General features: G+C 69.4%; 107 protein-coding genes and 4 pseudogenes (1 of these 111 cut by a window edge). 73 read left to right on the top strand and 38 right to left on the bottom strand.

From position 1 onward, the window contains the following. The 5 genes from queE to AC07DS_RS03600 all read left to right on the top strand — a co-directional run. A protein-coding gene (gene queE / locus AC07DS_RS03620; protein ID WP_479142324.1) for a 7-carboxy-7-deazaguanine synthase crosses the window boundary here: on the top strand, nt 1-360 show its 3' portion. Its footprint begins 276 nt before the window's first position; the window shows 360 of its 636 coding nt (coding positions 277-636); the start codon falls outside the window, past its left edge; the stop codon is at nt 358-360. Beyond that, entirely contained in the window at nt 360-716 is a 357-nt protein-coding gene (gene queD, locus AC07DS_RS03615; RefSeq protein WP_030951629.1) for a 6-carboxytetrahydropterin synthase QueD, read from the top strand. Before queE ends, queD begins: the two co-directional genes overlap by 1 nt. Before the next feature lie 3 nt (nt 717-719). Further along, complete coding sequence (locus AC07DS_RS03610) at nt 720-1,487, top strand: GTP cyclohydrolase, FolE2/MptA family (RefSeq protein ID WP_479142321.1); 768 nt, start codon at nt 720-722, stop codon at nt 1,485-1,487. Between the two features lie 83 nt (nt 1,488-1,570). Next, the gene (locus AC07DS_RS03605; RefSeq protein WP_479142319.1) at nt 1,571-2,392 is read left to right on the top strand and encodes a protein kinase family protein; all 822 of its coding nucleotides are present in this window, start codon (nt 1,571-1,573) and stop codon (nt 2,390-2,392) included. A gap of 54 nt (nt 2,393-2,446) precedes the next feature. Then, complete coding sequence (locus AC07DS_RS03600) at nt 2,447-3,322, top strand: hypothetical protein (RefSeq protein ID WP_479142317.1); 876 nt, start codon at nt 2,447-2,449, stop codon at nt 3,320-3,322. A gap of 49 nt (nt 3,323-3,371) precedes the next feature. Here AC07DS_RS03600 and AC07DS_RS03595 read toward each other — a convergent pair whose 3' ends face one another. From AC07DS_RS03595 to AC07DS_RS03575, 5 genes are all read right to left on the bottom strand, one after another. Beyond that, a complete protein-coding gene (locus tag AC07DS_RS03595) occupies nt 3,372-3,785 on the bottom strand; it encodes a hypothetical protein (protein ID WP_479142315.1) in 414 nt (137 codons plus the stop codon). Nucleotides 3,786-3,856: 71 nt separating this feature from the next. Then, complete coding sequence (locus AC07DS_RS03590) at nt 3,857-4,696, bottom strand: transposase family protein (protein WP_479142313.1); 840 nt, start codon at nt 4,694-4,696, stop codon at nt 3,857-3,859. Nucleotides 4,697-4,757: 61 nt separating this feature from the next. After that, entirely contained in the window at nt 4,758-5,213 is a 456-nt protein-coding gene (locus tag AC07DS_RS03585) for a hypothetical protein (protein WP_479142311.1), read from the bottom strand. 161 nt (nt 5,214-5,374) lie between these two features. Continuing rightward, nucleotides 5,375-5,815: a hypothetical protein gene (locus tag AC07DS_RS03580; RefSeq protein WP_479142309.1), complete on the bottom strand. Its 441-nt coding sequence runs from the start codon at nt 5,813-5,815 to the stop codon at nt 5,375-5,377. 239 nt (nt 5,816-6,054) lie between these two features. After that, nucleotides 6,055-6,933: a GNAT family N-acetyltransferase gene (locus AC07DS_RS03575; protein WP_479142307.1), complete on the bottom strand. Its 879-nt coding sequence runs from the start codon at nt 6,931-6,933 to the stop codon at nt 6,055-6,057. A 397-nt stretch (nt 6,934-7,330) separates the two neighbouring features. On the opposite strand from AC07DS_RS03575, the gene serS reads away from it, so the two are divergent. Beyond that, the gene (serS, locus tag AC07DS_RS03570) at nt 7,331-8,620 is read left to right on the top strand and encodes a serine--tRNA ligase (protein ID WP_479142305.1); all 1,290 of its coding nucleotides are present in this window, start codon (nt 7,331-7,333) and stop codon (nt 8,618-8,620) included. 76 nt (nt 8,621-8,696) lie between these two features. Here the strand turns inward: serS and metG are convergent, their stop codons facing one another. The 3 genes from metG to AC07DS_RS03555 all read right to left on the bottom strand — a co-directional run bounded on the left by metG (nt 8,697) and on the right by AC07DS_RS03555 (nt 13,016). Further along, on the bottom strand, nt 8,697-10,226 hold the full coding sequence (gene metG / locus AC07DS_RS03565; RefSeq protein WP_479142303.1) for a methionine--tRNA ligase: 1,530 nt from the start codon (nt 10,224-10,226) through the stop codon (nt 8,697-8,699). Between the two features lie 330 nt (nt 10,227-10,556). After that, nucleotides 10,557-12,284, bottom strand: coding sequence for an arginine--tRNA ligase (gene argS / locus AC07DS_RS03560; protein ID WP_479142301.1), 1,728 nt, complete (start codon nt 12,282-12,284; stop codon nt 10,557-10,559). Between the two features lie 177 nt (nt 12,285-12,461). After that, nucleotides 12,462-13,016 (bottom strand): histidine phosphatase family protein, encoded by a 555-nt coding sequence (locus tag AC07DS_RS03555; protein WP_479142299.1) that lies wholly within the window; start codon nt 13,014-13,016, stop codon nt 12,462-12,464. Nucleotides 13,017-13,198: 182 nt separating this feature from the next. Here AC07DS_RS03555 and AC07DS_RS03550 point away from each other — a divergent pair. After that, nucleotides 13,199-13,297: pseudogene (locus tag AC07DS_RS03550) on the top strand (VOC family protein); the annotation flags it as partial. A 435-nt stretch (nt 13,298-13,732) separates the two neighbouring features. Continuing rightward, complete coding sequence (gltX, locus tag AC07DS_RS03545; RefSeq protein WP_479142889.1) at nt 13,733-15,100, top strand: glutamate--tRNA ligase; 1,368 nt, start codon at nt 13,733-13,735, stop codon at nt 15,098-15,100. 11 nt (nt 15,101-15,111) lie between these two features. Here the strand turns inward: gltX and AC07DS_RS03540 are convergent, their stop codons facing one another. From AC07DS_RS03540 to AC07DS_RS03530, 3 genes are all read right to left on the bottom strand, one after another. Then, nucleotides 15,112-15,330 (bottom strand): hypothetical protein, encoded by a 219-nt coding sequence (locus tag AC07DS_RS03540; protein ID WP_479142297.1) that lies wholly within the window; start codon nt 15,328-15,330, stop codon nt 15,112-15,114. Between the two features lie 102 nt (nt 15,331-15,432). Next, nucleotides 15,433-15,879 carry a hypothetical protein gene (locus AC07DS_RS03535; RefSeq protein ID WP_479142295.1) on the bottom strand — a complete coding sequence of 149 codons (447 nt, stop codon included), beginning with the start codon at nt 15,877-15,879 and terminating at the stop codon, nt 15,433-15,435. 153 nt (nt 15,880-16,032) lie between these two features. Beyond that, a complete protein-coding gene (locus tag AC07DS_RS03530; RefSeq protein WP_479142293.1) occupies nt 16,033-16,176 on the bottom strand; it encodes a hypothetical protein in 144 nt (47 codons plus the stop codon). Nucleotides 16,177-16,660: 484 nt separating this feature from the next. Between AC07DS_RS03530 and aspS the strand changes: the two genes are divergently transcribed. Both aspS and cutA read left to right on the top strand, forming a co-directional pair. Next, nucleotides 16,661-17,971, top strand: coding sequence for an aspartate--tRNA(Asn) ligase (aspS, locus tag AC07DS_RS03525; protein WP_479142291.1), 1,311 nt, complete (start codon nt 16,661-16,663; stop codon nt 17,969-17,971). 331 nt (nt 17,972-18,302) lie between these two features. Continuing rightward, nucleotides 18,303-18,629 (top strand): divalent-cation tolerance protein CutA, encoded by a 327-nt coding sequence (gene cutA / locus AC07DS_RS03520; protein ID WP_479142289.1) that lies wholly within the window; start codon nt 18,303-18,305, stop codon nt 18,627-18,629. 67 nt (nt 18,630-18,696) lie between these two features. Here cutA and AC07DS_RS03515 read toward each other — a convergent pair whose 3' ends face one another. Further along, the gene (locus tag AC07DS_RS03515) at nt 18,697-19,938 is read right to left on the bottom strand and encodes a helix-turn-helix transcriptional regulator (RefSeq protein WP_479142288.1); all 1,242 of its coding nucleotides are present in this window, start codon (nt 19,936-19,938) and stop codon (nt 18,697-18,699) included. Between the two features lie 257 nt (nt 19,939-20,195). Here AC07DS_RS03515 and AC07DS_RS03510 point away from each other — a divergent pair, with 257 nt between their 5' ends. The 4 genes from AC07DS_RS03510 to AC07DS_RS03495 all read left to right on the top strand — a co-directional run bounded on the left by AC07DS_RS03510 (nt 20,196) and on the right by AC07DS_RS03495 (nt 22,025). After that, the gene (locus AC07DS_RS03510; RefSeq protein WP_479142287.1) at nt 20,196-20,630 is read left to right on the top strand and encodes an ATP-binding protein; all 435 of its coding nucleotides are present in this window, start codon (nt 20,196-20,198) and stop codon (nt 20,628-20,630) included. Continuing rightward, a complete protein-coding gene (locus AC07DS_RS03505) occupies nt 20,630-21,028 on the top strand; it encodes a DUF6415 family natural product biosynthesis protein (protein WP_479142285.1) in 399 nt (132 codons plus the stop codon). Before AC07DS_RS03510 ends, AC07DS_RS03505 begins: the two co-directional genes overlap by 1 nt. Before the next feature lie 25 nt (nt 21,029-21,053). Continuing rightward, complete coding sequence (locus AC07DS_RS03500; RefSeq protein ID WP_479142283.1) at nt 21,054-21,647, top strand: DUF6624 domain-containing protein; 594 nt, start codon at nt 21,054-21,056, stop codon at nt 21,645-21,647. Nucleotides 21,648-21,824: 177 nt separating this feature from the next. Further along, entirely contained in the window at nt 21,825-22,025 is a 201-nt protein-coding gene (locus AC07DS_RS03495; RefSeq protein ID WP_479142281.1) for a DUF5999 family protein, read from the top strand. Between the two features lie 38 nt (nt 22,026-22,063). Here AC07DS_RS03495 and AC07DS_RS03490 read toward each other — a convergent pair whose 3' ends face one another. Together AC07DS_RS03490 and AC07DS_RS03485 are read right to left on the bottom strand one after the other, a co-directional pair. Beyond that, nucleotides 22,064-22,477: an NUDIX hydrolase gene (locus AC07DS_RS03490; RefSeq protein ID WP_479142280.1), complete on the bottom strand. Its 414-nt coding sequence runs from the start codon at nt 22,475-22,477 to the stop codon at nt 22,064-22,066. Continuing rightward, on the bottom strand, nt 22,474-23,136 hold the full coding sequence (locus tag AC07DS_RS03485; RefSeq protein WP_479142278.1) for an NUDIX hydrolase: 663 nt from the start codon (nt 23,134-23,136) through the stop codon (nt 22,474-22,476). The genes AC07DS_RS03490 and AC07DS_RS03485 overlap by 4 nt, the downstream gene beginning before the upstream one ends. Before the next feature lie 989 nt (nt 23,137-24,125). On the opposite strand from AC07DS_RS03485, the gene AC07DS_RS03480 reads away from it, so the two are divergent. From AC07DS_RS03480 to AC07DS_RS03260, 45 genes and pseudogenes are all read left to right on the top strand, one after another. Continuing rightward, on the top strand, nt 24,126-24,635 hold the full coding sequence (locus tag AC07DS_RS03480; RefSeq protein WP_479142276.1) for a nucleoside-diphosphate kinase: 510 nt from the start codon (nt 24,126-24,128) through the stop codon (nt 24,633-24,635). 73 nt (nt 24,636-24,708) lie between these two features. Further along, entirely contained in the window at nt 24,709-25,008 is a 300-nt protein-coding gene (locus tag AC07DS_RS03475; RefSeq protein ID WP_479142275.1) for a hypothetical protein, read from the top strand. 152 nt (nt 25,009-25,160) lie between these two features. Continuing rightward, a complete protein-coding gene (locus tag AC07DS_RS03470; protein ID WP_479142273.1) occupies nt 25,161-25,745 on the top strand; it encodes a CYTH domain-containing protein in 585 nt (194 codons plus the stop codon). A 40-nt stretch (nt 25,746-25,785) separates the two neighbouring features. Beyond that, entirely contained in the window at nt 25,786-26,559 is a 774-nt protein-coding gene (locus tag AC07DS_RS03465; protein ID WP_479142272.1) for a hypothetical protein, read from the top strand. Next, nucleotides 26,559-27,950, top strand: coding sequence for a hypothetical protein (locus AC07DS_RS03460; protein ID WP_479142270.1), 1,392 nt, complete (start codon nt 26,559-26,561; stop codon nt 27,948-27,950). The genes AC07DS_RS03465 and AC07DS_RS03460 overlap by 1 nt, the downstream gene beginning before the upstream one ends. 18 nt (nt 27,951-27,968) lie before the next feature. Further along, nucleotides 27,969-28,709 (top strand): class I SAM-dependent methyltransferase, encoded by a 741-nt coding sequence (locus tag AC07DS_RS03455; protein ID WP_479142268.1) that lies wholly within the window; start codon nt 27,969-27,971, stop codon nt 28,707-28,709. 323 nt (nt 28,710-29,032) lie between these two features. Next, complete coding sequence (locus AC07DS_RS03450) at nt 29,033-30,922, top strand: ATP-binding cassette domain-containing protein (RefSeq protein ID WP_479142266.1); 1,890 nt, start codon at nt 29,033-29,035, stop codon at nt 30,920-30,922. 206 nt (nt 30,923-31,128) lie between these two features. Continuing rightward, nucleotides 31,129-31,500, top strand: a complete 372-nt coding sequence (locus AC07DS_RS03445; RefSeq protein ID WP_479142264.1) for a hypothetical protein — start codon at nt 31,129-31,131, stop codon at nt 31,498-31,500. Beyond that, complete coding sequence (locus AC07DS_RS03440) at nt 31,490-31,921, top strand: DUF6093 family protein (RefSeq protein WP_479142262.1); 432 nt, start codon at nt 31,490-31,492, stop codon at nt 31,919-31,921. Before AC07DS_RS03445 ends, AC07DS_RS03440 begins: the two co-directional genes overlap by 11 nt. Continuing rightward, nucleotides 31,921-32,349 (top strand): HK97 gp10 family phage protein, encoded by a 429-nt coding sequence (locus AC07DS_RS03435; RefSeq protein ID WP_479142261.1) that lies wholly within the window; start codon nt 31,921-31,923, stop codon nt 32,347-32,349. The genes AC07DS_RS03440 and AC07DS_RS03435 overlap by 1 nt, the downstream gene beginning before the upstream one ends. After that, nucleotides 32,346-32,789 carry a hypothetical protein gene (locus AC07DS_RS03430; RefSeq protein ID WP_479142260.1) on the top strand — a complete coding sequence of 148 codons (444 nt, stop codon included), beginning with the start codon at nt 32,346-32,348 and terminating at the stop codon, nt 32,787-32,789. Before AC07DS_RS03435 ends, AC07DS_RS03430 begins: the two co-directional genes overlap by 4 nt. Nucleotides 32,790-32,920: 131 nt before the next feature. Continuing rightward, nucleotides 32,921-33,562, top strand: coding sequence for a phage tail tube protein (locus AC07DS_RS03425; protein ID WP_479142259.1), 642 nt, complete (start codon nt 32,921-32,923; stop codon nt 33,560-33,562). Nucleotides 33,563-33,564: 2 nt separating this feature from the next. Next, entirely contained in the window at nt 33,565-34,119 is a 555-nt protein-coding gene (locus tag AC07DS_RS03420; protein ID WP_479142257.1) for a hypothetical protein, read from the top strand. Beyond that, entirely contained in the window at nt 34,062-34,460 is a 399-nt protein-coding gene (locus tag AC07DS_RS03415; RefSeq protein WP_479142256.1) for a hypothetical protein, read from the top strand. Before AC07DS_RS03420 ends, AC07DS_RS03415 begins: the two co-directional genes overlap by 58 nt. A 33-nt stretch (nt 34,461-34,493) precedes the next feature. Beyond that, nucleotides 34,494-38,762: a phage tail tape measure protein gene (locus AC07DS_RS03410; RefSeq protein WP_479142255.1), complete on the top strand. Its 4,269-nt coding sequence runs from the start codon at nt 34,494-34,496 to the stop codon at nt 38,760-38,762. Nucleotide 38,763: 1 nt separating this feature from the next. Next, a complete protein-coding gene (locus tag AC07DS_RS03405) occupies nt 38,764-39,714 on the top strand; it encodes a phage distal tail protein (RefSeq protein ID WP_479142253.1) in 951 nt (316 codons plus the stop codon). An 11-nt stretch (nt 39,715-39,725) separates the two neighbouring features. After that, nucleotides 39,726-40,652: a hypothetical protein gene (locus tag AC07DS_RS03400; RefSeq protein ID WP_479142252.1), complete on the top strand. Its 927-nt coding sequence runs from the start codon at nt 39,726-39,728 to the stop codon at nt 40,650-40,652. After that, the gene (locus AC07DS_RS03395) at nt 40,649-41,758 is read left to right on the top strand and encodes a hypothetical protein (protein WP_479142250.1); all 1,110 of its coding nucleotides are present in this window, start codon (nt 40,649-40,651) and stop codon (nt 41,756-41,758) included. The genes AC07DS_RS03400 and AC07DS_RS03395 overlap by 4 nt, the downstream gene beginning before the upstream one ends. Next, nucleotides 41,759-42,196 carry a hypothetical protein gene (locus tag AC07DS_RS03390; protein WP_479142249.1) on the top strand — a complete coding sequence of 146 codons (438 nt, stop codon included), beginning with the start codon at nt 41,759-41,761 and terminating at the stop codon, nt 42,194-42,196. A 145-nt stretch (nt 42,197-42,341) separates the two neighbouring features. Further along, nucleotides 42,342-43,250 (top strand): annotated as a pseudogene (locus AC07DS_RS03385) (peptidoglycan-binding protein); the annotation flags it as partial. Nucleotides 43,251-43,572: 322 nt separating this feature from the next. Further along, the gene (locus tag AC07DS_RS03380; RefSeq protein ID WP_360822716.1) at nt 43,573-43,818 is read left to right on the top strand and encodes a hypothetical protein; all 246 of its coding nucleotides are present in this window, start codon (nt 43,573-43,575) and stop codon (nt 43,816-43,818) included. Nucleotides 43,819-43,902: 84 nt separating this feature from the next. Beyond that, nucleotides 43,903-44,349 (top strand): hypothetical protein, encoded by a 447-nt coding sequence (locus AC07DS_RS03375; RefSeq protein WP_479142248.1) that lies wholly within the window; start codon nt 43,903-43,905, stop codon nt 44,347-44,349. Nucleotides 44,350-44,495: 146 nt separating this feature from the next. After that, a complete protein-coding gene (locus AC07DS_RS03370) occupies nt 44,496-45,071 on the top strand; it encodes a hypothetical protein (RefSeq protein WP_479142247.1) in 576 nt (191 codons plus the stop codon). 87 nt (nt 45,072-45,158) lie between these two features. Further along, nucleotides 45,159-45,362, top strand: a complete 204-nt coding sequence (locus AC07DS_RS03365; protein ID WP_472023259.1) for a hypothetical protein — start codon at nt 45,159-45,161, stop codon at nt 45,360-45,362. A gap of 107 nt (nt 45,363-45,469) precedes the next feature. Then, nucleotides 45,470-45,814: a hypothetical protein gene (locus AC07DS_RS03360; protein ID WP_360822728.1), complete on the top strand. Its 345-nt coding sequence runs from the start codon at nt 45,470-45,472 to the stop codon at nt 45,812-45,814. A gap of 14 nt (nt 45,815-45,828) precedes the next feature. Beyond that, complete coding sequence (locus tag AC07DS_RS03355) at nt 45,829-46,824, top strand: recombinase RecT (RefSeq protein WP_479142245.1); 996 nt, start codon at nt 45,829-45,831, stop codon at nt 46,822-46,824. A gap of 72 nt (nt 46,825-46,896) precedes the next feature. Continuing rightward, the gene (locus AC07DS_RS03350; RefSeq protein ID WP_479142887.1) at nt 46,897-48,030 is read left to right on the top strand and encodes a PD-(D/E)XK nuclease family protein; all 1,134 of its coding nucleotides are present in this window, start codon (nt 46,897-46,899) and stop codon (nt 48,028-48,030) included. Nucleotides 48,031-48,114: 84 nt separating this feature from the next. After that, on the top strand, nt 48,115-49,056 hold the full coding sequence (locus AC07DS_RS03345) for a helix-turn-helix domain-containing protein (RefSeq protein WP_479142244.1): 942 nt from the start codon (nt 48,115-48,117) through the stop codon (nt 49,054-49,056). A 30-nt stretch (nt 49,057-49,086) separates the two neighbouring features. Beyond that, nucleotides 49,087-49,416, top strand: coding sequence for a hypothetical protein (locus AC07DS_RS03340; protein WP_479142242.1), 330 nt, complete (start codon nt 49,087-49,089; stop codon nt 49,414-49,416). A gap of 89 nt (nt 49,417-49,505) precedes the next feature. Then, the gene (locus AC07DS_RS03335) at nt 49,506-50,126 is read left to right on the top strand and encodes a hypothetical protein (protein ID WP_360822742.1); all 621 of its coding nucleotides are present in this window, start codon (nt 49,506-49,508) and stop codon (nt 50,124-50,126) included. 209 nt (nt 50,127-50,335) lie between these two features. Then, entirely contained in the window at nt 50,336-51,826 is a 1,491-nt protein-coding gene (locus AC07DS_RS03330; RefSeq protein ID WP_479142241.1) for a DNA cytosine methyltransferase, read from the top strand. 34 nt (nt 51,827-51,860) lie between these two features. After that, on the top strand, nt 51,861-52,586 hold the full coding sequence (locus tag AC07DS_RS03325) for a hypothetical protein (protein ID WP_479142240.1): 726 nt from the start codon (nt 51,861-51,863) through the stop codon (nt 52,584-52,586). Nucleotides 52,587-52,605: 19 nt separating this feature from the next. Beyond that, nucleotides 52,606-53,046: a hypothetical protein gene (locus AC07DS_RS03320; RefSeq protein ID WP_479142238.1), complete on the top strand. Its 441-nt coding sequence runs from the start codon at nt 52,606-52,608 to the stop codon at nt 53,044-53,046. A 2-nt stretch (nt 53,047-53,048) separates the two neighbouring features. After that, nucleotides 53,049-53,858, top strand: a complete 810-nt coding sequence (locus tag AC07DS_RS03315) for a hypothetical protein (RefSeq protein ID WP_479142237.1) — start codon at nt 53,049-53,051, stop codon at nt 53,856-53,858. A 157-nt stretch (nt 53,859-54,015) separates the two neighbouring features. After that, on the top strand, nt 54,016-54,357 hold the full coding sequence (locus tag AC07DS_RS03310; RefSeq protein ID WP_479142235.1) for an HU family DNA-binding protein: 342 nt from the start codon (nt 54,016-54,018) through the stop codon (nt 54,355-54,357). 60 nt (nt 54,358-54,417) lie between these two features. Beyond that, complete coding sequence (locus tag AC07DS_RS03305) at nt 54,418-54,921, top strand: hypothetical protein (protein ID WP_479142233.1); 504 nt, start codon at nt 54,418-54,420, stop codon at nt 54,919-54,921. Next, nucleotides 54,918-55,745, top strand: coding sequence for a phosphoadenosine phosphosulfate reductase domain-containing protein (locus AC07DS_RS03300; RefSeq protein WP_479142232.1), 828 nt, complete (start codon nt 54,918-54,920; stop codon nt 55,743-55,745). The genes AC07DS_RS03305 and AC07DS_RS03300 overlap by 4 nt, the downstream gene beginning before the upstream one ends. Then, a complete protein-coding gene (locus AC07DS_RS03295) occupies nt 55,742-56,371 on the top strand; it encodes a hypothetical protein (RefSeq protein ID WP_479142230.1) in 630 nt (209 codons plus the stop codon). The genes AC07DS_RS03300 and AC07DS_RS03295 overlap by 4 nt, the downstream gene beginning before the upstream one ends. 294 nt (nt 56,372-56,665) lie before the next feature. Further along, entirely contained in the window at nt 56,666-57,304 is a 639-nt protein-coding gene (locus AC07DS_RS03290) for a hypothetical protein (protein ID WP_479142228.1), read from the top strand. A 61-nt stretch (nt 57,305-57,365) separates the two neighbouring features. Continuing rightward, the gene (locus tag AC07DS_RS03285) at nt 57,366-57,668 is read left to right on the top strand and encodes a hypothetical protein (protein ID WP_479142227.1); all 303 of its coding nucleotides are present in this window, start codon (nt 57,366-57,368) and stop codon (nt 57,666-57,668) included. Between the two features lie 91 nt (nt 57,669-57,759). Next, the gene (locus tag AC07DS_RS03280) at nt 57,760-58,770 is read left to right on the top strand and encodes an N-6 DNA methylase (protein ID WP_479142225.1); all 1,011 of its coding nucleotides are present in this window, start codon (nt 57,760-57,762) and stop codon (nt 58,768-58,770) included. After that, nucleotides 58,767-59,294: a hypothetical protein gene (locus AC07DS_RS03275; protein WP_479142224.1), complete on the top strand. Its 528-nt coding sequence runs from the start codon at nt 58,767-58,769 to the stop codon at nt 59,292-59,294. Before AC07DS_RS03280 ends, AC07DS_RS03275 begins: the two co-directional genes overlap by 4 nt. Beyond that, on the top strand, nt 59,291-60,937 hold the full coding sequence (locus AC07DS_RS03270; RefSeq protein WP_479142222.1) for a DUF4192 family protein: 1,647 nt from the start codon (nt 59,291-59,293) through the stop codon (nt 60,935-60,937). Before AC07DS_RS03275 ends, AC07DS_RS03270 begins: the two co-directional genes overlap by 4 nt. A gap of 53 nt (nt 60,938-60,990) precedes the next feature. After that, nucleotides 60,991-61,572: a DUF6349 family protein gene (locus tag AC07DS_RS03265; protein ID WP_479142220.1), complete on the top strand. Its 582-nt coding sequence runs from the start codon at nt 60,991-60,993 to the stop codon at nt 61,570-61,572. Then, entirely contained in the window at nt 61,569-62,096 is a 528-nt protein-coding gene (locus tag AC07DS_RS03260; RefSeq protein ID WP_479142218.1) for a hypothetical protein, read from the top strand. Before AC07DS_RS03265 ends, AC07DS_RS03260 begins: the two co-directional genes overlap by 4 nt. 127 nt (nt 62,097-62,223) lie before the next feature. Here the strand turns inward: AC07DS_RS03260 and AC07DS_RS03255 are convergent, their stop codons facing one another. Continuing rightward, nucleotides 62,224-63,711: a hypothetical protein gene (locus AC07DS_RS03255; RefSeq protein ID WP_479142217.1), complete on the bottom strand. Its 1,488-nt coding sequence runs from the start codon at nt 63,709-63,711 to the stop codon at nt 62,224-62,226. 1,051 nt (nt 63,712-64,762) lie between these two features. On the opposite strand from AC07DS_RS03255, the gene AC07DS_RS03250 reads away from it, so the two are divergent. Then, complete coding sequence (locus tag AC07DS_RS03250) at nt 64,763-66,031, top strand: serine/threonine-protein kinase (protein WP_479142215.1); 1,269 nt, start codon at nt 64,763-64,765, stop codon at nt 66,029-66,031. A 280-nt stretch (nt 66,032-66,311) separates the two neighbouring features. On the opposite strand, the gene AC07DS_RS03245 is transcribed toward AC07DS_RS03250, so the two are convergent. The 5 genes from AC07DS_RS03245 to AC07DS_RS03225 form a co-directional block, all read right to left on the bottom strand. Next, nucleotides 66,312-67,349, bottom strand: coding sequence for a rod shape-determining protein (locus AC07DS_RS03245; protein ID WP_479142213.1), 1,038 nt, complete (start codon nt 67,347-67,349; stop codon nt 66,312-66,314). A 122-nt stretch (nt 67,350-67,471) separates the two neighbouring features. Continuing rightward, on the bottom strand, nt 67,472-72,022 hold the full coding sequence (locus AC07DS_RS03240; RefSeq protein ID WP_479142211.1) for an SAV_2336 N-terminal domain-related protein: 4,551 nt from the start codon (nt 72,020-72,022) through the stop codon (nt 67,472-67,474). After that, nucleotides 72,012-73,049, bottom strand: coding sequence for an AAA family ATPase (locus AC07DS_RS03235; RefSeq protein WP_479142210.1), 1,038 nt, complete (start codon nt 73,047-73,049; stop codon nt 72,012-72,014). Before AC07DS_RS03235 ends, AC07DS_RS03240 begins: the two co-directional genes overlap by 11 nt. 24 nt (nt 73,050-73,073) lie before the next feature. Further along, nucleotides 73,074-74,738, bottom strand: coding sequence for a VMAP-C domain-containing protein (locus AC07DS_RS03230; RefSeq protein ID WP_479142208.1), 1,665 nt, complete (start codon nt 74,736-74,738; stop codon nt 73,074-73,076). Further along, entirely contained in the window at nt 74,735-75,106 is a 372-nt protein-coding gene (locus AC07DS_RS03225; RefSeq protein WP_479142206.1) for a CU044_2847 family protein, read from the bottom strand. The genes AC07DS_RS03230 and AC07DS_RS03225 overlap by 4 nt, the downstream gene beginning before the upstream one ends. Before the next feature lie 210 nt (nt 75,107-75,316). On the opposite strand from AC07DS_RS03225, the gene AC07DS_RS03220 reads away from it, so the two are divergent. Continuing rightward, entirely contained in the window at nt 75,317-78,934 is a 3,618-nt protein-coding gene (locus AC07DS_RS03220) for a S8 family serine peptidase (protein WP_479142205.1), read from the top strand. Nucleotide 78,935: 1 nt separating this feature from the next. Here the strand turns inward: AC07DS_RS03220 and AC07DS_RS03215 are convergent, their stop codons facing one another. The 4 genes from AC07DS_RS03215 to AC07DS_RS03200 all read right to left on the bottom strand — a co-directional run bounded on the left by AC07DS_RS03215 (nt 78,936) and on the right by AC07DS_RS03200 (nt 83,534). Beyond that, complete coding sequence (locus AC07DS_RS03215) at nt 78,936-80,297, bottom strand: carboxyl transferase domain-containing protein (protein WP_479142203.1); 1,362 nt, start codon at nt 80,295-80,297, stop codon at nt 78,936-78,938. Next, nucleotides 80,290-81,777 carry an acyl-CoA synthetase gene (locus AC07DS_RS03210; protein ID WP_479142201.1) on the bottom strand — a complete coding sequence of 496 codons (1,488 nt, stop codon included), beginning with the start codon at nt 81,775-81,777 and terminating at the stop codon, nt 80,290-80,292. Before AC07DS_RS03210 ends, AC07DS_RS03215 begins: the two co-directional genes overlap by 8 nt. Before the next feature lie 67 nt (nt 81,778-81,844). Further along, the gene (locus AC07DS_RS03205) at nt 81,845-82,450 is read right to left on the bottom strand and encodes an O-methyltransferase (RefSeq protein ID WP_479142199.1); all 606 of its coding nucleotides are present in this window, start codon (nt 82,448-82,450) and stop codon (nt 81,845-81,847) included. Between the two features lie 10 nt (nt 82,451-82,460). Then, nucleotides 82,461-83,534 carry a MerR family transcriptional regulator gene (locus AC07DS_RS03200; protein ID WP_479142197.1) on the bottom strand — a complete coding sequence of 358 codons (1,074 nt, stop codon included), beginning with the start codon at nt 83,532-83,534 and terminating at the stop codon, nt 82,461-82,463. 138 nt (nt 83,535-83,672) lie between these two features. Here AC07DS_RS03200 and AC07DS_RS03195 point away from each other — a divergent pair, with 138 nt between their 5' ends. Next, nucleotides 83,673-84,548: an ATP-grasp domain-containing protein gene (locus AC07DS_RS03195; protein WP_479142195.1), complete on the top strand. Its 876-nt coding sequence runs from the start codon at nt 83,673-83,675 to the stop codon at nt 84,546-84,548. Nucleotides 84,549-84,579: 31 nt separating this feature from the next. Here the strand turns inward: AC07DS_RS03195 and AC07DS_RS03190 are convergent. After that, nucleotides 84,580-84,729: pseudogene (locus AC07DS_RS03190) on the bottom strand (LysR family transcriptional regulator); the annotation flags it as partial. On the opposite strand from AC07DS_RS03190, the pseudogene AC07DS_RS03185 reads away from it, so the two are divergent. Continuing rightward, nucleotides 84,728-84,937 (top strand): annotated as a pseudogene (locus tag AC07DS_RS03185) (SDR family NAD(P)-dependent oxidoreductase); the annotation flags it as partial. The pseudogenes AC07DS_RS03190 and AC07DS_RS03185 sit on opposite strands and share 2 nt — an antisense overlap. 16 nt (nt 84,938-84,953) lie before the next feature. On the opposite strand, the gene AC07DS_RS03180 reads toward AC07DS_RS03185, so the two are convergent. Further along, nucleotides 84,954-85,511, bottom strand: coding sequence for a hypothetical protein (locus AC07DS_RS03180; RefSeq protein ID WP_479142193.1), 558 nt, complete (start codon nt 85,509-85,511; stop codon nt 84,954-84,956). 130 nt (nt 85,512-85,641) lie between these two features. Here AC07DS_RS03180 and AC07DS_RS03175 point away from each other — a divergent pair, with 130 nt between their 5' ends. Both AC07DS_RS03175 and AC07DS_RS03170 read left to right on the top strand, forming a co-directional pair. Further along, a complete protein-coding gene (locus tag AC07DS_RS03175) occupies nt 85,642-86,415 on the top strand; it encodes an IclR family transcriptional regulator (protein ID WP_479142191.1) in 774 nt (257 codons plus the stop codon). Next, nucleotides 86,412-87,257: an SMP-30/gluconolactonase/LRE family protein gene (locus tag AC07DS_RS03170; protein WP_479142190.1), complete on the top strand. Its 846-nt coding sequence runs from the start codon at nt 86,412-86,414 to the stop codon at nt 87,255-87,257. The genes AC07DS_RS03175 and AC07DS_RS03170 overlap by 4 nt, the downstream gene beginning before the upstream one ends. Nucleotides 87,258-87,320: 63 nt before the next feature. Here the strand turns inward: AC07DS_RS03170 and AC07DS_RS03165 are convergent, their stop codons facing one another. Both AC07DS_RS03165 and AC07DS_RS03160 read right to left on the bottom strand, forming a co-directional pair. Further along, complete coding sequence (locus AC07DS_RS03165; protein WP_479142189.1) at nt 87,321-88,550, bottom strand: MAB_1171c family putative transporter; 1,230 nt, start codon at nt 88,548-88,550, stop codon at nt 87,321-87,323. Then, the gene (locus AC07DS_RS03160; RefSeq protein ID WP_479142188.1) at nt 88,547-89,161 is read right to left on the bottom strand and encodes a toxin-antitoxin system, toxin component family protein; all 615 of its coding nucleotides are present in this window, start codon (nt 89,159-89,161) and stop codon (nt 88,547-88,549) included. Before AC07DS_RS03160 ends, AC07DS_RS03165 begins: the two co-directional genes overlap by 4 nt. 246 nt (nt 89,162-89,407) lie before the next feature. Here AC07DS_RS03160 and arfA point away from each other — a divergent pair, with 246 nt between their 5' ends. Further along, the gene (arfA, locus tag AC07DS_RS03155) at nt 89,408-90,922 is read left to right on the top strand and encodes an arabinosylfuranosidase ArfA (RefSeq protein WP_479142186.1); all 1,515 of its coding nucleotides are present in this window, start codon (nt 89,408-89,410) and stop codon (nt 90,920-90,922) included. A 6-nt stretch (nt 90,923-90,928) separates the two neighbouring features. On the opposite strand, the gene AC07DS_RS03150 is transcribed toward arfA, so the two are convergent. Continuing rightward, nucleotides 90,929-93,898 carry a glycoside hydrolase family 35 protein gene (locus AC07DS_RS03150; RefSeq protein ID WP_479142184.1) on the bottom strand — a complete coding sequence of 990 codons (2,970 nt, stop codon included), beginning with the start codon at nt 93,896-93,898 and terminating at the stop codon, nt 90,929-90,931. A gap of 75 nt (nt 93,899-93,973) precedes the next feature. Between AC07DS_RS03150 and AC07DS_RS03145 the strand changes: the two genes are divergently transcribed. Beyond that, nucleotides 93,974-94,432 (top strand): RrF2 family transcriptional regulator, encoded by a 459-nt coding sequence (locus AC07DS_RS03145; protein ID WP_479142183.1) that lies wholly within the window; start codon nt 93,974-93,976, stop codon nt 94,430-94,432. Nucleotides 94,433-94,436: 4 nt separating this feature from the next. Here AC07DS_RS03145 and AC07DS_RS03140 read toward each other — a convergent pair whose 3' ends face one another. After that, nucleotides 94,437-97,910 carry a DNRLRE domain-containing protein gene (locus tag AC07DS_RS03140; protein WP_479142182.1) on the bottom strand — a complete coding sequence of 1,158 codons (3,474 nt, stop codon included), beginning with the start codon at nt 97,908-97,910 and terminating at the stop codon, nt 94,437-94,439. 525 nt (nt 97,911-98,435) lie between these two features. Here AC07DS_RS03140 and AC07DS_RS03135 point away from each other — a divergent pair. Next, nucleotides 98,436-105,674 carry a polymorphic toxin-type HINT domain-containing protein gene (locus AC07DS_RS03135; RefSeq protein WP_479142180.1) on the top strand — a complete coding sequence of 2,413 codons (7,239 nt, stop codon included), beginning with the start codon at nt 98,436-98,438 and terminating at the stop codon, nt 105,672-105,674. Nucleotides 105,675-105,732: 58 nt separating this feature from the next. On the opposite strand, the gene AC07DS_RS03130 is transcribed toward AC07DS_RS03135, so the two are convergent. The 3 genes from AC07DS_RS03130 to AC07DS_RS03120 are packed head-to-tail and all read right to left on the bottom strand — an operon-like array spanning nt 105,733 to nt 106,792. Beyond that, nucleotides 105,733-106,389, bottom strand: a complete 657-nt coding sequence (locus AC07DS_RS03130; protein ID WP_479142178.1) for a hypothetical protein — start codon at nt 106,387-106,389, stop codon at nt 105,733-105,735. Beyond that, nucleotides 106,386-106,541 carry a hypothetical protein gene (locus AC07DS_RS03125; protein ID WP_479142177.1) on the bottom strand — a complete coding sequence of 52 codons (156 nt, stop codon included), beginning with the start codon at nt 106,539-106,541 and terminating at the stop codon, nt 106,386-106,388. Before AC07DS_RS03125 ends, AC07DS_RS03130 begins: the two co-directional genes overlap by 4 nt. Further along, entirely contained in the window at nt 106,538-106,792 is a 255-nt protein-coding gene (locus AC07DS_RS03120) for a DUF2750 domain-containing protein (RefSeq protein ID WP_479142175.1), read from the bottom strand. The genes AC07DS_RS03125 and AC07DS_RS03120 overlap by 4 nt, the downstream gene beginning before the upstream one ends. Before the next feature lie 448 nt (nt 106,793-107,240). On the opposite strand from AC07DS_RS03120, the gene AC07DS_RS03115 reads away from it, so the two are divergent. After that, nucleotides 107,241-107,888, top strand: a complete 648-nt coding sequence (locus AC07DS_RS03115) for a DUF4360 domain-containing protein (protein ID WP_479142173.1) — start codon at nt 107,241-107,243, stop codon at nt 107,886-107,888. Nucleotides 107,889-107,925: 37 nt separating this feature from the next. Here AC07DS_RS03115 and AC07DS_RS03110 read toward each other — a convergent pair whose 3' ends face one another. Then, nucleotides 107,926-108,087, bottom strand: coding sequence for a CGNR zinc finger domain-containing protein (locus tag AC07DS_RS03110; RefSeq protein WP_479142171.1), 162 nt, complete (start codon nt 108,085-108,087; stop codon nt 107,926-107,928). Next, complete coding sequence (pyrF, locus tag AC07DS_RS03105; RefSeq protein WP_479142169.1) at nt 108,059-108,757, bottom strand: orotidine-5'-phosphate decarboxylase; 699 nt, start codon at nt 108,755-108,757, stop codon at nt 108,059-108,061. The genes AC07DS_RS03110 and pyrF overlap by 29 nt, the downstream gene beginning before the upstream one ends. Before the next feature lie 152 nt (nt 108,758-108,909). Here pyrF and AC07DS_RS03100 point away from each other — a divergent pair, with 152 nt between their 5' ends. Together AC07DS_RS03100 and AC07DS_RS03095 are read left to right on the top strand one after the other, a co-directional pair. Continuing rightward, nucleotides 108,910-109,038, top strand: a complete 129-nt coding sequence (locus tag AC07DS_RS03100) for a hypothetical protein (RefSeq protein ID WP_479142167.1) — start codon at nt 108,910-108,912, stop codon at nt 109,036-109,038. An 81-nt stretch (nt 109,039-109,119) separates the two neighbouring features. Further along, nucleotides 109,120-109,809 carry an HAD family hydrolase gene (locus tag AC07DS_RS03095; protein WP_479142165.1) on the top strand — a complete coding sequence of 230 codons (690 nt, stop codon included), beginning with the start codon at nt 109,120-109,122 and terminating at the stop codon, nt 109,807-109,809. Nucleotides 109,810-109,861: 52 nt separating this feature from the next. Here the strand turns inward: AC07DS_RS03095 and AC07DS_RS03090 are convergent, their stop codons facing one another. Genes AC07DS_RS03090 through AC07DS_RS03080 form a run of 3 tightly spaced genes read right to left on the bottom strand, consistent with a single transcriptional unit; the run spans nt 109,862 to nt 111,635 of the window. Next, nucleotides 109,862-110,623 (bottom strand): hypothetical protein, encoded by a 762-nt coding sequence (locus AC07DS_RS03090; protein ID WP_479142163.1) that lies wholly within the window; start codon nt 110,621-110,623, stop codon nt 109,862-109,864. After that, complete coding sequence (locus tag AC07DS_RS03085; protein WP_336114857.1) at nt 110,620-110,811, bottom strand: DUF397 domain-containing protein; 192 nt, start codon at nt 110,809-110,811, stop codon at nt 110,620-110,622. Before AC07DS_RS03085 ends, AC07DS_RS03090 begins: the two co-directional genes overlap by 4 nt. Beyond that, nucleotides 110,808-111,635: a helix-turn-helix domain-containing protein gene (locus tag AC07DS_RS03080; protein ID WP_479142885.1), complete on the bottom strand. Its 828-nt coding sequence runs from the start codon at nt 111,633-111,635 to the stop codon at nt 110,808-110,810. Before AC07DS_RS03080 ends, AC07DS_RS03085 begins: the two co-directional genes overlap by 4 nt. Nucleotides 111,636-111,764: 129 nt before the next feature. Here AC07DS_RS03080 and AC07DS_RS03075 point away from each other — a divergent pair, with 129 nt between their 5' ends. Beyond that, a complete protein-coding gene (locus AC07DS_RS03075; RefSeq protein WP_479142161.1) occupies nt 111,765-112,199 on the top strand; it encodes an ATP-binding protein in 435 nt (144 codons plus the stop codon). Between the two features lie 223 nt (nt 112,200-112,422). Then, on the top strand, nt 112,423-113,853 hold the full coding sequence (locus AC07DS_RS03070; protein ID WP_479142159.1) for a family 2B encapsulin nanocompartment shell protein: 1,431 nt from the start codon (nt 112,423-112,425) through the stop codon (nt 113,851-113,853). Nucleotides 113,854-113,980 lie beyond the last annotated feature (127 nt).

Genomic DNA, 113,980 nt, shown 5'->3' with positions numbered 1-113,980 from the left:
GGTGAGCCGCTCCTACAACTCGACGAAGCGGCGGTCGACGCGCTGCACGCCCGCGGCTTCGAGGTTGCCGTCGAGACGAATGGGACCCGCGTACCGCCGAAGGGCATCGACTGGCTCTGCGTCAGCCCCAAGATCGGCTCCGAACTGGTTGTGACCAGCGGAGAAGAACTGAAGCTGGTCTACCCCCAGTTGGGCGGCGACCCCCGTCAGTTCGAGCATCTGGATTTCCGGTACTTCCGGCTCCAGCCCATGGACGGCCCGGACGTTGAAGCCAACACCAGGGCGACGGTCGACTACTGCATGAAGAACCCGCGCTGGATCCTCTCTCTCCAGACGCACAAGTATCTGGGAATTCAGTAATGGAAATCTTCCGCGAGTTCACCTTCGAAGCTGCACATCGCCTGCCCAACGTGCCCGAGGGCCACAAGTGCGCGCGCCTGCACGGTCACTCCTACAAGGTCATCGTCCACGTCGAAGCTCCCGTCGACCCCGAGTCGGGCTGGGTCATGGACTTCGGCGACCTCAAGAAGGCATTCAAGCCCCTCGAAGCACAGCTCGACCACTACTACCTCAACGACATCGAAGGCCTGGAGAACCCGACGAGCGAAGTTCTTGCCCGCTGGATCTGGGAGCGACTGAAGCCGACCCTGCCCGACCTCTCCGCGCTCACCGTCCGCGAGACGTGCACGTCTGGCTGCACCTATCGGGGCGAGTGAGCGATGCACGACATCCAAAACGAGACTGACACCCGCGGCATCGAGATCGACGACGTTGGCATCAGCGGCCTGCGCTACCCGCTGTACTTCGAGGACGGCCACCTCCGCCAGGAGGGGATCGCCGAGATCGAAGTGACCGTGCGGCTCCAGCATGACCGCCGTGGCACCCACATGAGCCGCATGGTGGCTCTCGCCCACGAGCACCTTCGCCGCTTCGACCCGCGCAGGCTGCCGCACGTGCTGAAAGTCGGTGCGGACCTCCTGGATGCACCGGAGCTCGCGGTGTCGGTAGCCGTCCCGCTGAGCACGACGGTGATCGCTCCTGCGACTGGCGCCGAGTCGTTCCAGGTTCACGATGTCCGGTTCGACGGCCGCTGGGACGACGGAGACACGACGGTGATCACGTCAGTTACCACCGAGGTCACCAGTCTGTGCCCGTGCTCGAAAGCGATCTCTGACTACGGCGCCCACAACCAGCGCAGCCGCGTCACGCTGTCCGTGACCGGGCACGGGGACACTCCTTATCCCTTTGGGGTGCAGCAGGCCGTACGACTCTTGGAACGCTGTGCGTCCGCTCCCGTCGTGCCCTTGGTCAAGCGTCCGGATGAACGTGTGCTGACGATGCAGGCGTACGACCACCCTGTGTTCGTCGAAGACATTGCCCGCGAAGTCAGCCACGTCTGCCGCGAGCGGGGTCTCCGTCACGCGGTGAGGGTCCACAACCTAGAGAGCATCCATAGCCACGACGCCGTCGCATACGTCACCGGGTGAGTGAGCATCGGGTAGAAGCCACGGCCGCATCGTTGTGCTCAGATCGGGTGGCTGCCTCGACAAGGCAGTGAATGATGTGGCCCATGCCCTCCCACCCATTGCTGGACGTTGAAGCCGTTGATCTGTTGGAGCCGTACCTGGAAGACGTGGGCAGCATCTTCCGAGCATTCCGCGACCAGGACTCCGGCTGCCAGTCCTACGGGGTTGCTGTCGGCGATGAACGGTGGTTCGTAAAGGGCGCAACCACTCCGCCGGCAGCATCCTCTTTGCGCCGAGCCGTGGACGTACACGGCGCAGTGCAGTACTCGGCGATCGTGCCCCTGCGCCACCACTTCCGCCTCCGAGATGGCCTGGCGCTGGTCTATCCCTGGGCCGAGGGTGAGGTCCTATATCACCCCACGACCCATGCACACGGGGGCCGCGCAGCGCCAGACAGCCCGATGGCCCGGTTTCGCAGGCTGCCTGTCGCCGACATTCTGCGGGCGTTGGACGAGGTCCTGGACGCGCACCTGGCTGTCGAGCAGGCCGGGTTGGTCGCGGTCGATCTGTATGACGGGTGCTTCCTGTACGACTTCGAGGCGCACCGCATGGTGTTGTGTGATCTGGATGAGTACCGGCCTGGTCCCTTCATCCTGGAAGACGAGAGACTGCCGGGATCACGGCGCTACATGGCGCCCGAAGAGTTCATCAGGGGCTCGACGGTCGACATTCGCACAACCGTCTTCGTGCTTGGGCGTGCGCTGCGTCTGCTCCTGGACGCAGGTGATGAGGAGCGGGAGTGGCGCGGTTCTCCTGCTCAGCTCGCCGTGATTCAGCGTGCGACGGCCGACGATCCCGCTCATCGGTACGACTCTGTCGAGGCGTTGACGCAGGCCTGGCGTGGCGTCGGTGGTCTGGACAGCTGATTTCTAAGGTTCGCGATGTACTGGGCTGAGCGAGTGGCCAGTCCGGGAGGGTGCATGTCATCTTCGTTGTCTGCTGACACTGCGGTCGACCTGCGGGTTCACCCTGTCGACGAGGTCCTCGCTCGCGTGGAACGGTCGTTGCAGGTGCGCTTGGACCGAGAAACGCTGGTGCGCAAGCGTCGGACCGTCGGGGCACGAACTGACCGCGACACCTGGGTACGGGTCGAGCGGCGCAGAATCGACAAGATCAGCAGCCAAGGCTGGAACGGCTCCGAATGCGCGGCGACTTTGAGCGGGATTGTGAAGCCTGCTTGGTACGCGTGTGTGGCCTGGGGTGAACGGTTCGGGGCGGTGATGTGGCGGGCTGACGAGACCGAACTGCTGCCTGCCGAGCCCGTGAAGCCGGGTGGGGTGCTCACCGACGATCCGAAGCTGCCCGATACCTGGTGGGAAACCTTGAACTCCTCGCTGGATGCGCTCGCCGCCCAGTACACGAGTCGTGTCGCGACTCCCGACACCGAGACCATCACCCAGACTCTGGTCACCGACGCCATCCGCAGTGTCTTCCCCGGTCCCCTCGACACGACCATCGGGTGCTGGGCACCGGCCCATGCAGACATGAACTGGGCGAACGTGACCGGCCCGGAGTTCTGTCTGTTCGACTGGGAGGACTGGGGAACGGCTCCACGAGGATTGGACTCCGCGTCGCTGTGGGGTAACTCTCTCGCCGTTCCGGCCCTGGCCGACCGTGTGTGGCATGAGCGACGCCGTGAACTTGAGAGCCGGGACGGCATGCTGATGATGCTGTTCTTCTGCACGAAGATCGTCGGCCCCTATGCCCATCCCGATGACCCTCGGCTGGGGCCGGCTCGGCGCGCTGCGGCACGGATTGTGGAGAATCTTCGGGAAGCTCCGTCGGGCCTGGCCTGAGACCGTCCTGGGGCTCTGGCCAGAGATCCCGCTGAGGCGACCATGGTTGTCAGAGCCGCCAGCCCCGGCGATCCGCCAGCCATCGCAGAGTGACCTCGCCACACCAGGTCTGGTGCTGGCGTAGGTACGGGGACCAGTCCGGCACAGGCTGGGCTCCGGAGACCAGGAAGAAGCCAGCGAGGGCAGCAAGGGCAGCTTCTAGCCGTTCGCCGTCAACTCCGAGGGCCGTGGGGTGCTCCGAGAACAGCGTGGTGGCATCGTGCCCGTCGGCGTGTGCTGCCGCCAGGAGAAGTACGAGGTCGAACCAACTTGCCCCGAGGCAAGGCCGGTTCCAATCGCAGATCCATGCGTGGCTGTTCGTGTCGATCAGCAGGTTGTCCTGGCGCAGGTCGTGGTGGAGGACTGAGTCGCCGGCGACGGCTTTTTGCCATTGAGTGGTGTGCATCGTGAAGTTGCAGGTCACGGGTGTGGCGTGAGGGGCGGTAGGGGTACTCGGGCAGGTCCGGGGCGGTTGTCCATCGACAAGATCATCGGTCAGCGGGCGACTTCGCGGTTCGTGAGCACGAGCAGGGCCCTGACCAGGGTGGTCGCCCATGCCGGGTCGGTGCGGACCTTGCCCAGCACGCGCCAGTTCTTCAAGTGGGCGAAGCTGTGCTCCACCGGGGCGCGGACCGAGGCCAGCGCCGTGTTCGACAGTTTCTGCCCTCGGGTCAGGGGCCGGTTCCGGGCGGCCTTGTAGCCCGTGATCACTGCCGGGTCGGCATCCGGATCGCTGTCGTCGAGGCCGACGAAGCCCAGGTCGGCGATGGCTCCGAGGCCGACTGCCCGCAGGTGGGCGGTGAGCTTGTCGTGTCGGCAGGCGGTGATCTCCGAGGTGCGGCCGGGCCGTGCGGCGGAGACCCAGATCAGGCGGCCCTTGTCGTCGGTGAGTGCGATGACGAGCAGGCCATGGCACTTGGTCTTGCCGGAGTAGTTCTTCCGGTTGTCCTTCCCGGTGCGGCGCCGGGTGCGGATTACCGATCCGTCCAGCAGTACGACACCACCACCCTTGCGGGCGATCTTCTTCAACGCGCGGTCCAGGCGCGGGGCGCGCGCTGCCAACAGGCCGACGACTTCCCGCACCCAGCGGGTGACGGTGGTGCGGTGGACGCCGTTGCCGCCGGCCAGGTCGCCCGGCCGCTGGTCACAGCGCAGCACCGCCAGCACGATGCCGGCGATCTTCCCGGCGGACAGGGCCCGCCACCGCGAGCCGAGCTTCTTCAGATGGCCGCGTATCAGGTCGGCGAGCCAGTTCAGGGTGGCGCTCGACAGCGGCAGGCGGGCGGTGTAGACAAGTCCGTCAGGGCCCTCGACGTGAGAGTTGTTTTTGGTCACACGAACTCAACTGCCGTCGGGGGCCCGCCAGTTACGCTCGGCCGCGCGCTCCTCCTGGGCGCTACGGGCGCGACGTGAACTTGCCGTCGGGCAGCTTGCGCAGCCAGCCCCGGTCGGCCAGCTTCGTCAGTTTCCCGCGCAACGGCTCCAGCCGGCCCGCCACCGTGGTGTCGATGCCCAGCTCGGCCCCGACGTCCTTGACCATCACCGGCCCACCGGCGGCCGCAACGATCGACAGCATCCGCTGATAGTCCACCGGCAGCGCGGACTCCTCCACCCCCGGCGCACGGTCCGGGACCAGCCGCACCGCCCGTCCCGCGACCTGCACCACCGGCGACCCAGACACCGCCCGCTCGTCCGCGAGTTGCTCGCTCATTCGCTGCCACACCCGCACGGCCACGGCAAGCTCGTCCCGCTCAGCCCGCACCTCATCCAGCTGCTTGACCAGCTGTTCTTCGAGTTCGTCCAGCTCCGCGCGTCGCGCGGTGATCCGCTCCTGCACCTCGGGATCCATCATGCGCCGGAGCGTACGAACGTAACCCGAGACGGCGGGTGAGAAACCGTAAACCCGCACCTGCCAGACGATCTACACCCCAGACTGCTGCCCGTCACCAGCGCGAGTACGCCGAAGACGATTCACGCCACACCCGGGACCTGCAACTTCACGATGCACACCACTCATTGGGCTTCCAGCCCCGCCAATGCGTCCAGAAGGTGAGTAGGTACCCATTCGGGCAGGACGTCTGCGCTGGTGGCACCGCCGGTGAGGTTCCGCCAATCGGCAAAGTCACTGCCGTCACCAATCGGTTTGAGCCCCACCATCTGGAGAGCGGAGGGTGGCGTGGACAGCGCCTCAGCCGTGGTCGTGTAGGCGTCGAGCGTGGTGGTCAACTCGTCGGGCTTCCACGGCGCACTGGGCATGCGCCCGCCGGCGACAGCATCGAACCCGAGCACCACCCAGCCGTCCTGCTCTTCGCTCCACTGCAGCCGCGGGGCTGGCACCGGCTCAGGCAATGCCTGGTTGATCAGAGCCTCTCGCCGGTAGCAGTCAGCGATGTGGGGCGAGTCGGCACTGTTGACGGCTTTGACGAACTGGGCGCCGAATCCCCCGTTGATCACCGCGGCGAAGCCTTGGGTGAAGCCGCTTCCGGCACTTGGCCGTGCAGAGGTTGCCCCGCCAAGTTGTCGCGAGATGAGCCGGCGGATGTGGCTGGGAAGGACTTCCCAGTTGGGGCGACCGCAGTGGAGGTGTATGGCGGGCGGGGCGTGATGAGATTCGGCATTCCGTCAGGGTGAAGTCGTCGGGGTGTCCTCTGCCACCGAAATTCACTCGTTGAATTCGGGCACGAGCAAGTTCTTCAACGGATTTCCGGTGCGGCACACGAGAAGTCGTACACCGCGAAATCACTGACCGGGCGGTACCCGATCCGCTGGTAGAGGCCGTTGCTGGTGGGGTTGGCCAGGTCCGCGAACAGCAGGACCTCCGCCGCGCCTGCGGCCATCGCGGCCCGACTCACCTCGACCGTCGCGGCGCCCGCGTAACCGCGGGCGCGCAGGTGGGCCGGGGTGTAGACGGGGGCCACCCGGACCTGGCCCGCGACCATGGGGGTCCTGCCCGCCATGGAGACGGGGGTGCCGTCTGGGGTTTCCCAGAGCATGACGCGTCCATGGGCGATGCGCGTGTCCGCCCATGAGCTGTTGTCCGCGGCGGGGGTTCCTCCGATGGTGGTCACGAACTCGCGGTGCCAGAGCATGAGTTGCTCGCGGTCCTGCTCGCCCGCGACTCGACTTCGGCCCTCCGGGAGCGGCTCCGGTGGTGTGAGCTTGCCGAGGCGGTACAGGCGCTCCCGCTCGTGCAGCGTCGGCGTCGCGCCCGTGTGCCGCTGCCAGGACTCGGCGAAGGCGGTGGCGGTGTCGTGGTCCGCGTTGACGCCGGGGAGGGGGTGGCCGAGGCCGGCCAAGTGGGCGGCGAGGGTATCGGCCTCCTCGAGGGGCAGGGGGGTGAGGTACAGGCGGCGGGGCGGGGTGCGGAAGAAGGCCGCGCGGACCTCGCCCGCCTGCTCCAGCCAGCCGAAGAGGGGGGCTTCGGCGCCGTGCGCGTCCGCCACGCGTGTACGCAGTGACTCGGTGACCGTCAGTGGGACGGTGTGGAGGGCAGGCCGTGAGTGCAGGAAGTCTCCGGCTCGGGCGAGGAAGTCGTCGAGGTCTTCGGTGAGGTGCCAGTCATCCGGGCGCATGCCTCATGATCCCTCGTGCTGTCGGCATGAGCCCGCGGTTTTCCGCTGGGGCGGGGCGACAGGCTGGGGTAATCCAGTGGCTGCGCGACGGCGGTGCGCCTAACCTCAGACGCAACACGATGACGGAGACAAGTAGCCCGGGATCACGCGAGCCGAGAGAGCCGCCAGCTGCTGTGACGGCGGCCTCGCGCCCCGGAGTGAATCCCCTCCTGAGTGCGAGGAGGAACGGCCGGCGAATAGTGGCCCAATGCCTCGCCGGCCGACCCCCGTGACCGGGTCTGAACGAGGCCGCCACTGCCGTGGTGGTGAAGGCGCGGTGGCACCGTGAGTTTCCCCTTCTCGCCCGCGCTCCCAAGGGATCACGCCCGCGATGGCTGATCGAACGGAGCACCGGCCGATGCTGGATGTCGCCCTCATCCGCGAGAACCCCGAGTACGTGCAGGACGCGCTGGCGAAGCGCGGGGTCCATGTCGATATCGACGACTTCTTGCGCCTGGACCGTGACCTACGACAGGCGCGAGGGGCGGTGGAGCAACTACGCGGTGCCCGAAAGTCGATCTCGAGGAAGATCGCGCAAGGGCAGCGGGCAGGCGAAACCGTCGAGGACCTGCATGTCGAAGCCAGGAACGTCGCCGAGGGTCTGGCTGCCGCCGAGACCCACCTCGACGAGCTGGAGCGGGCCTGCCGCAGCTTCCTTGATCCGCTACCGAACCTGCCGGACGACGACGTTCCCGCTGGCGGCAAGGAGAACAACGAGGTCGTCCGTACGGTCGGCCGATTCCCGGAGTTCGGGTTCGTGCCGAAGGATCATGTGCGGCTCGCCCAGACCCTTGGGCTTGTCGACTACCAGCGGGGGGCCAAGCTCGGCGGCAGCGGGTTCTGGATTTATCGCGGCAACGGTGCACTGCTGGAGTGGGCGCTGTTGAACTACTTCGTCGAGGCCCATCTGCGGGACGGCTACGAGTTCCTCCTCCCGCCGCACATCCTCACCTATGCGGCCGGATACACCGCGGGCCAGTTCCCCAAGTTCGCGGAGGAAGTGTTCGCGCTGGAGCAGGGCGAGCACGGACCGGAGCGGTTCTTGCTGCCGACCGCGGAGACCGCGCTCGTGAACCTGCACCGGGACGAGACGCTCCCGGCAGCCGAGCTGCCCAAGCGGTACTTCGCCTACACGCCGTGCTACCGCAAGGAGGCCGGCGGCTACCGTACGGCCGAGCGTGGAACGCTGCGCGGGCACCAGTTCAACAAGGTCGAGTTGTTCCAGTTCACGCGTCCTGAGGATTCTGAGACCGCGCATGAGGAACTCCTCGGTAAGGCGGAGCAGTTGGTGGCGGATCTTGGTCTGCACTACCGGATTACGCGGCTGGCGGCCGGGGACGCGAGCGCCGCTATGGCCAAGACCTTCGACGTCGAAGTGTGGCTGCCCAGCACTCGGGCGTACGTCGAGGTCAGCTCCGTGTCGAACGCCTGCGACTACCAAGCGCGACGTGGCAACATCCGCTACCGGCCGCGCCAAGGCAAGTCGGCTTTCGTCCACACCCTGAACGCGTCCGGGCTGGCCACCAGCCGTCTCCTCCCCGCACTTCTCGAACAGCATCAGCAGGAAGACGGCACGGTGGTCGTGCCCAAGGTCCTGCAGAAGTGGGTCATGCGTCAGGTCCTGTCGCAGTCCGTGGAAGCCCAGTAGTGCCAGAGAGCTAAAGACTTCATGCGTCTGCATGAAGATCTAAAGAGGGGGTCAACGGGTCCTGGGAGCACTGGCGTCAAGCGGTTTGCGTGTGCTCCTGGAGACGAGGGAAGAGCGGGTGCGAGGCCGGCAGACTCCCGTCGACGGGTGTCACCTGCTTCGCGATCCGCGCGGCGGCATCGGGGATGAAGGGCCGTAGTTCTTCGGCCAGCACGCGGCACGCAGTGACGAGTGCGGCGAGGACCGTGTCGAGAGACCTCGCTGCTTCACCGTCACCCTGCCGCTCTGCTCGGGCCAGCTCCCAGGGCCGGACGGCGTCGATGCAGCGGTTGGCCTCCTCCACGATGCTCCAGGCAGCGCGGGTGGCGCGGCGGAAGTCGAAGTCGGCCAGGGCGGTATCGATCAGGCCGGGAGCATCCTGGTACACGTTCACCAGTGTCGCCACAGCAGTTGGGGCGGCATTAGGCGAGGGAACCGTGCCGCCGCGGTAGCGGTGGATCATCGTCACGATGCGGTGCACAAGGTTGCCCAGCCCTCCGGCGAAGTCCGCGTCAGCACGGGAGGTCAGCCGATCGGGGGTGAAGTCGGCGTCCCCGGTCCGGGGGACGTCGCGCAGGAGCCACCAGCGCACCGCGTCGGTGCCATAGGTCGCGGCCAGCGCGGCCGGGTCGACGGTGGTTCCGCCGGACTTGCTGATCTTGCGGCCGGCGACGGTGAGGTAGTCGTGGACCAGGATGTCGGTGGGCAGCGGCAGCCCGGCCGACAGCAGCATGGCTGGCCAGTACACGGCGTGGAAGCGCACCACTCCCTTGCCGACCAGGTGGACGCGGCGCTCGCTGGTTGCCCACCACTGGTCGTAGGCGGCGTCGCCGGTGCCGTAGCCGAGGCTGGTGACGTAGTTACCGAGTGCGTCCCACCACACGTAGACGACCTGGCTCGGGTCGTCGGGCACGGGGATGCCCCAGCCGCGGGCGCGGCTGTGGGAGCGGGAGACGGAGAAGTCGTGCAGGCCGCCTTCAATCAGGGATAGCACCTCGTTGCGGCGGGCGGCGGGCTCGATGCGCAGATCGCCGCTCGAGATCAGCTCATGGAGGCGGTCGGCGTAGCGGGAGAGCTGGAAGAACCAGTTCTCTTCCGCGACGTGCTGAGGTTCGGTGCCGTGCTCGGTGCAGCGTCCGTCGATCAGTTCGTCCGGGGTGTAGAACTGTTCGCAGCCGACGCAGTACAGGCCTTCGTACTCTTTGCGGTACAGGTCGCCGGCCGCGGCGCACTGGCGCCACAGCCGTTCCACTCCGGCGCGGTGGCGGGGGTCGCTGCTGGTGCGGATGAAGTCGTCGAGTGAGAGCGCCAGTGGGCCGCGCAGGGCGGCGAAAGCGTCGGCGTTGCGGTCGACGAGCGACTGCACGTCGACGCCCTCGGCTTCGGCGGCCAGGACGTTCTTCAGGGAGTTGTCGTCGGTTCCGCTGAGCAGCCGGACGTGATCGCCTCGGTGGCGGCGGTGGCGGGCCAGCGTGTCTGCCTGCACGAGCTCCAGGGCGAAGCCCAGGTGCGGGTGCGCGTTGACGTACGGGATGGTCGTGGTGATGTAGTGGCGTGGTGCGGTCATCGGTCCTCCTACCGGGTAGCGAGGCCTGGTCCGCACAACGGTCGAGGCCCCGTCCCGGGGCCTCGGATTCGGTACGCGTCCGTGCTCAGCAGCCCCGTTGGCGGGGCATCATCCGGTGCTGAGGCGAAAGCGTGATCATGGCCTTGATGGTAGCAACAGGGCCTCGCGCCGAGCATGCGCTTTTCCTGCCTCCCCCTCCGCAGCAACTGGCAGTTCTGCTCCAGATGTGGCCTTCGTCGTACGCGGATGCTCCATGCAGCTCGGGGGCCCTGTTGGGCCCCCGAGCGCGGTGGGTTCGGCCGGTGTCGGCCGATGGCAAGGCTCAGCCGGTCACATCTGATCCGGGGAGTCGATGCCGAGCAGCGTCAGGCCCAGTTCGAGTGTGCGGGCCGTAAGGTCGCACAGGACGAGTCGGCTCTCCTTGATGGACTCCTCAGCGCGCAGCACCGGGCACTCTTCGTAGAAGCGGGTGAAAGCGGCGGCCAGGCCGTACAGGTAGTTGGCGAGTCTGTGGAACTCCAGAGTTTCGGAGACCTCGGCGATGAGGCTGTTGAACTCGAGGAGCTCCAGCGCGAGCGCGCGCTCGGCCGGCTCGGCGATGACCAGCTTCTCGGACCCGTGTAGCGGCGTCTCCACACCAGCGCGCCGGAAAATAGAACAGATTCGGGCCCGCGCGTACTGCAGGTAGGGCGCGGTGTTTCCTTCGAACGACAGCATCCGGTCGTAGTCGAAGACGTAGTCCTTGAGGCGGTCCGTCGAGAGGTCTGCGTACTTGACCGCTCCGATACCGACGGCCCGAGCGACAGCAGCGCGGGTGTCGTCGTCGAGCTGAGGGTTCTTCGCGGCGATGACCGCGGTCGCCCTTACCACTGCCTCCTCGAGGAGGTCCACCAGCTTCACCGAAGTGCCGGCACGGGTACGCAGCATCTTGCCGTCGTCGCCAAGGATTGATCCGTGACCGATGTGCTCGGCTCGTGTGGGCGGAACGAGCCAGCGCGCGTCCCGAGCCACGTCATAGATCATCTCCAGGTGCTGGCGTTGAGGCAGGCCGACGACGTACAGCAGCCGGGTCGCGTGCAGATCCCGCACGCGGTGCCGGATGGTGGCCAGGTCAGTGGCGCCGTAGCCGAATCCGCCGTCGCCCTTGCGGACGATGATCGGCAGCGGGTCGCCGCTGCGGTTCGTGTAGCCCTGGGGGAAGACGCACTGAGCGCCTTCGCTCTCCTGGAGCAAGCCGAGGTCCTTGAGTTCGTCCACGACCGACTGGAGTTGGTCGTTGTAGTAGCTCTCCCCGAAGAAGTCGTCCTCGGTGAGCCGTACCTCCAGCAGACCGTAGACGGTCATGAAGTACTTCTTTGACCCGTCGACCAGCGTGCGCCACAGGCGCAGGGTCTGCCCGTCGCCGCTCTGGAGCAGGACGACCCGCTTGCGGGACCGGTCCTTGAACGTCTCGTCGGCATCGAACTTGCGGCGGGCGGCCTGGTAGAAGCCATTGAGATCGCCAACCGACAGTTCGTGGGCGGCTTCGGACTCGCCGATATCCAGGAGGTGCTCAACGAGCATGCCGAAGGGCGTGCCCCACTCGCCGATGTGGTTCTGCCGGATGACGGTGTGGCCTTGCCACTCCAGCAGACGTACTGCCGCGTCGCCGATGATCGTCGACCGGAGGTGCCCGACGTGCATCTCCTTGGCAGCGTTCGGCGCGGAGTAGTCGATCGTGATGGTCTCCGGGGCCACGGTCTGGGGAACACCGAGCCGCTCGTCACTGACACTGTCGGCCAGGAGCCGCCCGAGAACCTCGTCCGCGAGCGTCAGATTGATGAAGCCCGGGCCTGAGACCTCGACCAGTGAACAGAGATCATCAAGCTGTGCAGCATCTACAACCCGACTCGCGATGTCGCGCGGGTTACCACTGGCCTCACGCGCCAAGGCGAGCGCCGCGTCCGACTGGAAGTGCGCGTGCTGCGATCGTCGAACCACCGGATCGACGGCGGTTCCCGCCACGGACTCGAACGCCGGAGCCAACCTCTGATGCAGCAGTGCTTCCAGATGCGCCATTCAAAGAAGCTATCCAGGCCAAAGCATGGGTGTCCAAGCCTTATTCGCCGCACGAGGAGGCAGAGCGGGCCAGTCCCAAGAGAACGAAGCTCATAGCGACTCCATACAAACCGCCCTGCCCTACCGTGGCATCGCCTGTGTATCCGCTGCGGGTTGCCTCACTGCTGAGTGCGGTGCTCACTTCAGGTGTTCGAGTGACGCTATGTCTACGACAGTCATGCCGTTCAGCGTAGTGATCGCGCAGGAGGGAACGCCCTCGTATAGCAGGCTGGTCGTCAATGCGTCATCGCCAACCAAAGTACGCAGCAAGTCCACTGTGGCTCCGCCGTGGCTGACTACCGCGATGGGGCCCGGCAGGCCGGACAAGTCCGCCAAGCAGTCCTGGAATCGCTCGCCGACCTGACGCGAGGAATCTCCCGATCGCGGAACGAAGTTTCGGTCCTGCACCGATGCGGACCAGTCTGCAAGGAAATCCTCTATGGACTGGTCATCGTCCCAGTTCATTCGCTCACGCAGGCGCCCGTCCTCCTGCACCCGAATGCCGCTCGCGGATGCAATGAACTGCGCAGTCTCGCGGGCTCGCCGAAGCGGGCTGCTGAACACTGCGCGCAGCCCGACGTGCCGCAGCCACTCTGCTGTGCGGGAAGCTTGCTCCCGGCCGAGCGTCGTCAAGCCCGGGTCACCGAGTTGACGCTCCTTCTCCGCGTGCTGCACCAAGTAGAACGTCGTCACAGGCGCAGCCTGGCGCATCGGCCACGGATATAGCCAGTGGAATATGGCGAGCAGTAGGCAGTTGGCCTCCGACGCCCGGCCCGGGGTGAAGCGTATGAACCCGAACGGTTTGGTGGCGGCCGCGTCGGCCGCCCAGACGCTGCGATAGGGAAGGTTCGGGCGACTGGTGTCCTGGGAGGCCCTTGGACTGCGCCGATCCCCACGGCCTCGCCCGGTTCTGGTGCTCGGTCCTTGACTACGAGGTGCAGGACGAAGGCGACGGAATTGTCACGGGTGCTCCCACAAGATGAAGAGGGCAGCTGTAGCACCCGCCGCAGCCAGACCTGCTTTCTGGCCAATCTCACGTCGGCACTGCGTTTTGTGCGGCGCCTCTCCTTGGTCGGCATCAAGCATCCCCTCGTTTGTCGTTCTGCTTGGGATCGTCGGAGTACAGGCCGGCGCTGCCGACATGTCCCTTCACGCCACGGCTGGAATCCGGCGCCAGCCCGGTGGGGGCACAGCCCGACACGAGGCTTCCGCTTGCGAGGGCCGGCCGACACAGTCCGGATGTACTCAGCAAGCCCGTCAGCCCTGGGCCCTCCCCGCTGCAGATTGCAGCCCGTAGCGCCACGGCGGCAGGTCGAAACGGTGCGCCCAAGCACGCGGCGGCTATCGGTAGCCTTGCGCGCATGTCTACAGCCTCCACACGCGTGCGCTTCGCCCCGTCCCCGACTGGAATGTTCCATGTTGGCGGGGCCCGGTCGGCTCTCTACAACTGGGCCGTCGCACGACAGTCGGGGGGCAAGTTCGTCCTGCGTATCGAGGACACCGACACAGCCCGCAACAAGCCCGAGTGGATCGACGGGATCATCAGCGCGCTCGCGTCCATCGGGATCTCCAAGGACGATCCCTCGTTCGAGGGCCCCTACTTCCAGTCGCAGAACGCCGACCGGCACCGCGATGCCGCCCAGCAGCTTTATGCGCAGGGCCGTGCGTACTACTGCGACTGCACCCGCGAGCAAGTGCAGGAGCGGACCGGCTCGCAGCACCTGGGCTACGACGGTTTCTGCCGGGACCGGGGCCTCGAGTACGTGGAGGGCCGGGCACTGCGGTTCCGTACGCCCACTGAGGGCGAGACGGTCGTCGTGGATTTGGTCCGCGGTGAGCCGTCCTTCCCGAACTCTTCGATCGAGGACTTCGTCATCTCACGTGGCGACGGCTCGCCGGTCTTCTTGATCGCCAACGTCGTCGATGACCTCGACGAGGGGATCACCCTGGTCATCCGCGGTGACGAGCACCTGTCGAACACGCCGAAGCAGCAACTGTTGTGGGAGGCGCTCGGTGCAAAGCCTCCGGTGTGGGCGCACCTGCCGGTGATCGTGAACGAGAAGCGGCAGAAGCTGTCGAAGCGTCGCGACAAGGTCGCCCTTGAGGACTACCTCGCCGAGGGCTTCCTGCCCGAGGCGATGACGAACTATCTGATGCTGCTCGGCTGGGGCCCGGGCGACGACGTCGAGCTTCGCCCGTACGAGGAGTTGGAGCAGAAGTTCCGCGTCGAGGACGTGAACACCTCCCCGGCCTTCTTCGACATCAAGAAGCTGACCGCGTTCAACGGCGAGTACATCCGCGCGCTGCCGGTGGATAAGTTCATCGAGGCCTGTGAGCCGTGGCTGCGCGCTCCGTACGCCAACTGGGCGCCTGAGGACTTCGGCCAGGCGGCCTGGGAGGCGATCGCCCCGCATGCCCAGACCCGCTTGGCTGTGCTGTCGGACGTTACGGCCAATGTCGACTTCCTGTTCCTGAAGGAGCCGGTGGAGGACGAGGCGTCTTGGACCAAGGCGATGAAGGGCGCCCCGGCGGCCCTCCTGGCCACGGCCCGCGCCAAGCTGGAGACGGCCGACTGGACGAGCCCTGAGTCCCTCAAGGAGGCGGTGCTGACCGCCGGCGAGGAGCACAGCCTGAAGCTGGGCAAGGCCCAGGCACCGGTGCGTGTCGCCGTCACGGGCCGCACGGTGGGTCTGCCCCTCTTCGAGTCCCTGGAGGTTCTCGGCAAGGACCGCACGTTGGCCCGGATCGACGCGGCTCTGGCGAAGCTCGCTGGCTGACCCCTTCGTGATCAAGGTCCCGTCGCCTGTGTGAGGAGGCGGGACCAGGCATCACGGAAGTACGTCGTGTCAAAGCGGGCCAGTGTCTCGTACACGGTCTTCGACTTGTCCGGCGCTGTGTCCGCCCGCTCCCGTATTTGCTGGGCCAGCCGACGCAGGTCCGGGTACGGCTGTGTGGTGAGGTTTGCGAGGTCACCGAGTACGGCGATCGTCTGAATGAAGCAGGGCACGCTGAGGAGCAGCGCCTCCGCGGCGCACCGGCCTTCACCCTTCCTGCATGCGCGGTGTGAAGCCCCCGACATCGCAGGCCCGCAGTAGTTCGTGGTCGAGGCCTAGCAGACGCCCCTGGCCCGCAACGGTCCGGAAGCGTCGTAGAAGACGGCAAGTATGCGGGGGTAGTCCGGGTGCTCGGGCAGGTCCGGCGGGCCAGCCTGGATGCGGTCGGCGAGGCCGGTGGCGGTCCTCTGTCTCGGACCGGGCGCCGGTGCAGTATCAGGGTCCCGTAGGTCTGCTCGACCCTCCATCGCTTCGTCTGCGGAACAAACCCCGCCTCCTGTGGCGATCTCGACGTCGATGCCCAGGTCGGCTCCAACCGTGACGACCTGGCTATTGAAGCCCACGTCCCCCATCGCCTTCTCGACGGTGTCGCCGGTGTGGTCGGCCGCCTGGTCCAGCATGGCGACGCCCGAGGTGTTGTCGTGCGCACTCGCGGCCGGCACGATGACGGCGAAGACCAGGCCGAGCACGTCCACGGCCAGGCCCCGCTTGCGGCCCGGCACCCGTGGATAGATTCAGCCAGTGGTCTGCGTTCGCAACAGGGCTCGGTGCCTCAGCACATTCACTGATGAGGGGTGGCACGGTGGTGAGCCGAGGGTGGCATGACTTCGAACGCTTGCCGCACCTGTGAACCGCAGCCCGCTCACATTCGGAGATCATTTACGGGTCAGTCGTTCGTGACCAGCCGGCTGAGCGTCGCGGATCGCCCGGATCGGCATCTGCTCGGCCCGGTCCAGCCTGCGGATCTCCGCCCAGTCCTCCACACAGATCACCTCTTCCCTCCTGACCTTGATCACCAAGGCCAGAATCAGACGAAGATCACCGAGTGGGTCAGTTTTGATCCGCCGTCAGAGGGTCACGGTCGGCCGTCGTCGAGAGGGCGTCCATGAGATCTGCGCCGGTGGCACCCCGGTGGTTGATTCCGGGGCCCCCGAGTAGGGGTGAATGGCGTAGGTGAAGCCGGCGGTGTACTTGATTGCGGTGGTGCCCGTGGGGTCCGTATCCTGCTGGGCAACGCGTTGATGGAGACGAGTAGCCAGGGATCACGCGAGCCGAGAGAGCCGCCGGAAGCTGGAAAGGCGGCCTCGCGCCCCGGGGCGAAGACCCTCCTGAGCGCAGGGAGGAACGACCCCGCCTGGTGGTCCAATGCCCCGCCGGTTGGCCCCCGTTACTGGGCCCGAATGAGGCCGCCACGCTGTGGCGGCGAAAGTGCGGTGGCACCGCGAGTTGCCCTTCTCGCCCGCACTCCCAAGGGATCATGACGATGTCCTTCGGAGGACCGAAATGATCCACAGCCGCGTACACGTCTCCGACCTGCGAGAACACGTCGGCCGTACCGTTTCCGTCTGCGGGTGGGTAAACACCCTGCGCCTGCAGAGCAAGATTCAGTTCGTCATCTTGCGGGACAGCACCGGCATGGTGCAGGCGACCCACAAGCGCGACGACGGGCCGCTTGAGGCTCAGCTCGAAGCTCTCACCACCGAGTCCGCTGTCAAGATCACCGGCCGCGTCGTGGACGCCGCCCAGGTGAAACTCGGCGGCTTGGAGATCCTCCCTGACACGGTCGAGGTCCTCAACCCGGCCGCCACGCCGCTGCCGATCGACGAGCACACCGGCCTGGAGCAACGCCTGGACTGGCGTTTCCTGGACGTACGCCGCCGTCCCGCCACCCAGTTGATGTTCGCCGTGCAGACCACCCTGGAACAGGGGATGCGCGAGTACGCGTATGCGCAGGGCGCCACCGAGATGCACACCCCCAAGCTCATGGGCACCGCCTCGGAGTCCGGCGCAGAGGTCTTCGAGCTCAGCTACTTCGACCGCAGCGCCTATCTGGCGCAGTCGCCGCAGTTCTACAAGCAGATGGCGATCGCTGCCGGCATCGACAAGGTCTTCGAGATCGGCCCGGTCTTCCGTGCCGAGCCGTCATTCACCAGCCGGCACGCCACAGAGTTCACGGGTGTCGACCTGGAGATGGCTTGGATCGACGGCATCGAGGATGTGATGGCGTTCGAGGAGCAGATGCTCGTGCACGCCATCGGCCAGGTCGCCGACACCCACGGCGAAGCGATTCCCGAGCACTTCGGCGCCGAGGTCACCGTCCCCACCACGCCCTTCCCCCGCATCACCATGGCCGAGGCGCACGAAATCCTGCGCAGGGGCGGCTGGGACCCGGCAGGGATCAAGGAGGACCTGGACCCCGAGGGTGAGCGGAGCATCTCGGCCCACATCAAGGAGGCCACCGGGCACGAGTTCGTGTTCATCACGCACTACCCGGTCGGCATCCGGCCCTTTTACCACATGCGGCCTGCCGACGACCCGAGCGTGACCTTGAGCTTCGACCTGCTGTGGAAGGGCCTGGAGGTCACCACCGGCGCCCAGCGTGAACACCGGTACGACGTGCTGCTGAAGCAGGCAGCTGAGAAGGGCATGAGCTCAGAGGCGCTGCAGTACTACCTGAACGCGTTCCGGTACGGATGCCCGCCGCACGGCGGGCTCGGCCTGGGCCTCGGGCGGGTGCTGATGGTGATGCTCGGCCTGGACTCGATCCGCGAGGCGACGTTCCTCTTCCGCGGACCGAACCGGCTCACCCCGTAAGCCAGGCGTGAGGGTCCTGCGGCACGAGCGAATGCCTCGCGCCGCGGGACGCTGTCTCGGTGGTGGATATGGCGCAGGTTACGTCCGAGCTTCGTTGGGTTCTTGGCCCCGTAGGCCCGCAGTGCCTATCTCCCGATCGGAGCAGCGGGCAGGGTTGCATATCCCGCCGTGGGGGGAGGGTGACGCTCCCTCGAGCGCCGACACGGCGGTGACCCAGTGGGGTCTCAGCGCGTGGCTGCACAGCCGTTCGGCTGGGCACCTGGTGATGGCCTGCGCGGACCCACAGGCGGCTGGGTAGGGTCGTGGTACACCGAGCAGGGGAGTCAGTTGCATGGCCAGCGAGATCGTGATCGCGCAGACGACTATCGACGACGAGGACCAAGCAAGGGCCCTGGCGCGGGGCGCGGTCGAGAGCAAGTTGGCAGCGGGCGTTCACATCGACGCGCCGATCACCGCCGTCTACTGGTGGAAGAACGAGGTCGAGACGGCGCGGGAGTGGCGCATCTCCTACATGACGACGACAGACCGTCTCCAGCAGTTGGAGGCGTGGCTGTCCGAGAGGCACCCGTACGACGTCCCCCAGTGGATCACGCTGCCTGTGACCGGCGGGTCGGAGGCGTACTTGTCTTGGGTCGTTGAGGAGACAACGCGGGGCTGACGAGCGATGTGTCGCGCGACGGTGTTCGTGTCCTGAGCTCGCCTATGTACCGAACGAAGGGATCGGCTCAGGACGCGAACTGCCGCAAGTGATGGGCGAGTTCCCGCTCGCTGTCGGGGAGCCATGTGGCGATTTTCGCGGCTCGTTCCTTGCCCATCGTGTTGGGCTTGGCCTGTGATGCGGCCGTGAACTGGCGCGTTACGTAGACGCCTTGTTCGACGTCGCCTCCGCGTAGCAGGGCCGAGGCAAGGTCACCGAGCACAACGACGCCGCCATCCGGTAGTTCGTCCCCGAGGCGGTCGACCGCGGTGTCGGCCGTGGCGGAGAGTTCGGACCGCCCCAATTGCCCGTACACGGACAGGGCCAACGAATCCATCCGGTACGGCGTCACGAAGCGGACCCAGGCCTGCTCGCTGGTGTGATCCGCGAAGTCGTAGGCGAAGCATGCTCGATCAAGCGCACGCAGAGCCCCTGTCTCGTCGCCGACTGCGGCGGCTTCCTCCGCGCGCCTTCCGAGGACCCAGGCTGCGGCTGTGGCGTTGCCGTGGCCGCGCACGTCTTGGGAGGCTTGGGACAGGAGTTCCAGCTTCCTCTTCGGTGCCGGAGCTCCGTAGCTGGCGTAGGTGAGGGCTAAGGCTCTGAGGGGAGGATGCCCGGATTTCGCCGCGCACTCAGTCGTGACGTCGTAGTAGGCGCCAGCCTTGTCGTACTCGCCCAGGTCCCAGGCCACCCATCCGGCAAGGGCGGCGGTCTCTCCGGCGGCGATCGTGAGAGCCCGTTCGTGCTCGCCGGCGTGAGGCAGGGCTGCGGTGATCGCGTCAAGGTGCGACTCAACGGTGCTTTGCAGGCGGCGGGCACTGAGATTGAGTTCCTGGACATGCAGGTCAGCAGCTCGGGTGATGAGCGCGACCGCAGCGGGCTTGTCGATACGGGAGCCCTTGCTGAGCGCGAAGGCGAGCCGCCCCCAGGGCTCGGCAGCCGCGCTTACGCCAATGGCGGCGCTGCCCAGCAGCTTGCGGCGCTTCACGTCGTCCTGGTCCTCTTCTTCACGGACGGGCCCCTTCCTACGCCGGGCGCGAGCGGCCTTGGCCTCCCGTAGAAGCTCTTCGACGGGGACACCGCAGGCAGTCGCGATGTGGGCAAGCGTGTGGTTCGTGGGGACGTTCTCAGACTTCTCGTAGCGGCTGACCTCCCGTCGGGTCACGGTTGCCCGGCCGGAGGCAGCGTTGATCGCGTCTGCCTGCTGCTCTTGCGTCCTGCCTGCTTCCTTCCGGAGCCGGAGGAGCAGTTCGGCGAACGGATCTGTCATGAGTGTGACCTCTGTCGTGGGCGGAATCCAATCATGGCCTCAATTCCCCCCAGGGTTTCCCCCCTTGACAGATTTTTCCCCCTCTGGATTCCCCTGGTAGACGGCCTCGCAGCGCGGTGCGATGGGTGCATGACCAGGCTCCAAGAGGCGACCCCGCCGGGCGGGGGCACGGACAGGACTGCGGCCGTAGCGCGCCGAGGGACGCCGCCCATTTCCGGCGCGGATCTCCGCGATCGCAACGGGGATGGGGAGCGTCGATGACCCCCACCACGGCCCTCGCCCCGGTAACTTCAGCCCCAGCTCATACTGCCGCGACCGGCTTCGAAGTTGACTTCCTTCCGGCCGAGTTCCGAGTCGGGCAGATGAGGCGGGTCACGACAGCCCACCTGCGTCACTGGCGCCTCGCCGCGCTGACCCACGACGCCGCGCTTGTCGTCTCCGAGCTGGTTACCAACGCCGTCCAGCACGCCGAGGGAACTTCGGTTGGACTGAGGATGTGGCGCGCCGCGCACGAACTTCGCATCGAAGTTACCGACGGATCACCGACTCCGGCCCGTCTGCGTTGCGCGAGCGAGGCAGACGAGAGCGGCCGTGGGCTGTTACTCGTCGCTGCCATCGCGAAGGAGTGGGGCACGAGTCACGACGGGACGATGACGTGGTGCTCTCTCGCGATCCCCGAAGGGGGATCGTGATGGTTGCAGTGACGGCAGGAGTGGCCGCGCGGTTGCTGGCCCGGCGAACCTCCAACGATCACGACACGCTGGGCACACTCCTCTGCTCCCTGCGCCGTTCCCTTGCCGGCGAGGCGGTCGACGAACAGCTGTACGACGATCTGGACGCTGTGCTCGACGAGTACGCGCGGCCCACCCCGCACGAGATCACGGCCATCGCGGAGAGGTTCCGGAAGACGACCACCAAGATCGTAGAGGTCGTTTCGCCTCTCGTGCGGCCGTATCCGGTCGAGGCCATGCGGCGCCTGCTCTACCTGAGCGCCGAGCACCCCCACCCCGATGACGCGCTGGGGCACCTCCGACGGTTCGCCCTCACCATCCTCACGATCCTCGATCTGATGGGAGAGAGCGCCGCATGAACGCCCTCCACCTCGGAGTCTCACCATGACCACGAAACCGCAGCGGCCCGATATCGCCCGCGACCTGATCGACCGTGCTGTGACATCACGGGAGTACCACTCCAGGCTCGCCCGCGGCCTCTTGAGCCGGGCCGAGATCGACATGGGACGCCACAATGACTACGCCAACGCCCAGGTGCTCCGGAGGATCGTCGGCGAACACGGATGGCCGGGCAGGAGCCTGGTCGGCGAAGAGGGGGCCAAGTCGGCGTGGCAGATCGCTCTCCGCGCTGACTACCTCGCTGACTTCCAGCGTCTGTCCCTGCGCCTGATGGCCACCGCCGTGGAACGGGGCGAGGCGACCATCCAGCAGTGGGCACACCTGCACGACCGGTGCAGCATCAACGCCGGCACGGCGCAGACCTACGGCACGCAATACCGCGGCGGACCCGACGGTGTGGAACTCTTGCGCGTGCGAGAGCCCCAGCACCTCGACGCCCGCCGTGCGAGCGTCCGCCTGCCGCCCTTCGCCACCGCTCACGAAGCCTTACGGCGACGCCACACCCGCGAACCGGAATCCGGGCCGCCCGACGTCACCGAGCACCCCGGCGTGGTACCTACTGTGAAGGCGGCGGCATGACGACCGCCATCAGTAGCCCTTCAGCGCAAGCCCCTGCCGTGGGGCGCATTACCGCCGGTTGGATGTTGGCCGAGAGCCCAGCCGGAGCGTGGGGTGGCTGCGAGGAGATTCCCTCGACTTCCGATGCCACGCCTGCCCCACCCGTCCTTCTGTCTTCCGATATGAGGTCACCGACCCATGTGCGAGCATCAGCCCCCCTGCCCATCGGCCGAGTCTTCCGATCGAGAGGCCGCCCGTGTGGTGGCCGCTTGTCCGGAGCAGGGGTGGTGGCGGCTATGCAACGGGGTTCTTCTCTTCGAGGACACGGGGGAGTTGCTGCCGGACGGGCGGATCGTTGCTCCGTACCGAATGGCGTCGGTTGCCGTGGGGTCGATGTAGTCGGGATGCTGCGAATGATCGACCGCCACGGCCAGGCATCACCGGCTCAGTGTGGCGTCGAGATACGCCTGCACCGGATCGAAGAGGCCATAGGGCACGTACTCGGGAATCTGGGCATGCTGCACCCACGCAACTTCAGCCAGCTCTTCGTCGTCCGCGACGTAGGCGGTCCCGGACTCTACGGTGCAGGCCACGTACGACATCCTGCGACCAGTCTTGGGGTGGACGCGTTCCCCGAGGAGCTTGAGAACGGTCACGGTCATGCCGACCTCTTCGAGAGTCTCGCGTACGGCTGCTTGCTCAGGGCCCTCGCCTGGCTCGATCTCGCCCGCCGGGAACTGCCACGACAGCTGACCCTCCGCGACCCGGCGACGGACCATGAGAACGCCACCGTCCTGGACCACGATCGCCGCTGCGATGCCCGGTCGCTCTTCTGTCGTCTGCTCGGTCATGCGTCTTCCTCCAGTGCTGCCAGGATCGGTGGGTAAATCGTGTCGGCGGAAATGAAGCGGCCCACCGCATTCTTCGGTACCCAGGCCACATCTACGTTCTCAACCACGTCGCTGTTCGTCGCGTCCCCTGCCAGGTACTCGCAGAGGAAGTACACGCAGTGCACGCTCGTGACCGGATGGACCCGTGCACCGAGGCTTCGACGTACGGCACAGTGCACGCCCGTCTCGTCCAGGGTCTCGCGGACGGTCGCGGTCTCCGGTCTGACTCCCGGCTTGATGACGCCGGCGGGGAACTGCCACGTGATCCCGGACGCGTCGTCACCACGACGGCAGACCAGAAGGACCTCCTCGTCGCGAACGACCACTGCGATCGCGACGCGCAGGGCCTGCGGCTGCGGCCCCGAGGCTTCCGTGCTTTTGCCGCTGGAACCGGCGACCAGCAGAGCGAACCGCTGCCGGACTGTGGCCGGTGCGTTCTCGAAGACGGCGTCAAGGAGTTGCTGCATCTCCGAGCGCGGTATCACGTCTGGGTCCGAGTGCCAGGTGGCCACCGTTCGGGTGGAGATGCCCAGGCGGTCAGCGAAGGCCTCGCGGGTCAGGCGGAGAGCAGATTGGAGCATGCACGCACGGTGGCCGGTCCAAACGTCGATCACTTCCATCGGGGAGCCTCACGGATCGGGTCGGCAAGGTGCATGGTCAATGTGCCGAAGTTGCATGCTCGTTGCACTGGCAGTTCATGGCGAAGCGATGCGATCACCGGTTGACTCTCAGGTATGCCCACCGAGACCCCGCGATCAGCCTCATGAATGCTGGATTGGCGAGCCTGCAGCCGCCAGAGCATCGTAGGTGTAAGTCCCCTTGTAGATCAGCAAGTTGGCTGGCACCTGCGATGTCTTGGCCTGATGACGTGCCTTGAGAGCCACATGAACCGCCGCCCGGGGTGGGACGTCACGACGAAGCCCTGGGCGGCAGCCGGCCTGTGCCTGCTGCCCCCGTCGGGCACGGGCCGGCACCCAGTAACGGAAGCCGTAGAAGGGAGAGGACGTGTCGGAAGGGGCGTCGAGGCGCAGATACCCGGACCGCGTTTGGCTCCGTCTGGGGACCAGGCTGTGCGAGCGGGCGCCGGGAGTTGTCGCCCCCTGCTCTCGTCCCTACGGCGGCGGAGTCGGAACATGAAGCCGAGTGCGTTGTGGGGTCGGTTCGAGTGGGTCCAGGGCTGCTGCTTTCGATGCGACCGGCAGGATGCAGATGTCGCCGTAATCGGCTCGATCAGTTCCCGGGGCCTGGAGGTGACGATCACTGCGTGTCGCCGCTGCGTGTTCCACCTGGAGCAGATGCACTGGACGCTCGCGGAGCGCCAGCACCGACTCTCGACTCGGATACCTGTCACTGCTGCGCCCGCTGAGGTTGCCTTGGCACCGCGCCAGCCGCAGCAAGGCCGAGGTCGCTCGTCCCGTAGGAGTCACCGACCGACAGCCCGACTGGGCATCTTCTTTCGACTATCGAATCGCCATACAAGAGGAGTAGGTCAGCACCGGCGTACCTAGCCCAACTGCCAGGAAACGATCAGCCCTTCGGGCGCAGGTAACCTCAGTCCCTGACGCGCTGAACGCCCGTCACATCACCCGCGGAAGAGATGAGAAAGACCATGGCGCAGGAGCCCGAACAGAAGGTGGAGCGCACGCTTGTGCTCCTCAAGCCCGACGCGCTCGTGCGGGGCTTCGCCGGGAAGATCATCGCTCGGTTCGAGGACGCGGCGCTCAAGATCGTCGGCGTCAAGATGAAGCAGATGGACGCAGATTTCACCCGGCGTCACTACTTCGATCTCGAAGAGCGACTGGGTTCCGAGGTGTACGAGTTCACCGCCCGATTCATGCAGCAGGGGCCGGTCATCGCGCTGGTGCTCGAAGGCTTCGACGCCATCGCCACCGTGCGCAAGATCGTGGGCAGCACGTACCCGAACGAGGCTCCGGCCGGCACGATCCGGGGCGACTTCTCGCACTACAGCAAGGCCGCCAGCGTCGCGTCCGGCAAGGCGGTTGCCAACCTCGTGCATGCCTCCGGCAATGCGGAGGAGGCCCAGCAGGAGGTGGAGCTGTGGTTCGACAAGGACGAGCTGCAGGACTACCGCACGCTTGCGGAGATCTACACCTACTGAGCATGGCGACGTCACCCCGCGCGCTTCGCCGCGTTGAGCACTACCTGGCACCACGATTAGTAGAGAGGGCACCATGACCAACCAGACCCGCGCTGCCTCCGTCCAAGAGCTGGAGTCGATCTTCCAGCAGGAACTGGCGACTGACCGATGGGCGGCGACGGAGAGCGCCTACGCGCTGGCTTCCCGCTACCGGGACGAGGGCGACTGGGAGAAGTCCCGCGAGTGGGTGAAGCAGTGCCTCCAGCTCTTGGAAGGCTTCCCCGCGGACACGATGGAGCAGGTCGCCACCACGCGCACGTCCATCGGCGGCGTCGCCCTGCCGAACTACCTCCACGAGGGCGTCGTGCGTGAACGCTTCGGCGACCTCGCCTGAGCTCACCACGGACCGCTGAGGGCGGCGGTGCGCACAGATTGCTGGCCGCACCGCCGCCGCACAACCTCACATAGCACTCCCCACCGAGCCAGCCAGGTGCCACCTGCGCAGGTTCGGGCGGATCAGTCATGCCTGAAGAAGGGACAAGACCGTTGCCCGTAGAGATCGAGTTGCGTGCCCGATTCGACGAGGAGGCCCACGACCGGCTTGTCAACCGACTGGAGCAGGAGGGCACCGACCTGGGCTGCGACGACAAGCACATCTACTTCTACGTCCTGCCGGACAAGCTCCTGAAGGTCACCGACAACACCGCCGCCGGGTCGGCGAAGATCACGCTCAAGCACAGCAAGATCGGCCAGGGCGTCGCGTTCCCTGAGACGGAGATCGCCATCGCCCGCGAGGACGTGTCCGCGGCCGTGCGGGTCTTCAACGCGCTGGGCTTCGAGTCTCTGATGCACCAGGCGTTCAACCGCCGCCACAACTACCGCTTCCGAGGCGTGGAGATCGCCGTCAAGTGGAGCGAGGCGTGGGGGCATCACGCCGAGTTCGAAGTACTGCTGGACGACAACGCGAGTGACGCCGCCCGGCAGGAGGCGACGGACCGCATCTTCGCCGTGGCCAAGGAGCTGAACGTCAGGTTGATGACCGAGCAGGAGCTCGCCGACTTCACCGCTGCGTTCGAGGCTGCCGAACAGGCCCGTAAGGCCGCCCCTGCGGAGATCGAACCCCAGACCTGACCGTAATCCGTCCTTCCGAGGCACCGAGGGGGTAGGCCCGATGAGTACCACCCCGCCGGCCGACAGCCTGGTCGAGCTGGCTGCACGTAAGCAGCTTCCGCACCACCAGTTCATGGATTCCGCCACCGTGCGGTGGATCGAGGCCAACCGGCCGAACTTCCCGGACGCTCCGACGTACGAGCTGCGGGCCGCCTCTCAACGGCTCCTCTACCGATCGGCCATCCCCGTCACGTGGATGGCCGAACCGAGGCTCGCTGACTCGCTGCACGGTATCCGCCACGCCATGCGGACCGCCGCGCTGGCTGCGCTCCTCGCGGAAGCCGCCAGTCTGTCCGAGGAGGACACGGCCACACTGATCGTGGCGGCAGCGGTTCACGACTGCCGCCGTCTGCACGACAAGGACGACCGCGGCCACGGGGGCCGGGCTGCGGTGTGGCTTACGGACAACGCCGACACCGTGTGGGCGCACTTCCACCTGACCGCCACTCCACGACACATCGTGGCTGCGTCGACGGCCGTGCGTCTTCACGATGTGCCGTACTCCGCCTTCACAGCGGACGACAAGATCGATCACGCCCAGGCCGAAGGAATCACCGACCTGCTTAAGGCCGCCGATGCCCTCGACCGCTACCGGCAACCGAAACTGTCCTGGTGGCCGGACAGCTCGCTGATACGCACCACAGCCGCAGCCTTCGACGCGCTGCGGGCTTCGGCCTTCGAACTCGTCGTGGCTTCCGAGGCAGCGCACCTTGCCGGCCTCGACAGCGGGGACTCCGTGTTCAAGGCACTGGAGCAGCGGGGGTTAGTCAGCTGATGGACATCCGCGACGGCTACCACCTGTGGGCCGATGCCCACGCCTTCTTCGACTCCCCGCTGATCTCCAGCACTCCCGATCACGCTGACCCCCTCGGACAGCAGTCCGCCGCGTGGGAAACCCGGCTGGCAGAAGACACGCCCAACGGTGCCCTTTTGCGTGACAACGCCCTGTTCGACGCCCTCACCGGCACGGGGCCGCTGTACCTGCTGCACGTCACCCACGCGCTTGAGGAGATCAGCCAGCATGGCTTCCTCTACCCCTCCGGAGGTTGCCTGGTCGGCAGCATCTACTGCGCGCCGCTGATTGCGAACGGCAGCGGCTTTCGCATGCACAACCTGGCCGAGTACGTCCTGACCAAGGAAGCGCCAGCGTTCGTGGCGAAAGTTGGGACGCCTGGCCGGACACCGACCCCGCTGATCTTCGAGGTCACGCGTCCACGTCGTGCCTACCGCGGACTCGCAGGGGTGGACTACCTGCGCCTCGGCTCGATCCATCTGAGCATCTACAGCCATCTCGAATACCTGTTGTCCACGGCCGAGAGGTACGAGCTCCGCGAGACCGTCGTGAGCCGCGTCAAGAACTCCACCACCTTCCTCGCGCTCGCGGCGGCGATTGTCTACGAGGGTGCCGACGTCGCTCCCACCGTGTTCCTGGAGCTGCTGGACGAGACGATCCCCCGCCTGCCGATCCTCGGCTACTTGTACTTCGAGGCGCTGGCCGAGTACCTGATGCTCCACTCCACCAGCGAGCACAGCCAGAGGTTGGCGGACCTGGGACAACTCAACAACTGGCTCTACAAGGACATGCTGTTCGCCACCCTCGGCATGGCCGGCAAGTTCGATCTGGCGAAGTTCCGGCCGCCTCCGGCTGGGTTCGAGGAACTCCTGAAGCAGGTCGACGGCACCGTGAACGCCGCGGACGCCCGGGCCTATCTCCGCGACCGGATCAGCTACCTCGTTGCCGCCAGACTGTTTACGCCTGGCCAAGTGCCAGACGCCTGGCACCACACCCGCTGGGAGTTCGACAGCCTCGCCGCGCCCCTGGGCCCTCTCCTTGGGCACCTGATTCATCGAGAGCTGCGGACCTTCGGGCGCTACCCGGACTTTTACTTCTACTTCGACCAGCACAAGGCACTCCAGGCGTGGAACTACTGGAACCACATGGACATCTTCGCGCCCTTCAACGGCACGATGCCCAAGGGTGAGGTCGGCATCAACCCGGCCTACCCCGACCTGGAGTACAGCGTCTGGCGGGCCGAGCAGGACAACGTCGGCCGCGTTCACCCCGTCGAGCAACTGGACCTGACCATTGCGCCGCGTCTCGTGGACATCAAGTACACGCTGATGCGCAACAACAAGTGGTCGGTTCCCGAGTCCTCAGCCAGCTGACCTCCACAGGGAGCCCATATGACCGCGCATCTCTCCGCGCCCTCGCTCGACCTCCTCGGCGAGCAGATCGCCGCCCTTCTCAAGGAACCTTCGACCGGGCACGGTCTCGGCCGCACGTTGCGCGCCGCCGCCAAGGAAATCGAGATCAGCCGGTACCACCGCACCAGCAGCCGGGCGTGGCCGGACGGACGCATCGACATAGCCCCTGAGAAGGTCCAGATCGGAGGTGGCGCCCACCGGATCGACGGCTTCTACAACATCGACGCCGTGCCGCCTGCAGATCTGCTCTGGGACGTCCGCGAGGGCATTCCGCTGCAGGACGGCAGCGTCCAGTTCATGTTCTCCGAGCACTTCCTGGAGCACATCGACTACCCGCATTCGGCCAAGCACTACGCCCGAGAGGCGCACCGTGTGCTCGCCCCGGGCGGCCGGCTCGTCACCGGGGTTCCCAACGCTGAGTTCGTACTCCGTCACTACCCGGACAATCCAGGACTCTTCGAGGAGATCATCGAGCGGTGGTACGCCAAGCGTGACTGCCTCGGCGACATCAATACCTTCCTCGACCTGATCAACTACGTCTTCCGAGATCAGGATGACGACCCCACCTACACGCCGCACCTCTGGTCGTACGACCGCGTGAAGCTGACGCACATGTTCACGGAGGCTGGCTTCCGGGCTGTGGAGCCGTGGGCTTTCGACTCCACGATCGCCAACCCGAAGCGGCAGTGGGGAAGCGTCTACGTCATCGCTACGAAATAGCCGCCTGAACCCTGAGTCCTGAGCGCCAGATGTACAGACCGATCACGCTGCCAGGACCTGGCCGTCACGCCGCAGCGTGGATGGAACGGGGGCGTCCCTCAGTCGGGAAACCTCATGAGCCACAACCGCCACACTCGTCGGCGTTTCGGCCAACTTCGGCCGCGCTGAAAGCCATAGAGCACCGCGACCACGCGTTCGACGCCCCGGGATTCCGGGCCTGTGCGTAGTCCGGAATCGAGCGCGTTCGATTCGCTCGCAGCCTCGTTGAGCCTGGCACTGCGACACCGCCCAGGTGCCGCAACAACCGCACGGGAGGGATGCAGTTGACCGCCACAGACACCCGGATCGAAGCCCCGCAGACGCCCCCGCCACCGCCCCCTGCGACCATCTCGTTCGAGAGCAACTACGGGAAGAATCCGCTGGGAGAGGCCAGTTTCACGGCCATGTGCGCCCGGCTGCCCGGCGTGTTGCGGCAGACCGCGCAGATGGCGTGGGCCATCGACCGGTCGGCCGTCGTCCTGCTGCTTGTGTGCCAGCTACTGACCGGCGTCACCGCCGCCGTGGCACTGGCGTTCACGGCACAGGCCATGCGGCACCTCGTCGGCGACGGGTCCGTGTCCGAACGGCTGCACGCCGCTCTCCCCGCGCTTGTTGTCATCACCGTGGCGGTCGCCGTCGGCCGGATCTCCAGCGCATTGTCGTCCTACGGCGACGGGCGGATCAGCCCCGGCCTGATCACTGCGGCCGACACCGCCCTGGTCGAGGCGGTCTGCCGGGTGGAAGCCTCCGCGTACAGCGAGGACGGGTTCGCCAACCGGCAGGAAGCCGCCGAGGTCGGTGTCTCGCGCACCACGATGATGGTCAAGGACGCGCAGCGGTTCACCGCCGCCCTGGTCCGTATGGTCGCCGCCGGCGGAGTCCTCACCACGTTGCACCCCTTGATGCTGCCGCTGCTCCTCCTCGCCGTCGTGCCTGCCGGTCTCGGTGCCGTGCTCTCCGCCCGGGTCGACTACGAGACGCACTACTCCAACGTCGGTGACCGCAACGTCCGCGGCATGATGCGCTGGTGGGCGACCACCTCCCGGCACGGTGACGAAGTCCGCGCCAACGGCATGACCGACTACATCGTGTACTGGTACCGCACGCTGTCCGAGCGCATCGACCGGCGCACCCTCACCGCTGCTCCTCGCATGCTGCGCATCGTGCTGGCGACCTCGGCCCTCGGCGGCGTCTTCCTCCTGGCCACCTGGGCCGCCCTCGCCTGGCTGGCCGCCACCGGACGCCTGGACCTGGCCGTCGCCGCCACCGCTGTCTTCGCCGTCCAGACCTCGTTGGCCGCCTTGTCCCAGCTCGTCATCAACGGCGCCGCGCTGTTCCACACCTCCCTGTATCTCGCCGACATGCGCTCATTCCTCGACCTCGCCGCCGAGCGCGCGCCCAAGCGCGGCGAGGTGAAGATCTCAGCACCGGTCGAAGAGATCCGTCTGGAGGATGCGGTCTACAGCTACCCCGGCAAGGAGCGGCCGGCCGTCGACCACGTCTCCCTCACTCTGCGCCGGGGTGAGATCCTGGCGATCGTTGGCGAGAACGGCTCCGGCAAGTCCACCCTCAGTCGGCTGATCACCGGAATCCTCCTACCCGACAAAGGCCACGTGGCCTGGGACGGAGTCGATCTGGCCTCCGCCGACCCAAGCAGTGTGTGGGCGCACACCGGCCTGGTCCCACAGATCTTCGCCCAGTGGCCCCTGCGCGCACGGGAGAACGTGACGCTCGGGCAGCCCCGCACCTTCCACGACGATCACGTGTGGGAGGCCATCGACGCCGTCGGCATGCGCACCGCGATCGAGGAGCTGCCCAAAGAACTGGACACACTCCTCGCCCGAGAGTTCTTCGGTGGCTCCGAGCTGTCCGGTGGGCAGTGGCAGAGGTTGGCCTGCTCTCGTGCGCTATACCGGCGCTCAGCACTGTTGATCCTGGACGAGCCCACCTCGCAGATGGACCCGCGGGGTGAGCACGACATCTTCGAGGAGATCAAGAGCATCGCCGCAGACCGCATCACGGTGGTGGTCACCCACCAGCTGGAGAACACTAAGATCGCCGACCGGATCATCGTCATGCAGAACGGCCAGATCACCGAACAGGGCCGCTACGAGGAACTCGCCAACGGCGGCGGGCTCTTCGCGGAACTCCTTGCCCTGGCCAAAGACCGCTGATCACCCAGCCCAGTCCACGATAGGCGAACGGCATGCCTATCGTGGACGCTCGTTGTAGCGGGCTGCGCCGCGCGCTGAACATGCTGTGTGAGGAGGCCGGCGCAGCCGCCCGCGAATGTGGCCACGGGCGCCTCTCTGTCCAGGTGTCGGATCGCGCAAGCACCGTACGGGCAGAGCTGTCCGACAGCTCTCCTAGCGTCGGTCGAATGGATGACAACGAAGAGGACCTGCACCGCGTGCAGATCACCGCCCGCGGCCCGAAGGTCGGGATAGAGCTCGACGGGAAGCGGGTTGACCCAGGAGCTTTCAAGGGCTATGCGATCAGCCAACAGGAGGGAGAGTCCCCGCAAGTCGTGCTGTACGCCGGGGACTGGACCGAGACGGTCTTCGAGGGACTGGCCCGTATCGCAGTGGCCGATGCCCTTGACCCTGGCCCGGCGGCTGCGGTCTTCCTGGCGGCGATCGATCCTGGGGAGTTGGAGCGCGCCGCGTTGGCCCGGCCCGACCTCGGCACCGGGCCGCGTTCGCTGACGGAGGCGATGCTCACCCAGCTCCAGGAGTGGGCTCGTGGCATTTGATGTAGAGGGAGCGCGGCGAGTCGTTGACCGCGTTCTCGACGACAAGCTGGAGGCGTGGCGGGATAGCGCGGGCCGTACGGACGACGTGCTGGACGAGAACACGGGCAGGCTGGTGCCACCGGCGCCGGATGAGGAACTGGTCTGGGACGGGCTCGGTGCGGTGATGTCGCTCGGCCGCCCGGCGATCACCCAACCCGTCGGAGGGGCCGTCGCCGTCGAGCCGCCGACCACCGATTACCAAGCGGTGCTACCCGTGGACGCACCTGCGTTGAGGCGTGACGATGTGATCCGCGTTGCCGGTTCGGTGCGTCGCGGAGGCCCCCGCGACCCGCTGTTGATCGGGCGCCGGTTCCGCGTCTCCGACGAGGCGGTCGGCACCTACAGCGTGGTGCGCATCGTGCGGGTCCAGGTGATCGACTGATGGCCGCAGCGAACCCGCACCCCAACGCCCACCCGGACGCGACCGCGTTCCGGGACCCGATCGCGCTGGCCGCCGCGCTGGCCCGGATGGGGCCGGCGGCCCGCGCCCGTACGCGGACGATCACCCGTCATCACGCCATGCTGCTTCGGGTCCGTATCCGGCAGAACGCGAGCGGCAGGCCAGGCCCTAACGTGATCACGGGGCAGTACCGCGCCTCGTGGGACGTGCGGATGCGGACTGGCGGCGGCGAGGTCACCGCCGAGGTTTTCTCCGATGCGCCACAGGCCAGGCGGCTGGAGTACGGCTTCGTCGGCGTGGACTCGATCGGTAGGCACTACCGGCAGCCGCCGTTCCCACACGTTGAGCCCGCGTTCCGGCAGACCGAACCGGCGTTCATCCAGGCTCTGGCGGACGGCGTGCTGCCGTGACCGCACGTCTGCCGGTCACCCGCGCGCTCGCCGCCCTGGTCGAGCACACCACCGGCCGCCCGTGCGGTATCGGTGAACTCCCGCGCGTGCAGGGGAAATCTGGCTGGGAACCCGCAGTCGCCCCGTACACCGTCCTCGACTCGCTGCCCGCTGAGTTCGGCGGACCGCCCCTGTGGGACTGGCACGCGGACGCGGCCTGGTCCTACCAGGTCACCTCGGTCGGAGAACGGGGCGACCAGGTCGAGTGGTTGGCCGACCGCGTCCGTGCCGGCGTCGTCGGCCGTACGGACGGCCATTGGACCCACGACCTTCTGATTTCCGAAGTGCGGGTCATCGACCGGGAGTTGACCTACGACGCCGGTGGGGAACCCTCAGTGTCCGCGGCAGGCGCTATCGTTTCCTACGTGCAGCGGGTCACGATCACTGTGACCCCGGCATGAAGAATTGCTTCTTCTGATCCTCACCGCGGAGGCCCGCGCGGACGCTAGGCCCCAGGCCAGGCGAACCCCCTTTGAACCTCAAGGGGCAGGGCCTCGGCACGGGACGCTGCCCCAGAAGTGGGAGCGGACCTGTGTCCACGAGCACGAAGAAGACCCAGACCCGATTTCTGCGGCGCGGCATTTCCAAGATCCTGTGGTCGAAGGATCTCAACGACCCGAAGTACCCCAGCCGCCGCGAGATCACCAACGCGTTCGGCCTGACCGATGCCGTCTCGGACATCGAGGGCTGGGCGCTGGAGAACGACCCGATCGAGACCCCCGACATGGGCTCGACCTTCAACAGCTCGATTCCGGGCAACGACAAGGCGGACAACTCCAGCCTCACCTTCTACGAGGACCGGTTCTCCGACGACATCGAGCAGCAGCTCCCCAAGGGCGCCAAGGGCTACGTCATCCTGCTCCGCAAGGGCGACCTCCCCGGTTCCCGCTCGGTCGACGTGTTTCCCGTCCAGGTCGCCACCCGCGCCGCGACCTACTCGACGGGCAACGAGGCCGCCAAGTTCAAGGTTGACTTCACGATCACCGACGAGCCGTCTCTTGACCGTCCGGTGCCGCAGGCGCACCCCCGGCCGCTGCCGGACGAGGACTGCGACGACGACCACGGTCACGGCCACCACGACCACGACGGCGACCACGTGGACGTGACCGTGGTCAGCACCACTAAGACCAAGACCGAGGCGACGGTCCGCGAGCACGACGCCGACGAGGGCTGATCATGTCGCGCCCTGCCCAGGCCAAGCGCCCGTCCCCCTCCGCCACGACGGCGGAGGGGGCGTGGTCGGACAAGATGGAACGCCTCCGCCGCCGGGCCCGCCCGCAGAACCGGCTGCGTATCTGCGACGACGCCGAGCTGCGCCAGCGACACGACGACGCCGAGCAGGCCGCCCGCCGTACCCGGTTCGTCGCCGAAGCCAATCCCGGTGACGACCTGGCCGAGCGCCAGGCCGCCGAGGCCGACACGGCACGCGAACAGGCCCTCCAGGCGCTCGATGCCGCCTCGGAGTTCCTGATCTTCCGTGCGCTGCCGCGCCCAGTGCTGGAGGAGCTGATTGCCCAGCACCCGCCGACCGAACAGCAGGCGGAGGAGGGGGCGATCTTCAATGCCGACACCTTCCCCGCCGCGCTCGTCTCGGCGGCCTCCGTGGACGGCATGAGCCGCGAGGAGGCCGAGGAGCTGCTGAACGGCTGGTCGGCGCCGGACGCGAACGCGCTGTGGGACGCGGCCTGGCAGATCCAGCAGGAGAGCCGGGTCGAGCTGGGAAAAGGCTGAGCTGTGACGCCGGCCTGCGCGCGGAGCTGGAGCTGTGCGAGCGGTTCCAGATCCCGCACTCGCAGTTCCTCGGTGGCGACGGCCGCTGGTCCGACCTCGACCGCGCGAAGGCCCTGGCCTGGTCGGAGTGGCAGCGGGCGGTGTGCCCGGAGTGCAGCACCCGGCTGGAGGAGTGGGACCGCACCCGTGGTGGTGACCCCCACGCCTACGTCACCGACACCCTGCGCTGCCCCGGCTGCGAGCTGATCGAGCAGGAACGCGACCACGTCCCCCAGGACCGGTCCGGCTACGGCGTGAAGATCCAGCTCCTCCCGCGCGAGCAGTACGAACAGCGCCCCTGATCCACCCCCGCACCACGTAAGGAGGCCGCCGCGGTGGCCGGGTTCACCCTCACGGTCGCGATGCGCGCCGAGGTCCGCGACCTGATCGCGGGAACCCGTGCTGCCTCCGCACAGATGCGGACCCTGGGGGACCGTACCGACGCCGCGAATCGATCCCTGGCGCGATTGGATGCCAACGGGGCCCGCCTCGCTTCGCAGTTCGCCGCGCTGAATCGTTCCGCCCGCGGTGCCGTCGGTGAGCTGAACCGGATCACCGCCCGCGCCGGGGCCGCCCGTGCGGCGCTGCGCTCGGCGGGGGACGACGGCGCTCGGTCCATGTCCCGGCTCCAGCGGGCGACCGCCGGCGCCGGACGGCGCGGCATGTCCGCCACCAACATGCTCGCCGGTGGCGGCCTGCTGCTGGGCGCGGGCGAGATGATCCAGGAAGGCAACCGCTACCAGAAGCAGATGAATCTGTTCCGGGCGGTCACCTCGGCCACCGCCTCACAGATGAAGCGCGCCTCAGTCGTGGCGCAGGAACTCGGCAACGACCTGTCGCTGCCCGGTTCGACGGCGGCTGACGCCGCCGAGGGCATGGTCGAGCTGAGCAAGGCCGGTTTCAGGGCGGACCAGTCCATCGACGCTGTCCGGGCCTCACTCCAGCTCGCCTCGGCGGCCGACGTCAACGCCGCCACGTCGGCCAAGTACCTGGGCGACATCATGGACCAGTACGGTCTCGGCGCCGACCAGGCGGCACGCGCCTCGGACACCCTGGCTGCCACGGCCAACAACGCCTCGGGCTCGATCACCGACATCTACTACTCGATGCGGTACGCCGGGCCCGTCGCCAACGCGCTTGGCGTCTCGCTCCAGGACACCGCCGCCGCGGTCGGCATGCTCGGCAAGAGCGGCATCCTCGGGCAGACCGCTGGAACGAGCCTGCGGGGAATCTTCGCGAACCTCGCGGCGCCGACCCCCCAAATGCAGGGCGCTCTCAAGGACTTGGGCATCGACGCCTGGGACGCCGAGGGACGATTCCGCGGGCTCCGGGTTGTCATCGACGGTCTCTCCAAGGCCGAACACGACCTGTCTCAGAAGGACTTCACCGCCGGAGTCACCAAGGCGTTCGGCAAGCCCGCGCTCAGCGGCGCGGCAGCTCTCGCCCACCAGGGAACCGAGTCCTTCGACGCGCTGTCGGTGGCGGTGCGCCAGACCGGTGCTGCCGCGACCATCACCGCCTCGCGCGGCCAGGGCCTGACCGGCGCGATGACCCAACTGCGCACCCAGGCGCGGCAGACCGGTCTCGCGCTGTACGACGGCATGGCACCTGGCCTGGAATGGGTGACGCGCCTGCTGACCCGCGGCATGGCCGGTGCAACGCCGTACCTGACCACTGCGCTGGAGTACGGGCGCAACCTCGCTGTGCTGTACGGGCCCGAGCTGAAGGCCAAGACCAGCGCAGGGCTCGGCGGGCTCATCCATGAGGCCCAGGCGCTGATCGGCCCGCTGAAGGAGCTGGGTGAACACACGCTGGCCACCGGCCTGAACCTGCTGATCAACGCGGGCCGCACGCTCGGCGACGTTCTGCGCAACGCCGCCGACGGCGCAGAGCCGATCCTGAAGGCCATCTCCGGAATCGGACAGGACGGCGGCGCCGCAGCCGGCACGCTCGACATCATCGCGACCGTCGCCAACTTGGCGATGGACGCGGTCTCCGGACTGTCCGCCGTGCTGGTTCCCATCGGCCATGTCGTCGGTGGTCTCGTCAGCGCCTTCGGTGCGCTGCCCGCCCCCATCCAGTCGGCGGCCCTGGCGATGCTGCTGTTCCGCCGTGCGCAGCCGGGCCTGACCAACCTCGCCAACACCGTCACCGGCCCCGTGCGCAGCGGCTTCACCAGCTTCAACCAGCAGATGCGGGTCCAGCAGAGCCTGGCCGCGAGCGCGGGCGTATCGCTGTCCCGGTACGGGGCGGCGTGGGCCGCGGTGCAGGCCCGCGTCGGCTTCCTCGGCAACATGACCGCCGCGTTCCGCAGCGCGAACGGCGCGGGCGTGACGTTCATGGGGACGATGAACGGAGTGACCCGCGCCGCCGGTTCGGGCCTGCGCTCGGCCATGTCCGGCATCTCCGGTGCGCTGGGCGGGCCATTCGGTATCGCGATGGCCGGAGTCTCCGTCGGCCTGGGGCTCCTCGCGGCCCGCCAGCAGCGCGCGGCACAGGCAGCCGCCGAGCACCAGTCCCGGATCTCCTCCCTGACCTCCGCACTGCGGGAGTCGGGCGGCCAGATCAACAGCAACGTACGCGGGCAAGCCGCTCAGGTCCTGCTCGACACCAAGGTCAGCCAGGGCCAGCTGACCAAGGTGATGGAAGACGCAGGAGTGTCGGTGGCCTCCCTGACCGACGCCTACCTCGGCCAGGGCACGTCCCTGGACGCGCTGCAGAAGAAGCTCCAGGCCACAGCCGACCAGAACAAGGAGTACGTCGACAAGGTCGGCGGGAAGGTGAGCACCCTCGAATACACCGACGTCGGCCAGCAGTACAAGGACGCCGCCGACGCCCTGGGCAGCGTCAAGGGTGAAATGTCCGAGTCCATCAAGAACGCGAAGGAACTGGCCAAGGCCACCAAGGGCGCGGGCGACGGCACCTCGGCGTACGACCGCCTCAAGGGCGCGGTCGGCGGCCTCGCCGACGAGACCGCCGACGCCGACACCCGCACCCGCTCCCTCAAGAGCGCCCTCGACCTGCTGTCGGGCGGCCAGATCTCCCTCCAGGCCGCGAAGGCCAAGGTGAACAGCGCCGTCCTCGACCTGAAGGAGGGCGGCAAGAACGTCAACCGAGACCAGGGCTACGGCGGCAAGCAGCTCGTCAATGAGGACAAGACCCTCAACACGACCACGCGCAACGGCCAGCAGCTCTACACCCAGCTCACCTCCCTGTCCGACGCGGCGGCCGACGCTTCCGTCGCCACCTTCGACCTGGCCAAGCGCAACGGTGAAACCCTGCCCGCCGCGCTCTCCAAGGCCCGCGGGGAGATGAGCCGGGCACGAGCAGAGGCGATCCGGGCCGCCCGCGGCTACGGACTGACCAAGGCTCAGGCCGAGGCCGTTGCCGACAGCCTCGGCCTGCTGCCCTCCAAGGTCAGCCTCCTGCTCCAGACCAAGGGCATGGACTCCACCCTCGCCAACCTGATCGCCGTGCAGGCCGAGTTCCACCGGCTGCCGAAGGCGAAGATGATCAAGGTCGACTCGCTCAGCGACGGCGCACAGAAGAAGCTCCGCTCGCTGGGCTTCACGGTCAAGACGGTGCCAGGCACCCGGCAGATCAAGATCACCGCGCCGACCGCTGGAGCGAAGAAGAACCTGGACATCTTGATCGACACGCTCGGCCGGACCCCGAGCAGCAAGAACGTGAAGGTGTCCGCCGCGACCGCCGCGGCGATCAAGAGCATGGAAGCCGTCCAGGCGAAGATCCGAGCCACGCCGGGCGCGAAGTCCGTCGTCGTACGGGCACCGACGGCCGAGGCCCGCAAGCAGCTGGAGGCGCTGGGGTTCCGGATCGAGAAGGTGCCCGGATCGAAGAACGTCAAGGTCAGCGTGCCCACGGGCGGACCGCGCAAGGCGGCGGACTCTATCCAGCAGCGCATCGATGCCCTGCGCGGCAAGGAAGTCACGGTCACCACCCGGCACGTCTCGATCTTCAGCCAGCTCGCCGAGCAGAACACCAACATCGCGGACGCTATCCGGCGCCAGGCCGACGCCCAGGCCCGCGCCGCCAAGAAGCACGCCGATGGTGCTGTTGTCGACTACTTCGCCGATGGGGGCATCACCGGCGGGCCGCGCCGGGAACGACACGTCGCGCAGATCGCACCGGCCGGGAGCTACCGCATATGGGGGGAGCGGGAGACCGGCGGGGAGGCTTACGTGCCTTTGGCCGCCGCCAAACGCGAGCGGAGCAAAGCGATCGTGGAGACCGTGGTCGACCGGTTTGGCGGACAGGTCGAGTGGTACGCCACCGGCGGCGTCCGGGGCGCCCGAGGCCGCGACTACAGCCCGATGCTCGCTGGCTCCTTCAAGCAGGCCCGCAGCGTCGCGGCCATGGCGGGCGTCGTGCGCTCCTTCGACCTTCGCACCGGCAGCGACCGTGCCCGCACCCGCGTGGTCGACGCCCGCGCCGGCGGACGCGTCCAGGTCGTCGTGGTGCGCGAGCAGCAGCCGCTGATCGGCTCGATGCCAGTCACCGTCACCGACAGCGGAGCCACCCCCGAGCAGATCGGCACCGAAATGATGCGCACCCTGCGCAACGCGCAGCGAGGCGGGAGAGTTTGAGATGAGCACAGCCAAGAAGCAGAACCCGCCGCAGCTGGCCCCGTGGCAGTACGAGATCGGCGGTGTCGTCCTGGGCACCGGGAGCTACGTCCCGATCGGCGACATCGAAGGGCTCGGCTCGCCCGCGACACGGCCGCAGGACGCCGACAACCCGAACGGCGAGGGCTCCTCCTCGGGCAGGGACTTCTACGGTCCGCGCCCTATGCGCTTCGAGGCGGGCATCAAGACGCCCGGGGACCCGGTGAAGGCCGCCGAGATCCTCGCCCGGCTGGAACGGGCACTGGACACCCCCGACGCGCGAACCAGCCCGGACGGCCGTCACGTTCTGCGCGGCCGGTGGCCCGGACACTCAACGCGCCGTCTCTACGGGCGGCTTCGCCGCATGGAGGCCACCAGCACCGCTACCGCCGTGCACGGATGGATACCCCTGGACATCGAATTCGTCGGCCTGGACAGCCCGCGCTGGTATGAGGACGAGGTGTCGAAGCTGACGCTCGGCCTCGACCAGGCCGCCCACGCGACCAGTGCCGACCGCACCGTTGACGAGGCGGTGGGCCGCGCCAGCGGCTGCCGCCCCTTCGAGCCGGAGCGTCGCCCGGCCGACGATAGGCCCGGCTGGGTCACCAACCACGGGGACGTGCCGACCTACCCGAGCCTGCGTGTGCACGGACCGGTCACCGCCCCGCGGATCTGGAACAGCGCCACCCGCCGCGTCCTCGAACTCGACCTGTCGCTGCGCGAGGGCGAGTGGGTGGAGCTGGAGACCCGGCCCAACACCTGCTGGGCCCTGCGCAACGGCACCGTCAACGTCGCCAACGACCTGAGCCCCGCGAGCCGTCTCGACCTGTTCACGCTTCCGCCCGGTCGGTCCGAAATCGCCTGGACCGCGACCGACCCGTCAGGCACCGCGCGCCTCGAGGTGGCGTGGCGGTCCGCGTACACCACCCTGTGAACGGAGCACTCGTGACGCTGCAACCCCCCATGATGGTGCGCGGGGCCGACCACTCGGCCCGTGCGATGCGCCTGATGATCCGCGACCTCGCCCGCGGCCGGCAGGGTGTCGCCGAAGGCGAGGACCTGAAGGTCCGGCCGCTGGAGACCCCCGGCCCCGGTATCCGCGTCGGTGACGGCTCGGCCCTCATCCACGGCGCCCGGCCGTGGCAGGGGGCCTATACCCAGAGCAACATCGGTGACGCCAGGGTCGATGTCGAGCCCACCGGTGCGTTCGCACGGACCGACCTGATCGTCCTGCGGATCGAGGACCCCGAGTGGGAAGGAGAACGCGACCCCCACACGCAGGAGATCGGCTACTTCCACGTCGTCAAGGGCGTGGCCCATGACGCTACCGCCGTGCCCGCGGACATGACCGGCCTCGTTCTGGCCCGCATCGCTCTGCCGCGCAACACTGCGGCGATCACCGCCGGGATGATCACCGACCTGCGACAGCTCGCGAATCCGCGCACCGAGCGCATCCTGCGCACCGTGCACCCGACGAAGACGGAGGAGGTGCCGGGCAAGCACGGCCAGTGGGCGGCATGGCCGCAAGAAGCCGCCTGGGATCTCGACGTCCCAGCCTGGGCGACGACGGCCACCGTCGTCGTCACGCTGTCCGGCCTGCGCTCGGAGGCGGGGTCGGTGTACGCCGAGCTGCGCACCCGCCTCGGGGAGCGCGCCGCAGCGCCGACCGTCGTGGACGACGACGGGACCACCACCCGCCGCTCCAGCGCGACCCTGGCCGACACCCTCGCCGTGCCGCCCGCCTACCGGGGCACCCGCCAGCGCCTCGCCGTCGAGATCAACCAGAACGACAAGTACGGGGACGGCAAGTTGACCGTGGCCAAGGGCACCACGGCCGTGCTCGACATCGCCTTCACAGAAGGGCCTGCGTGACGATGGCCAATTACCGCTACATCGTCGTGCGGGCCGCGACGGGTGACGTCCTGCACTGGAACCTGCCGCTGAGCGAAGTGGAGTACGGCCCGGAGATATCCGGCCCCGGCTCTCTGAAGGCGAGCTTGCCGACCGCGCTCCGCCGCTCGCTGAGCGACACGCTCGACGCCGGCGACACGGTGCTGCTGGTCGAGCGCAACGCCCGCCTCGACTGGGGCGGCATCCTGTGGCGCGCCGAACCGGAGGGCAACACCCTGCCCGTCGAAGCGTCCGGCTTCACCAGCTACCTCCACCGCCGATTCGACCTGCACGGCAACCTCGACGGCCGCGGCCCGTACATCGAGGCAGACCCCTGCCAGGTGATCCGCGACGTGTGGGCCTACGCCCAGTCCCAGCCGGACGGCGACCTCGGCGTGAGCGTGGACGACACGAAGTCGAAGGCGAAGACCGGCACCGCCAAGGACCCGTACACCACCTCCAAGACCGACCCGCGCAACCTCGGCGACATGGTGGACGAGGTGGCCGAGATCGACGACGGCCTGGAATGGTCGGAGTCGGTTACCTGGCGCGGGCGCCGGGCCGAGCGGCGCATCCTCCTCGGCGCACCTCGCCTGGGGTGGCGCCGGGAGGACCTGACGTTCACCACCGGCGCGAACGTCGTCGGCACGCCGCACGTCATCAAGGACGCCGACTCCTACGCCCAGTGGGTCATCGGCCTCGGCGCGGGCGAGGGCAAGAAGCGCAAGGTCGTCGTGGACGGCGTCCGCAACGGCCGCCTTCGACTGGAACACCGGCTGGAGACCAGCGAGAAGAATGAGGCGAAGCTGAAGCAGCGGGTCCGCCGCGAGCGGCTGGCTCGGCAAGTGCTTCCCTCGCTGACCGAGCTGGAGATCACCGACCACCCCGCGGCTCCCATCCACGCACTACAGGTCGGGGACGACGTGCGGGTCCGCCTGTTCGAGCCCCATACCGAGTTCGACGGCTGGTGCCGGATCGTCGGGTGGACGGTGCGGCCCGGCGAAGGCGAGACCGCGGAGCGCGTGACGCTGAAGCTGGAGCGCACGAACAAGCCCGAGGACGAGGCGGGCGAGGGAGAGGAGCAGTAGATGCCGGACACGATCGCCACCCTCGGCCGCCGACTGGCCAAACTGGAGCGGAGGGTCACCACGCTGGAGCGCGCCCGCCGCGCCCCGTACCCGGAGTGGCGGGACCTCCCGCTCACCGGAGACACCGCCGTCCCGGACGAGGACCAGCCACCGCAGTTCCGCGCCAACCCGTGGAACACAACGGAGTTCTGCGGCCGGATCGGCCTGACCGCCGGCCAGGCAACGGACGAGCAACTCGTCGCGCTGCTGCCGGAGGGGTACTGGCCGGAAGCGCCGCGCACGGTCGACGTCGCCTCCGACGCCGCGCGCCGCGCCCTCCAGCTCGACGTCGACCCCAAGGGCCTGGTGCGGCTGCGTGTCCAGGGCGGCGGCAGCGTCCGAGCGACCTGGGTCAGCCTCGACGGCACGACGTTCCGCACCGACCACGACGACTCCTGACCGGCGGTGCTGCGGCCCCAGCCGGAGCACCGCCGGTAGCATGACGCCCGGGTGACCCTCCACCCGCTTCGCACTCCCGAGGGACCGGACCGCCGCGGCGGCCACGGCCGACTGCCATCCGGCGCAGGGGAGATGGACGAAGCGCGTGGCTACACCGCTGAGCGCGGACAGGTTCTTGTCCGTACTGAAGGGCGCCGGGCTCGGCGTGGTCGAGCACGGGAAGTGGCGCACCCACAACCGCAACACGCACGGCAACTGGGGTCCCGCGAACGGGATCATGATCCACCACACGGGGCCGTACAGCTCCGAGAAGGACATGGTGGAGCTGTGCCGAACCGGCTATGAGGACTTGCCGGGACCGCTGTGTCACGGCGTGATTGACCGCTCCGGCACCGTCCACCTGGTCGGCTACGGACGGTGCAACCACGCCGGGATGGGTGACACCGACGTTCTGCTCGCCGTCATCGCGGAGAAGACGACTCTTCCGCGCGACAACGAGGCGGATACCGACGGCAACCGGCACTTCTACGGTTTCGAGTGCATCAACACCGGCAGCCAGCCGTGGCCGGCGGCCCAGCTCGATGCGATGGCTCGGGCGGCGGCGGCCATCTGCCGCGCGCACGGCTGGAACGAGCACTCCGTCATCGGTCACAAGGAGTGGCAGCCGGGCAAGCCTGACCCCGGTGGCATCGACATGGACGACTTCCGCGCCCGCGTCGCCCGGCACCTCAAGAACGACGGCAAGCCGAAGCCCGACCCCAAGCCGAAGCCGAAGCCGGACCCGAAGCCCAAGCCGAGGCCGACGCCGAAGTATGCGGCATACCCAGGTGCCCAGTTCTTCCGAGAGGGGCGTTCCTCCCCGGTGATCGCCGCCATGGCGAAGCGGCTGGTCGCGGAAGGGTGCGACTCCTACGACACCCCGCCCGGCCCGGTGTGGAACGAGGCGCACCGCCGCTCCTACGCGGCCTACCAGATCAAGCGGGGCCACCACGGTGCCGACGCCGACGGGATTCCCGGCCCGCAGACCTGGGCGGATCTCCGCGTTCCGCATCAGGCCAGTGCCGACCCGGCCTCTACGACCCCGAACCAGGAGCACGATCCGATGCCGCAGGCCCTTGCCGATGTCGCTGAGCGCACCATCGCCACCTACCTTCAGTCGCTACTGGGCCTGATGGCCGCCTCCAGCACAACGGACATGGTGTCGTTGTCGGCGTGGCAAGCCGCCGCGGTCTCCGCGATGCCCGCTGCGCTCAGTGCGCTGAAGTCCACGCTCGGCACCGTGCTCGGAAGGCCCGGCACGGCGTCGTGGCTGCCGATGAAGCGTGACCCCGCTACCCCCAAGCACTGACCGGCGAATGAGAGGAGAGGAGGAGACCGTGCCGGAGGGACAGGTCGCGCTCGCGCTGGCCGAGCTGCGCCAGACTCTGGAGGTCGGGTTCGCCCGCATCGACGGCCAGCTGGCCCTGCTCGTGCAGCGCAGCGACCAGACGGACAAGGCTCTGGAGGAGCTGGAGCAACGAGTGGCCGCGCTGGAGAAGACACGGTGGCCGCTGCCGACCGTCGCGGTGCTGGCCAGCATCACCGCCGTAGTGCTCACCGTGGTCAGCCTCGTGCGGGCGTGAGACGCCCCTGGGTGGGCTAGGAGGTGCTGTCCGACAGCGCACATAGCGTGAGGACGCATTGTTCCTGCGGCCATGGGGGTCACGATGGATACGACACACCTGCTCGTCACCGACCTGGAGGTGGACACCACGCTCGCGGACCAAGCGGTCCCGCCGGCGATCCGCGCGGTGTGGCAGTTGATCTGGGAGTCAGAGGTCGGGCTGGATGAGGTCCTGGCGTTCGATGTGCCGGACGCGGAGTTGGATGACCGCCTCGTCGTCATCCGGCACGCCAAGGAGGGCGGTGTCCTCGAGGCGGGGGTCACCGCCTCTGCGGCCAACGTGCTCCGTGAGCTGATTGGGGCGCGTACCGAGGGGCCGCTGTTCACCGTGGACGGGCGGCGGTTGACCAAGACCGCGGCGGCGGCAGCTTTCCGGAAGGCGAGCGGCGGGCGCACGATCCACGCTCTGCGGCTCACGCGGCAGATGAAGGCGAGGCGTCCCGCCCGGCTCAGCGCCCGAGCAGGGCAGCCGGAGGGGAAGTCCGCGTGAGGCGCGCGGAAATGCACACGGCCCCCGCCGAAGCGGGGGCCGTTTGGCCTCTTGGAGAAGACCGCCGCCACCATAGCAGCGTCTCGCCGGCGTGCGCGTGCGGCTACGCTGCCCTCTGCATCCAGGACGGACAGCGGAGGACGGGGATGAGCCGGCACGAGCCCAAGCCGTACTTGGTCGGGCACCAGGAGTTCGCCGCGCTGTACCGCGTCGATCCGAAGCAGGTCGCGCAGTGGCTGGCCCCGAGCCGGGGCGTGCTGGACCCAGAGACCTCCATCGTCGTCAGCGGGGTGCGGTACTGGCCGCTCGGTTTCGCGGCCAGGTGGGGCGCGACGACCGCGCGGTTCCGCCAGGTCGACCTCGACGTCAAGGCGCGGATCATCGCGGAGCAGGGCAAGGGCTGGGAGCCGGACCTGGGAGATGAGCTGCCGCCGATCGTCGGCCAGCAAGAGGTCATCGAGATGTTCCACCTGCCCGCACAGGGCAACCTGGCGACGACCATCGCGACAGGGCGGTTCCCGGAGCACGACTGGCTGCTCTCCGGGTCGATGCTCTGGATGCTGGACACCGTCCTGGAGGCAGTTCCCCAGCTCCGCGAAAGCGCCAGGGGCCTGCCATGGGATGTGGACGAGGACGTCGCTGCCGCCTTGCGTAACGGCACGTACGACGGTCCCGGCAGCCGCGTCCTGACCCGAGGCCGTCACGCCCGAAAGGCCCTCTGACCTGCGCAGAAACTGTACTTAGCCCCGAAATGCGAATAAGATATATGTAACCCCCTTCGGGGGTTCGGATTCGCCAAGGAGGCAGCAGTGCAGTTCATCGCCACGCAGGATGGCGGAGAGGTCGCCATCATGGACGCCCGCGAGGCCCTGGTCATGGAGGGTGCCCTCTCGCTCTACGTCCTGAAGCATCCCGACTCGAACGTCGCCATCGGCGCTCTGCGGGCGGCGTCGGCGGCCAATGAGGCGCGCGAGGCCCGCATGGACGACGCGGCAGAGCGGGCCTCCGCCTGATGCGAGGCGGGGTGCGAAGTCGTCCCGGTAGCCGGTGGGGTTGATCATCTGTCCGCCGACCCGCAAGATAGGTGACATTCTTGAAAGATGTCATCAGGGGGTGGGTATTGGCAGCCGTCCAGGACGAGATACCGGGCCTGGTCATCCACACCGTGAGGCAGCCGGAGGGCCAGCCCGCGTCGATCCAGGCTCAGTTCGAGACGTTCCACCAGCTCAACCCCTGGGTGCTCCGCGCCCTGGAGGCGTTGACCGCCGACTACTTGGAGCGCGGCGCAAGTCGCGTCGGGATCGGGATGCTCTTCGAGGTCCTGCGCTGGCGGTACGTCATGGCGACCGAGGGCGACGAGTTCCGCCTCAACAACAACTTCCGCAGCCGGTACGTCCGGTTGCTCATCGAGCGCCACCCCGAGTGGGCGCGCGCATTCGAGGTCCGCAGCCTGCGGACCGACTGACTCTTGGAGAGATCGTGACCGACGACCCATCCGCCGAGCCCGCCATCGTGGAGGGCACGGTGGTCGAGACCGCCCGAACGGCCAGCCCCGCCGTCCGGCCGAGCGCCATTGTTCTGCGCGCCGGCCAGGACGAGTTCGACCACAAGCAGCTCTCGACGCTGGCCCTGATCAGCCCCGGCCTGTCCGGCGCCCCGCGCGGCCACCTGGCGATGTTCTTCCACTACTGCGTACGGACCGGACTCGATCCGTTCGCGCGGCAGATCTACATGATCGGCCGCACCAACTGGAAGGCGGCCGACAACCCTGACGAGCCCGAGAAGACCTGGACCATCCAGACCGGGATCGACGGCTTCCGCACCGTTGCCCACCGGGCGGCGGCGAAGGCCGGGGAGTCCATCTCCTACGAGGACACCGTCTACTACGACTCCGAGGGCAACGCCCACGACGTCTGGCTGTCCAAGGCGTACCCGTCGGCGGTCAAGGTCACCGTCGTGCGCGGTAGCGCGCGCTTCCCGTTCATCGCCCGGTGGGACGAGTTCGCCCCGACGTACTACGACCGCAAGGCGGGCGCATACGTCGTGGCGAAGATGTGGCAGCAGATGCCCGCTCACATGCTCCGCAAGTGCGCCGAAGCCGGATCGCTGCGCATGGCTGCGCCGCAGGACCTGTCCGGCGTGTACGTGGACGAGGAGATGGAGCGGGCTGACGCCGAAGCTGTCGTGCGCGAGGCGGAAGAGGCGACCCGACGGCTGCGCGAGGCCGCCGGACTCGAAGCGGGCGGCGGCAAGGAGGGCAAGGCGGGCAGCGAGCCTGCCGGCACCCAGGAGGAGGGCCAGGGCGACGGCGTGGACAAGCCCGCACCGAAGAAGCGGGCACGTGCCGCGAAGAAGGCCGACCCGAAGCCCGAGCCGGAGTCGGCCCCTGAGCCCGACCAGGCCGACGAGGCCCCCGCCCTGGCGAAGCGCGCACCGCGGAAGCGCACCGCCGCGTCCCGCCGCGCCGCCTCCTGACCCTGACGACACCGGGTGCCGCCCGCTGTCGGCGGGCGGCACCCCATCCTCTTGGAGAACACCGTGACCACCATGGCCATCGCGCCCGACCGGCCGGTCAGCCTGTGGCCCGCCGCTCACGCGGCGGACGCACGCCGTCCCCGTTCCCAGCAGACAAAGCTCGGCGCCAGCGACACCGTATGCGCACGCCGCGCCGGGTACCTTCTGCACGGCCGGACCCCCACCGACCTCGGTGAGAAGCGCAAGGCGATCCTCGGGACCTGGCTGCACGCCGGGATACTCGACGCCGCCCGCGAGGAGTACGGCTGGCTCGTCGAGCGCCGCGTCGAGGACCAGACTGTCCGGGGCCACATCGACGCCGTTCAGCTCGACCGCGCCACCGCCGCCCGTCTCCCGAAGCGGCTGCGCCCCACACTCCCTGCCGAGGAGACGACCGTCGAGGACGTGAAGACCAAGAGCACCTACCAGTGGGACAGTGTCCTGCGGTACGGGGCGAGCGAGGCCGAGCTGCGACAGGTGTACCTGTACGCCGACCTGCTCGGCGCCGAGGGCTTCGCCAGCGTCCGGGGTCAGCGCCAGCTCGCCCGCCTCGGGCCGGTGCCGGTCGCCCGAGTCCGCTTCAGGTTCATCAACCGGGACAACGGCGACGACCACGTCCAGGAGATCGCCTACGAGGCCGACCGTGCGCGCCGCGCCCGCTGGTGGGTCCAGCAGGTGCGCTCGGCCGCCTCTCCGGAGGAGTTGCCCCGCACGTTCCAGGGGCCGGGCATCTCCGCGATCTGCGACCACTGTCCGTTCCGCACCGCGTGCTGGGGGCCGCTCGTCGCCGGGCGTTCGCCGCAGAGCCTGCTCATCCACGACGACGGGGAGCGCGCCAAGGCGCTGACCGAGTATGCCAAGGTCTCCGAGCAGATCAAGCCGCTCAAGGAGCGGCAGAAGTTCCTGCGCGCCCAGCTCGACGGCTCCGAGCCCGGCGTCTACGGCGACAACGCGTTGAAGTGGAGCGGCGGCAACCCGACCAAGGTCGATGACGTCGAGGCGATGGTCGCGCTGTACCGCCGGGCGGGGCTTGAGGTGCCGATGGCCCCGGACGCCGCGGCGATGAAGGCGACGCTGAAGGAGGTGGGCATCCCCGTGCCCACGCGCCTCGACCACGACCGGCGGACCGCGGTGAGCATCAACGTCACCGCGTGCAAGAAGCCCTGATCGCCAGGTGCGCGGGCGCTGGGTTGGCGTGCTCCGCGCCCGCGTGGGGCGGCAGGACCCGGACGCAATCACGGAGAGGTGCCGGTGAGCATCCAACTGATGGTGGTCGCTGCCTACTTGCCGAAGGAGGTGATCAACACCACGCAGAAGCTGGTCCTCATGAAGATCGCGGACTCGGCCGACGACCAGTCGAGGCTCGCCCGGCCGGGCCTGGAACGGATGATGGCCTGGGCCGGTGTGGGCGAGAAGCAGGTCATCACGGTGGTGACCCAACTCGTCGGGCTCGGCCTGGTCGAGCGAGTCACCATCGGTCGCGTAGGCCGCCGTGCCGAGTACCGCGTGTTCCCGCACGGCGTGCCGCCGATCCCGTCGACCGAGGAGCTGATCGAGCGGCGCCGTGCGGCGCAGCGCGCCCCGACCAACCCCCGGCTGGCCCGCAAGACCCCACGCCGCAAACCGTCGTCGGCGGCCCGTACGCAGCAGGACGTCGCCGCGCGGGAAGAGGCGCGGGCCGCTGCAGGAGCGACTTCCGGGCCAGGGTTGCCCCGGGGGAACCCTGCGGGGGCCGAGGGCAGGGTTGCCGAAGGGGAACCCAGTGGGTTGCCGCAGGGAAACCGGGCGGGTTCCCCTGGGGAAACCCCTTCTCTTCCCTCTCCTTCCTCTTCTCTTCCTTACCCCCCTTCCCCCACGGCTGGCGCCGCAGGGGAGCCGGGGGCGGGGCAGGAGGAGGAGCAGCGTGCGGGCTGCCCGAAGCACGCCGAACCGGTGGCGAACTGCCGGGGTTGCGGTACCAACCCGCGTGCGGGGCGCGAGCAGGCGCGACGCGAGGCGGCCGACCGTGAGCGCCGTGGCCAACAGGACTGGCTCAGGGAGTTCTTCGCCGAGCAGGAGCGGCGCGTTGCGGAGATGGACCCTCAGGCGCTGGAGATGGCCCGCCAGCGAGTGAGGGACCTGGCCCGCATGGGGCGTGAGGCAGGGGCCAACTCCCGGCGCGGAGCAGGGCGTTCACGAGATCGGAAACATTGACGCCCAGGTGTGCGCCATTAAGATATAAGCATGAGTTCGGAACTGGTCGAACTCACCAACCTCTTGGAGACCGTCTTGACCGACACACTCACCACCACCCCGGCCCCCGACGCCTACGTCGTGGTCGCCGAAGTGATCCATGGATCGCACCTCCCTCCGCGCCTCGGTCGCGGCCTGTACTGCTCGGCCGAGTGCGCCGAGCACGGCGTGCACGAACTCGTCGGTGAGCTGGCCAAGGAGGAGGGCGGCAGCGGCTTCGCCCTGCCCTATGAGGGGCGGACGATCGGCTGCGTCGTCACCCACGGGGGCCGGATGTGGGCGGTGCAGATCCTCGCCCGCAGCGAGCTGCCCACCGGCTGACACTCGCGCCACATCAGATAGGTGACATTTTTCAACGGCGGGTGCGCATTCTGTGCGCCCGCCGTGCACACCCTCTTGGAGAACGGCACATGACCACCACGATCGCGGCTCTGCCCGACCACAACAGCACCACTGACCCCCTGTGGCAGGAACTCTTCCGCCGCTACAGCCACGTCATCAGCCCGCTGCGCTACGCGGGCTGGGTCACCGACATGGAGACCTGCGGCGGCGAGTTCTTTGTCCGCGCCGACCTGCGCGACGGCACGGAACTGATCATCGCCTCCGAGCACAGCCTGCCCGCCGACCCCGCCGAAGTGCAGGGGTGGAACGTCGTCCGCCAGAACGTGCAGGACCCGAGCCAGCACACCGTCCTGTACGACTCCACCCCCAACGGCCCGCAGCGCCACCACGGCAACAGCCTCATCCCGCCGATGGTGCGCATCGACGCCCTGGACGTGCCCAGCCGAGGGCCCCGGCTGATCGTCTCGGCCACGCACATCGCCCCGTACGGCGCCAGCCACAACCAGGTCGCCGGGACCGAGGGCGCGGCGATCGCTGTCGCCCGCCACTCGGAGTGGTCGCAGCGGCTCACCGGCGATGAGGGCTACCGCCGCGTCTGGCAGCGAAGCGAACGCGAGGGCTACCCGCTGTCGGTGTTCGAGAGCGCCGGACACATCACGACCGTCCGTGTCACCCGCAGCGATGACTGACCGGCCGCGCAGCGCACCACGCCCCACCGGGGGCGCGGACCGGTGATCTGGCTGCTGATCGTGTGCGCCCTCGGACTGCTGGGGTTCACCGCCCTCGGCATCGAGGACAGCCGCCACCACCGCGCGTTACGCGCCACCGACCAGTCCTGACCACGGCCGCCCGGCCCGCCCACCGGGCCGGGCGGCCCCGCCTCTTGGAGACCACGACCTTGCCCCGATCTATCCACCTGCTCTGCGGAGCGGGCGGAGATGGCCAGGGTCTGCTCGAAGCCGGATTCGAGCCGATCCTCGGCATCAATCACTGGCAGACCGCGATCGACACCTTCTCGATCAACCACCCGACCGCGTCGGCTCGCTGCGCCGACATCCAGAACTACCCCATGCGCTGGCTCCCCAAGGCCCTGGTGCTCTGGGCCTCGATCATCTGCACCGAGGTCAGCCCCGCCGGCGGGCGGAAACGCCCCGACCCCGTGCAGGACGCCCTCTTCGAGGAAGAGGAGCAGTGGCGCGAACTGCCGCCCGAGGCCTTCGAGATGACCCGAGTGACCGCCTGGTGCGTGCTGCGCGCTGCCGAGGCGAAACGGTTCCCCTGCGTCGTCGTGGAGAACGTCGTTGAGTTCATCACCGACTGGCTGTTGTTCCCCGAGTGGATTCGCGCGATGAAGAAGCTCGGCTACCGGGTCCAGATCGTTTCGGTGTCCTCCGCGCACATCGGCTCGGAGACCAATGCGTACGCCCCTCAGTGGCGCGACCGCGTGTATCTGGTTTTCACCCTGTCCGGCATCCGCCGCCCCGATCTTGCGCCGCGCCCGCTGGCCTACTGCGTGGAGTGCGGGCGGGACGTCAAGGCGCGCCAGAGCTGGCGCGACCCGCGGGTGAAGGTGGGCAAGTACCAGCAGCAGTACGACTACCGGTGCCCGAACACCCGCTGCCGACACGCCCTGGTGGAGCCGTATGTCCGGCCCGCCTCCGACGTGATCCTTTGGGACAACATCGGCCAGCGGATCGGGGACCGCACCAAGCCGCTGGTGCCCAACACCATGCGGCGGATCGCGGCCGGTCTGGACAAGTTCCCCTACAAGCCGTCCGTGGTCACGCTCACCCACGGCAAGGACGGAACGGACCGGGCCTTCTCCCCGCACGCCCGGCCGCTGCCCACCCGCACGGCCAAGCTCGGCGAAGCCCTCCTGGTGCCGGTCGGCGGCTCGTGGAACGACACTGCGACCTCGGCGGCCGAGCCGATGCGCACCCGCACCACCCGCGACAGCGAAGCCCTCGTCACGGTGGACCCGTTCATCGTGGAGTTCCGCAACAACTGCGACGCCGCGCCGATCGACGCTCCGCTCAGCACGATTGCCACGGCCCGCCATCACGGCCTGATCGTGCCTGATGGCGACGTGCGGACCAGGGCTCGCAACACCCTGGTCATCCCGTACCGCAAGGCGTCGCCGAAGACCGCGGCCGGGCCGCTGCACACCCTTTCCACCCGCGACTCGGCGGCGATCGTGCGCAGCGCCCCCGCCATCGAGGACTGCTACTTCCGGATGCTTCAGCCCCGCGAGCAGTTGTCGGCCCAGCGGTTCCCCGAGACATACGAGGTCGTCGGCACCAAGGCCGCCCAGACCCAGCAAGCCGGCAACGCGGTGAGCGTCAACGTCGCGCGCTGGATCGGTGAACGCCTCAAGCCCGTCCTCGCCTGACCTCCACCTCCGAAGAAGAAGGGATATCCCTGCCATGACACCGGCAGCCCACGACGCAGTGACCATCCTCGCCCAGCAGCGAGACCACCTGGCCCTCGCGCTCCGCCGAGCCGAGCAGGCTCACTGTCTGGGCATCACCGACCACCTTGCGGCCAAGATCCGCGCCCGCTGCCCCCAGGCCGCCTACGTGGCCTTCGACCGGAGCGGCGAACACCGCAGCGTCACCGTGCACGGCGTGCTCGGTGAGCAGACCAGCCCGCTCGGGGGGTGCCCCTGGCTGTGGGACGGCACCGAACCGGGCCATCCGCTCAACGAGATCGCCGAGGACATCGCCCTCGACACCGAGCACGCACTCATTCCCCCGACCTCACCGGCGTGGGCGCTCGTGCACCGCAACACGGCCATGGACGGCAGCTGGCTCCTGGAGCTGCCACCGGTCGACCGAGTGGCGCGCGTGGCCGAGCTGATACGCGGGCACCACCCGGCAGCCACGGCGGTCGTGGTGGACGGCCGCGCTGGCGGGGGCCGCGTCGTCGGAGTTGTCGAGGACCAGCACGACGGTGAGGAACACGTTCCCGCGGTCCGGCCGCGCCTCAGCGACTCCTGCGACGACGCCCTCACCCGCCTCGTGGCGCAGATCTTCCTTCTGCCGCCGCTGGCTGACCGTCACCTCACACCGGTGCCGCCCGGCTTCGCCCACCCGTACGGCTCCAGCGTCAGTGACCAGGTGCGCCTGATGCCGCTGCCGCCGACCGCCTAGTACAGGAGAGGAGGAGCAGATGAGCGGCATCGGGTGGGCCAGCGAAGCCCCCTGCGCCGGGGACGCCCGCTTCACGTCTGAACAAACGGCGGCAGAAGCCCCGACGGAGCCGCTGGTGCGCGCCCTCCTCGCGATCTGCCAGAGCTGCCCGTTCCGATCCCAGTGCATCGACCTGGTCCTGCCAAACATGAGCCTGTTCGACGGCGTGTGCGGCGGGCGGTTCTGGCGCAACGGGCGGGTCCTTGAGACCTGCAAGGGCGCGCGGCCCGCCGAACTGCTCGAACGCGGCCGTCGTCCGATCACCCACGGCACCGAAGCCGGTGCCCGCGCCCACAGACGGCGCAGGGAGCGCGCCTGCTCCCTGTGTCTGGAAGCCGACAAGCTCGCCCAGCGGGCCCGCCGGGCCCGCAAGCGTACTTCCGGCTTCCGTCCTCGCCCCGACAACTCCTGCGGAGAGTAACTGTGTTCACCATCAAGGCCCGAGACCTGGCGGTCGTCCTCGACCAGGCTGCCCCGCACCGCTACCAGGCCGACGACACCTGCGAGCCCGAAACTCTGATCCTCGACTGCGCCTCCCGCTACCTGCACGTCGTCGGATGCAGCGCGCGGACGCTCGCCGTCGCTCGCGCGTCGGGCAAGGGGAGCGACGTGTGGACAGCGCCTATCGGCTTCGACGACGTCGCCGCGCTGCGCGGCTGGCTGGAGTCGTCCGACACCGTCACCATCGAGCACCTGACCGTCGAAGGCCACCAGTTGCTCCGCTTCACCGAAGGCGTCGCGCAGCTCACCGTTCCCGCCGCATCGCACCTTCACCGCCTGCCCTGGCGCGTGCTGCTGCGCATCATGCTCGACGCCCGCAACCACCCGCTGGCCCAGGGGCGCCCCGTGCAGCTCAGCCCCGATGACCTGTCCCTGTGGCTGAACGCCGGCGCCAACGGGGAGGCGATCGAGTTCCGCTCCCTGGGCCTGGTGGGCACCCTCGTGACTGCCGGAAGCGACTTCCTCGGCCTCCAGACCCCGCACGGCTGGGACGGCCCCGAGCCCGGCGAAGGGTGGTCCATGTCGCTGCGTGTCCGCCGGTTCTCCTTCGCCGGGCAGTTCCTTGAGGTCGGGGCGCGCTACGCCGATGCCACCGGCACGCTGTGGATCGTGCCCGGCAAGCCCGGCCGCGGTGAGGAACCGCACCTGGTCTCGGCCGACTTCGTGGCCGTCGCTCTGCCCATCTCCCAGGTTCTCTCGGCCGGGAAGCTCCTGGTCCGTGTGCACAGCTGACTCAAAGTAGGTGACATTTATGAATCAACATGTGTGCATTCGTGGTCCGGCCTGTGAGCAGTGTGCGGACCCCGGCTTCGGGCTGCATCCCTGGCCCGCGGCGTGGCGTGCGCGCCCCTCGACTCCTGCGAACCACTCGAATCGGAAGGAAGACCCAGTGAACAAGGCCCAGCTCATCGAGGTGGTGGCCGCGGCGACCGGCGACCGCGCCCAGGCCAAACTCGCCGTGGAGACCACGCTCGACGCGATGGTCCGCGCCGTCGTCGGCGGAGAGGTCGTCTCCGTCACAGGCTTCGGCAGCCTGACGCCCGAGACGCGCCCGGCCCGAACCAGCCGCAATCCCCAGACGGGTGAGCCAGTGGAGATCGCTGAGCGCCGTGTCGTGAAGTTCCGCGCCGGCGCGCGGTTCCAGGACCTCGTCGCGCTCCGCCGGGCGATGCCCGAGTCCGGCAACTGCATCCAGAAGGACCCCAAGACCCCCAAGGCCGCCCGCCCGTAACGCTGCACATCTGGGGCCGTCTCTGCGCGCGCCGAGACGGCCCCACCGAAGGAGTACGACATGAACGACCGTTCCGTGGGCGTTGAGGTTGACGCCACCACGACGTGGCTGGAGGGGCGGGGGCTGTCCGGCGCGGCCAGCCTGTTGCGTCGCGTCGCCCGGCAGAGGGACGAAGCCGTGCGCCAGCTCGGCCCGCGCCCCGCCGTCGCACCCGCACTTCAGGCGGGCGGTGCCGAGCCGACGGCACCGCGCGATCTGGACGCCGCAGCCGAAACGGCCATGCTTCGGACCGACTTGGCCCGCCTCCAGGCCTTGGCGGAGCGCGCCGGTTGGGTGGCCGACTCCGACGCGAAGCGCCTGGTGCACTGGCGCGACGGCTGGTGGGAGCTGGGCCACCGCCGCAGGAACCCGAAGAACGGCTACCACGACACCGGCTGGTACCTGTGGGGCCCGGCCGGCAGCTACGAGGGTGAGTTCGTCGACCGGCGCCGGAGCCCGGCCATGACCGAGGCCGACCGGCTGATCACCAAGCACCTGGCCATAACCCGAGGGGACAGCCGGTGAACGGTCAGATCGAGCTGGTCAGCGCCCGCGCTGTGAGCGGCCCCGAGCCGGTGCCCGACCTTGCTTCCGCTCACCGCATCATCGTCAGCAATTCCGGCGGCAAGGACAGCATCGCCGCAATGGACGAGGCGGTACGCCTGGCCGACGAGGCCGGGGTCCGCGACCGCATCGTGGTCCTGCACATCGACCTCGGGCGCACCCCGCGGCGTCACAGCGTGGAGTGGCCCGGCACGGTGGACCTGGCACGCCGTCAGGCAGCCCACTACGGGCTCCCGTTCGAGGTCCGCCGGATGACGAAGTGGCCGTCCCTCGTCCACCGCATCCGGGCGCGCGGACAGTTCCCGCACTTTGCGACCCGGTTCTGCACGTCGGAGAAGCGGGGCGTGGCCCACCGGTTCATGACCGAGCAGGTGAACGGCCTCGGCATATCCGGCCGCACGGCGCAGCTCGTGCACGTCATGGGCTTCCGGGCGGAGGAGTCCCGTGCCCGCGCCCGGCGTCCCGCGGTCGAAGTCGACCACCGGGCCAGCAACGGGCGCCGCACGGTGACCCAGTGGTACCCGGTCCTGCGCTGGAGCACCGCCGAGGTGTGGCAGCGCATCCGGGAACAGGGCCTGCCCTACCACTGGGCGTACGACGCCGGCATGTCCCGCCTGTCGTGCAGCCTGTGCGTCCTCGCCTCCGTCCCGGACCTGGAGTGTGCGGCCAGGCTCCGGTCCGAGCTGGCGCGCGAGTACGCCGACCTGGAGGAGGAGATGGGCGTCCCGTTCCGGCGGGAGTTGTCGATGGCGGAGGTCATCCGGCGCGCGGGAGGTGCCGCGTGACCGCGGAGCTCCAGAGTGCGCCGGTGACCCTGCCGAGCGTCCAGGAAGAGGGGGAGTGGCAGCCCCGGGTGGTGGGCCTTGACCTGTCGCTGACCTCGACCGGCATCGCGGGCACGGACTGGGCGCACGCTTGTCGGCCCGGCCGGCGCCGGAGCCATGAACGGCTGGACTGGCTGGTCGCGGCCGTCGCGCTGAGCGTGAAGGACGGGGCGGACCTGGTGGTCGTCGAGGGCGCCGCGTACGCCCAGGGTGCGCAGGCCGGGCACCATGAGCTGGCCGGGCTGTGGTGGTTGGTCACCCAGTACCTGTGGCGCCACCGCATCCCGTATGCCGTCGTCACCCCGCACGGGCGGACGATCTATGCGACCGGCCGGGCGAACCCCGCTCAGGAGTGGCCTCGCAAGGACAGGTCCCGCGTCGCGAAGGGCATGGTGCGCTCGGTGGCCGTCGAGCGGTACGGGGTCGAGTGCGAGGGGCCGGGCCGCTACGACCAGGCGGACGCCACGATCCTCGCCGCGATGGGCCTCGACTGGCTCGGCTACCCCACCGTGCCCGTGCCCGACTCGCACCGTCGCGCGCTGGAGTCGGTCCGTTGGCCCGACCTCATTCCGGCCGCCGCGAATTAGGGAATTGAATTGCGGAAACTAAATGTGCATTCGGTTGGGTGTACCTTGCTTTTGGGATATTTGCCATTAAGATATAAGTAAGGAATTCGGGAAATGCCTGAACCGGAAGGGGAATTGGAAGTGGAAACCCAGAACCAGGGATGCGGCTGTGAGTGCAACAGCGGCGGCTTCTGCGGTGGCTGCGGCCACGCCGGATGCGGACGCCGCTAGCCCGGCCCGAACCCCAGAGAACCCCGCGCCCCCGGCTTCGGTCGGGGGCGTACCCATACGCGCAAGCGCCTCTTGGAGAACCCCATGAACGACTACTCATCCGGAGTCCTGCAACTCGCCCACGAGATAGGGCTCGACCCCGAACACGTCGCTCACGCCATGCGCCTCGCCTCGCGCACCTTCGCCCGGGTGCAGGTGTCGACCGGCATGACCCTCGACCAGTTCCGCCGCCTGTTCACCCAGGACCGGCACTCCATCGTCATCGTCGCGAACATCGCCATGCGCCACGCCGGCCGCCGCGAAGACGCACAACTCCTCATGGACATTTACAAGGCCGCCGTCGGCAGCCTGCCGTACGAGCGCCCCATCCACACCGGCGTCGGCACCCTGCCCGAGCACCACAGCCACCCGCACGTCCAAGAGGCCGTGCGCATCCTGACCGCCGCCGGAATGCCGCCCATCCACACCGACGGCATCCACGAACTGCGCCCCGGCTTCCAGGTCATGCCTGACGACACCGGCCAGTTTCCCGGCTGGGTGTTCATCCAGCCCGACCCCGGCGCCAAGGCCCGCACCGGCTTCGCCGGCGGAGACCTCGGCTACCTCGCCGTCATGCGCTGGGCCGGATGGGGCGTCATCACCGAACGCCTCCCCGGCGGCCTGTACGCCGCCTGCCACCCCGACCACAAGAGCGACCCCTTCCCCACCGCCCCCACCTCCTGACCGCACCCGTGCCCGGCCGCACCACGCGGCCGGGCACGGCCCATCCGAAAGGCACCAGCCCGTGAAGCTCCCCGTTGACGACGCCACCCTGACGTCCTGGGCCCAACTGCTCGGCCTCACCGACAACCAGACCGCAACGACCCTCACCGAGATCGAAAAGACCCTGCGCGTCGGCTACGAGCACCGCCCCGACGAGCTGCGCGACTCCAGCTTCGACGAGCTCATCAGCGACATGGACGCCGAGGAGGCCGCCCTGATGTTCCTCATCGGCGGACTGCGTCAGGCCGGACACCCCGAAGCCGCGTACGCCATCGAGGTCCGTGGCGTTTTCGCCACCCTCCGGGACCTCCAGCAGACCAGCTGATCCCGCTCCCAACCCCCTCTACACACCGCCCCGGTCGCGCACCGCGCACCGGGGCGGCCTCATGCGCGCCCGCAGAAAGGAATCCGCATCCATGTCCGACGACTTCTTGCCCCGCGCGGCAGCCCCGGCCACCGCCGTGCGGCCCGCGCCCTCATGGGCGAAGAAGCCCCCGCCCCGGCCCAAGGCCCGCCCCACGGGCAAGATCACCGCTCGCCGCTACGCCGCCCCACGCGACCCGCACGAGCATGCCCGCAAGATCGCGGAGAACGTCCTCGATGCCTGGTATCAGTCCTTCGGCGGCAGCAGCATCGACGTTCCCCTCGGCACCGTTGCCGGGCTCTCCCTGCTGCGCAACGTGCCCGGCCTGGCGGACTGGGTGCTCAACCTACGGCCCGAGCAACTCCCGCAGCTGTTCAAGGAGATCTACCTCGGCCACTGGATCAAGCGCCCCGACCTGATCAATCGTGCGATACGTCTGCACGACTGGGCCTGGAACCCTGAGCCGGACAAGCAGCAGCTGCGCGCCGTCCACGCCGTCACCCGCGCGGCCATCAACACCGGCCTGATGGACCTCACCGGCCACGACGACGTCTGGCGACGCTCCGAGGCCGACGTCCTCAGCCCCCTGCTCACCGGCCTGCGCCACAAGAGCGACAAGAAGTGGCGCGGCGAGTACCACACGCCGGCGTGCATCACGGACCTGATGGCCAACATGACCGTGGACAAGGACTTCGCCAAGCCGGGCATGTCCTTCCGCGAGCCCGCCGTCGGCTCCGGCACCATGTTCCGCTCCGTCGCCCAGCGCCTGCGCGACCTCGGCCTCAACCCGCACGACTTCCACTGGTACGGCAACGACATCGACTCGCTGTCGGCCGGGTGTGCCGCCGTCAACGCGATCATCTGGGACCTCGGCCCGCGCTGCCTCATCGGCTGCGCCGACTCCCTCGCGCCGGACGACGACTACGCCAAAACCTGTGCCGAAGCCGCCGAAGCCTTCGAGCAGCGCGACGAGTACATGGACACCGCCACCACGATCATCGCCCACCGCCGGGCCCTCGCCCTCCTCGACGAGCTCATGCCCAGCAAAGAGAAGGTCGCGTGACCGAGCCCGACTCATTCGCCCGACCCGGCACCACCCCCACAACACGCCGCCGACGCCCGGCTTTCGCCGGACCCCGCGACGAAATCGACGTGCCGCCCCTCGACCACATCGCCCCCACCCTCGACCCGCCATGGCACAAGGAGGACACCGACACACCCGAACGCACCGCCACCTACCACCACCCCGACGGGCACCGCATCGGCCTGCGCATCCAGCCTCGCGGCCTCGCCATCCAGAGCTGGATCACCGCGGGCCCCGACCTGCCGCCGATCCCCGGCGGCACCGACATCGAGCAGGCCGAAGCGCAAGCCGCCAACGACGCCCGGCTCCAGCCCGGCCGCACCTGGCACACCGTCCTGACCACCCGCACCAGCAAGGCCCTGGCCACCGACCTTGCCGCGCTCGTCCGCGAACGGCTGCTCCCCGCCCTCACGAACAAGCCACGCGGCATCCCCGCCCCCGCACCGCCCGCCCGCATCGGGCAGACCGACCCCGAACCGCAGGAAGAGGGAACCCAGAAGTGAGCACGACCGACCACACCGTGCAGGTCACCACCCTGCCCAACCTCGCCCAGATCCTGCCGTACCTCCTCGGCCACTACCCCGACGACAGCATCGCGCTCCACGCCCCCGGCCCGAACTTCCATGACGGGCCGACCATGACCTGTCCTCTCCCCGAGGACACCACCGAGTGGCAGGCCATCGCCGAGCACGCCGCCCGCCAGTTCGTGACCTACGCCCGCGACCGCGGGCACGACCCCGCCCAAGGCGTCCTCATCTACCTGTGCCGCGAACCGCGCCCCGGCCAGAGCCCCGAAGACACCGCGGCCCTCCTCGCTCCCCTCAGCACGTGGCTCACCGATGAGTTCCACGAGAACCGCGCCACCGTCCTCCAGACGATCGGTCTCGTCGCGAACCGGTGGTGGGCCTACGAGTGCGACATCGACGGGTGCTGCGAGGGCGAACCGCTCCCGTCGCCCGACGAACCGACCAGCGTCGTCGCGCAGATGACGCGCCTCGGCCGCACGCCCGGCCCCCGCATCCGCGACATCATCAAAGAGTTCCGGGCCACAGCAGACCCCGACGTAATCAACGAACTCCACACCGCCGCCGACCACTTCAAGTCGCGCAGTGCGACCAACGCCGGGCGCGACGCGGCGCTCATGGCGACGTTGGACCAGATCGACGCCGCCATCGGCAAGTTCCGCGACGGGGCCACCGCCCTAAGCCGCGCCCTGACCACGCAGCTGATCGTCGGACTGCAAGACGACGCCGCCGTAGAAGCCGGCATGGCACACGCCCAGGACCACGACCTTCCCCACGCCCGACGGCTGTGGGCCTACCTCGCCCGGCACTGCGCCGAACCGTTCGCCCAGGAAGGCGTGCCCATCCTGACGCTGTACGCGTTCGTCGCCTGGAGGCAAGGTGACCTCATCGCGGCCCGGCTCGCCCTGCGCGACGCCATCACCACCAACCCTGACTACGAACTGGCCACCGGCATACACCTCGGCGCCATTGACGGCGAAGACCCCCGAGACTTCCTCGCCGCCGCCCAGGCGGGTCGCGCCGAACGCCTGACGCACATCCGGCACGCCGTCGAGGTCGCCAGCGAGTATCACCCCATCACCGACACCACCGCCGCGCGCTACCGCGAAGCCCTCGACACAGCCACCATCAGCCACAACTACCAGGACGTCACCGAGACCGAACGGCTGCTCACCCGCCACGCCACCGTCGACATCATCAACGGAGCCTTGGCCGACTTCCGCAACGGCCGACCCCAGCTCACGGACGACACCGCCGCCCGCATCATCCACGGCCTGCAAGACCTGCACGTCAGGGACGCCGCACTGTCCACCGGCGAAGAGAGCGACCTTCCCTACGAACGGCAGCTGTGGGGCTACCTCGCACGGCGCTGCGTACCGCCGCACACGGGAGACGCACCGCCGCTCCTCACCCTCCTCGCCTGGGTCGCCTGGCGACAGGGCGACACCGTCACCGCCAGCCACGCCCTCCACGAAGCCATCGCCATCTATCCCGGCTACACCCTGGCCAGGCTGCTGCTCGACGGCATCCGCAAGCAGTGCGACACGGCCCTGCTCCTGGCGCAGTACCGCGACGCGGCAGCGGAATTCGCCGCAAGCCGCCCGGATCTCGACACCCCCTGACCAACACCGTGGCCCCGGCAACCGCCGGGGCCACCCGCTCCGGAGACCCACCGATGAACCCACCTGACGAACCCCGCGGCGCCGTCGCACGCCACAGCGACTACCTGCCCCACTACCGCGACAAGAACAGCAACAGCCGAGACCGATGGCGCATCGCCTGGGGACACCCCGGCTTCACCCACCGCACGCCACCCGAACCGACCACTGACCACCGCCCCACCCTGCTCGCACGCAACTGGGGCCTCCTCGCCCCGGACAGCTCCGGCGACATCTGGCCCTACCTCCACCGAGGCGCGTGCCTCGGCTGCACCTGGGAAGGCCCCGATCGCCGCCGAACCGACCATGCCATCGAGGACGCCCACGACCACACCCACGAGGGATGGCGTGACCTCCCGGCGCTCCCCGAACGCCGAGGCCGGCACTGGACCACCCACGCCACGCACCTGTACCCGAAGGGCTGGTTCGACACCGGCGGGCCGGTGCGCACCATCCGCACAGGAATCGAGAAACGGCACCTGCCTGGCAAAGCGCCCGGAGGCGGCTACGACCTTGCCGTACAACCACCAAGGACGGGGCATAGGACAGCGATCATCGAAACGCTGCTCCCGGAGTACAACGAGAGCGAGGCAGCGTGAGCGACCCCAAGTCCGTCACGTGGCTCCGCCCTGAGTACAAGGGACGCGAAGATGAACTGATCAACCTCGCCGCCGGAGCAGTCCTCGTCGGCGTCACTCGCTCCACCGTCAGCAACTGGGCGAAGCGCCATGCAACCTTCCCGAAGATCGTCTTGCTGACAGGTATTGGCGACAGGCGCGTGAAGTACATCCCCCGCGACGAGTTCCTGTCCTTCGCCCACGCACAGATGAACAAGGAACGCGCGCCAGCCCGTAGACCGGCAGCCCGCCGGCCCACGACGCTTCTGAGATCAGATGAGATTGCTCACTCCGAACGGCAGATAGCCAGGCTCACTGAGCTGGAGGCACGTCAAGCAGAGGCCCTCGCGCGCACCCAACAGGCACTGAGGAAGCACCGCGAACGCCACAGGCAGGCTCGGCAGGCGCTCGCCGCAGAGATCGCTGCAGTGCACGACCTCGAACAAACGGAAGGCGCATCAGACGTGGACTCCACAACACCAGGAGGAGGAAGCATCCCGGAGTAACCGCGCAGCGAGGCTACTTACCGCAGACAGGGCCGCGCTCTCGGGTGAAGACGGCGCGGCCCTGTCGCATCGGTCAGGAGTTCGGTTGGCGATGGTCGCATTACACAGTGGCGAGGCACGCCTCTCCTCAGAAAGTGCTCCAAGCCGATGTGTGCGCCTCCGGACCGTAGGGACTCCACCCGTTGAGGTGCGGCTTGAGGTCTTCCGGCTCGAACGCCAGCCCGGACGGCATAGTCGGTAGTTGTGTCAGCGGGTCGAGGGTCTCCGCGTAGTCGCGTGCCCACCGCAACCAGGCGCGAGCCGATTCGACGTCGACGTCCTCTTCTGCCGCTACATTGAGCCTGCGCTCCAGAGCGTCGCAGTACTGGCGGAGTGCGTGCGCGTCCTGCCACTGCCTTGCCTGCTCACGGAGAATCGTTGCGAAGCGAGCCTGAGCAGCCATCTCTTTGGCGGTAGCCATGGCCGCTTCCCAGCGGATGCGGCGCTCTTCCTTCGCACGTTCCTCATCCAGCTTCCTCTGCTGCTCCTCGACCGCGCGAGTCTCCAGTTCCCGGAGCACGATCCCGAGGACGTCCTCGAGTCTCGACCGCTTGCGGTCGCCCCAGTGGTGCTGCCTCTTGGACCGGCTGTACCCGATGTCCAGAGCGAGCTGCTGAGAGCGGTCTGGATCGGCAGACTGGGGAAACTCCTTCTTGATAATGACGCAGTTGGTGAAGCCGTCGATAACGATCTCCAGCACCCCTTCCCGACAACTCGCAGGGATGTACTGGCCGTTGTAATAGTGCGCCGAACGATGGTCACGCTCAGGGACCGACTGCTCGCGTACCTTGTATCCCCGGCGTTCCGCCTCTGCCGCGAGTCCTTGGAGCAGCAGCAAAGCACGGCGACGCAGGGAGGGCGGCATAAGAAGCCGACGCTCGCTGTCTCGCAGGGCCGCCACGACGGGGTGCGGCGAGCGCAACTGCGCAGGGACTGGAACCCGCGGGTCGTCTTCCAGAGACCTCCGCCCCGAGTTGGCATGTGGGCCGTCTACCAACGAGATTTGCAGGTCGCGGCCCGCGTTCCACAACCGCTGCTTCTCGATGCGCTTGCCCGCAGGCGCGAGTCCGTGCCGCTTCGCGAAGTCGATGATCCGTCGCCACTCAGTGATCTCATCCTCGTCAGGCTCTGAGATAACCACGTGGTGCTCGGCGACCAATCGCTCCACGAGCTTGGTCGCCTTAGCGCGGCGTGCTACCGGGATCGGCCTTTCGCTGTATGGCGCTGGCGGCTTCTTATGAGTGATCGCCTGCTTGCTCCCATGAGCTGTCGTCGTTGTCGTGGAGCCGCGGGCCCTGCCCTTCGCCATGGCTACCGGTGCCTTCGATTCACCAGCGGCAGTGCGCCCGTGTGCCGGATGCTCCGGGTGATGACCGTGTTCCAGGTAGAACCGCCCTGCCTCAGTAACCTCCGCCCGCCAGCCGCCACCCCGACGGCTCACCGTCACGAGACCCCGATCGCGCAGCGCATAGGTTGACCGCCGCATGCCCGGATCCTGGGCGCCGGGATCCTCGCCAGCAGCAACTTTCCTGAGGAGCGTGAGCTGTCGATCGTTCAACGCTTTCCAGCGGTGCATGCGACAAGTTCACAAGGAATCAAGGCGGCTCACAATAGTGGCCTTCGTGATGCCCTCGACCAGGCCTGTCAGCACGCAGCCGGGCGAACATGCTCGCCCCGCTCCGGGTCGACTTCGATACTCTTGTCCGCAGGCGGCTGACCAGTAGAAACGCCGCATGGCTCCACCCCCGGGCGAAGGGGGCGAGATTCTTCCCGTCTGTAAGGCACTCCGCTGCGCTGGAGTTCATCTCCCCTTCCATCACGTAGCCCGCGACCAGCGAGGACGCCCGAGCACACCCTGTCGGCGACACGCAAGAACGGGCGGGCGTTGGCCTCCAGTGGACACGCAGTGGACGGAAGGACCGGGAAAGACCAGGAAGTCGGCGGATGTAGGCGGATGGCGATAGTGCTCTGACCTGCGGCTATAGGAAAGACGGGGTAAGAGCTAGGACGGATCGGAAGATCAGAAAAGGACTCATAATCCGTCGGCCGTGGGTTCGAGTCCCACCCGCCCCACCAGGCGCCGCAGGCGCAGAAACGATGTGACGTCTCCTGACGTCAGGACGGTGGTCGACACGCCGAGGCGGCGGCCATCGTTCACCCGCCCGGGCCAGGATCGGCGAGACCGCCGTAGCCCGGGATTCAACCCGCAGCGGTGAATGTCCGTCGAATTGGCGGCGCATTGTCCGCGGCTATTTCCGGGCGCTTTCCGGTGCGCGCAGAACCCTTTCCCGGTCCGGTTCGGACTCCGGCTCGCCGACCGCGGTCGCGGACGGGGCGGCCGGCCCTGCCCGATGCCTGTGGCGCCCGTGCAGGCCGCTGGAGCAGCTCGTCGGAGGTGGTGCGGCCGGCGCGGCCGTCCTCGGCCGGCGGGCGGCCCGGGGAGGTGATCATGCTCGGGACTCGTGCTCGAAAAGGGAAGTTTTCCGTTCTCGGAACGTGAGCAGAACTGATTGCCCTCATGCTCGTCGAGCGGCCCCGCTCCGGTGTGCCCACGGAGCCGGGACGGAGCGGCCGGACGTCCATCGGACAGCCGATCGGCCGACCCCGCCCGGCGGCATACTGTGCGCATGGAACGCATAGGGGGCTACCTCGTCGAGCGGAAGCTCGGTGAGGGAGGGATGGGGACCGTCTTTCTCGCGCGGACGCGGGGCGGTCGGGCGGTCGCGCTGAAGGTCGCCAAGGCCGAGCTGGCGGCGGACCCGGTCTTCCGCGAGCGGTTCCGCAGCGAGGTCGAGGCGGCCCGTACGGTCGGCGGCTTCCACACGGCGCCGGTGGTGGACGCGGACGTCGACGGCGACCCCCTGTGGCTGGCGACCGCCTACATCCCCGGCCCCACCCTCGCGGCCCGGCTCGCCGCCCAGGGCGCCATGGACGAGCAGCAGTTGCGGTCGCTGGCCGCCGCCCTCGCCGAGGCGCTGGAGTCCATCCACTCCCGCGGTCTGGTGCACCGCGATCTCAAGCCCGGCAACATCATCATGGCCGAGGACGGGCCGCGCGTCCTCGACTTCGGCATCGCCCGGGCCGTCGAGTCCACCCGCCTCACCGCCACCGGCACCGCCTTCGGCACACCCGGCTTCCTCGCCCCCGAACAGGCCCTCGGCAACGATGTGACCGGCGCCGCCGACGTGTTCGCCCTCGGCGCCGTCCTGGTCGCCGCGGCCGGCGGCAGCGCCTGGGGAGAGGGCACGCCCATGGGGCTGATGTACCGCTCCGTGCACGAGCCGCCGAACGTGTCCGCCGTACCCGCCGCGCTGGTCGACCTGGTGTCGGCATGCCTGGCCAAGGACCCCGCGGACCGCCCGACCCCCACCGGACTGCTGGACCGGCTGACCGGGGAGCCACCGGACCGGACCCCGCCGGCCGCGACGCCGTACACCCCGACGGTCGCCGCGCCCGCGACGCCTCCGCACGCCCGGGCGGCACCGTCCGCGTCGTCCTGGACGCCTCCGCACCAGGCGGCGACGCCTGCCCGGCCCGCGATGGCCCCGCACCTCCCCCCGCAGCCCGCGACCCCGCCGCAGGTCCCGTACGGCTTCGGGCCGCCGCTTCCGTACGGCGCGCCGGAGGTCGAGTTCACCGACCGGGATACCCGGGTCGTGGTGAACGCGACCGGGGTGATCCTCGAAGTCGCCGGTGCCGCGGCGGACTTCGAGTGGGCGGAGATCGCCGGTGTCGTACGAACGCCCTCCCCGCGGGGCAGCCGGCTCACCGTGACGGTGCGGCTGTGGGACGGCGGTGTGTACTCCTGCGAGCTGAACGCCCGCCGCTCGGCCCGGCTCACCGAATGGATCGCCCACCTCGACCACGTCCTCGGCCGCTACCTGGCCGGCCGGTAGCCGTTCAAGAACCAATACGTGGCCTGTACTTGGCTTGGACATGCCCTGTGCTGGGCACGCACCTCCTACGGGAGCTGCCGAAGGGGCGGTGCCAGCAGTAGGAGGGCGTCATGGACCGTCGGATCCGGGTACGTGTCATTCGTCGGCCCGCCGCCCCGCGTGGGCAGGAGATCGACCGCAGGACGCCCTCGGGGCGCATCCTGCCGTACTGATGACCTGAAGAACGGGGAAGCCCGCCCGCGCGGGTCACCGCGGGCGGGGCACCAGCCGCCGGGCCGTCTCAGGCGGCCAGCGGGTCGAGCACCAGCGGATCGACGCGGCCCTCCAGCATGGCCCCGAGACCCTCCACGGCGCACACGTCGGGCCGTTCGGCGATGTGCACCGGAACCCCGGTCGCCTGCCGCAGCATCTGGTCCAGGCCGGGCAGCAGCGCCGAGCCGCCGACCAGCACGATCCCGCAGTCGGCGACGTCGGCCACCAGGTCGGGCGGGCAGTCGCGCAGCACCTTGCCGATCCCGTCCAGGACCGCCGTCAGCGGGGTCTGGATGGCGTCGCGCACGGCGGCGGTGTCGACGTGCACGCTGCGCGCGAGCCCCGTGGCCACGTCCCGCCCGTGGATCTCCGTCCAGGCCGGACCGTGCGAGGTGAGCCCGTTGCCCGACAGGGCGAGCTGCAGCGGCCGTACGGCCTGGCTGGGCAGCATCAGCTCGTGCTCGTGCCGCAGATGCTGCACGATCGCGTTGTCCACGGCCTCGCCGCCCACCGGGATCCGCTCGGCGACCACGATGGACCCCAGCGACAGCACGGCCACCTGCGTGGCCGCCGCCCCGCACACCATGATCATCGTGGCCTCGGGCCGCTCCACGGGCAGCCCGCACCCCACCGCGGCCGCGATGAGCGTGTCCACCAGCTCCACCCGCCGCGCACCCAGCCCGACCAGCGTCTCGATCGTCGCCCGCTGGGCCAGCGGGTCCGCGCCGTGCGGGGTGCAGGCCGCCGCGCGCAGCCGGGGCTTGCGGCGCAGCGCCCTGCGCATCTTGTCGCCGAGCAGGTGACGCAGCATGCGCTGGGCCATCTCGATGTCGACGATCGTGCCGCCGGAGACGGGCCGTTGGACGCTGATGTAGGCCGGCGTCTTCCCGGTCATCTGCTCCGCGAACTCGCCCACCGCGATGAGGCCACCGGTACGCATGTTCACGGCCGCGACCGAGGGCTGGTCGACGACGAGACCGGCACCCTTCACATACACCCGGGTACGGGCCGCACCCAGATCGACGGCGAAGTGGCAACGGCGCAGCTGGTCCAGACTGACGGTCACGGCAGATCCTCCCGAGTGCGCAGGCCTTGCGGCCGGACGGCGGCTTCTTTCGCATCCTCCGGGGGATTTCGGCGGCGCGCCTTCGGGAGGGGGCCGGGCGGGGCGCGGCTGAATGGGGGGTTTCAGAGAGAGCGGGCGGCTTCCAGGAGAGGCTCCAGGGACGGAACGGTGACTTCGCAGCCCTCCTCGCGCAGCCGCCGGCGCCCGGCGGAGGTGGGGGCGTATCCGACGAAGGGGAGACCGAGCTGCTGGGCGGCGGTGAGCTCGGCGATCGAGGAGCTGATCAGCAGGCCCGCGGCGACCGGTGTGCCCCGGGAGTCCAGAGCGCGCTGGAGGCAGTCGGGGTGGGGCATCAGCAGGCCGAGGTCGTCGTGGCGGCTGTGGATCCCCGTCAGGGGCAGTCGGTAGGGCTCCAGGTAGCGGTGGACGGCCTGTGCGCCCACGTCCGTCACCACGCCGACGCGCCGGCCGGAATGGTGCAGGGCACGGACGAGCGCGACGGAGCGGTGCGTCGTGGGCGCGTCCGGAACGGCATCCAGTTCGAGGTCGTCGAGGCGTGCCCGCAGCTGGGGGCCGAGCGGGTCGCGGGCGAAGGCGCGCAGCAGGTCCAGCGGATGCACGAACGTCTCCCGGCCGGCGGTGCCCGCGGCGGCCGGCGGGCGGCCCCGCAGCGCGTCTTCGGGGTCGCGGTGCTCGACGACGACGGAGAGCAGGTCGAGGGCCGCCGCACGTGCCGTCTGCGCGGAGAACAGCCGGGCGAGGGGACCGTCGAAGCCGATCAGCACGGTCTCGGCGTCGGCGAGCACGGACGACAGCCGGCGCGGCGACGGAGCCGACTGCTCCGGCACGGGCGCGGCCGTCCCCTCCGGGGCCAGCTGCACGGCGTACGACACCGACAGCCCCGGTACCGGCCAGCTGCGTACTCCCGCGTTCACCGCCCGCTGGGCCGCGCCGGCACGGCGCAGCGGATGGCCGCGGGTGATGCGGACCGCCGCGTCACGCAGATGCTCCAGCAGAATCCCGGAGATGCCGTCGGTCTCACCGCGGACGAAGGCGACCGGATCGTCGACATGCCAGGACAGCTCCACCACGGCGGTGAACGCGCCCTTGCCGGAGCTGGGCAGGGACACCGTGTGACGGGCCTGCTGCGGGGTGAGGTCGACCGAGTAGCAGGTCACCGGGCGGGGCGGCCGCGTGCCGTAGGGCCGGACCGGGTCGAGCAGGGTGAAAGGGCCGTCCTGCTGGGAGTGGACGACGGCCGTGCGGCCCGGGGTGGGGACGCCGAGCTGGTGCAGGTCGTGCGTGATGAAGGGGCCCTGGACCAGGTCGTGTTCCACCGGTTCGGCGGACGCCGGCAGCAGGAAGCAGTACCAGCCGCTCGGCGGGGTGTCCGTGGCGTCGTCGGGAAACATCGGCCGGAAGCGCACGGAACCCTGGGCGGCGGAACTTGCGGCGAAGTCCTCGTACAAGGGGGGCGGTACGACGACCATCACGTCCCAGGCCGCGTTCGGCGTCCGGTCGTGGAACTGCAGCCCGAACGTCACCTGGAGACGCGGACGATCGGCCGGCCGGGCGAGCGCATGGGGGAGTTCGCGCAGGACGGCCACCAGGACGGGGAGCAGAAAGACGCCGGGCTCGATACGCACCAGGTAGCCGTCCGGGCGGACGAGCACCGCGTACTGGCGGGGAGTGAGGGAGCCGCGCGCGAGGATCTCGTGCACCGTGGCTTCGAGGGTGATACGGGCTTCGGGGCGGCCGGTGAGTTCGTCGGTCCTGAAGTAGATCTCCGGGCGGCTCTCGGGCTCTTCGACCAGGGCGCAGAGCGTACGGCGCAGGGCGTTGAGGTCGTCCCGGGTGTGCCGGGCGACCGGTCCCGGAACGCCGTCGAGCGGCTCGCCCCGCCACAGGCCCAGCGCCTCCTGTGCCAGTAGGCGGCTGCGCGCCGGGTCTCCGGCGGTGCGGGCCCGCTCGGCCTCGTCGGCCAGGCGGCGGACGCGGAAGACGTCGTAGTCGTCATGGCCGGACACACGGTCCAGCCGCAGGGCGTATCCGCCCTCGACGGTCACCGCGTCCGGCCCGAGCAGGTGACGCAGCCGGCTGAGGTATGTGTCCAGGAGGTCACGTGAGCCGTGGCGGTCGGGCGGCCCCCAGAGCCCGGTGGCCAGCTCTTCGTGCGTGGCGGGCTCGCCATGGTGGAGCAACAGCACACACAGCAGCGCCTGTTCTTCGGGGTGGTCGAGGGCGAGGGGCACGCCGTCCCGGGTGACGCGGAGCGGGCCGAGGAGGGAGAAGCCGAGGGTGCGCTCCCGGTGCGGGGGGAGACGGAGCAGCCGGTCGGCGCCGCGCAGCTGGGTCTCCAGGCTGTCGGAGAGGAGTTCCGTGACGGCCGTGTCCAGTTCCTCCGCGAGCTGTCGGGAAAGGGGCAAGTTCCCTGGGAACAGCGGGAGTTGCCGGTCTCCGGACAAGCCTCGGTGCATGGCGCGCACGATGTGCCCCAACGCCCGTAGATCGTCCCCGCGGCCTCCGACGCCGAAGGAACTGACGTCCAGGACCGGCCCGCGCGGTGTGAGGACGACGTGCGACGCGACCAGCCCCCCATGCGGCCCCGCCTGCGCGTGCAGGGCGTTCACAGCCTCGACGAGAGAAGGGACGAGGGCGACGAGTTCGCCTGCGGGCAGGCCGTGCGGTGCGCTCTTGAGCCGCTGGTACAGACTCCGGCCGCCGAGGAACTCCCGCACCAGGTAGGGCACATCACCCTCCGTGCCGCAATCCCTGATGGCCGCGATCCCCGGATGGTCGACCCGGCTGAGCCGCTGGGCGATGTCCGCGAAGCCGGTACGGAGCCAGTCCGGCGGACGCAGGTACAGCCGCACCAGGACCGTCTCGTCCCCCCGCCGGGTGTCCTGAGCGACCCAGTCCCAGTCCGTGCCCTGCGATCCTGTCGGTCTGACCAGCAGGTACCGCCCCGCGAACAGCCCGCCCCGCCCGGCGGACTCGGACAGGCGCCGCAGGCTGTCCTGGCTGACGGTCGCGAACGCCTCGCCGTCCACGTCGGTGCCGGTGCCGGACGGCGCCGCCGTCGAAGCCCGGAACTCGCCCGGCGCCCGCCCCGCCCGCCTGTCGATCGGTTCGCCGATGCGGTCAAGGAGCTCGGTGGTGCGATGGCGGGCGGAGCGCGGCAGGCTGAGCAGGAGCAGATCCCGCACGCCGTCCCGGAAGGCGTAGGAGCCGGGCGGGCCGCCGGGGACCGCGGCGAGCATGCCGCTGAGGATGACCTCGGCCAGGTGCTGGGGGCGCGGATCCGGTTCCAGGGCGGCCTGGACCAGGCGCATGACGGGCAGGTCGGGGCGGCCCACCGCGAGATGGCCGGCCAGCCGGAACGCCTCCGGGGAGGCGGTCGCGCGGAACCGCAGGACCAGCTCCTCGGCGGACAGCAGACCGACGTCCGTACGGTCACCGGAGCCGGCCGGCAGCGGGCGGCCCAACTCGGCGACCGCGGCCGGGAACTCCGCCCCGCCGGCGGTCGTGAGCAGCGCGGCCCAGTGCGCCAGCCACGCCGGCTCGGACTCCAGCACGGGCACGGGCACGGGGGCGGGGCCGTCGGTCCCGTGGAGAACCCTCGGCCCGTACGGCACCGCCATGTCGCGCGGCACCGTGGAGTCGTAGGACTCGTGGTGCTCGTGCTGCTCCCGCCGTTCGTACGGCGTGAACGTGAGCGTCGCCGCCGCGGCCGCGGGGTGCGGTGCCGACAGCCGGCCCGGCGTCGTCGGCAGGGCCGTGTCCCGCCACAGGCGTTCCGGGAGCGGCTGTAGGACGGCCAGGGGCATCCGGCGTGCCCAGCGGAGCAGACTCTCGTACCAGAGGGCGCCGGCGGGACCCTCCCGCCACTGCGGGCCCATGCAGTCGCTGATCACGAGGGTGACCGTGCGGCCGTCGGCGGGGACATGCGCGCCGTGGCCGTGGACCGTGCCGTCGGGTGCGGCGCGCAGCAGCGTCACGGTGCGGAAGATGCCCGACTGGGCGAGCGCCGTGTGCAGTTCGTGGACGAGGGGCCGCCAGACGGGCATCGTCGGCCCGGTGTCGTACACCAGGTTCAGCCGCAGCCAGCGCTCCTGGGCGGGGCGCAGCACCGGAAGCCAGAACTCGGGGGCCGCGCCGAGACGGGCGATGCGGTCGGCCGTGGCCCGTTCGTCCAGCCGGTGACCGGAGGGGGCGTCGGTACGGCGCTTGAGGGGGCGCAGGGCACGTTGCAGACCCAGCGGGTGGCGGAGCATCGGGGGTGCCGGTGCCAGCAGGGAGGTGTGCCTGCCCGGCGCGGAGGGGGTGCGGGACGGCAGGTGGAGCGGGACGCGGGGCGGATCGTGGGGTGCGGGCGGGGCGGGCTCGGGTGCCGCCGGGGGTTCCTCCTGCCCGGGCGGGGATTCCTCCCGCGCGGGCCGGGGCTGCTCCTGCGGCAGGTCCGGGGCGGGCTCCGCGGCTGTGCCCGGCCGCTCCTCGTCGCCCGGACCCAGCTGCCGGGCCAGCCACAGCAGTTCCGCCAGCTCCAGCGGGGTCGGGCGCACGCCGTCCGCCGCCGTGGCCAGGACGTCGGCCAGGCGGGCGAGCGGGTCCGGGGAGCCGATGGGGGTCCCCCCGCGCGAGCGGAGCCGAGCGTGGGGGAGGTCAGAAGGCATCGGAGCGCTGGGCCTCGCCGAGGTACGGCATGAGCTGTTCCGCCAGCTCGGCCAGGGAGTCCGCCGGCAGGTCGGAGGAGCGGGCCAGGTAGATCGCGTTGAGCAACTGGTCGGTGGCCAGGTCGCCGCCGCTCGCGCGGGACAGGAACCGGTCGATCAGGTCCTGTGCGTAGCCGCCGGGTTCGCCGTCGAAGTGGGCGCGGACGATGTCGGCGAGATGCGAGTCGTCGGGCCGGCGCAGCCGCAGGGTGACGCAGCGGCGCAGGAAGGCGGGCGGGAACTCGCGCTCGCCGTTGCTGGTGAGGACGACGAAGGGGAAGGCCCGGCAGCGGACCCGGCCGCGTTCGACCGGCACGCGTTCGTGGGTGCCGTCGACCATGACCATGGCCTTCGGGTCCTCGCCCCCGGGCCCGGACGACCGGACCAGCTCGGGGATCTCGTACTGGCCTTCCTCGAGGACGTTCAGCAGGTCGTTGGGCAGGTCCAGGTCGCTCTTGTCGATCTCGTCGATGAGCAGGGCGCGGGGGCGGGCGTACGGGAGGAGCGCGGTGCCGAGGGGGCCGAGGCGCAGATGGTCCTCGATACCGGATTCGGGTGCGGTGCTGCCGGGGGTCCCGGTGGCCGCCGCCTGGCGGGCCGCGTACAGGCGGGAGAGGGGGTCGTACTGGTACAGGCCGTCGTGCAGGGTGCTGCGGCTGGTGACGTTCCAGCGCAGGACCGGGCCGAGCTTCAGCTCGCGGGCCACCGCGTAGGCCAGGGAGGACTTGCCGGTGCCGGGCGGGCCGGTGACGAGGAGGGGGCGGCGCAGGTAGAGGGCCGCGTTGACCAGCTGCACGGTCTGCGCGGTGGCCCGGTAGGTCGCGGCGCGGTGGGCGCGGTCGGGTGAGGTGGCCGCGGTGTCGGCGTCGTCGGCGGGCGTGTCCAGCCCGGGGCCGCCGTCGAAGGCCCGCCAGGGCGGGGGAGCGGGCAGCTCGGTGATGCCGTCGTGCGGCTCCTTCGTGCCGGTGTACACGGGCCACAGGGGCATGGGTTCGTTCTCCGTGGGGGGTGTTCAGGCGACGGGGGTGTGCAGGCTGGCCGGGGGTTCGGGGAAGCAGCGCGGGTCGTCCCACAGGAGCTGGACCTCCCGGGCCCAGTGCCGGCCCGGGTCGTCGGCGGCCTCCACCTCCTCCCGCAACGCCTGGATGAGACGGGGAAGTTCGGCGGACGAGGCGCCGTGCAGGTACGGGACGAGTCCGTCGAGGAAGGCGGTACCCGCGCAGGGCGTGCCGTGGTCGGCGCCGGTGCAGCCCGCGCGCGGCCAGAGGAGGACGGGGACCGGGGTGTTCAGACCCGCCTCGAAGTGGTCCGGCGCGGCGACGGGCGGGCTGGCGTACAGCGCCAGCTCGGCCTCCGTGTCCCGAAGCCGCTTACGCAGGCCGGCCGGGCGCTCCCGGTTGCCGCAGTCGACGCGGTGCACGGTCGGGGACGTGAGCCCGGTCCCCGACTTCTGCCACTTCTTGCCCAGTTGGTGTCGCAGGCGGGCGCTGCGGTGGCGGGACCGGTCCGCGACGACCAGGGGGTGGGCGCAGCCCAGGGGCGTGGAGTCGTCGGGACCGCACTCCCATTGGGCGACCGGCTCGTTCAGCCACTCACGCGGCAGTACGAACGTGATCAACTCGTCGGCCCCGGGGGCCAGGTGGGTGAACGCCTCGTCCACACACTCCTGGACGTAGGCCCGCACCCGGGCCCGGGGCAGCCGGATGGCGCCCACGGGCCGGCGCAGTCCGTCGCGGTACGCGGACACCTCGACCGTGACCTGGTCGGCGCCGGCGCCGCTGCGGTCCAGCTCGACCAGGATGGGGGACCAGGAGACCGCGGCGGAGGCAGGGGGAGCGGACAGCAGCTCCTCCAGCCGGTCGGCGAACCTCGTCACGGCGTCCGGGTCCTCGACCTCCAAGTGCACATACCCGGCCGCCGACCGCACGGAAGCGAAGCCGTCCGGGGGCAGTGGCGGGCCGAAGGGACCCACGGCGTCCAGGTACAGCCGGTCCGGGTCGCAGTCCAGACCGGCGTCCGCCGCCCGTCGCACCAGCCCGTACAGCCGCCTCGCCGCCTCGGGGGAGTCCCCGTGGGCCGGGACCAGCTCGCCGAAGCCCGGCCAGTGGCGGGCCAGTACCTCCGTGGGCAGCATCCGGGCGACCCGTACGCCGTGCTCACCGGCCACCTGCGCGATCATGCCGACCACCCTGCCGTCCGGGAGGGTGGCCGCGGCTCCGCTGAAGCCGTGCGTCAGCGGCTGCCCGTGTGCCGTGACGGCCTCCAGCTGCACCCACTCGCCGGCGATCCGGGTGGCGGACACGGCCCGGTACTCGGCCAGCTGCCCCTCGTCGTACCCGTCCGGGAACCCGTAGGCGACCAGGACCTGGGTGGCGAGGGCGAGTTCGATGCCCGGGGGAGCGAACCGGGCGGCGCTCAGCGGCACTTCATCGGCCAGTTCGAGCACGGCGAGGTCACCCGGGTCGGTCACGCCGCCCGCCCAGCCGCCGTACGCCGACACGGCCGCCGGCAGCACGCCGAGGTCCGGCCGGTTCGGGAACGACACCGTCAGCAGCCCCGGCTCGCTGTCCCGCACGACGTGCGCGCAGGTCAGCACCGTACGGGGGGCCACCAGAAAACCCGCCCCCGCGACCGCGCCCCGGTACTCGATCCGGGCGTGCCAGGCGTTCCTGCTCATGACCCGGGGGCCGGCTCCGGATCCGCCTCGGCAGCCGGTCTCGCGTCCTTCGAGGACCAGCTCAACTTCACCACCAGCTGCCCCTCCGCCGCCCCCTTGGCGATGACCGCCCCCGCCTCCGCGCTCAGCTTCACGCCGAACTCCAGCTCCACGGAGTCGGGCCGCAGTGTGCCGTCGCGGAAGACGCGGAGGGCGGACTGGGCCGCCGAGCGGACGCCGTCCAGGGTGCCCTCGAAGGTGCGGGCGGCCTGGGCCGCCGGGCCGCCGTTCTCGCCGCGGGAGACCAGCCGGGTGCCGCTCGCGCCGTCCGTGGCCTCCACCACGACGACGGCGCCGTCCTCCGTGGTGAATTCCATCAGCTTGTTCATGGCGTCCTACCCCCGTGTTCCTGATCGACGGCCAGGTCCATTGTTGCGGACGGGAAGTGAGGCTGTCCCCGGTTCGATTCGCGCCGCGCGTCGCCGGTGGCGGGAATCCGCCAGGACGCCTTTCCGCCACCGACGGTCAACACCCCTGCAACACAAGGCACATGACACTCGTCCCAGCACTCGACGCACTCGACACGAGAAGAGGCGTGGATGACCAGAGGACCAGTCAGACGCGGGGCGGCGCTGCTCGCGACGGGGCTCGTGATCGCCCTGTTGCCGACGGCCCCGGCGGTCGCGCAGCAGGCCGTCACCGCGGCTCGGCGCACTCCGGACGCCGCCACCACCGTCACCCTCGTCACCGGCGACCGGGTGACCGTCACCGACCTCGGGCAGGGGAGGAGGACGGTCGCCGTGCAGCGGCCCCGAGGGGCCACGGGTGCCGTACGGACGCAAGTGAGCAACGGCGACATCAGCGTCGTACCGGACGAGGCGCTGCCCCATCTGCGGGCCGGCACCCTGGACCGGCGGCTGTTCGACGTGAGCGGGCTGATCCGGCAGGGGCTGACCGACGCCAAGGCCGAAGCGCTGCCGTTGATCGTGACCTACGGGAAGGGAGCGCGGGCCGTCACCCCGGGCGGGGCGGAGCGGACCCGGACGCTGCCCAGCCTGCGGGGGGCCGCCGTCGAGGCGGAGCGGGGGCGTGCCTTCTGGCGGTCCTTCACGCTCCGCCACAGTGTCGGCAAGGTCTGGCTCGACGGACGGGTCAAGGCCGACATGGCCGAGAGCAACGCGCAGATCGGTACCCGGGCCGCCTGGGACGCGGGGCTCACCGGCAAGGGCGTCACGGTCGCCGTCCTCGACACCGGTGCCGACCTGAGCCACCCCGACCTGACCGACCGGGTCACCGCCACCAAGAGCTTCATCGACGGGCAGGAGGTCGCCGACCGCAACGGGCACGGCACCCACGTCACCTCCACCGTCGGCGGCAGCGGAGCCGCCTCGGACGGCAAGGAGAAGGGGGTCGCGCCCGAGGCCACCCTCGCCGTCGGCAAGGTGCTCAGCGACCAGGGCTCGGGCAGCGAGTCCCAGATCATCGCGGGCATGGAGTGGGCGGCGCGGGACGTGCACGCCCGGGTGATCTCCATGAGTCTGGGCTCGACCGAGGCCAGTGACGGCACCGACCCCATGGCCCAGGCGGTGAACACCCTCTCGAAGGAGACCGGCGCCCTCTTCGTCGTCGCCACAGGCAACACCGGCGCCCCGTCCTCCATCGGCTCGCCCGGCGCCGCCGACGCGGCCCTCACCGTCGGCGCGGTGGACTCCGCCGACCAGGCCGCCTACTTCACCAGCGCCGGACCCCGGTACGGCGACAACGCCCTGAAGCCGGACATCTCGGCGCCCGGCGTCGACATCCTCGCCGCCCGCTCCCAGCTCGTCCCCGGCAGCGGCTCCTACACCTCGATGAGCGGTACGTCCATGGCGACCCCGCATGTGGCGGGAGTGGCGGCCCTGCTCGCCCAGGAGCATCCCGACTGGACCGGCGCGCAGTTGAAGGACGCGCTGATGTCCAGCAGCCGGCAGCTCGACGCCTCCGCCTATCAACTGGGTGCGGGGCGGGTGAGCGTGCCCGACGCCGTGAAGGCCCACGTCACTGCCACCGGCAGCGCCGACCTCGGCTTCTACGGCTGGCCCTACGAGGCGAACCGGCCGGTCACCCGGACCCTCACCTACCGCAACTCGTCCGACGAGGACGTCCGGTTGAAGCTGTCCGTGCAGGGCGGGCCGGACGGCGCCGCCGCTCTCGCCGACTCCGCGCTCACCGTGCCCGCGCACGGCACCGCCTCCACCACCGTCACCGGTGACGGGTCGAAGGCGCCGGTCGGGGAGAGCAGCGGGCAGATCGTGGCCACCGGGCCGGACGGGACCGTGCTCGCGCACACCGTGTTCGGGCTGGTCAAGGAGGAGGAGCGGTACACGCTCACGGTGCGGGTGAAGGACCGCGACGGCGCGTCCACCGCCGCCGACCTCGCCGTGCAGCGGCTCGCCGCGGGCGAGGACGCCCAGCCCGCGCACGTCGGCGACTCCGGCACCCTGAAGCTGCGCCTGAAGCCGGGCACGTACAGCCTGGCCTCCTTCCTCGACGTGCGCGGCAGCCACGGCGCCGACTCGCTCGGCCTCGGCTTCCTCGCCGCCCCCGAGATCACCCTCGACCGGGACCGCGAGGTCACCCTGGACGGCAGGACGCTGCGGGAGGTCAGGGCCGATGTCGGCTGGCGCACCGAGACCCGTCAGCTGCTCATGGAGTACGACCGGACCGCGAACGGCGCCGACCTGTTCGGCGCGGTCCAGGTGCCCCTGACCTACGACAGCGTCTTCGCCGCGCCCACCGCGAAGGTCGCCCGGGGCGGCTTCGAGTACCGGACCGTGTGGCGGCTGGCCAAGCCGCTGCTCGAGGTCCAGGGGGTCGGCGAGGCGACCGTGCAGGCGGGCGGCACGCTGATCGAGGGGCGCACCAGGCTGCCGCTGGCCGACGTCGGGGACGGGCCGTTCACCGGGGTGGCGGGCAAGGCGGTGCTCGCGCACCTCGCCGACGGCGCCGACCCGGCCGCGCTGGCCCAGGCCGCCCAGGACGCGGGCGCCAAGGCGCTTTTCGTGACGGACGACGCCCCCGGCCGGCTGATGGCCTGGTGGGGCACGGACGACAACGCCGAACGGCCGCTGCAGATCGCCACCGTGAACAAGGCCGACGCGGCGCGGTTGCGGGCGGCGGGACACGTCGACATGGCCGGCACCCGTAACTCGCCCTACGTGTACGACCTGTCGGAGGGGCACCCGGGCGCGATCCCGGACCGGGACCTCACCTACGCCCCCTCGGGACACCGACTGGCCGCCGTGCACGTGAAGTTCCACGCGGCCCGGCCGGTGAGCGGCGGCGAGTTCCGGTACTCGATCACCGGCACCTTCCCGATCGGGCTCGGCTTCCAGGAGCGCGTCGACCTGCCCGCCGAACGGACCGACTACGTGTCCACCGGCCCCGGCCAGCTGTGGCACGAGTCCGTCACCGTCCGTGACGGGGCACTGGAGGAGCGCAGCGGTCTGGTGCGGTACGACGGCGGGTCGCGGCCGGAGCTGGACTGGTTCCGTCCGGTGTGGCACCCGTGGCTGGGCACCGGCCTGGGCTGGGGGCAGCAACGGGCCGGGAACCAGATCCAGTTGAACACCCCGGGCTGGGGCGACTCCGGGCCCGACCACACCGGCTTCGGCGACGTGTGGAGCGACGGCAGCGGGATGAGCCAGACCACCGCCGTCTACCTGGACGGCACGCTGGTCGACCGCCGCAAGAGCTCCGGTGTCTACGTGTGGGACGCGCCCGCCGACGAGCACACCTACAAGGTGGTCACCGACACCGCCCTGGACGCCGGCCAGTGGCAGCCCGCCACGAAGGGCCACACCGAGTGGACCTTCCGGTCCGCGGCCACCGCGGAGGACCGCTGGACCTACCTGCCGCTGATCAACCTCGCCTTCGACGTCGGCACCGACCTCGGGGGCAGGGTGCGCGGCGGACAGCGCGTCCCGGTCCGGATGGGCGCCGAGTACGTGGCGAAGGCGGCCGGCACCGGAACCCTCGGCGGCGGCCGGCTGGAGGTGTCGTACGGCGACGGCACGACCTGGCGGACGGTCCCCCTGAGCACCGGCCCGGGCGCCTCCTGGCGCGGCACGCTGACCGTGCCGCACGGCGCCGCCCATGTCTCCCTGCGGGCCTCGGCCCACGACGACAGGGGCGGCTCGGTGACCCAGGAGATCATCCGGGCGGTGGCCGTGCGGTAGCTCAGGGCCGGGGGCGGTCCGCGGTGTCGGTGATGTCGACGATGCCGCGGACCACCCCCAGCTCCACCAGGTCCTGGGGCCGGATGCGCAGCTGCGCCGCGGTCGCCTCCACCTCCCCGGGCGGGCGCTTGAGGATCGCCGCGGCGAGTTCCGGGGCGATCACCGAGAAGTAACTGTCCGGCGTGGCCCAGGTGTTGCCGGGAGCGGCCAGTGCGAGCGCCCCGCCGGAGCCGCCCTCGCCGATCACGAGGGTGGTGACCGGAACCCGGGCGGCGGCCACCGCCTCGAACACGCCGGCGATCGCGGCCCCGGCGCCCTGTCGCTCCGCCTCGGCGTCGTTGGCCGCACCCGGTGTGTCCACCAGCGTCAGCACCGGGATGTCGAGCCGGTCCGCGAGCCGGATCAGCCGGGCCGCGGTGCGGTATCCGGCGGGCCGGGTGGCCGCCCCGGTCTGCGCGGCGTACGCCACGGTGCGGCCGTCCCGCTCGCCGAACCCGCACAGCATGCCGTCGGGATCCGTACCGCCGCAGCGGTCGCCGCCGAGCGAGACCCGGTGGGTGAAATACGCGTCCAAGTAGGCCTGTGCGCGCGGGCGTTCGGGGGAGCGGGTGCGGCGGACGGCCTCCCAGCCGGTGGCCGGGAGGTCCGGGGCGCCGAGGGCCCGGGGGGCCGGGGCCTCCGCCGCCGGGGTGGTGAGCAGCCGCAGCCAGCGCCCCAGCGTCTCGCGCAGCTCCTCGGGGCGTACCACCGCGTCCGCCGACCCGACCGCCACCTGTGCCTCGGCCGTGTAGGCGGCCGGGTCCGCGTCCGGGGGCCGGACCCGGGAGCCCGCGAAGCCCACCTGGGCGCCCGGGAGCGCCAGGATCACATCGGCTCCGGCGCCGAGGGTGGCCCAGCCGCCGCCGGTCGTGGGGTCCCGCAGCACCGCGATCTGCGGCAGGCCCGCCTCCCGGGTGAGCACCGACTCGCGGGCCACGCGCTGCAGCTGGGTGAGCGCCAGCATGCCCTCCTGCATCCGGCTGCCGCCGGTGGCGACCAGTGGCACGACCGGGAGCCGGTGGGCGCGGGCGTGGTGGTAGGCCGCCTCCAGGCGGTCGCCGGTGCGTTCGCCCAGGGAACCGCCGAGGAAGCCGAACTCGAACGCGATCAGCACGGCCCGGGTACCCCCGACGCTCGCGGTGCCGCAGACGACGGACTCCTCCTCGCCGGTGCGCCCGGCGGCACGGGCGCGCGAGGCGTCGTAGCCCTCCCAGCCGAGCGGGCCGTCCGCCTGCGGTGCCCTTATCAGACCGGGGAGTTCAGCGAAGGCCGCCTCGTCCGCGACCAGGGCCAGGATCTCCCGCGCCGACAGCCGCTCAGGCATCGGCCACCAGCGCCCGCTTCATGATCTTCCCCATGTCGTTGCGGGGGAGCGCGTCCAGGTAGTGGACCACGCGCGGCCGCTTGTGCGGCGCCAGCCGGCCGGCCACATGTCCGGCCAACTCCTCGGCGGCGGGCGGTGCCTGCGGGTCCGCCGGGACGATCCACGCCACGATCCGCTCGCCCAGGTCCGCGTCCGGCTCCCCGGTGACCGCGGCCTCCCGCACCCCCGGATGCTCCAGCAGCGCGTTCTCGATCTCGCCCGCCCCGATCTTGTAGCCGCCGCTCTTGATCAGGTCGGTGGCCTTGCGGCCGACGATCCGGACGTATCCGTCGCTCTCCCGCACCGCCATGTCGCCGGTGCGGAACCAGCCGTCGGCGGTGAAGGCGGCGGCGGTCGCGTCGGGCCGGTTGAGGTACTCGGTGAACAGGTTCGGGCCGCGCACCTGGATCTCGCCGACGGTCTCCCCGTCCAGCGCGGCCACCTCCGTGCCGTCCTCCTCCACCAGCCGCAGCTCGACCCCGGGCAGCGGCACACCGACGGTCCCCGCACGGGCCTCCCCGTCGGCCCGCACGCTGGTGTTCATCAGGGTCTCCGTCATGCCGTAGCGCTCGATCACCCGCCGGCCGGTCGCGGCCGCGATCCGCTCGTGGTCGTGCACGGGCAGCGCGGCCGAGCCGGAGACCAGCAGCCGGGCCCCGGCCAGGGCCTTGGCCAGCTCCGGGTCGTCGGGAAGGGCCTCGGCGATGCGGTGGTACATCGTCGGCACCCCGAACAGCATGGTCGCGCCGGCGTTCAGCTCCCGGGCCACGCCCTCGGTGCCGAACCGCCCGAGGTGCCGCACCGAGCCGCCGCGCCGCAGCGGGCCGAGGACGCCCAGCACGAGCCCGTGCACATGGAACAGGGGCAGCCCGTGCACCAGTACGTCGTCCCCGGTCCACTGCCAGGCGTCGGCGAGCGCGTCCAGGGTCGCGGCGAGCGCCCGGCGCGGAATGACCGCACCCTTGGGCGGGCCGGTGGTGCCGGAGGTGTAGACGACCAGCGCCGGGTCACCGGCCGAGGCCCCCTCCTCCGGGACGGTGCCCGCCTCGGACGCGTCCACGTCGAGCCGGGCCAACTCCGCCAGTACTTCCGGAAGTTCCGCGCCCGGCGCCGCCAGGATCAGGTCCGGCGCGCTGTCGTGCACGATGTGCGCCAGCTCCTTCTCGCCCGACTTGGGGTTGAGCGGTACCGCGGCCACCCCGGCGAGCAGTGCGCCCGTCACCGCCACGGCGGTCTCCAGCTCCGGGGTCGCCCACACGGCCACCCGGCCTGCGCCGCGGATCCGCGTGGCGAGCGCGCCCGCCGCGCCCGCGAGCCCGCCGTACGTCAACGACCGTTCGCCGAACCGCAGGGCGACCCTCCCCCAGACTTCGTCCGGGGGGACCCCCATCTCGCTTCGCTCGCCGGGACCGTCCGCCAGGGCGGGAAAGAGGGAGGACACGCGGCGCACTCCTTGGCTGTCGGAAAAGCTCGCGGAAAGGCTCTCGGAAAAGCTCTCGGCACCCTTCCTACACCAGGAGTCTCGTCCCCACGACCGTGCTCAGGTCGGGTGCGAGCCGCAGTTCCGTCGCGCGGAGGGCGGGATGCTCCAGCCAGTGCAGCCGGGCGAGGTCGGGCCCGCCCTCGTGCAGCGGTGGCCAACCGGTCGCCGGGGTGAAGTCGTCGACGACGACCGTCCCGCCCGGCGCGAGCAGCCGCTCGACGTCGGCGGGCGCGTCCCCGGGCACCTTGCCCTGCCCGCCGCCGTCGAGCACGAGGAGGTCGAAGGGGGCGTGCTCCTCGATGCGCCGCCAGTCGCCGCTCAGCACACGGACGCCGGGGCGGCCGGCGAAGGCCTCGGCCGCCGATCGCGCCCGCTGCGGGTCCCGCTCCACGCTGTACAGCCGCACGCCGGGCCCCGCCCCCGAGGCCAGCCAGGCCAGGCCGACGCCCAGCCCCGTCCCCGTCTCCCCGATCCGGGCCCGGGCACCGCCCGCCAGGGCGTGCAGCAGACGGCCCTGTTCGGGGCGGCAGGAGTGGGGGAAGCCGGAGGCCCGGGCGGCGGTCAGGGCGCGTTGCACCAGGGGCGGGACGTCGTCCGTGCCGGTGTACGCGTCAGTGCCGAGAATCGCCATACAGCCACTTCTACCCGACGGACACGGGTGGCCGGGTGGGCTGAACGACATCAGCGACGACACAGCTCACGTTGTCGGGGCCGCCGGCCGCATTGGCCTCCGCGATCAGCGCGGGAACGGCATCCTCGAGAGCGAGCAGCTCCTTGATCCGGGAGTCGGGGACAACGCCGGTCAACCCGTCGGAGCACAACAGGTACCGGTCACCGGCGCGAGCCTCCCGCAGCCGCAGGTCCGGATCCGGCGCCGCACCGATGCCGAGAGCCTTCAGCAGCAGAGCCCGCTGCGGATGGCTCTCCGCCTCCTCCGGCGTCAGGCGTCCCTCGTCGATCAGGGACTGCACGACACTGTGGTCGTGGGTGATGCGGAACAGTTCCCCGTCCCGCAGCAGATAGGCCCGTGAGTCCCCGATGTGCACGAGCGCCAGCTTCGTTCCGGTCCACAGCAGTGCGGTCAGCGTGGTGCCGACGTCCTCGCCTTCGCCCGCCAGGTCCTGGACGGCCTCACCGGCGGAGCGCACCGCGTCGTCCAGCAGGTTCAGCACACTCCCCGCCGTCGGCTCCTCGCCCTCGTCCAGGAACCTGAGAGCCTCCACGGCCGCGCCGCTCGCGGTAGCCCCCGCCGGCCCGAACCCGTCGGCCACGGCGAGCAGCCTGCGGCCCGCGTACACCGTGTCCTGGTTGGCCGGGCGGACCTGCCCACGGTCGGAGTGGGCGGAATAACGCAGTTCCAGCATGGTGGTGTGATCCCTTCTCGATTCACCGGTCAGCTGGTCGACGAGGAACGCGGCGAGATCCCGCCGTGCGGCCGTCTCCGCCTCGACCCGCGCCCAGTACGCCCGGATCTCCGCCGCGGCATCCGGCGGGTCCAGCGCGCACACGGCGCGGATCTCGGCCAGCGGCATGCCCAGCCGCCGCAGCCAGGCCACGAGCCGGGCCTGCCGAAGCTGCCCGGCGGCGTAGTACCGGTACCCGGTGCCGGGGTCGACCCGGGCCGGCCGCAGCAACTCCAGCTGGTCGTACAGCCGCAGCGCCTTGGGCGACAGCCGGCTCGCCCTGGCGAAGGCACCGATCGTCAGCAGTTCCATGAGGCTCCTCGCGTTCCCCGTCTTCCACCACCGATGCTGGGGCTTCACCAAAGGTGAAGGTCAAATGCGCTGTCGTGGTTCCACCGCCGCTTGTTAGCCTCACAGCCGATCGAACCGTCGCACGACAGGGAGCCCGCCGTGCCCCGAATAGCGCTCGCCACCTACGACCCCGGAGCCGAGCCGACCAAGGACAGCGACCTGCCGGTGCTGGTGCGGGCGCTGACGGACGCCGGGGCCGAGGCGGAGGCCCGGCACTGGGACGACCCGGACGCCGACTGGGGCGCCTACGACCTGGTCGTCATCCGGTCGACCTGGGACTACAGCTGGCGCGCCGAGGAGTTCGGGGCGTGGGTGGAGCGGGTCGGCGCCGTGACGCGTCTGGCCAATCCGCCCGCCGTGGTGCGCTGGAACTCCGACAAGCGCTACCTCGGCGAGCTGGCGGCGGCCGGTGTGCCGACCGTGCCCACGCGCTACATCGCTCCCGGCGAGCCCGCCGACCTGCCCGCCGGCCACGAGTACGTGATCAAGCCGACCTCCGGCGCGGGGGCCCGGTTCGCCGCCCGCTACACCCCCGCCGAGCACGAGACGGCCGTACGACAGCTGGCGCGGATGCACGCGGAGGGCTTCACCGCGATGGTGCAGCCGTATGTGCGGAACATCGACGTCAGCGGGGAGCGGGCGCTGCAGTTCTTCGGCGGCGGCCTCCTGCACGCCAGCCGCAAGGGCGCCGTCCTGTCCTCCGGCACCCCGTACGACGCCGACAAGGTCGCCCACCCCGATCTGGAGCCCTGGCAGCCCACGGACGAGGAACTCGCCGTGGCCGAGAAGGCGTTGACGGCCGTACCCGGCGCACCGGGGCTGCTGTACGCGCGCGTGGACCTCGTGGACGGGGAGGACGGGCAGCCGCGAGTCATGGAGCTGGAGCTGGTCGAGCCCAACCTGTTCCTGTTCCTGCACCCGGCCTCGCTGGCCCGCGTCACGGAAGCGATCCTGGCGGCGGCCGCGATGGCCTAGGGGCCGTTCGGCGCACCGGGCCCCGGGCGGCCTACGCAGACCCGACCGTGGCCCGGCAGGCCTCGGCGTACGCCCGGACCAGGGGTCGTCCCCCGTCCTCGCGGCGCCAGGCCAGGGCGTAGCGGCTGGGGCCGATGCCCCGGACCGGGCGGGTGGTGACGCCGCCCAGGGTGATCAGCGGGTTCGTCGCGGGCGGCGACGGTACGCAGCCCGGTGACCCGGCCAAGGCGGCGGCCCTCATTCTGGCCGCGCTGGAGGCGGAGCGGACCCCGCTGCGGCTGCCGCTCGGCGACGACGGGGTGAGCGCCGTCCTGACCCACCTCGACCAGGTCCGCGAAGACGTCACGGCCTGGGAGAAGCAGGCCAGGGCGACGGCCTTCGACGCGTAGGTCCCCCGGGGACCCGCTACGTGCGGATCGCGGTCCGCTGGAGCAGACCCCAGGTGAACTCGGCGACGACCTCGTGCGGTACGCCGTCCCGGTCCGGGGCGGTGAAGGCCAGCCCCCAGCGGGTGGGGGCCGTGCCCTCCAGCGGGCGGGCGGGGGCGAAGGCGCGGGCGGCCTCGTCCACCGTGCAGGACCACGGGGCGAGGTCGTCCAGGGTGCGCAGTGCCGGGGCCGGGGCGCCCGGCGCGCGTACCAGCCACTCGTTCCAGACCGCACCGTCGGGGGAGACCAGCACCTCGAAGCGCAGACCGGGCCAGAGGGGCAGCGCCCACTGCCGGGCCTCGCAGTCGACGTCACCGAGGCGGCGCCGGACGACGGCCTCGGGCTCCCCGAGGACCGAGCGGTACCGGGCGGCCGCGGACCGCGACCTCGGCGACCGGACCATCGCCTGCCACCGCTTGTTGGTCTCCCGCATGTCCGCGAGCGACGCGCCGAGCGTGCGCCGGGCGTCCTCGACCAGGTCCGGGTTGTGGTCCGCCATGCGGCGCAGCAGCACCAGCTGGAAGTCGAGTTGCATGGACCCATGGTGCCCGGCTCGTTCCCGGCCATTGCCCACGCACCCGGCGATGACTAGCCTATGTTCGTCATGCCGATCGCCTGTTGAAATCTCGAACATAGGCGCTTAGACCCAAGGGAGGGGGCCGGACGTGGGACGCCTCGTGCCTGCCGTAACCCGGGCTCTCGACATTCTTGAGCTGTTCCTGGACGGGGACGGGACGCTCTCCGCCCCCGACATCGTGCGCAAGCTGCAGCTGCCGCGCACCACCGTGCACGAGCTGGTCACCACGCTCGCCGCACGCTCGTACATCGTGCAGGTGCCGGGACAGCCCGGACGGTACCGGCTCGGCGTACGCCCGTACCAGCTCGGCAGCCGCTACGCCGAGCAGCTCGACCTCGCGGCCGAGGGCCAGCAGGTGGCCCGCTCGGTCGCGGAGACCTGCGACGAGACGGTCCACGTGGCCATCCTCGAGGGCACCGACGTGATCTACATCGCCAAGGTCGATTCCACGCACGCCGTGCGCATGGTCTCGGCCGCCGGCCGCCGGCTGCCCGCCCACTGCACCTCCGTCGGCAAGATGCTGCTGGCCTCGCTGCCGGAGCAGGAGCTGGCGGCGCGGATCCCGGACGGCGCCGAGCTGACCGCGATGACGCCCAACAGCATCACCGATCCGGCCGCGCTGCGCGAGGCCCTTGCGGAGATCCGGCAGCGGGGCATCGCGGTGGAGAGCCGCGAGTCCAACCCGGACGTGTCGTGCGTGGCCGCCCCCGTGCGTGACCGCACGGGCCACGTGGTCGCCGCCCTCTCCGTCTCGGTCCCCATGATCCGCTGGAGCGACGAGCGGATGGCCGAGCTGGAGGAGCTGGTCGTGAAGGGCGCGGCGGAGCTGTCGGAGCGGCTCGGCCACCGGGGCGTGGCGTGACGTCGTACGAGGTCGCCGTGCGGGCGGAGGCGGCGCTCGGCGAGGGCCCCACCTGGGACCCGGCAACGGGCCGTCTCATCTGGGTCGACGTCCTGGGCATGCGTGTCCACACCTACGACCCCTCCTCCGGCCGCCGCACGATCCGTACGACGGAACAGCACGTCGGAGCGGCGAAACCCCGCGCGGGCGGCGGCCTGGCGCTGAACCTGCGCGACGGCGTCGGGCTCCTCGACCCCGACGACACCTTCCGCTGGCTCCACCACGAGCCGGTCCCCGGCCGCCGCGCGAACGACGCGGCCGTCGCTCCCGACGGGTCCCTGTGGGCGGGCACGATGCGCTACGACGAGGCGACGGGGGGCGGCACGCTGTCCCGCCTCACCGGCGCCGGGGAGACACGGCTCGCCCTCCCCGGCGTCACCGTCAGCAACGGCACCGGCTGGAGCCCGGACGGCCGCCTCATGTACTACGCCGACACCCCGACCCGGCGCGTGGACGTCTTCGACCACGACACCGAGGGCATCCGCAACCGGCGCACGCTGGTCGAGATCGAGCAGGGCGCCGGCTTCCCCGACGGCCTGACGGTCGACGCGGAGGGCTGCGTGTGGGTGGCGCTCTGGGACGGGGGAGCGGTCCGCCGCTACACGCCGTCCGGCGACCTGGACCGTGTACTCACCCTGCCCACCCCGCGTACGACGGCCTGCACGTTCGGCGGCCCGGACCTGACCGACCTGTACATCACGACAGCGCGCACGGGACTGTCGGCACCGCACCCGATGTCGGGCTCGGTACTGGTGATTCAGGGCGCGGGCGAGGGCCTGCCCCAACCGGCGTTCGAGGGCTGACGCCGCTGCCGCCCCGCGGCTGAGGACGCGTCAGGCGTTGGTGCCGACGTGGGCGGTCTGCGTTCAGTCGTGTACGGCAACGCTCCTGGCCGGGACGGCCGCACGCGCGCGGACCGCCTCGATCTCGTGGCTGTGGCGGAGGATCCGGGAGACGACCCCGATCTCCCGGAGCAGGCTCGTGGTGTCGGGCCCGGCGGCCGCGTCGGCCGGCTCGGGGGCACGGCCCTTCGCCTGGATCGCGTCGAGGATGCCCACCGCGGCCGCCAGTGCCCGAGCCCGCTCGGGCGGGTGCCCGAGGCCGAGGGCGGCGTCGTACGACCGCCTGCCCAGGCCGGTGTCGATGTGCCGGGCCAGCGACAGCAGAACATCCCGGATGAACGTCTCGCGCCGGGTCAGCCGCAGCTCGGGCGTGGCTCGCAGCACGAACGGCACGCCTCCCCCGCTCACGGACCGCATCAGCCGGTACAGCGGCCGCAGTTCGCGGTGGGCGAGCCGCACCCGCCAGCGGTCGTGCAGGTATTGGCCGGCGTGCGGCAGGACGAAGCCGACCGCGACGAGGATGGCGGACAGTGAGGCGACCGGTGGGGCGAGATTGGTGCTCAGCCAGTCCAGGTCCTGACCCCACCAGCGTGCGAAGACGGCAGTCAGCTTGGACACGTTGAAGATGAGGTTGAGGACGTAGCCGACGCCCAGGAGCTTCAGGCCCCAGCGCAGCCAGCCGTCCAGTCCCTCGGCGCGCACCCAGTTCCAGATCTGCTGGGACGTGATCAGGACGGCGACGGCGTGCGCCACCAGGTAGAGCAGGATCTCCTCGCGCATGAACGGGGTGGTGGCGTAGTACGTGTCCAGGTCCCGCAGCCGCTCCTCGGGCACGTCGGCGAGCAGGAACAGCACCCACAACGCGACGATCACCCCGGAGTACACCGAGATCACCCAGCGCACCGCACGCCGGGTGGCGGCCGAGCGGTCGGACGGGCCGTTGCGCCAGGTGATGATCAGCAGCAGGCAGGAGCCGCACATTGCGGTGATGAGTGAATAGCACCAGGGTGCGGAGATGTTGGGCACGCCGGTCAGCCGGTTGACCCGGGCGATGGTGGACGGCGCGCAGAACACGAAGACCGCACATGCGAGCAGCAGCACTCCGCCGACCCCGCGCAGCAGCGGGTCCCGCCATAACCGGATGATCGTGGGCAGCTTGAACACCAGGGCGGCGGTGAGCACCGCGGTGGGGATCCAGAAGGAGATGTAGAACTCGTCGAGGAGGCGTGAGGGGTCCAGCGCCAGCGCGGTCACCGCGTGACTCCTCCACGACCGCGATAGCCGAGGGAGCGTTGGACCCGCTGAACGGGATCGAGCGGCGCCTTGGTGCCCGGACCGCTGAGAAAGGACCGGAACAGCGTGGCCAGGCGGTGGCCGAAGTCGTCGGCCTCGGCCTCGTCCGCCTCGCGGGAGCCGTTGCGGGCGGCGACCGTCAGGGCCATGTCGCGCCAGCGGTGCTCGCCCGCGAGTGCGCGGGCCGCCGCGGCCCCGGCCAGGTGGTGGTGCCGGTGTCCGGCGTGCAGGTGCCACAACTCGTGGCCGAGTATCACCAGTTGCTGCAGGGCTTCGGCCCGTTCCTCCACGATGACCAGGTCGAAGTCCTGGAACTCCACCCACAGGCCGGTGACTTCGATCTCGTCCGGGAAGCGCTCGAAGCGCAGCTCCACCGGCCGTCCGGACCGCCGTACGGTCATCTCCTCGCACAGCGTCTGGCACAACTCGCGCACACCGTCGGGTGGTTGTGGCCGCGCGCGGACGGCGGTGGCGAGGCCGGCGGCCAGGGTGCGCATCGCCGGGCCCGAACGGGAGCCGCACAGCCATGCGGCCAGCCGCGCCGCCCCCTGCCGCGCACCCGCGATGGTCATCGGTCCCCCGTCTCGCCGCCGGTGTGCGGTTCGTCCGAGCGTACGCGCCTGGATGTGTCCGCGTCAGGTGATCGGACGACCGTCGTTCAACGCGGAACGACCACCTCCGCTCCCGTGACGAACGAAAGCCCGCGTACGGCCCATTGACGCGCAGGCGCATCGCTTCTACGGTCCCGTTCGAAGCCACGGTCGGTATTCGATATCCCGAACAGTGAATCGCAGACAACCCGACCCCGAAAGGCGCACATGCACCCCGCTCGATTCACCCTCGACCCCGCCTTCACCGTCGGCCAGGTCAACCCCCGCCTCTTCGGCTCCTTCGTGGAACACCTCGGCCGCTGTGTCTACACAGGCATCCACGAGCCGGACCACCCGACGGCGGACGAGGCAGGCCTGCGCACCGACGTGCTCGACCTGGTGCGCGAACTCGGAGTGACCACGATCCGCTACCCCGGCGGCAACTTCGTCTCCGGCTACAAGTGGGAGGACTCCGTCGGCCCGGTGGAGGACCGCCCCCGCCGCCTCGACCTCGCCTGGCACTCCACCGAGACCAACCGCTTCGGCCTCTCCGAATACATCGCGTTCGTGAGGAAGCTCGGCCCCCGGGCCGAACCCATGATGGCCGTCAACCTGGGCACCCGCTCGGTCGCCGAGGCCCTCGAACTCCAGGAGTACGCCAACCACTCCGGCGGCACGGCGCTCTCCGACCTCCGGGCGGCCCACGGCGACAAGGACCCCTTCGGCATCAGGCTCTGGTGCCTCGGCAACGAGATGGACGGCCCCTGGCAGACCGGCCACAAGACGGCCGAGGAGTACGGCCGGGCCGCCGCCGAGACGGCCCGGGCCATGCGCCGGATCGACCCGTCCGTGGAACTGGTGGTCTGCGGCTCCTCCAGCCAGTCCATGCCCACCTTCGCCGCCTGGGAGGCGACCGTCCTGCAGGAGACGTACGAGCTGGTCGACCACATCTCCCTGCACGCCTACTACGAGCCGGTCGACGGCGACCTGGACTCCTTCCTCGCCTCCGCCGTCGACATGGAGTCCTTCATCGAGAACGTGGTGGCGACGGCCGACCACGTGGGCGCCCGTCTCAAGTCCAAGAAGAGGATCAACCTCTCCTTCGACGAGTGGAACGTCTGGTACCTCTCGCGCTGGGAGGAGTACGCGAGGACCATCGACCGGACCGGCTGGCCGGAGGCCCCCCGCCTGCTGGAGGACAACTACAGCGTCACCGACGCCGTCGTCCTCGGCTCCCTGCTCATCGCCCTGCTCCGGCACGCCGACCGCGTCACCGTCGCCTGTCTCGCGCAGCTGGTCAACGTGATCGCGCCGATCATGACCGAGCCGGGCGGTCCGGCCTGGCGGCAGACGACGTTCTTCCCGTTCGCGCAGGCCTCCCGGCACGGCCGCGGCGAGGTCCTCGACGTCCGCGTGGACTCGCCGACGTACGGGACGCGCAAGTACGGCGAGACGGACCTGCTGCACGCCACCGCGGTCCGCGCGGCCGACGGCACGGTCACCGTCTTCGCCGTGAACCGCGGCCGCAGCGAGCCGCTCCCGCTCGAAGTCGCCCTGAACGGCCTCGACCTGACCTCCGTCGTCGAGCACAGCGCGCTCGCGGACGCCGACCCTGACGCCCGCAACACCCTGGACGACCCCGACCGGGTCACCCCGCACCCGGTCGAGGGCACCGCCCTGCGGGCCGGCACCCTCACCGCCGTGCTGGAGCCCCTGTCCTGGAACGTGATCAGGCTCGCCTGAGCGGTCTCAGCGGCCGGGGGAGAGCACCGGAGTCACCGGTGTCCCCCCGGTCGCCCGGCCCAGCAGGGTCAGCTGGACGTTCCCCGGGCCGGACAGCGTGGTGAACTCCGAGAGGACCGCCAGCGCCAGGGTGTTGGAGCCCCGGGTGCGCAGGATGCCGTTGGGCAGGACGAAGGTGTGCTGCGGGCCGACGTTGTTGATGTACTGGCCCATGTTCCAGCCGTTGAGGAAGATCTGCGCCCGGTAGGCCCGGTACGGGTCGTCCTGCAGGGTCAGACCGATCGAGGCGTCGATGTCGGCGGGCACCGACAGCCGGAAGCCGGTCCGGTACCAGGTCACCCCCTGGCGCCGCTCGGCCCGCGGGAAGGTGACCGCCTTCCAGCCGCGGTCGCGGAAGCCGGGCAGGTGCCAGCCCTCGCGCTCGCCGTACAGGCCGCCGTTGTTCAGCGGTCCGCGCACCGGGTCAGGTGCCGCCTCGCCCTGGATCCGCCAGGCCACCTTCGGCGATGCCCCCTTGAAGAGGGCGGCGGTGAGGCCGCGGGCCGCCTTGTGGGTGTCCAGCGCCTTGCCGTCCTGGTCGTGCTGCATGCGCCGGACCAGGACCGACAGCACGTGCCGGCCGGGCGAGCGCAGCCGTTCGTCCACCGGGAAGGCGGCGGTGGCGTCCCAACTACCCTTCCTGACCGTGGTGTTCTTGTCGGGCACCGGCATCCGGTGGGTGCCCAGCGGCTCCCCGTCCAGCCACGCCATCAGCAGGCCCTGGGTGCCCGTGGTGTAGGCGAGCGAGACCTCCTCGACGGCCGAGGAGTCGCTGAACGTGCCCCGGTACCAGACGTCCCCGTAGTGGAAGCCGTAGTCGTCGGCGAACAGCACCGGCTGCCCGTCCGGGACCGGAGTGACGCTGTACGAAGACGTCCTGTCCGCCTTCTTCCACGACGAGTCGTCGAAGCTGGGTCCGGCCTCCGGGTTCTCGGTCCGCATCCGCCAGCGGCCCAGCCGGGGCAGCACCACCTCCGGCGCGGAGGGCAGCATCCCGGTCGTCATCACGCTCTGGGACATGGTGATCCGGGTCGGCACCCTGCGCCCGTTCCACACCAGGCTCGTGATCCCGCGCGGCCCCCACACCTCCACGCTGGTCTCCCCGGTGACGTCACCCGTCAGGTGGACCTCGGAACCGCGCACCTCGGCGTGGCGCAGCAGCGAGGGGCCGTACACCAGCAGGGTGCCGGACGGGGTGTCGAACGGGAAGATGCGCACGGCGGTGGCGTCGTCGGCGAAGAGCAGCAGCAACGGGACGTCGCTCTCGCCCTTGGCGACCAGCACCCGGGTGAGACCGCCCTGCCCGAGGGGCGCGTTGACGTGCAGTTCGTTGCTGTCGTACGCCCAGGCGCCCTCCGGGTCGAGCCGGGTGACGAACGGTTCCTCCGGGCACTTCAGGACCAGGTCCGCCATGTCGTCGCGGCGGCCGGCGAACACGGCGATGTCCTGCCGCCCGGCCGTCACGCACAGCATGGGCTGGGCGGTGGAGTACTTCAGTGTCCGGTGGCCCAGGCGGAGTCCGGTGGTCAGCATGCGGGCATCGCGCGGGGGCACGGTGATCTTCAGGTTCCCCGCGTTGGTGGGCAGGTCGGTGGTGACCTGCTCGGTCCCGTCGTTGCGGGCCACGTACACATGGGTGCCGGTGTCCGGGTTGGACAGGTGGTAGACCTTCAGCCCCTCGGCCTTGACCTCCGCCGCCCGGTCCAGCCGGGCGAAGTCGGGCACGCGCTGCAGCAGATGCCCGAGCTGGTGCATCGGGGCGATCTTGTCGGTGACGTTGCGCGCCTCGTCGATCGCGGCCCCGTAGTCGTACGACGTGTAGACGACCGGTGCGGGCAGCCAGCCCCACGACGTGCCGCCGAACGTCATGTACACGTTGTGCAGGGTGATGCCGTTGGCGAGGTTGGTGAGGTAGAAGCGGCGCTCGTAGGCCGCGTCCCGGGTGCGCCGCGACTCGGCGTATCCCTTGCCGTCGAACCAGGAGCCGCCCCACGGGTCGAACCAGCCGCCCCCGAACTCGGGCATGAACCCGGGCGTGCGCGGCGAGGCGGTGGCCCCGCCGGTCGGTCCGCCGGGCCCGAAGGTGCCCCAGTCGGGCGGCGTCTGGGACGGCGACGGATACCCGTCGAACCCGTACAGCCAGCCGCCCTTCTCCCCGCCCGTGTCGAACGCGCCCGGGACCCAGTGGCCGTTCCTGCCCTTGTCGTTGTGGAAGAGCGGGACGTCGATCCCGTCGTGCCTGACCTTCTTGTACAGGTGGGACATGTAGTCCCGGCCGGTCGCCTCGGTGACGTGGGAGTCGTACTCGTTCTCGATCTGGTAGAGCAGGATCGTGCCCTTGCCCTGGGTGAACAGGTGCCGGCGGGCGATCCGGTTCACCTGGGTCAGCCACTCGTCGACGTGCGACAGATAGGTCGGGTCGGCGGTGCGGGCCGTGCCCTTGGTCGCTGTCAGCCAGCCAGGGAAGCCGCCGCCGTCGATCTCGGCGTTGATGTACGGGCCGGGCCGCAGGATGACGTACAGCCCGGTCTCGGCGGCCGTCCGCAGGAAGAGGTCGAGATCCCGGACCCCGGAGAAGTCGTACTTGCCGGGCGCGGGGGAGTGGTAGTTCCACGACACGTAGATGCTCACGGCGTTGTACCCGTGCGCCCGCATCTTCTGCAGCACGTCCCGCCACAGGGACGGGCTCGGCAGCCGGAAGGGATGCATCTCGCCGGACCATACGACCAGCCGCCGGCCGTCGACCAGCAGTGAGTAGTGGTCGTACCCGATGGTGTGATGCTCCCCGTCGGCGCGCGGCGGGGCGGGCGCCGGACCGGTCGGCACGCTGCGCGCCGCGTACGCCGAGGGCGCCCCGGGGCCGCCGCTTCCGCCCAGGGCGAAGCCGAGCGCGGCCGAGCCGGCCAGGGCACTGAAGGTACGTCTGCTGAGCGCCAAGGTGGATCCTCCCGGGCGATCTTACGGGGGCGCGGTCCGGCCATTCTCCATGGAGGTACGCCCCACAATGGACCTATGAGGATCTCGGCGCGGGCGGATTACGCGGTACGGGCGGTACTGGAGCTGGCCGTACGGGAGGGTGACACCCCGATGAAGGCCGAGGAAATCGCCGCTGTACAGGACATTCCGCACAAGTTCCTGGAGGGCATCCTGGGCGATCTCCGGCGGGCCGGGATCGTCGACAGCCGACGCGGCGGAGGCGGCGGCTACCGGCTCGCCCGGGCCGCGGCCGCGGTCACTGTGGCGGACGTCATCCGGGCGGTGGACGGTCCGATCGTGTCGGTACGCGGAGAACGCCCCACGGACCTGTCCTACACGGGCACCGCCCAGCCCCTCCTGCCGCTCTGGATCGCCCTCCGCGCCAACGTCCGCCGCATCCTGGAGGGCGTCACGATCGCCGACCTCGCGGCGGACGCGCTGCCCGAGCCGGTACGGGAGCTGGCGGCGGAGCCGGGGGCCTGGGAGAACCCGTAGCCACTCAGCCGATGGCGATGCGGGTCAGCCAGTAGTCCTTGGGCGCGATGACCTCCGTTCCGGAACTGGTGAGGGCGCTCTTGCCGCCCGCGTAGAAGCGGACGGAGCCGTCGGAGCGGATGGCCCAGATGTCGGGGATGGTGTCGCCGTTGGCACTCGGTGTGCCGATCAGGAGGGGGACGCTGCTGCTGAGCCAGCCCGAAGCGGCGTACTCGCCGTCGGCTCCCCCGGAGGAGTTCGCTGCGGAAGCGAGGGAGGTGAGGTCCACTCCGCCACTGTCGGCTGCGATGCCCTTGCGGAGCAGGAGCCGGCCGGAGACGTCGCTGCGGTAGAGGAGGTCGGTGATGCCGTCGCCGCTGATGTCCTGGGCGGTGACGAGGTCGCGGTCCTTCCAGGCGGAGGCGGAGAGCCGGATCGCCTGATCGATGGTGGCGCCGTGGTAGCCGGTGAAGGCCCACAGTTCGTCGTCGGTGCCGTTCTTGACGGTGGCGAAGAAGTCGGTGCGGCCGTCTCCGGTGGCGTCTCCGGCGCTGATGATCTGGGTGAAGTCGGCGGGGCTCGGGGCTCCGTCGGGCAGGAGGATCTCACGGCGCTTGTCGGCGTCGACGGCGCCGTAGCCGTCTCCGGGGTAGACCCAGAGTTTGCCGCCGACGCGTGCGACGAGGTCCTGGAGGCCGTCGCCGCCGTAGATGTCGCCGTTGTGGGTGATCAGGGCGCCTTTGAAGTGACCCGAGGGAAGTCCCGCGAACGGCGGCAGATCATCGCCGCTGGGGTCCTTGTCGGGGTTGGCGCGGTAGGCGCCGGGCATGGAGTAGGCCAGGTCGCCGGTCGGCTTGGTCAGGTCGTTCTTGTCGGCCTCGGACGGGTACAGGGCGAGGTTGCCGGCTTCGGTGACCGCGAAAAGGTCCGGCATGCCGTCACCGGTGAAGTCGCCGGCCTTGTCGGCCTGGTCCTTCGGGGTCACATAGAAGTAGTACTTCGTCGGCTCCGAGGGGTTGCCGGCGCTGTCGACGGTGCGGACGAAGAGCACGTTGGGCCCGGCAGCCGGGGGCTTGGCGTTGCTGATCGTGGCGCTGACGGAGGTGGCGGTGCCCGCCGTCCGGGCGACGGAGAAGGGGTAGCTGGAGGTGTTGAACCCGTACTCGTAACGCACGACGTCGGTGTTGAGGGCGCGGAAGGTGAAGGACCCGGGAGTGCCGAACTTCTTGACACTCCAGGTGGCGTCCTCACCGTCGTTGCCGAAGCCGTTGTCGCTGCCGTCGGCGTCCGGGAAGTCGGTGGAGCTGACCTTGGGCGGCTTGGGGGCTGCGGTGTCGAGGACGAACCGGCAGGGTGTCTTGGCCGGAGCGTAGGCGGACGAACTGTTGGCGTCGTCCCAGGCCCGCACACGCCAGGAGTAGACGGTGCCGTTGGTCAGGCTGCTGGTGGAGAACCTCGAAGTGGTCTTCAGCGCGGTTCCGGTGTCGGGGCCGACGGAGACATGGCCGGTCGATTTCAGCAGGTCGCCGGTGGTGTCCCACTTGCCCATGGGCCACAGGTCGAAGTCGAGGTAGTCGAGGTTCTTGTCCTTGTCCGTGGCCTTGGCCGTGAAGGTCAGGTCACCCGAGCCCATGCGCTGGTACGGCGTGGTCGTGGTGCATTTGGCATCCGGTCCCAGATCGAGGGAGCCGGAGACGATGCTGGGCCTGCGGTTGTAGATCAGCTCCAGCACGGGGGCGTTGTCGCCGTCGGCCTGGAACTTCTTCCACGCGTACTGGGAGTTCTCGTCGCGGGCGCGCAGTCCGAAGGTGATGGTGTCGTCGCCGTCGTCGGCGGCCTCCTGCGCGCCGCGCTTTACGTCGAAGGCCTCGTACGCGTCGTGGCAGCCGGATGCCTTCCAGCCGTGCGCGAAGCTCTTGGTGGCCAGTTTGTTGCCGTCATGGAGCTTGGGTGCGTTGCTCCAGTTGGTGTGCGAGTCGATCTCGCCGGTCAGGTGCACGCTCATGGAACGGTCGCTGCAGGACCAGGAGTAGGTCTCCAGCATGCGCAGCTTGGCACTGGTGATCTTGGTGCCTTTGAGGTCCTTGTCGAAGTCGATGTTGAAGTAGGACCGGGAGGTGCCCCAGGTGTCGGACTCGAAGCCGACGCGGGCTTCGTGGGAGCCGCCCTTGTTGAAGCCCTTGCCGTCGTAGAACGTGGCTTTGGGGAAGCGGTTGTATGCAGTGGTCCAGTGCTGGATGTGCTTCTTGACCGAAGGGTCGATGAACACGGGGTAGGTGGTGTCCGGGTTGGTCAGGAAGTCCTGGTCCGGGGTGAGGGTCCAGTTCCCTGCGGAGAGGTCTGCGTCGACCAGGGCTCCGCGCGAGTCGGGTGACGGGCCGTCCAGCGACGCCAGGCTCAGCGTGGCCGCCGTGCCTGTCTGTGAGGGGGCCGGGGACGGTTCCGGAGGCGCGGAAGGCAAGGGGGATTCGGACACCGAAGGCTCCGGACCGTCACTGGCGGGGGGCAGGGTCTCGACGTCGGTGTCGCTCTGCTCGTCGGACTCGGCCGGGTCTTCGGCAGTGGGGGAGGGGCTGTCGCTCGGGGTGGAGCCGGCCGAGTCCGTCGGGTCGGGCGTCTCGGGCTCGGTCGGCTGGGCGCTCGCGCCCACGGCGCTGTCTGTCACGGCCGGCGTGCCGCTGCTGTCCCACATCAGCGGGGTGGGCGACATGGCGACTTCGGCGCCGGAGGCGTCTTCGGCGCTGACGATGTCGGTGACCGGGTCGAGCCGGAAGGTGAGGTCTGCGGAGTGCAGTCCGTAGGCCAGCTGCTGCACATGCGGGTCGGATGCGGCCTGACGGTTTTTCAGCACGACGAGCTGGGCGAAGCCGTCGTCATCGGCGGTGAGTACGAGGTCGCCACCTGGAAAGATGTCCGGGTACAGCGCGCGGTTGCCGTCGATGATCGGGCTGGGGACGCTGCCCGGCCACGTGAGCTGGACGTCGTGGTCGCCAACGTGCAGGGTGACCAGCGGTGTTCCCGAGTCAGCCGCCGCGCCCTGCAGGAGGGAGACGCGGTGGACGGTGGAGCGGTCGGCGTGCTGTGCACCGCCGTCGCGGGAGCCGGCCGAGAAGATCACGCGGGTGTTGGTCGCCTTCGGCTCCCACCCGTCCTTGGTGCGGTGGAGCCCAGGGTCGATCGTCTTCCACTCACCACCCACCTTGGCGCGGATGGGGGACGAGTAGAGCCGCTTCTGCATGAGCCCGTCGGGGCGGGCCCAGGTGGTGGAGGAAGCGGTGCGGGCGGTGGTGACCTCGACGTTCTTGCCCGTCCGTTTCGCCTGTGTGAGGGCCGCATTCTCGCTGACGGTCACGGTGTGCCGTAGGTGATGACCGTCCGCGGGCGCCGCGTCGCTGTCCAGTCGCAGTCCCGCGTAGAGGATGCCGGACGTGGCCAGCAGGCTCGCGAGCAGCACAGCGCTGGTCCGATGGCCGGGCCTGCGGCGCCAGTTGGGTGTCATCGACCGGGATCCCCTTCCCCCTCGGGGCCGTCGCATGACAGCGCGCGGCCGGGCGAGCCGATGATGACCTATGGGGAACCTGTCGTCACCTTGTGAATGAATTGGGCGGGTGGGTCGAGAGAGCGCCGACCCTTCTACGCCGCGCAGACCGGCGCCCGAAACGGGAGGGCTGCGCTCGAGAGGCAAAGTGGGCAAAGGTCAACAATGCAAGTGAAATTGACGCCCTGTTTAGAGATCCACGTAATGCTATGGCCAATAATTCTCAAGAGTCCGACCAATCCCGCCTCAAGGGCTTTCCTCCGTTCAGGCCGTATTCGCTCTGTAGCGAGTCGTTACGCACCGTGACTACCCTCACATCGCCCCCTCGCCCCTGGCGTTTACTCACAGGTTGATCACAGAATCTTCGCTGTTTGATACATCGTCACGCGTGGCCCAACTCCGGTCCCGCTTCAAGTGGTCCGGGGGGACCTCGTCGTGTTCGATCGTCTCTTGCCGGCCCGTAAGCGTCGCCTCGCACGGGCCGCTGTGCCTGTCACTGCGGCGGCCCTGCTGATCGGTCTGCTGCCTGCTCAGGCCATGGCCTTGCCGCCGGACCCGGCGAAGGCGGAGGTCGGGCGAGAGTCGGTGGACCTCGAGGCACTGGAACGCGATCAGCCAGTATCGGGCCATGAGGCCAAGCCCAAGGTGGCCAGTCTCCGCGCGGAGATACCCACGGAACAACTGTCCGCCGCCGCGAACACCGTCTCTCCGCCGTCGAATCTCTCTGGTTCGGTCACCTTCGGTTCCACGGCCACGACGGCCTCGGCGCACTCGACCACCGCGGCGGCCGACCAGGCGGCTTTCAGCCCCGTCGGCACTCTCCCCGTGAGCCTGGGCCAGGCCCCGGACCAGCCGGCCCCCACCGGTACTTGGCAGGTCTCCATTCCCGACCGCACAGCAGCCGTGAGCCAGGGAGTGGACGGCGCCGTCATGGTGGTGCAGGCCCCCGACGCCGGCTCCGTGCCGGTGTCGGTGAAGTTGGACTACTCCAAGTTCAAGAGCCTCTACGGCGCCGACTGGGCTTCGCGGCTGCGGCTCGTCCAGTTTCCCGACTGCTATCTGACGACGCCGGACGACGAAGCGTGCCAGCAGTACGAGGAGTTGGACACCACCAACGACACGGCGTCGAAATCCCTGACCGCCACCGTCGACCCGGCGACCGACCCCGCGGTGACACCGGCCTCCGCCGATTCCACACGCTCCGAGCGTTCCGGCGTGGTCCGGGCGGCCTACCGCAGGACCACCTCGGCGACTCCCGTGGCGGCAGGCCCCGGTACCGCGGTCGTCGCTGCTATGGACTCCGGCGGTGGTGCCGGCGGCAGCTTCAAGGCGACGCCGCTCGCCTCGGACGGCAAGTGGGAGGCGGGAGGATCGTCCGGCGCGTTCACTTGGTCCTACCCGCTCACCGTGCCGAGCCCGCCCGCCGGACCCGCGCCCGCGATCTCGTTCAACTACAACTCGCAGTCGGTCGACGGGCGTACGGTCGTGTCCTCCGGGCAGTCCTCGTGGATCGGTGAGGGCTGGTCCTACGACCCCGGCTACATCGAGCGCCGTTACCGCTCCTGCCAGGACGACCGCAAGAAGCTGAACGCGGGCACCCCCAACAACACGGCCAAGAAGGACAAGACCACCGACCTGTGCTGGGTCTCGTACAACGCCGTGATGTCCCTGGCCGGAAAGACCACGGAACTGGTCCGCGATGCGGGCTCCGGCAGCGATCCGGAGAAGGACAGCGAGTTCTACCGGCCCCAGCAGGACGACGGCACCCGCATCGAGCACCGCGTCGGCGGCAGCAACGACGACAACAACGGCGAGTACTGGGTGGTCACCACCCCCGACGGCACCCAGTACTACTACGGCCTCAACCAGGTCGGCGGCGGCCACGCCGACACCAAATCCGTTTCCACCGTCCCCGTCTTCGGCAACCACCCCGGCGAGCCCTGTCACGCCGACTTTTTCGCGGACTCCCGCTGCGGTTCGGGCAAGCAGCAGGCGTGGCGCTGGGGCCTGGACAAGGTCATCGACGTCAACGGCAACGTCATGATCGTCAACTACAAGCAGGAAACGAACTACTACGCCGTCCGCAAGAAGTACAAGTCGCCAGAGCAGTACGACCGTGCGCAGTACCCGACCACCATCGAGTACGGCATGCGCCCGGACAGCCTCACCAAGCCGTCCGCCGTCGTCGAGTTCGGTGCCGAACAGCGCTGCCTGAAGTCATCGACCGCATGCGCTGCCGACAACTTCGACAAGACGAGTGACCCGGGCGCCTATCGGCCTTGGTGGGACACCCCCGGTAACCTCAACTGCAAGTCCACGTCCAAGCTGTGCCCGGCCTTCCCATCCTTCTGGACGCAGATGCGCCTGGACAGGGTGACCACGAAGGCGGCCCGCGCCGGACAACAGGGCCTGGGCAAGGTGGACGTGTACGCCTTGCACCAGTCTTTCCCGGCGGACTGGTACGACACCTCCCCCGGGCTGTGGCTGAACTCGATCACCCGCACCGGCTACGGCCCTGGTGACACCACCGGCACCCTTCAGTCCCAGGACGGCATCAGCTTCGCCCAGTACACCGTCGGCTCCACCTCGCCCCTGAAGACCTGGCTCAAGGACCGGCAACTCCCGAACCTGGTGAGCTCGGGCAAGAACGACCAGCGCCCCGGCTTCACCCGCCCCCGCATCGGCACCGTCTCCACCGAGTACGGCGGCGACATCGAGGTCGAGTACACCGGCGGCTGCCGGACGGAACCCGCGGATGACAAGGGCAAGGGCAACGGCACCTGCTACCCGGTCCGCTGGTCGCCGGACGGCGACGAGAAGACCCCCGCCAAGGCATGGTTCAACAAGTACGTCGTCGCCTCCGTCATCGAGACCGACAAGGTCACCTCGCACGGCAAGCCCGTGGTCACCAAGTACGCGTATGAGGGCTCGGCCTGGTCCAAGAGCGACGACGAGTTCACCCGCCCGGCTCTGCGCACCTACAGCGACTGGCGCGGCTACCGGCAGGTGTCGGTAACCAAGGGCAGCAAGACCGTCTCCGGGCAGGGTGACGTCAATCCCCAGTCGTACTCGGTCACCCGCTACTTCCAAGGCACAGGCGCCGAGGTCAAGGACTCCACCGGCAAGTACACGCTGCTCGCGGACGACGCGCCGCAGTACGCGGGTACGACTGCGGAGAGCATCACCTACCGTGACTCCACGGGCCCCGTCCTGCGGCGTACGCTGAACTTCCCCTGGTCCAAGCAGACCGCGTCCCGCGCCCGGGAGAACGAGGACGGGACCGACGGGGATCCGCTCCTTGCCCACCGCACGGGCATCAAGCGTACGGACGACATCCAAACCGTTGACGACGGCGGCTGGCGTGCTGTCCGCACGCTCACCACGGTTGACGAGACCTATGGCCTGCCCATCCAGGTCGAGACGGCCGTCGTGCAACCCAGCGGCAGCGGCGAGACCCTGTCCGACCAGACCTGCACGGTGACGACGTACGTTCACAACACGACGGCCTGGTTGATCGGTCTGCCCAAGGAAGAGCGCACCACCGGCACGTCGTGCGCCGGCTACGCGAAAGCCGATCCGGCCACTCAACTGAAGTCGGCGCAGCAGATCAGCTACGACAACCTCGCCCACGAAGCGACACCGACCAAGGGCCGGGCCACGTCCGTGGCCGAGATCAACGGGGCCGGCACCTCCTACTCCGTCGTCACCAACACGACTTACGACGACCTCGGCCGCGTACGCACGGTCACGAAGCCGGGCGAGGGAACGGTCCAGACGCAGTACACCCCCGAAGCGGGCGGTCCGGTCACCGAGACGAAGGTGACCAACGCCAAGGAGCAGGCCACCAGGACGACGTTCGATCCCGGCCGTGGCCTCCCGCTCACCGTCACTGACCCCAACGGCAGAGTCACCCGCAACGAGTACGACGCCCTCGGCCGCCTTACCAAGGGCTGGTCAGGTTCTCGGTCGTCAGGTGGCAAGTCCCCGAACGTCGCGATCGACTACCAGCCGGCCACCGCCACGAGCAAGGAGAGCCGGCCGGCCGCCGTCACGGTCGAGACACTCAAGGACGACGGCACCTACGCCAGCCAGGTCACCCTCTACGACGGCCTCATGCGCGAGGTCCAGACGCAGTCCGAGGCCCACGGTCCCGGCCGCATCATCGCCGACACGACATACGACGACCACGGCTTGGCCGACGAGCAGACGAGCGGCTACCTCGCTAAGGGTGAACCGGACACCCAGCTGTTCGCTCCCCGCTCCAAGGCGTCGATCCCCAGCTACGTCAAACACCGCTACGACGGCGTGGAACGCGAAGTCCGCGCCTCCGTCTACAACGACGGCGACTACAAATACGCGACCTACACCAGCTACAGCTTCACCAGCACCTGGGTGAACGCTGCGGGTTCGACCATCCCCACCACCCGCACGTACTACGACGCGCTCGGACGCGTCACCTCCATCAAGCACTACACCCAGGAGGCCTCCGACGCCACTGCCGGCCGCTCGACGCGGTACGACTACGACGCACGAGGCAACCGCAGCACGGTCACCGACCCCGCGGGCGACGTCTGGTCCTACACCTACGACGCCCGGGGCCGACTCACCTCCTCCACCGACCCCGACACGGGCACCACGTACACCTCGTACGACGAGGCAGACCGCCCCAACCACACCAAGAACGCCCGTCAGCAGGAGACCTTCACCGAGTATGACCTGCTCGGCCGCGTGAAGTACGTCCGTCAGGGCTCCGCCACATCCTCCCCGGTCACGGAGTACAGCTACGACGACGCACCCGGGGGAATCGGCAAGCCGGGAAGCTCCACCCGGCACACGGACGGCGGCGACTACAAAACCCGAGTCACCGGGTACGACGCCGACTACAACCCCACCGGCACCGAGACGGTCATCCCGTCCAACTCAATGACCACTGGATTGGACGGCACCTACGCCTACGCCTACACCTACACACCCACTGGCAAGCAGCAGTCGGTCACGTTGCCCGCTGTGGGTGGTCTGGCCAAGGAAAAGGTCGTCACCCGCTACAACTCCGACGGCCTCCCCGAGTCGACTTCCGGCCTGACCTGGTACACCGCCGACGCCACCTACTCGCCCTACGGCGAGCCCCTGCGTACCGTCTCCGGGTCCCAGCCGTCCCGCGTCTGGACAACCAACTTCGTCGACCCGCACACGGGTCGCCTCCAGCGCACGGTCACCGACCTGGAGAGCGTCGGCCCCCGGCACACCACCGACAGCTACTACTCCTACGACGTCTCTGGCACCGTCACCTCCAACGCCCGCAAGCTCAGCGAGGCAACCGGTGACACCTGGGACACCCAGTGCTTCACCTACGACGTCCTGGGTGAGCTGCTCCACGCCTGGACGTCGACCGTCACCCCCGGCCGCAACGGCACCGGTTGCAAGGCGGTGGGCGGCACCTCCTGGGGCTACCGAGACGACTACGCCTCCTCCTCCGGGCCTGTCGCCGACGCCCCGGACGAGGCCGGCGATACCACCAGTCCTGACACCGCCCTGTCCACGGGCCTTGCGAACACAGCCCCCGACACCACCACGGTCTCCACCGGCGCCACCGCCTACCGCCAGTCCTTCACCTTCGACTGGCTCGGCAACCGCGCCGCCATGACCGAGCACGACACAGCGGACGCGACCAAGAACGTCTCCTACACCTACGGCTACGGCAAGACGGTCACTGGAAACGGAACCACCCCGTCCTACACGAAGCAGCCGCACACGGTCACGAGCATCAGCTCCACTCCGTCGGGCAAGGGCAGCGCCTACACCTACGACGACACCGGCAACACCCACGTCCGCGACCTCTCCAACACCACCCAAACCCTTGAGTGGTCCCCGGAGAACAAGCTCGACTCCATCACCGTCGACGGCAAGAAGACGACATACGTCTACGACGCCGCAGGCAACCGTCTGCTGGAGAACTCCTCGTCCGGGTCCACTCTGTACCTGGGCGAGACGGAACTGACGACGAACGCGACAGGCACCATCACCCGGGCTTCACGCTCCTACCCCCAGGCCGGCGCACCGACGGTGGCGCGCACGACGAGCAACGGCTCAACGACGGGCCACCAGCTCAACGTCCTCATCGCGGACAACCTCGGCACGGCGAACACGACCGTCCAACTGTCCAGCACGCAACCTGTGACACGCCGAGCCTTCAAGCCCTACGGCGAACTCCGCGGACCGAAGCCGTCGAACTGGCCTAACAAACGTGGCTACTTGGGCGTCGGCATCGATGACTCGACGACCGGCCTGACGCACCTCGGCGCCCGCGAGTACGACCAGAACAGCGGTCGCTTCCTCTCCGCCGACCCGATCATCGACATCACGGACCCGCTCCAGATGAACGGGTACGCCTACAGCAACAACAGCCCGGTCTCCAAGTCGGACCCGACCGGTCTGATCCTGGACGCGGAATCCGGCGGCACGGCACCCTGCACCAAACGCGGCGGCTGCGTACGCGACGCCACAGGCGAGCGCCCCAGTGCCACCTGGAAGGACGAAGGCACCGCCCAGTACGACTACGACGGCGACGGATACATATCCGTCTACCCCACCGTCAAGGTGAGAGCCAATTGGAGCAAGGCGCCCGCGTACATCAACGCGTTCTACAAAAAGCTCGACTTCCTCTGCGACCTGTACGGACGCGACGGCTGCACCGACCAGTCCTTCCCCTCGAACGCGTCGAACGTCAACAACGCGAAGGGCGCCGCTTGCCTGGCGGTCGGCAGGAAGTGCCCTGCGGGGCTCAGCTATGGCGAAGGCGCAGCCATTGCGGCCGGGATCACCCTCGCCGCGGACGGCGGGGAAGGCCCGGGAGGCGTCGGGGTCGGCGGGTTGCGTCTGCGCGAGAGGCTCGGTGGCTGCAACTGCTTCCTCGCTGGTACCAAGGTCCTCTTGGCGGATAAGTCCTCGAAGAATATCGAGGACATGAAGGTCGGCGACGAAGTGCTGGCCACGGACCCCGAGACAGGAGAGACCGGTCCGCACAAGGTCACCCGCCTGATCGTCAACGACCACGACAAACACTTCGACGAACTCACCATCAAAACGCCCACGGGCGAACGCAAGCTCACGGCCACCCACGAACACCCGTTCTGGGTCCCGGAACTCGGTCAGTGGGTCAGAGCGGGCGACCTCGCAGCCGGCATGCATCTGCGCGAGCCGGATGGCTCAACCGTCGAAGTCACGGCGAACCGGGCGTTCTCGGCGCGGACGCGCACGTACAACCTCACGGTTGAAGACCTGCATGCGTACTATGTGCTGGCGGGCGAGACGCCGGTTCTCGTTCACAACAGCAACTGCCTCCAGGGTGGTCTCGCAGCTGCTCAGGAAGCCCGCGGTGTATTCGGAAAGAAAGCCGGCAATCTCTCTGGTGCACTATTCCTCGATGAATACGTTGACGATTGGATGCCACTGTCCAGTGGGGCTGGTAACTTGACGCCAAACTACGTCCGGCCGCCCGGTGCTAGCACTACGAATTTTCACCACTTGGAAGCTCAGGCAGCAGCAGAGATGAGGAGGATGGGATCAGCGAATGGTCATCTATTTATCGCTGACAACAAGCCTCCGTGCGGGGCGTGCCGCTCGAGCTTGCCGACCATGCTTCCATCCGGAGCCACGCTTCACGTCACCTATGGCAGACCCGGCGGGGGTACGACAACTGTGACATATAGAGGAATTCCTGACTAGGTAAAATGAGCCTGGGGGTACGGTGACCTATCACCGTACCCCCAGGCTCGTCTCACTACTATGCGGAAATCGACCTCATCCATCTGATATCGCGCATTCCATCCAAGTAATCAAGGTGCATGGCATCGATTGCGCCGATCTGGACTTCCGTATATCCCGGCTTATTCCCCCAAGGGGCCCGATCTTCCATTGCGGGGCCAACATTCGCGATGAGCCCTTCACCAAGAAAGATTTGATGCCCTGGCCGCGGCCAGAGCCAGCCGCCGAATGAGACTTGCTCCAGCGTTGCCAGGATCTCAGGAAGTCGTGAATCTGGGACATCGTTGCATGCGCGCCAAAAGGAGGTGCTGTAGGCGGATTCATGCATTGCGTTATGGACAAGGAACTCGGAGAGGTCCTCCGCTGACCTTCTCCATGATCCATCCGGCTGGCCTTCGAGGACGACCGATGGCTCATTGACCTCAAAGGCCCATGCTTGATCCCCATAATCCTGCATGAAGATAGCTGTACCGCGTCCGGGCTGAATTTGATCCGGTGTAAACATTTCCTTGAGTGTAATTAGTGGTGTGGACCATTGTGAGGAGAGTTCGTGCCATTCTCTGAGAGGGTCTGGAAGCCAGGAGTAACTCGGAGCCAGTGGTGTAACGGGCGCATCGGAAGGCCCGTGCCAATTGCGGAGGAATGCAGGCAAATCGATTTGCATCGGATCGATCATAAGGCGAATTGTATCAAGAGGCCGGTTTCCGGAAATGACGACTTCCCTGTGCCGCCTGTGGATAGGTTAGCCGTCGCCAGCCGGTTGAGAACTTCCATTGGGGTGAAGCTCCAGCTGACGAGGCGCGGCCCGCTCCAGTTGGTGCCGATCATGAATCCTTCCTGGGCGGCATCAGGCAGGCCATGATTGCGCCAGGCAGGGGCATGGATTCAACTCGTAACCCATGCCCCGAGATCTTCGCCGCGCGCTCGGCGCGGGCCGAGGGCGACCAGAAGGGAAGACTTCGCGTGCCGTCCGCGGAGAGGGGAGCCGGGCTTCCATGGTCATCCCGGACAAGCCAGACCACTTCGCCCTCGCTGACGTCTCGGAAGAATGCTGCTGCCTGCGAACCACTCTGACTCATGACCACGTGAGCCTGGCGTTGGTGCGGTGCGTGGGAACGATCCCTGCGGTAGCACGTGGTGCCGTTCTGGTGCTGATTGCTCTTGGCCGCGTGGAAGACCTGCTGTGCTTCAGTCCGGCCTTGACGCTCCGGGTGGCGTTGTGTGGCAGTTCCTCCTCGCGGAGGTTTGTCAGTGCTGTCGGGGTGTACGTCGCCTTGCATCGACTCTGGGCCGGAGCACTTGCGCGAGCTCGATCAGGGCGCGTGCCTGCGGTACGGGGTGGCGGAACGGGAGCGGGGCGAGGGCGTGAAAACCCCGAAGTGAATGGCCGGAGTTCGCCCTGCCGAGGTGGAGCGGGGCTTCCTACGATTCCCTCGCCTCCCCCTCCTTCACAGGTTCCACACAGTTTCTTCAAGATTGAACGGATGGGCGGAGGCTGAAACCCCCCACTCGACAACTGGAGAAACGATGGCTGGTGGACTCCTCCTGAGCGGCGCCGTAGCCGCTCTTCTCACCACCGCGATACCTGCTTCCAGCTCTTCCCCCGTCTTCGACGACCCGCCCCCGGACAAGATCGTCATCGACGTCGCCACGGTGAACGGCTCCGGCTGTCCCGCGGGCACGGCCGCCGTGGCCGTCTCCCCGGACAACACCGCCTTCACGGTGACCTACAGCAACTACCTCGCCCAGGCCGGCGGCAACTCCGATCCCACGGCCTTCCGCAAGAACTGCCAGCTCAACCTCGTCGTGCACGTCCCGCAGGGCTTCACCTACGCCGTCGCCAGTGCGGACTACCGGGGCTTCCTCTCGCTCCAGTCGGGCGCGACGGGCACGCAGAAGGCGTCGTACTACTTCCAGGGCTCGCCGAACACCGCGGCCAAGACCCACCCGTTCGGCGGCCCCTACAACGACGACTGGCAGGCCACCGACAGCACCGACTGGTCCCAGTTGGTCTGGGCTCCCTGTGGGGTGCTGCGCAACTTCAACATCAACACCGAGCTGCGGGTGTCGGCGGGCAGCTCGCCGAGCAAGGTCAGCTTCATGACGATGGACTCGACCGACGGGGACATCAGCACGGTGTACCACTTCGCGTGGAAGCACTGCCCGGGCTCGTAACCGGGTGTGACGTGTGACCGCGTCGCCCGGCCAGTGCTCACGTGCGCGTCTCGGAGGCGCGGTGACGCTGGTGGTGCCGGGCGGCGCGGGCGCGGTTGCCGCAGGACGGCTTGCACCACTCCTGGCGGCCGTGCGTCTTGAGGGAGTAGCGCCGTCGGCAGCGAGCTCCGCTAATGCGGCTGCAGGTTGCCCTGGACAAGGCGGAATGCGGATGCCGGGTCCGTGGCGCGTGTGACCGTCCGTCCTACGACGACATGTGAGGCGCCCGCGGCAACGGCAGCCCCTGGTGTGCCGGGCCGGGCGTGCTCACCGGGAGAGTCACCGGGCAGAGCAACCCCAGGGGTGACGATCAAAGCATCGCCACCCAGCAGTCCCCGCAAGGTCGAGACTTCCTGTGGTGAGGCGATCACGCCATGGCATCCCGCTTGCTTGGCCAGGCCGGCCAATCGGAGCACCTGGCTCTCAGTGGAAACACCGACACCGATGTCGGCGAGATCGGAGTCGGTCATGCTGGTGACGACGGTCAGAGCGAGGACGTGAAGCTCCGGGAAGTCGCGGGCCGCATCAACAGCGGCGGCCATGATGCCCGCGCCTCCCATGCTGTGCACGGTCACCATGCGGACGCCGAGGGCTCCGGCCGCACGCACGGCACCGGCGACGGAGTTCGGGATCTCGAAGAGCTTGAGGTCCAGGAACACTTCTTTGCCCTGGGCGACGAGGTGCTTGATGAACTCGGGCCCAGCCGCTGTCAGTAGCTCCAGTCCGACTTTGTAGAAGCGGCAATCGTCGCCCAGTTGATCGACGATGCCCTGGGCGGCCGCGCGGTTGTCGCAGTCCAAAGCGACGATGATCTGACTGGTCGGCTCCATGTCGCCATTGTGGTCTGTGGGGTCAACCATGCAGTCCTGAGCGCGCGACCTGTGAGTTCTGATCCGCAAGAACAAGCTGAATGTCGCCGCATCTGCCCGATTTCGGGCAGGATCATGGACGTTCTCCGGTCTCCGGCCTAGGGTGACCGGTCGTGATCACCCTGCATTCGCGCACGTGCTCCGAGAGCGTTCTGCAACGGCCGTCGGCCCGCTGCTGCCTCGACCGCATCGCCGGCACGGTCATCGCCGCCTCCGGCATCCGGCTCGCGCTCGGGCAGTGAGGCAGCTGTCGACGCACCGCAGGGCCACCGGGGGTCGCCGCACGGGCAACCTCACGTCACCCGAGGCGAAAGGGCATCTGCATGTACGCGCTCCCCACCAGCACCGAGGCGGTGGTCTTCGACTGCGACGGCTTGCTGGTCAACACCGAAGCGTGCTGGACCGTTGCGGAAACGGCCATCTTTGCCGCGCACGGCCATCCCTTCGGTCCCGAACAGAAAGCCCTCGTCATCGGCCGAACCGTGGAGGCCGCCGGGGAAGCCATGGCCCAATACCTCGGATGCCCCGACGCCGGGGCCGAACTCGCCGCCGAGCTCCTCGAAGGAGTCCGCAAGGAGCTTTCCCAAGGGGCCAAAGCCCTCCCCGGGGCGGCAGAACTGGTGCGCGCCTGCCGTGCGGCCGTGCCGATCGCCGTAGCCAGCAACAGCCCCCGGGAACTGCTGGACGCGGCACTGTGGTCGGCCGGTCTCGCCGACTGCTTCACCTACTCGTTCGCCGCTGACGAGGTACGTTCACCCAAACCCGCACCAGAGCTCTACCTCACAGCATGCGAAACGCTCGGTGCGACCCCGAAGCGGTCCGTCGCCTTCGAGGACTCGGCCACGGGCATCGCCTCGGCGCGTGCTGCGGGGTTCTACGTCGCGGTCGTACCGTCGCTTCCAGGACTCGACCTCGACCACGACTGGCTGGGCACCAGCCTGGCCGAGCCCGAATTGCAGGAGTGGGCCAGGGAGCTGGGGCGTGGCCATGCGGCTGCCGCGAGTGCGCCGTAGACGAGCCGGAAGCCCTGGGGGATCACCAGGGCCCGGGCCGCGAAGCGCGGGTCTAGGTCGCGTTCGGGGCGTCGTACTCGCGGGACACCACCTCGACGCGTCCGGTGGCCGGGTCGGACCGTACGGTGTCCAGGCCCATGCGCTCCAACTCGGCGATCGTGGCCGCGTGTTCGGTGGTGTTGAGCGGGAGCAGGGCCACCTGGGGGCTGCCTTCGCCGAGCACCACGTCCTCGGCCATCAGGGTCTCCATCATGCGGTGCGCGGAGGCCGACGGCAGCGGCTCGTCCACGGCCATGTGCAGCATCAGGTGCTCCATGCCGGTGTCGACACGTCGCGCCTGCGACACCCAGACCGTGCGGACCGCCGGGAACTCCCGGATGCGGCGGGCCGCCGCGTCCCGCAGGGCCCGCGCCACCGGATGGGTGGACCAGGTGAGCTTCAGCTGCTCACCCCCGGATCGCTGACCGCGTTCACGCATGGTCCGGTACAGCAACGGCATCGGCACGCGGGCCCATTCGGCGGTGGAGAAGAGCCCGAGGACGCCGACGCCGGTCTGCTGGGCGATGTCCATCAGCCGCAGGGCGTCGCAGTGGACCGCGCCCAAGGCCTGCGGGAGCCGTTCGGCACGGCACGCGTCGCTGACGTAGCCGGGGAGCAGGGGGCTGCCGTCCTCGTTCCGCAGGAACATCACCGACCCGTTCGCCTGCACGGGCACGAAGACGCCATGATCGGCGAGGGCGGCGAGCAGCTGGTCCGGCTCCGTCGCGGCGGCACCGCGGTCGAGTATGTCGGCGAGCGCCGTGTTCACGGTCATGCGGGGCGCTGCGCGGCGTAGGTGAGGAAGCCGGCCCAGGTGGTGGGGGAGAGGGCCAGCTGGGGGCCCTGCTTGTCCTTCGAGTCGCGGACGTGGATGGTGGCGGGGGTGTGGGCTACCTCGACGCAGTCGCCGTCGCCGCCGCTGCTGTAGCTGCTCTTGAACCAAGTCAGTTCAGTGGTGCTCATAAGTCCCCTCGCATCCGCTGCAACAGGCTCCGGGAGTCTTCCAGCGTGAGAGCCTGTGAGCGCATCCTGGCATATCGCCGCTGGAGGATGCTGACCTCTTTCGCGTCGGAAACCAGCAGGCCGCCTCGCTGTCCCTCGCAGTAGGCGAACCATTTGTTGTCGGGGGTCTCCAGCAGTTGCATCGAGCCGTCGAGTCCCGCGTGCGACTCACGCGCCGTCGGCATGATCTGGATCTCCACGTTGCGGAGAGCGGCGAGATCCAGCACGTGGTCGATGAGTTCACGCGTGACGTCCCGTCCGCCCGTCCGGCGCCGAAACAGGTGCTCCTCCAGGATGAAGCCGAACGCCGTGTTGGCCCGGTTGCGCAGTAACTGCTGACGATCCGATCGAGCCGCCCACTGAGCCTCGATCTGGTCGTCGTCCAGCGGAGGCAGCTGCTGGGTGAACAGCGTCCGTGCGTATGCCTCCGTCTGCAACAGCCCCGGAATCATCCGGCATTCGTACGTGTAGAGAGTGATCGCCAGTTTCTCCAGCCCGGCCCACCGCCGGAACCAGGCCGCCAACCCCGCCTGTCGCTCCAGGCACCCCGCCGCCTTCTTCAGCGCCCCGGTGTTGCCCAGGACCCTCTCCGCCGCCTCCACGAACCCCACATCCGGCATCCGCCTCCCCAACTCCACCGACGCCACCGTGTGTTTGGAGAACCCCACATGCCGGCCGAACTCCTCCCTGCTCAGCCGGTGATACTCGCGAAGCGCCTGCACCACCGCCCCGAACGTCCGCATGCTGTCCGAAGACTCCGGCTCGCCCACCCGCCCGTCGACCACCGCGGTCACCTCCCGGGCCCATGGTCACGGCCAGTCACCGGTACTGTCCAGTCCGTAACCGCGTACGCTCGCGGAGCGTACGCGCGCCGTACCTGGTGAAGCCCGGCTCGCGCGCCCCACATTGGGCTCATGCTCACCCAACGCCTCAGCCCGACTCCCCGCGGCGCCCGCCTGGCCAGGCACCTCGCCCTCGCTCAACTCGACGCCTGGGGGATCCCGCACGGCACCGACGCCGCCGACGCGGTGGCGGGGATCGTCGCCGAGTTGGCCGCCAATGCCGTGATCCACGGGCGCGTGCCCGGTCGGGACTTCGAGCTGCGGCTCTCCCTGCTTCCCGGGCGGGTGCGGGTCGAGGTGACCGACACGCGCGCCGAACGCCGCCCGCCCGGCCCTCGGGACGTGTGCGAGCCCCCGCTGCTTGCCGAGGCGGGGCGTGGGCTCGTGCTGGTCGACGCGTTGGCGGATCGGTGGGACGTCGTGGACCGTGACCCGCCGGGGAAGACCGTGCGGGCCGAGGTCGACCTGCCGTTGCCCCGGCGGAAGTCGAATACTTTGCGTGCTTGACCCTCGCGCGAGTGGTCGGTGGTTCGACGTTGACCGGCAGGTGATCTGAGCAGCGATTCCGGCCGTTCGGGGCGCGTGGGGGCGTGAGTTGCGAGTGGGACTCCCCTCGCGCGCCGTCCGTTTTGCTTACTCAACGTGACGACCACTCTGGTAGCACTGTGTACGCAGCGTGACGACGTCACGTCGTCGCACTCTCATGTGCCACGGGATACGAGGGAGAGTCATGCCACTCGAGACGACGGCAGCACCGGATGCGGGCGCGGAGTCGCCCCAGCAGCGGGAGCAGCAGAGCCTCAGCACCGCGGCGGCGCGCAATCTCGCCACCACCACCAAGTCCGAACCACAGATGCAGGGCATCAGCTCGCGCTGGGCCTCCCGCATGCTGCCCTGGGTGAACGTGCCCGGTGCGACCTACCGGGTCAACCGCCGCCTGTCGTTCACCGTGGGGGACGGCCGGGTGTCGTTCGTGAAGACCGGCTCGAAGGTGCAGGTGGTCCCCGCCGAACTGGGCGAACTGCCGCTGCTGCGCGGCTTCTCGGACACCGGCGTGCTCGGCGCGCTGGCCGACAGGTTCGTGCAGAAGGACTTCACGCCGGGCCAGGTCATCGCCCAGGCGGGCCGCAAGGCCGATCACGTGTACCTGATCGCGCACGGCAAGGTCGAGAAGATCGCCGAGGGGCCGTACGGGGACGAGTCCGTGCTCGGGCTGATGGCCGACGGGGACACCTTCGGCGGTCAGGTGCTGGCCGGGCAGGACGGGAAATGGGAGTTCACGGCCCGAGCGGCGACGGTCACCACGTTGCTCGCGCTGCCGATGACGGCGTACAAGGCGGTGGCGGAGCGGCACGAGGCGCTGCGCAGGCATGTGCAGCAGATCAGCTCCGACGGTCACCGCAAGGTGAACCGGTCGGGCGAGGCGGTGATCGAGCTCTGCTCGGGACACGTCGGCGAGGAGGCCCTGCCGCAGACCTTCGCCGACTACGAACTCGCCCCGCGCGAGTACGAGTTGAGCGTGGCGCAGACCGTGCTGCGGGTGCACAGCAGGGTCGCCGACCTCTACAACGAGCCGATGAACCAGACGCAGCAGCAGTTGCGGCTCACCGTCGAGGCGCTGCGGGAGCGGCAGGAGCACGAGCTGATCAACAACGAGGAGTTCGGCCTGCTCCGCAACGCCGACTACGACCAGCGGATCTCCACGTACTCGGGCCCACCGACCCCGGACGACATGGACGAGCTGCTGAGCATGCGGCGCAAGACCCGCTGCTTCCTCGCCCACCCCAAGGCGATCGCCGCGTTCGGTCGCCAGTGCAACAAGCGGGGCCTCTACTTCGGCGGCATCGAGCTGCACGGCAACCACCTGCCCGCCTGGCGCGGGGTGCCGCTGCTGCCGTGCAGCAAGATCCCGGTCAGTGAGCAGGGCACGTCGTCGATCATCGCCATGCGTACCGGCGAGGCCGACCAGGGTGTCATCGGCCTGTACCAGACCGGGATCCCGGACGAGGTGGAGCCGGGCCTGAACGTGCGGTTCATGGGTATCGACGAGAAGGCGGTCATCTCCTATCTGGTCAGCACCTACTACTCGGCCGCGGTCCTGGTGCCCGACGCCCTCGGTGTCCTGGAGAACGTCGAGATCGCCCGTACGAACGGCAGCTGACGTGGGGGGGGGGGGGGGGGGGGGGGGGCGGCGGGGGGGGGGGCCTCGGGGGGGGCGGCGGGCATTTCGGAATCGAGAGGGGGTCGGCAGCCCCCCCCACCCTTTCGCTTTTGGGGTGAGGAGGAGC

This window comes from Streptomyces sp. NPDC044064, from assembly GCF_056434245.1.
This window is presented reverse-complemented; position numbering and strand designations above follow the sequence as displayed.

What these genes read in the sequence shown, in the direction of transcription:
- queD (WP_030951629.1), top strand. Translation starts at nt 360, where the DNA reads ATGGAAATCTTCCGCGAGTTCACCTTCGAAGCTGCACATCGCCTGCCC.
- AC07DS_RS03610 (WP_479142321.1), top strand. Translation starts at nt 720, where the DNA reads ATGCACGACATCCAAAACGAGACTGACACCCGCGGCATCGAGATCGAC.
- AC07DS_RS03605 (WP_479142319.1), top strand. Translation starts at nt 1,571, where the DNA reads ATGCCCTCCCACCCATTGCTGGACGTTGAAGCCGTTGATCTGTTGGAG.
- AC07DS_RS03600 (WP_479142317.1), top strand. Translation starts at nt 2,447, where the DNA reads ATGTCATCTTCGTTGTCTGCTGACACTGCGGTCGACCTGCGGGTTCAC.
- AC07DS_RS03585 (WP_479142311.1), bottom strand. Translation starts at nt 5,213, where the DNA reads ATGATGGATCCCGAGGTGCAGGAGCGGATCACCGCGCGACGCGCGGAG.
- AC07DS_RS03575 (WP_479142307.1), bottom strand. Translation starts at nt 6,933, where the DNA reads ATGCGCCCGGATGACTGGCACCTCACCGAAGACCTCGACGACTTCCTC.
- serS (WP_479142305.1), top strand. Translation starts at nt 7,331, where the DNA reads ATGCTGGATGTCGCCCTCATCCGCGAGAACCCCGAGTACGTGCAGGAC.
- metG (WP_479142303.1), bottom strand. Translation starts at nt 10,226, where the DNA reads ATGACCGCACCACGCCACTACATCACCACGACCATCCCGTACGTCAAC.
- argS (WP_479142301.1), bottom strand. Translation starts at nt 12,284, where the DNA reads ATGGCGCATCTGGAAGCACTGCTGCATCAGAGGTTGGCTCCGGCGTTC.
- gltX (WP_479142889.1), top strand. Translation starts at nt 13,733, where the DNA reads ATGTTCCATGTTGGCGGGGCCCGGTCGGCTCTCTACAACTGGGCCGTC.
- aspS (WP_479142291.1), top strand. Translation starts at nt 16,661, where the DNA reads ATGATCCACAGCCGCGTACACGTCTCCGACCTGCGAGAACACGTCGGC.
- cutA (WP_479142289.1), top strand. Translation starts at nt 18,303, where the DNA reads ATGGCCAGCGAGATCGTGATCGCGCAGACGACTATCGACGACGAGGAC.
- AC07DS_RS03515 (WP_479142288.1), bottom strand. Translation starts at nt 19,938, where the DNA reads ATGACAGATCCGTTCGCCGAACTGCTCCTCCGGCTCCGGAAGGAAGCA.
- AC07DS_RS03510 (WP_479142287.1), top strand. Translation starts at nt 20,196, where the DNA reads ATGACCCCCACCACGGCCCTCGCCCCGGTAACTTCAGCCCCAGCTCAT.
- AC07DS_RS03505 (WP_479142285.1), top strand. Translation starts at nt 20,630, where the DNA reads ATGGTTGCAGTGACGGCAGGAGTGGCCGCGCGGTTGCTGGCCCGGCGA.
- AC07DS_RS03500 (WP_479142283.1), top strand. Translation starts at nt 21,054, where the DNA reads ATGACCACGAAACCGCAGCGGCCCGATATCGCCCGCGACCTGATCGAC.
- AC07DS_RS03495 (WP_479142281.1), top strand. Translation starts at nt 21,825, where the DNA reads ATGTGCGAGCATCAGCCCCCCTGCCCATCGGCCGAGTCTTCCGATCGA.
- AC07DS_RS03490 (WP_479142280.1), bottom strand. Translation starts at nt 22,477, where the DNA reads ATGACCGAGCAGACGACAGAAGAGCGACCGGGCATCGCAGCGGCGATC.
- AC07DS_RS03485 (WP_479142278.1), bottom strand. Translation starts at nt 23,136, where the DNA reads ATGGAAGTGATCGACGTTTGGACCGGCCACCGTGCGTGCATGCTCCAA.
- AC07DS_RS03480 (WP_479142276.1), top strand. Translation starts at nt 24,126, where the DNA reads ATGGCGCAGGAGCCCGAACAGAAGGTGGAGCGCACGCTTGTGCTCCTC.
- AC07DS_RS03475 (WP_479142275.1), top strand. Translation starts at nt 24,709, where the DNA reads ATGACCAACCAGACCCGCGCTGCCTCCGTCCAAGAGCTGGAGTCGATC.
- AC07DS_RS03465 (WP_479142272.1), top strand. Translation starts at nt 25,786, where the DNA reads ATGAGTACCACCCCGCCGGCCGACAGCCTGGTCGAGCTGGCTGCACGT.
- AC07DS_RS03460 (WP_479142270.1), top strand. Translation starts at nt 26,559, where the DNA reads ATGGACATCCGCGACGGCTACCACCTGTGGGCCGATGCCCACGCCTTC.
- AC07DS_RS03455 (WP_479142268.1), top strand. Translation starts at nt 27,969, where the DNA reads ATGACCGCGCATCTCTCCGCGCCCTCGCTCGACCTCCTCGGCGAGCAG.
- AC07DS_RS03445 (WP_479142264.1), top strand. Translation starts at nt 31,129, where the DNA reads ATGGATGACAACGAAGAGGACCTGCACCGCGTGCAGATCACCGCCCGC.
- AC07DS_RS03435 (WP_479142261.1), top strand. Translation starts at nt 31,921, where the DNA reads ATGGCCGCAGCGAACCCGCACCCCAACGCCCACCCGGACGCGACCGCG.
- AC07DS_RS03420 (WP_479142257.1), top strand. Translation starts at nt 33,565, where the DNA reads ATGTCGCGCCCTGCCCAGGCCAAGCGCCCGTCCCCCTCCGCCACGACG.
- AC07DS_RS03405 (WP_479142253.1), top strand. Translation starts at nt 38,764, where the DNA reads ATGAGCACAGCCAAGAAGCAGAACCCGCCGCAGCTGGCCCCGTGGCAG.
- AC07DS_RS03390 (WP_479142249.1), top strand. Translation starts at nt 41,759, where the DNA reads ATGCCGGACACGATCGCCACCCTCGGCCGCCGACTGGCCAAACTGGAG.
- AC07DS_RS03375 (WP_479142248.1), top strand. Translation starts at nt 43,903, where the DNA reads ATGGATACGACACACCTGCTCGTCACCGACCTGGAGGTGGACACCACG.
- AC07DS_RS03370 (WP_479142247.1), top strand. Translation starts at nt 44,496, where the DNA reads ATGAGCCGGCACGAGCCCAAGCCGTACTTGGTCGGGCACCAGGAGTTC.
- AC07DS_RS03350 (WP_479142887.1), top strand. Translation starts at nt 46,897, where the DNA reads ATGGCCATCGCGCCCGACCGGCCGGTCAGCCTGTGGCCCGCCGCTCAC.
- AC07DS_RS03340 (WP_479142242.1), top strand. Translation starts at nt 49,087, where the DNA reads ATGAGTTCGGAACTGGTCGAACTCACCAACCTCTTGGAGACCGTCTTG.
- AC07DS_RS03335 (WP_360822742.1), top strand. Translation starts at nt 49,506, where the DNA reads ATGACCACCACGATCGCGGCTCTGCCCGACCACAACAGCACCACTGAC.
- AC07DS_RS03325 (WP_479142240.1), top strand. Translation starts at nt 51,861, where the DNA reads ATGACACCGGCAGCCCACGACGCAGTGACCATCCTCGCCCAGCAGCGA.
- AC07DS_RS03320 (WP_479142238.1), top strand. Translation starts at nt 52,606, where the DNA reads ATGAGCGGCATCGGGTGGGCCAGCGAAGCCCCCTGCGCCGGGGACGCC.
- AC07DS_RS03305 (WP_479142233.1), top strand. Translation starts at nt 54,418, where the DNA reads ATGAACGACCGTTCCGTGGGCGTTGAGGTTGACGCCACCACGACGTGG.
- AC07DS_RS03290 (WP_479142228.1), top strand. Translation starts at nt 56,666, where the DNA reads ATGAACGACTACTCATCCGGAGTCCTGCAACTCGCCCACGAGATAGGG.
- AC07DS_RS03280 (WP_479142225.1), top strand. Translation starts at nt 57,760, where the DNA reads ATGTCCGACGACTTCTTGCCCCGCGCGGCAGCCCCGGCCACCGCCGTG.
- AC07DS_RS03265 (WP_479142220.1), top strand. Translation starts at nt 60,991, where the DNA reads ATGAACCCACCTGACGAACCCCGCGGCGCCGTCGCACGCCACAGCGAC.
- AC07DS_RS03255 (WP_479142217.1), bottom strand. Translation starts at nt 63,711, where the DNA reads ATGCACCGCTGGAAAGCGTTGAACGATCGACAGCTCACGCTCCTCAGG.
- AC07DS_RS03250 (WP_479142215.1), top strand. Translation starts at nt 64,763, where the DNA reads ATGGAACGCATAGGGGGCTACCTCGTCGAGCGGAAGCTCGGTGAGGGA.
- AC07DS_RS03240 (WP_479142211.1), bottom strand. Translation starts at nt 72,022, where the DNA reads ATGCCTTCTGACCTCCCCCACGCTCGGCTCCGCTCGCGCGGGGGGACC.
- AC07DS_RS03235 (WP_479142210.1), bottom strand. Translation starts at nt 73,049, where the DNA reads ATGCCCCTGTGGCCCGTGTACACCGGCACGAAGGAGCCGCACGACGGC.
- AC07DS_RS03230 (WP_479142208.1), bottom strand. Translation starts at nt 74,738, where the DNA reads ATGAGCAGGAACGCCTGGCACGCCCGGATCGAGTACCGGGGCGCGGTC.
- AC07DS_RS03225 (WP_479142206.1), bottom strand. Translation starts at nt 75,106, where the DNA reads ATGAACAAGCTGATGGAATTCACCACGGAGGACGGCGCCGTCGTCGTG.
- AC07DS_RS03220 (WP_479142205.1), top strand. Translation starts at nt 75,317, where the DNA reads ATGACCAGAGGACCAGTCAGACGCGGGGCGGCGCTGCTCGCGACGGGG.
- AC07DS_RS03215 (WP_479142203.1), bottom strand. Translation starts at nt 80,297, where the DNA reads ATGCCTGAGCGGCTGTCGGCGCGGGAGATCCTGGCCCTGGTCGCGGAC.
- AC07DS_RS03205 (WP_479142199.1), bottom strand. Translation starts at nt 82,450, where the DNA reads ATGGCGATTCTCGGCACTGACGCGTACACCGGCACGGACGACGTCCCG.
- AC07DS_RS03200 (WP_479142197.1), bottom strand. Translation starts at nt 83,534, where the DNA reads ATGGAACTGCTGACGATCGGTGCCTTCGCCAGGGCGAGCCGGCTGTCG.
- AC07DS_RS03180 (WP_479142193.1), bottom strand. Translation starts at nt 85,511, where the DNA reads ATGCAACTCGACTTCCAGCTGGTGCTGCTGCGCCGCATGGCGGACCAC.
- AC07DS_RS03160 (WP_479142188.1), bottom strand. Translation starts at nt 89,161, where the DNA reads ATGACCATCGCGGGTGCGCGGCAGGGGGCGGCGCGGCTGGCCGCATGG.
- arfA (WP_479142186.1), top strand. Translation starts at nt 89,408, where the DNA reads ATGCACCCCGCTCGATTCACCCTCGACCCCGCCTTCACCGTCGGCCAG.
- AC07DS_RS03145 (WP_479142183.1), top strand. Translation starts at nt 93,974, where the DNA reads ATGAGGATCTCGGCGCGGGCGGATTACGCGGTACGGGCGGTACTGGAG.
- AC07DS_RS03140 (WP_479142182.1), bottom strand. Translation starts at nt 97,910, where the DNA reads ATGACACCCAACTGGCGCCGCAGGCCCGGCCATCGGACCAGCGCTGTG.
- AC07DS_RS03130 (WP_479142178.1), bottom strand. Translation starts at nt 106,389, where the DNA reads ATGATCGATCCGATGCAAATCGATTTGCCTGCATTCCTCCGCAATTGG.
- AC07DS_RS03125 (WP_479142177.1), bottom strand. Translation starts at nt 106,541, where the DNA reads ATGATCGGCACCAACTGGAGCGGGCCGCGCCTCGTCAGCTGGAGCTTC.
- AC07DS_RS03120 (WP_479142175.1), bottom strand. Translation starts at nt 106,792, where the DNA reads ATGAGTCAGAGTGGTTCGCAGGCAGCAGCATTCTTCCGAGACGTCAGC.
- AC07DS_RS03115 (WP_479142173.1), top strand. Translation starts at nt 107,241, where the DNA reads ATGGCTGGTGGACTCCTCCTGAGCGGCGCCGTAGCCGCTCTTCTCACC.
- pyrF (WP_479142169.1), bottom strand. Translation starts at nt 108,757, where the DNA reads ATGGAGCCGACCAGTCAGATCATCGTCGCTTTGGACTGCGACAACCGC.
- AC07DS_RS03095 (WP_479142165.1), top strand. Translation starts at nt 109,120, where the DNA reads ATGTACGCGCTCCCCACCAGCACCGAGGCGGTGGTCTTCGACTGCGAC.
- AC07DS_RS03090 (WP_479142163.1), bottom strand. Translation starts at nt 110,623, where the DNA reads ATGACCGTGAACACGGCGCTCGCCGACATACTCGACCGCGGTGCCGCC.
- AC07DS_RS03085 (WP_336114857.1), bottom strand. Translation starts at nt 110,811, where the DNA reads ATGAGCACCACTGAACTGACTTGGTTCAAGAGCAGCTACAGCAGCGGC.
- AC07DS_RS03075 (WP_479142161.1), top strand. Translation starts at nt 111,765, where the DNA reads ATGCTCACCCAACGCCTCAGCCCGACTCCCCGCGGCGCCCGCCTGGCC.
- AC07DS_RS03070 (WP_479142159.1), top strand. Translation starts at nt 112,423, where the DNA reads ATGCCACTCGAGACGACGGCAGCACCGGATGCGGGCGCGGAGTCGCCC.